Origin of the sequence: Tessaracoccus sp. MC1679, from assembly GCF_014164775.1 — a bacterium.
In the GTDB taxonomy this organism is placed as follows: Bacteria; Actinomycetota; Actinomycetes; order Propionibacteriales; family Propionibacteriaceae; genus Arachnia.
This window is the reverse complement of record NZ_JACJGB010000012.1, coordinates 1-80,845: the sequence shown is the minus strand read 5'-3', so window position 1 is coordinate 80,845 and position 80,845 is coordinate 1. Positions and strand designations below refer to the sequence as shown.

The window sequence follows — 80,845 nt, the reverse complement described above, 5'->3', positions numbered from 1 at the left end:
AGTCGATGTCCTCGATTCCCTCAGGCGGCAGCTCGTCGGGATGCGGCGGCTCCCCCTGCTCGTCCGGGGGCGGGGTGGTGAGGTGGTGTGTGCGCCACAGCATGGCCTGACACGCATCATCGAACCCCGACACATCCACCGTCGGGGTGATCAGATTGTCGAGGTGGTGTCCGTGGTCGGTGGCGTGGGTGATCGCGGCGGCCAGGTGCGGCCACCAGGGGCTGGCCTCCAACTCCGCCGCCGCCTCGTACCCGAGCCGATCCACCAGTGATCCCTCCCAGGCGGGGAGGGTGGGGCCGTCGACGGCGGCGAGGTGGCGGGCCAGCCGCCACCACAACGCTGCCGCGGGTTGTTCCGCGGGCAGCGGGCCGTCGGCCACGGCGGCGGCGAGGTGCTCGGTGACCGGCACCCCGGCCTGATGCAGCGCGGCGAGACGGTGCGCCAGGACGGGGGCGTATGGGTCGCGGGGCAGATCGGCGCGGACGTCGCGCAGCAGATCGGTCCACACCCCCACCGGATGAGCAGGCCGCAACCGATCCAGGAGACGCTGCTGCCAGCGATGCGCCGCAGCCCCGAGCTGGGGAGGGCCGGTGGGGCGCCGGTCTGCGCGGTCGACCTGCCACGCCGCCCGCCACACCTCCACCTCAGCAACACTCGACGCCGTCAGCGTCTGCCCGGGCAGCGCCCACACCGGCCGCGACACCCCGGCCGCAGCGTCACGCACCTCGACAGCGAAGTCCTCCACCAAGCCCTCGCGCGCCGCCAGGTACGGTCCCCACTGCGGATGCGCGGTGAGGGTGGCGGGGATGGCGGGGAGCCACGGCAACGGCCCCACACCGGCAGGGTTCGGGAGTCGCCAGGTCAGCACCGCCGCCGGATCCGCAGCCGTCCCCAGCTCACGGGCATCGACCGCCGCCCGCAACACCTCCAGCGGCGTAGCGGCGCTGTCGGCGGCCGCGTGCAGGAGATGGGACCGCAGCGTCGGCCACGCTGGGCAGGACGTCAGCTGCTCCACCACCTGGTCGGCATGCTCATCCAGCTCAGCGGCGGCGTCGGCGTGCAGCTGCTCGATGGCCACGGTCACTGCGTCGGTGTAGCGGGCGGCCGCGAGCCCCAGCCTCGTGTACGGATCGGTGGCGTGGCGGGCTTCGGTGGTCACCGATCGGGAAGATCCGTCCCGGGCCAGAATCTGCTCCAGGACGTCGCCGGCGGTGACCGGCCGCAGCGTCGCGGGATGAATCGGGGCATTCTCTTCTCCCCCGTCGACGACCTGCACATAGGCCTGGTTCGATTCGCGGCCGCGGCTCATCGCCACATACAACTGCTGCCTGGCCTCCGTCCCGGTCAGCACCGTGTGGGTGGTGTCGACCGTGACCCCCTGAGCGCAGTGCACCGTCACCGCGTACCCCAACTCCACATGCTCGGCCACATACGCCGGCGGCAGCAGAACCCGCAGCCCGGTGCTGCGGTGGACGGCTCGGAGTGCGCCGGCCGGGTCGACGCCGGTGACGGTCCACCGGTCACCGTTCTTCACCCAATCCGTCGCACTCACACTGAGCCGACGGTCATTGAGTCGGGTCACGATCACATCCCCGACCGATGCCACGTTCCCATCCGACAGCACCGCAACGGGACCTCCACCATCGCTGTCGGGGGTGTCGGTGAGGCGGTGGTCGCGGGCCCACCGGTTGAGTTGGGCGACCTGGTCGCGGGTTCCGGCCAGCATCACGCTGTCGAGCCCTGCCGCACGATCGTGGAGCCATCCTGTGAGGGCGTCGCGCAGCACGGTCTCTTCGGAGCCGGCATGGATGCGTCCCTGGTCGAGGTAGAAGCCCAGGGCCTCGAGCCGGCCCTCCCGCAGCGCCAGGGAGGCTGCTGCTTCGGCGGGGTCAACGAAGCGCATCACCTCGGTCAGCTGCACCGCGCCGTGGGTCTCGGTGATGTCGCGCAGCACGCCGCCGGCGCCGACCGCGGCGAGCTGCTGATCATCACCGATCAGCCGCACCGACGCCCCCCGCCCCACAGCGAACCCGACCACCGCCGCCAGCGTGGGGGTATCGGCCATCCCGGCCTCGTCGACGATCAACAACGTCTCCGCACCAATCAGAGCCTCAACGCCCGCTGGGTTGTGGTGGAGGTCGTGGGCGATCTTCGCCAGCGTCGCCGAGGCCCCGACCTGCTCCCCCAGCACCCCCGCCGCGACCGCGGAGGGTGCCAGGCCCAGCACGGTGCCGCCGCTTTCCCGCCACGCGCCGGCCAACACCGCCAACGCTGTGGTCTTCCCCGACCCGGCCGCCGCCAACCCCACCTGCACCCGCCGACCACTGGTCGCCATCCGCCGCACCAGCTGGATCTGCCCCGCATTCAACCCAACCCCCGTCGCGGTGGAGGCCAGCAGCGCCACAGTGACGTCGACCTCCTCAACCCGCCGCCCATCCGTCATGCCGGCGGCCGCGGTGATGACCTGCTCGGCCTCCACGACAGCGGTCGAGGTGAACCGGCGACCCCCGACGGTGCTGTAGACACTCTCCCCATCACTGCGCCGCAACAGCTGCGGATCACTGACCGGATCACTCCAGCCGGCCACCGGCAAACACCTGGCGGTCGCCGCCGCCAGCAACGCGGCGGTCAACTCCTCCGCCTGACGCGGGTCCGTGGCGCGTTCCCGGGCACGGCGCGACGCCTCGGCCTGCAGGTGCCACACCGTCCACGACGCCCGCGACACACCCATCCGGGCCACCATCTCGTCGGCCACAGAGTCGACCCATTCCGTCGTGACCGGAGGCCCCGACCTGCGGCCGGCCGCGGTCACATCGGTGAGCATCCGGGCCACCCCGTCGTCGCCGAGGACGGCACGGGCTTGGGTTGCCCAGGTGGTGCGCTGCTCGGCCAGTGAGCGGGGTTCGTGCTTGGCCTGGCGGGTCTCCAGGGTGGCCTGCTGCGCCAACGCGATCGCCTCGGCCGGTGTCGGCGGCCGGCCATGCGCGTGCTGGAAGTCGACCGCCAGCTCCGCCTGGCGGGCCTCGATCGCCGCCCGCCGGCTCGACCACGCCTCCCGCAACCGGGCCGGCACCCCGACGATCTCCCGCACCACACGCTTCGCCGGATCCCGCGCAGTCTCAGCCTCGAACCGGACCCCGAGACGGGCCACCAGGTGCGCCTCCAGAGCCGTGTTGTACACCTCCGAGATGCTCACCATCCCCGCATGCAACGGACGGCCGTCGACCGCCAACCACGCCCCATCCAAGGTCTGGACCTTGTTCGCGATCGCCACATGGGTGTGAAGGTTCGGATCCCCCGCCCGCGAGTCCCGATGCGTGAACGCGGCCGCGATCAGGCCGGTGACCTCGACCTGCCGCACCCCACCGTGCCCCCGCCGGGAGAACAGGACCCGCTCCTCCAGATACCGCAGCGCGTCCGCGACCGCCGCGTTGTGAGCCTCCTCGATCTGCGCCGCCACCTCCTGCGGCGCCACCGCCCACAGGGCAGAGACCGACTTCACCGGCGTGAACGTCACGTCATAGCCCGCGCACGCAATCGTCGGGTTCCTCGTCAACGTCGCCACCTCCGACGACAACTCCACCCCGCTCGGCGCCCTCCCCATCCGCGCCTCGAAACCAGCAGTGGCGAGCTCGTTGCGGATACCAGCCCGCACATCCACCGGCACCGTCCCACCACTGCCCAACCCGTTGGCTGCAGCCCACTGACTGCACCGGATCGCGACCTCCTGCTGGAACACCGTCGCCGCCGTCCGCACCTGGAACGGCGACCCCAGCCGGGCCGCCTGGCGGATCTGAGCGGGCGTCGCGCCGGCCGGGAGAGCAGCCAGCCGGGCCTCCATATCCGGATGGAAACCCGCCCCGAACAAGGCACGCATCTGCACCTCCGACACCGCACTACCCGGCTCCATCTCCAACGCTTCCAGGCCGGTACCGACCCACCGACCCGGCACCTCACCCTTCTCCGTGTAGTAGCTCGTCAGCGACGCGTGGCCCTTCTCTGTTGAGTCCTGCGCAGCGACCTGCCGGGTCAGGTAGTCATACCCCGACCCGGCAGTCAGCTTGTGCAAAGACGCCGTCACACCCCCTACCAACCCGAACCCGACCCGGCTACAGCGTGAACCGACTCCGCTGAATCTCTGGCGGCAGCCCCGGAATCACGCGAGGTCCGGTGCCCGAGGAGCAGACTCGTCGCATGAATCCCGAGCTTGGCGCCGACTACGAGCTGCTCGCAGCCGTAGCGAACGTCGTCCAGGTCTTGGCATGGATCGCCATCCTCGTCGGAGCGTTCCTGCGCGAGAGCGGTACCCGTGAGTACCTCAGCAAGGGCGCCGAAGGCTTGGGATGGGTCGCCCTGATCGGCTCCGGAATCGTGGGCTCGCAGATAGCCGCCCAGCAGGCGCTGAACTGCTCACTGTGGGGGCGAGACTGCATCGAGACGGACGCTCAAGCCTGGGCCTACCTCTGGGAACACCTGCTCAAAGGCATCGTCTACGACGCGGTCGTCGGCGGCGTCGCCGAGCTCGTTGGATGGTCCGCGGCCCGGCTACGCAAGAGCCGGCAGACCTCCGGACCATGACGCGTAGACCCGCGGACGCGAATGTACCCCCAGTCGATCATCGGCCCAGGCCAGCCACGTTTGATGTTGCATCAAATGCAACAACCCGGGCCTTCTCCCCGATGGTGCAAGAGGTGTGTGTGACTTCAGCGATCGGGGTACGACGTCGCTGAAGTCGACAGGGAGCGACGGCTAGTCAGCCACTCGCGTTGTCAAGGGACAGAGTCCTCTCCACTGGAACTGTCTCCTGCGTCTGGAACACTGGGGCAGATGGAAGGAGCGGCAGGTGAGCTTGTTGGCAATTGAGTGGATCCTTGATGGGATCGGCACCGAGATCGTGAGTCTCCTAGTGGGCCTCATCACGGGGAGCGCAGGAGGATGGCACCTCCACAAGAGCCGGGTCCGTGTTCACCAGCGCGCCGGAGACCACGCCACTCAGAGCGTGGCAATCACGCGGAACGACGCGGTGACCGGTGGTTGATGAGATCAGAGCCAACCTGAAGGCTGGCATCGGCTCACAGCAGATCGTCACTGTCGGCATGACTCCCACTGAGGCGCATAGGTTGATCGATGACCGCATCGCCCGCGAGTTCGGTGAGATCAGAGATGACGTCCGCCTTGAGATCAACGACCGGCTGCGGACCTTCGGCGACCGGCTCGTGGCCGGCTTAGTGAAAGCTGATCGGCTCGACGCCGCTCGGGATCCGAGTCTTTGGGGCTCTATACAAGCAGCCGCCGTGGAGGCTGGAGGTTCAGAGAATGACCGTGACATCGACATGTTGGTCGATCTCCTCGTCGAGCGAGCAAGCGACAGCGCTGACCGGCGGCGCCGCGCAGTCGTGGACGCCGCGATCAAAGCCATAGCCTCTCTTGATGACGAGACGCTCGATGCGATCACTGCCCTCTACGTGGCAGTCGCCCTCGACGTGAAGCTCCTGGATCCCTTGGGTCTCCCGAGGCTCCAGGATGCTGTCCTGTCGAGGGTCCTTCCGGCAGGACCGCCCAGCTCCAGATCTTGGATCGAGCATGCCATCTTGTTGGGATTGGCCAGGACAGTTCCAGGTCTTAGGTCATTCGAAGAGATCACCGTTGATCGACTCGCGCCTTCCCTAGGACCAGGGGTTCCCTCCGACGGGCCGGATTACGAGATCGCTCTGGCCGTTTCGGCAAAGACCCGGTGGCCGTTTCTAGCAAGGCAGCACTCCTACAAGCCCGACCACAGCGTCTCAGTGTGGAGGAGTCTCGATCAGATCCGCGACCACCTGGTCCAGAACCATGGAGTCTCCGCCACGGAGGCGGAAGGTGTTGCGGAGGAGGTTGGCCGCGTATGGATGGTTGGGCAGATCGATCCTGAGTCACGGGACCGGTTCCTTGCCAACTTGCGGGAACTTCCCCGCCTGGTGGCGCTGGGCGAATGGATGGGGGCACTTGTACCCGCCGTGACACTCACGGAGGTTGGATCCATGGTTGGCCTTGTGAATCTCCGACGCCTAGCCCCTGGCCTCTGCCGCACAGACGCCGCCTACGCGTGCTAGCAGGAAGCTAAGGATCCGGCAATCGCCTGGCCCGGTTTGGTCGGTTGGGTTGGATACGCTCAGGGTCACGGTTCGAGTGCTTGTCAGGAGTGCAGTGATGCAGACCCTTACCCCTACCACGGTCGATGAGGTGTTCGCGGCGTTCCAGGACGCGCCGTCGAACTCGGAGAAGGGGACGGCGTTCGAGAAGCTGATGGTGGAGTACTTCCAGCTCGACCCTGTGTTGTCGATGAAGTACGAGCACGTGTCGCGGTGGATTGACTGGGCCCATCGCGGGACCTCGGTGGACGTCGGGATCGATCTGGTGGCCAGGGACCGTGACGAGGGCAGCTGGACCGCGATCCAGTGCAAGTTCTTCAACCCGGACCACTACCTATCCAAGGGCGACATCGATTCGTTCTTCACCGCCTCTGGGAAGACCTACGACGGGGTGGGGTTCACCAACCGGATCATCATTTCTACCACCGACCACTGGTCTAGCCACGCCGAGGAAGCGCTCCAGGACCAGAGCATCCCGGTGCAGCGGATCGGGTCGACCGACATCGCCTCGGCCCCGATCGACTGGGCTTTCGCGATGCCCGGCACCCTGCAGGTCGAGCTGGCGCCGGCGCGGAAGTATGCGACCCGTCCGCATCAGGATGAGGCGATCGGCAAGATCCTGACCGGCTTCGAGAAGCACGACCGTGGTCAGTGGATCTCCGCCTGCGGGACGGGTAAGACGTTCACCAGCCTGAAGCTGGCCGAGCGACTCGCCGAGGCCAACGGCGGATCGCTGCGGGTGTTGTTCCTGGCCCCGTCGATCCAGCTGGTGTCGCAGACGTTGCGGGAGTGGACCGCGCAGACCACGATCGACATGCGCCCTTTCGTCGTGTGCTCGGACACCAAGGTGTCCCGCGCTGCGGAGGACATCTCCGTCCACGATGTGGTGCTTCCCGCCACCACAAACGGTCACGAGCTCTACGACCGTCTCCATAAGGGTCGCCGTGCGCATGGGATGTCGGTGGTGTTCTCCACCTACCAGTCGATCGACACGGTCGCGAAGGCGCAGGAGTTGGGGGCTGCGGAGTTCGACCTGATCCTGTGTGACGAGGCGCACCGCACCACCGGCGTGACCCTGGCTGATGCCAGCGAGTCGTCGTTTGTGAAGGTCCACGACCAGTCGTTCCTGGCCGGGAAGCGTCGCCTCTATATGACCGCCACCCCGCGCATGTTCGGGGAGGAGACCAAGGGCAAGGCCGCCGAGCACTCAGCCGAGCTGACCTCCATGGACGACCCGGCGAAGTTCGGTCCTGTGTTCCACCGGCTCGGGTTCGGTGAGGCGGTCGAGCGGGACCTCCTGTCGGACTACAAGGTGATGGTCCTGATGGTCAGCGAGGAGCAGATGGCTGCCCCGCTCCAGGAGATGCTCGCCGGCGAGGACCACGAGATCCCGCTGGATGACGCGGCCAAGATCATCGGCTGCTGGAACGGTCTGGCCAAGCGCACCAAGAAGACCAAGGACCACCCCGGCTTCCCGACCGGGGCGATCCCGATGAAGCGGGCGGTGGCGTTCCTGGGCAACATCAAGTCCTCGAAGCGCGTGGCCGAGGTGTTCCCCCAGATGGTCGAGACCGCCGAGGGCATCGACTCCCGCGACACCCTGCTGGTCGAGGCCGAGCACGTCGACGGCACCATGAACGCCCTGGAACGCGCCCACAAGCTGTCCTGGCTCAAGGCCCCCGTCGCCGACGGCCAGTGCCGCATCCTCACCAACGCCCGCTGCCTGTCCGAGGGCGTCGACGTGCCCGCGCTGGATGCGGTGCTGTTCATGTCACCGCGCAGCTCCCAGGTCGACGTGGTGCAGTCCGTGGGCCGGGTGATGCGCAAGGCCCCCGACAAGGAGTACGGCTACATCATCCTGCCGGTCGCGGTTCCCGCCGGATCGGAACCCGACAAGGCCCTCAACGACAACCGACGCTTCAAGGTGGTCTGGGACGTCCTCAACGCCCTACGTGCCCACGATGACCGGTTCGACGCGATGATCAACTCGATCCAGCTGAACAAGAACAGCGCCGACAAGATCATCACCGACGTCATCGACACACCCGATAGCAGTGGGACCGGGTCGGATGGGATCTCCGATGCGATCCAGGACGCCCTGTTCACGCTCGGGCAGTGGCGAGACTCCCTCTACGCCCGGATCGTGACCAAGGTCGGCACCCGCGAGTACTGGGACCAGTGGGCCAAGGATGTCGCCGACATGTCCGCCGCCCAGGTCACCCGCATCAACGCCATCCTCGACACCACCACCGACCCGGCAGTTCCGGACGCGTTCGACCAGTTCCTGCACGGGCTTCGGGCGAACCTCAATGAGTCCATCAGCCGTGATGATGCGATCTCGATGTTGTCGCAGCACCTGATCACCGCACCGGTGTTCGACGCTCTCTTCGGGGAGTCCAGCTTCGCGATGCACAACCCGGTGTCGGTCTCGATGCAGGACATGCTCGACGTCCTCGAAGACCAGGGACTGGACGCGGAGACCGAGAAGCTCGACAGGTTCTACGACTCCGTCCGCACCCGCGCAGCCTCCGTCAAGAGCGCCGAAGGCCGTCAGAGCGTCATCCACGACCTCTACGAGAAGTTCTTCCGCAACGCCTTCCCCAAGCAGGCCCAGTCGCTGGGCGTTGTCTACACCCCCGTCGAGATCGTCGACTTCATCCTCCGGGCAGCCGACGACGTGTGTCGCCAGGAGTTCGGCCACGGCCTTACCGACGAAGGCGTGAAGATCCTCGACCCGTTCACCGGCACCGGCACCTTCATCGTCCGGCTCCTCCAGTCCGGGATCATCCAGCCCGAAGACCTGGCCCGGAAGTACGCCTCCGAGCTGTGGGCAAACGAGATCATGCTGCTGGCCTACTACATCGCCTGCGTCAACATCGAAACCACCTACCAGGCCCTCATCGACGCCACGGACTACACCCCCTTCCCCGGGGCGGTGCTCACGGACACGTTCCAGAGCAGCGAGACCGGCGACCGGGCCGACACCAGCCTCATTCCCGTCAACAACGAGCGGATCCAGCGTCAGATCGAGGACGAGATCACAGTCATCGTCGGGAACCCGCCCTACTCCGTCGGCCAGACGAGCGCGAACGACAACAACGCCAACTACAAGTACGAGACCCTCGACGGGTCCATCGCGGATACCTACGCTAGGCGCTCCAGCGCCACGAACAAGAACAGCCTCTACGACTCCTACATCCGGGCCTTCCGGTGGGCCACCGACCGTCTCGGCCCCAAGGGGGTCGTCGCGTTCGTGTCCAACGGCGGCTGGATCGACGGCAACACCGCCGACGGCATGCGCCTCAGCCTCGCCAACGAGTACAGCACCATCTACGTCTACAACCTCCGCGGCAACCAGCGCACCGCCGGCGAATTGTCGAAGAAGGAGGGTGGCAAGGTCTTCGGCTCAGGCAGCCGCAACACAGTGGCCATCTTCATCGGCGTCAAGGACCCCACCTACACCGGGTCCTGCCGCATCCAGTACCACGACATCGGCGACTACCTCACCCGCGAACAGAAGCTCCAGCGCGTTGATCAGGCACAGCTCGACACGCTCCCCTGGCAGACCATCACCCCCAACACCCACGGCGACTGGACCAACCACCGCGACGACACCTTCCTCAGCTTCATGCCAATCGTCTCTGACGGCCCGACGCAGGGGGTCTTCGAACTCTCATCAAACGGTCTGAAGACCAACCGCGACGCCTGGTGTTACAACTTCAGCGAGACCTGGCTACGGATGAACATGCAGAGCATGATCGACGCTTACAATTCGTCAGTCGAACATGGGCGTGTCGATGACCCCCGGAGGATCTCCTGGAGCGGGGGGCTAGACCGGGACCTCAAACGCGGCCGTCGGCACACCTTCGAGGCCTCACGCACGCGTCGATCGCTGTATCGACCTTTCAGCCAGATGCACGCGTACTTTGACGCCACTGTGAACGAGCGAACCTACCAGATGCAGCGCATGTTCCCCACGGCGCACACGCCCAACGTCGGGTTCTACGCACTAGCCCCTGGCTCACCGAAGCCCTTCTCGGTACTCGGCACCGACCGGCTACCAGACCTAGCCATGTACGGCTCGAACAGCGGTCAGTTCTACCCACGCTGGACCTACGTGCCTGGAGCGAAGCGAGTGGAGTCCGACATGCTCTTCGACCCAGACCACGAGGTCATCGACGGCTACCAACGCATCGACAACATCACCGATGCGGCCTTGGCCATCTACCGGCACAGCTTCGGGACCTCTGTCACGAAGGACGACATCTTCGCCTACGTCTACGGGGTGCTGCACTCTCCGCAGTACCGCCAACGGTTCGCGGCTGACCTGACGAAGATGCTGCCCCGTGTGCCGCTCGCCGCTGGCTCGGAGGACTTCCGCGCCTTCGTGGACGCTGGCGCGGCCCTCGTGGCGCTGCACGTTGGGTACGAGACAGTCGAGCCCTACCCCTTGGAGGAACTGGTCAGCCCAGGGGCGGACTTGGACGACTACGAGCTATTCGCCGTCGGGGCCAAGATGAAGTTCCAGGGCTCCGGCAAGTCGGTGGATAAGTCGACGCTGATCTACAACTCGCACGTGACCCTCCGAGGCATGCCTGACGAGGCCCACCGTTACCAGCTTGGCTCCCGGTCTGCGCTGGAGTGGATCATCGACCGCTACTGGGTCCGCACTGACAAGGCTTCTGGCATCGTCAACGACCCCAACGCGTGGTCCCGCGAGCAAGGCGACCCCCGCTACATCATCGACCTGGTCAAGCGGGTCGTGACGGTCTCTGTCGAGACGATGAAGATCGTGGACTCTCTTCCCGACCTCGTTCTGGAGGACTGAGATGACAGCGACCCGCAGGACAGTGCTGCTTGGCGCTGGCGCTTCTGTCGAGGCAGGAGTCCCAGGTGCCGTCAGGTTGACCGCCGACATCATCGACTACCTGGAACTGCGGGACGGGGCAGACGACGCTCTGGTCCGGCTCGGCAAGGAGACCGCGTCGAGGCTCTGTCAGACCGCTCTGAGCCGTGGCCTACAGGCATCCACCGTGGACGTCGAAGCGCTCTTCACCACGGTCGAGATGCTTGCTGTGGGTGACAGTTCGCCGATAGCCCCGTTCATCGCCGGGTGGAACTCTCCGGCCGTCACGCGCCAGCCCCTCGACTGGGCCCAGACCTACGCCGCGCTCGGCGAAGCCATGCTCGACGCACTCCAGCATGTTCTGAAGCCCACGAACTCGCCGGACTACCTGCAGCCTTTGTTCAGCGACCCACCCTGCCGGATCGCCACCCTGAACTACGACCTGTGCCTGGAGCAGGCAGCCAGCGCTGCGGCCATCGAACTGAGCGACGGCATCGAAGCTTGGACAGGCGGATTCCACTGGACCTGGGGACAGGAGCCAGTGCATCTCCTCAAGCTCCATGGCTCCATCAACTGGCAGCCAGTGGTGACCACGCTAGGCGGTGCGGCTCGTGCTGGCGATCCCCTGTTCACGCACGGCGATTCCCTGCGCGGCACAGGCTCGCACGCGCTAGAGATCCCAGGACTCGTTTTCGGTGTCCAAGGGAAGCTTCGAGCAGACGGCCCGTTTCTCGCGATGCTCATGGAGTTCTCCCGGTGGATGGAGTCCACCGACCGCCTCGTCGTGGTGGGCTACTCGTTCCGCGATAAGCACATCAACCGTGTGATCGTTGACTGGCTCGAACAACGGCCTCCGAGAACGCTCGACGTCATAGACCCCGGCGTACCGGAGCACCACGAGGATGTCATGGGTGAGCCAGGTAGCCTGCTGGAAGATCTTGTGAACTACGCCACCGAGCAGAACGTAGGTTGCCCGGGCCCATCTTCCTGGTGGTCGCGTAAGCCCATGGTCCAGTTTCACCGCGAGGCCGCAGCGCACGGGCTGGAGCGCCTGCTGCGTCCATGAAGCATCGTGCGTAGTCAGAGAAGCAGCAGTCGGCAGCGACCCATCTGGAGCTAGGATGCGTCATCTCCTTCCTGATTCTCTCAGAAGCGTGCGGAGCCAGCCATCAGCTATGGAGGGACCGCAGGCGGCAAGGGGCCCTGGTGAGTTCCCGGGCGCTCCCAGCTCGCAGCGCTGAATCCCTGAACTAGCTGCTGGCCGAATCGTGCGAAGGCCCAGGCGGCGACGACCCCATTGGGCGGTCCTCTGATAACTTGCTTTCCCATGGACGTTGTCGCACTTCTTGGTTCGCCCGTGCTGGTTGCAGCAGTGACTGTGCTCGCTTCACTGATCACGCTTATGGTGGCCAATCGTCACGCGGAGCGCATGAATTTGCGCCAGCTCGGGGAGGAACGCGAACGGCGTCGATTTGCTGCACTGGAAAGCAGGTATGAGGACCGAAGAGACGCGGCAATCGAATTTGACAGAGCCGCGGAGAAGGAAACTGACTGGATGGCGGCGCTTGAAAATGAACATCGTGTGAGCGCCGTCAACTTCGTTGACGACCACGAATTCAGCGGGCTCTTGGCAGCTCATGCACGAGTAGTAATGTTGGCGACACCACCCGTGGTCTTGACGGCTGACCGGCTCCGACAATCCGTCTTCGATGTGTTCAGCGGTCAGAAGGACAGTTGGGAGGGTTACAGCCGAGCTTTGGCCGGGTACCGCGAGGCGTGTCGAGGAATGCTCTCTAGCGACGTCCACGAAAGGCCAAGCTAGAGCTTCATTCTTGCTGCCGGACAGCGGCCGATATATCCATTCATGGTGAGGCACCTAGCCTCACGGAAAGGACAACGACGATGGCTGGCTACCTGACGGTGCCCCCTCGGCGATCACTGGATCACCTATTCAAGGTCTGGCGTACCCATCGCCACAACCGAGCCCGTGGACGGGTGCTGGGAGACGAAGGGGCGGATGGTCGATGCCCACAGACACCGGTTCGAAGGCGCGTCAGCAGAGGAAGCCATCCGGAACTACCTCGCCTGGGGAGGGTACCTGCCGAGCTGATCGGAGTTGTAGTCCGATGCCACTCTGTAAGCGCGCCACCTAGTTGGCCGTGGCGTTCGAATGGTTGTCCAGGTCCCAGCCTCAGGGCACGAGTCGTTGGCGGAAGGCAACGTTGAAACCATCCTGCGTCGGCGACCCCATCTCGTCAATGCCGCGCGGCGGTCTTGGACTGTTCGATCACCGGAATCAGGGGTAATCAGGCCGTAGGCTGCTGCCGAGACTGATGACCCTTAAACGCATCCTGAGAGGCCGTCAATCCTGGCGAGCATGAGGGCATTGTAGAACCCGGGCTCTTGTGGTCGCATTCCGCCATACTGGGTGGTGGTGGCGTTTGGCGGCGCAGTCTTCGGCTGGTGTGGCCTGCCCATCCGAGTTGTTGAAGATCCTCAGCCAATAGGTCTAGTGCGAAGTCGATTGAAGGGGTGATCGAGGTGCCAAAGATGTTGCGGCTCCACCCGTACCCCGGTGAAGAGAAGTTCACCGCCTGGTCGGGAGGATCATCCGCGCTGGTCCGTCCAAGGAGCCACCTGCTCTCGTTGCGACTCGAGCGCGCCTCCACGATTCTCCATCGGAAGGCCACGTCTTCATTCCAGTTGCCGGTCGGCGTGGAAACGGAGTGTCCTTCTACCAGCGCCGGTATTGAATGACTGGTTCTGAGTTCTCGCGCAAGGGTAGGGAACGACTGGTCCACTAGTTCGGTGTAGATCTGGAGTCCGTTCAACGATGTCAGTTCCAGTCTCTTCTCCAGTTGACTGGGGGTGTAGAAGAGGTGAGCTCTGGTGCCCGTGGTGTCTGGCGACGGCCAGGGATCGGAGACGCTGACGAGGTCTTGGGCTTCCACTTCAGCCACAAAGTGCTCGGCTTCGGCAAGATTCAGTCCGTTCTGGAACTGCACGTCCTGGGGCCGTACGTCGCTGGTGTCATGTCTGGACACCGCGTCACGAATCTGGGTCAGGATCGTCTTCATCTCGGCGACGTCGACTGGCACACCTCCGAATCCGCTTCTGCCGACCATGGCATTCGCGTAGGCCCATGCGAGCTCTGCCCTCGCGGCAGGCAGGTATCGGACTAGTTTTAGTCCCTCCAACTCGCTCATCAACTCGCCATGTACCCAGGTGAAAGCCAGATGCCATGGCCAGCGGCCCTCCTCGTCGAGCCGTCCGTAGTTCGTCCGGTACCAGGAGTCGTCGGATATCGCGATCTCGAACGGGACAGGTTGGGAGTACTCCACCGTGCCAGCGGGGGCACCTCCGTGCCACTGCAGGCTGTAACTGCCGTTGGCGCTCCAGGCGCGGAGAGCTGGCGGCTTGCCGGCGGACAGCCATCGGTCTGCCAAGGGCTTGAAGGGACTGAGACACCGAACCAGTGCCTTCCGAACGCGAGGGACGATGTCCTTCACATCTGCGATGACGCCCGGAGCGCCACCCACGAGTTCTTGGTCCTTGGGAAGGTTGCTCATGACCCAACCGGCTACTCCTGGAGCGTCATCGCAGAGCCGCACCAGGAGCGCGTCCAGACCCTCGGCTTGGCTGCTCGAAGCCAGGTAGAGGATGGGGTATCGCCAGTTATCCAGTGACGAGACGCTACCCAGTACCCTGCCTAAGAGATCAGGTGTCCTCCTGAGAGCTTCTGCGCCGAAGTATTCAGTCAGTGCGGCCACCTGGAAGCTCAGTCCTTGGTTTGAGAGCATGCAGATCCGGCTGCGGGCTAGTCTCTGGACTTCGGGGGGCGTCGCATGCAGAGTTGTTAGCGGGACTGGGCTGCCTCCGCGGTCCGTCACGAGGGTCGCTAGGCTCATGAGCAGTTCGAATGACTTGTCGTCGTCGAGATCCTGTGTGGCGTGGCGGGCAACCGATTCGATCAGCCCGTGCCGAGTGGTAGGCGCCAGACCTCGCTCGCGGTGATCTAGTGCGTATCGGATGGCGAATAGTGGATGGCGCAGGTCTTGATCCCCAAGCCAAGGTGGCAGGCTCATGAGAGAGGGGTCTATCTGTCGAGCCAAGTGATTCATCTCATTATGGTCGGGTTCTGGGAGATGCACCATCCTTGCCGTTTGGGTTTCGGGGATCTCAGGGCGGCCAACCGCTATCAGTCGACTCTGCGGGTTGTCTGCCAGGACTCCCGCGGCCCTGAAAGAAACTTCGTCGTACCGGAGACCCGCCTCGTCGAGTCCGTCAATAACTAGGTGTACTCCGACTCGGCCTAAATCGGCTATGCCTGCCCAGTTCTGCTCAAGATGCGGCAAGAGCGGCCCCGTGAGAAGACTCCACGCCGGAAGGAAGACGGGGATGGGGGCTGAAGGGCTCTCTAGCGCTTCGTCGATCGCTCTACGGTGCTGTCGCTCAGCCTCGGTTGACTTACCGGCCCCCATCGGGCCAGTCAGGAAGGTCTTGCGATCGGGGAGACTCAGCGCGGGCCGGTCGAGTATTTCGATCGCTAGCTGGTCTGCCTCGTCTTCCGGCAAGCCGATTGCCTGAAGTCGGGCGGAGACACGAGCCGTTCCCTCTCTGCGAGCTTGGTGAAGTTTGTCCCTGCGGGTGTGGCTCGAGAGGTTGGCCGGAAGTCCAAGCGATGGCTGGCTCGCGAGGACCTGATGGTCGATATAGCCAGCCACAGTGTTCAGAGTGATGAGGCTGGAATGTAGAGCGTGCAGGGCACGGTCAGCCTTCATGTCGTCAGCTGGCACCCAGAGGCGCGCGAGCCGATTCAGCGCGTCAATCCAATCCCTCTGCCCATCTCTCACCGCAACCGCGTGGATCTCCAGTACTTGGAGGATCTTCTGAGCCGTCTCTTCGGAGCCGTCGCTGCCAGCGACGAATGCTTGCCATCGTTTCGCGGCCTCTCCGCCTCGTCGCCTTATCCCCTCAATGAACCGCGTGGCGTCTGGGTCCCGTCTCGCGAGCTCGCATAGCTGCTGCGTCTCCTGATGTGCTGGCGACGAGACGTCGACGACGACACAGAGACGACGTAGCCCGCTCAGGTATTCAGTTTCGTCGCTTTCGACTGCCGTGATTGCTCGGCTCATGAGAGCCCTGAAGGCTTCGTTCTTCTCGCTGAAGGTCACCCGGTGACGACACTGCGTATGGACGATGCGACTGCTGCCCGCAGGCAACTCAATCGTGAGGCACTGGTCATCGAACCCCGCTGGACCTGATTGCAGAGCTATCCTCGAGATCTTCCCTCCGTAGCTGGTGCGATCTCCGGCCAACAGGTCGACGGCACGCAAGGTCGCTACCCTGGCCTCAAAATCGTTCCCTCCGCCGCCCGTTGCGAAGGGATGGTCCCCGCCCCCACCCGGGTCAAGCATCTAGTCCACCAATCGAAACGTTGCTCATGTGACTCAGGTGCCCATGATGGCATCAGAGAGCGCCACCCGCGGTCGGTGGGTGATGGCCACTCGAACTCGACGGGCCATCTCGAGCTCCTGCCAGACCCGCGATTCGTCTCGTGACGCGCAAGGCGGTGATGCCAACGCCAGTTGGCCTCCATGAACTCGACCGAAAGTGTCGTGACGCTGTGATGGTGTGGGGCTCGGGTTCCTCTGTATTCGATGGGGCCAGGAATCAGAGCCCCACGACGAGGAGGTATCGAGTGATGGCACAGAATCCACGTCTGGAAGCGCGCCGCCTGGTGCAGGAGCAGTTGCTGAGGCGCCGTGAGGAGGCTGCAGCGCGTGAGTCCAGGATCCGGGAGCATGCGCTGGTGGCGACCGCGGCCGCGGTGGAGCGGCAGCAGGTGTTGGAGGACACGGAGCGCCGGATCGGCCAGGCCCTGCACGCCCTGACCCAGGATTTGTCGGTTCCGGAGGCCGCGGCGTTGTGTGGGCTGGAGCTCCGGGAGGCCAACCGGCTCCGACGCCTGCAGCAACACCACCATCACGATGCGGCGGCCGCCCCCGAGCCAGCGTCCTTGGCGCCGGGCATCTAGCGGAGGGTGGGGTTGTGTCGGTGACGGCGGAGGATCTGGCTTCGGAGGTGCTGGTTGGCCGGTTCCGGGCGAAGCTGCGGGTGCTGCAGGGCAGTGACTGTGTGTGGTGGGCGGGGGCGATCAGCCGCAACGCTGGCCACGGCCGGTTCTGGCTGGGTCCTCGCCGCGCTGTGGTCGCACACAGATTCGCGTTCGCGCTGGCGGAAGGGTTCGAGGCGTTGGTGGGTGTGGAGGTGCTGGCGCATGAGTGCGACAACCCTTTGTGTCAGCGGGTCGGGCCAGGTCATGTGGTGGCGTCGACCAGGTCGCGGAACCAGACGGACTGGATCGCGCGGGGTGCGGTGTCGGCCGGCAACTACATCGGCCCGTCGTCCTCGTTCGACCGGAGCCTGGTGATGCGCAACCTGCTACAGCTCGATACAGGAGCCGCTGCGCGGCATCTGGCCTCACTCCCCCACCGCCACGGCGTCCAACTCCCGCTGTGGTAGACGAAAGTTCGTGCCGCGACACGCGCGAAGCCGCCGTTAATCTTAAGCGAATCACACTAGTGTGATTCGCATGAGTGCTCCTCGTCGCCCCCGGAAGTCCATGGTGAACCCGATCCAGTTTGGTGTGACCATCGAGACCGTCGCGAATGAGCGCCTGTCGGCGCTGGCGGCGGCTTCAGGCGCATCCAGGTCGCTGTTCGTGCAGCGACTCATTGAGAACGTGCCCCTCGACGCCAACGGCGTGCCCGTGTGGTGGCCGGCCGAGGAGTACCCCCACCGCATGGAGGAGACCCTGCCCATGACCGGGTAAACCCCCTGAAATGACAACGAGCCCCGTTGGCGCGGGGCTCGTACAAGTCATCAAGTTGTGAGGCTCGAGCTACCAACTCTTGCCGGAGGACTTTCCCTCGAAACCAAATCGTTAGGCCGGACCCGAGAGGAGGTCTTGTCGTTGAGTATAGACAGTGAAGTCGTTTCTGCCTACCCCCGTGGGGTCGGCGTGTCGCGTGTCGCGGCGTGGGACCTCGCGGTGGCGATCTCGCCGCGTGACTCGCTTCGGGTCCAGCTGCCTGACGCTACGGGCGGGTTCTCCTCGCAGTACATCGGCCGGGCGTCGATTGATGGGTCGGCGCCGGAGGCCCCGTGGGCTGTGCACCTGACCGACACCGACGGCTTGTTCCATCTGGTCGCGTTCGACCTGGACGGCAAGACCGAGGCCGCCGCGCGGCAGGCGGCCGCGGACCGGGACAGGATCACCGGCTGGCTGGATCAGGTGGGCATCGAGTACCTAGTGTGCGCCTCTGGCGGCATCGGCCATGGGTGGCACATCTGGGTGGCCCTGTATGACGGGGTGCTCGCCGAGGTGGTGTGGGCGGTCACGGATCGGGTGAAGGTGGCCTGCCCGACCCTGGACCGGGCCCCGCTGGGGAACCTGGTCACCGGCTGCGTCCGCCCCCCAGGCGCCCCCCACGCCTCCGGCGGTACCTCCCGGATCGTGGCCGGTGACGCGCAGGTCCTGACCCGTGCCTCGACCACCGCTGACGATCTCCACCGGCTGGCGGACCTGGTCGCCGAAGACGTCGCCGCACTCCCGGCACTGACTCGCCTCGACGACGACGTCGTGGCAGGGCTCCCCCGCGACTCCCATGGCCACCCCTACTTGGCCGGGGCCCTCCGTCCCCTGCCGGCCGCGGTGTCGGCCGCGGTCGGGCAGTACCCCGTCGACGCCTCCTCCCATCTGTTCACGATCCTGCTGTCCATGGCACGTGCCCGCCGCCGCTTCGACGACGTGATCGCCCTGGTGCACTCCCCCGGCCTGGAACACGTCCGCACCCTGCGCGATCCACACACCGGCCATCGCACCCCCCGCCCCACCGCCGGCCCCCACTCCCCGATCGCCACCCTGATCCGGCAATGGCGCCGCGCGGTCGCCGTCGTGGCCACCACCGGCGACCGCCACGGCTCCGACCACACGTTCCTGGCCCGCGCCGAGGCACTCGCCCTCGACGTGGAGGGCAGGCAGCAGCGCGCCGACGCCTCCCCCACTCGCTGGAGCGGCACCCACGGCGCCACAGACCGCCGCGTCCTCGACGCCCTCCACCTGATCGCCCTCGACGCCGTCACCCCCGACGTCGACGCCTCCATCCGCCACCTCGCACTCCGCACCGGGATCTCCCGTGAGAACACCCGCCTGGCGCTCCACCGGCTCCGAGGAGACGGCTGGATCCAACTCGTCATCCCCGCCGCCGGCACCCAAGCCGCCACCTGGACCATCGACCCCAAACGAGATATCCACAGCACCCTGGAGTCTCTTCGGTCACAAGCGGTCCCACCGCGCACCCCGCCCCCGGCCACAGGCACCACCCGCGACCGCCTCCGCACCACCCTCACCGCCCGCCAGGAGGCGGTCCGACACGACCTGTTCACGCGACGGGGGCTCGGCGTCGAAGTAGGAAACACCTACGCCCGCCGGGACGACACTCCCCCACCCCAAGCCGAGGCGCTCCAGGACCTCGCCGACGCCGGCCTCCTGAATCCCCACGCCGACCTCGACGCCCTTGCCCAAGCCCGAGGCGTCCACGGAACCCTCGCCAGACGCGAAATCACCTACAGCGTCGAACAAGCGATGTGGCGCTGGTGGATCGTGGAACTCCAACGCACCAGAGAACGACACCGCCATCAACCCGCGCTCGGCGACAAGGGTCCCTGGAGCCAATGGGGCAAATACCCGAGACGACCCGACGGTCGAGCCACCTTCAGGCAAGCACGCCTCCAGCTGCTCCTCGCAGCCTGACCACCAACCACACCCATGCACCCCCCACTCTCCCACCCACCCCTCCGCCGACGAGCCGGACTCGGCCACAGCCCTCGAAGGCAAGCGGTGCGAAGCACCGCGCGGCAGCACAAAGTGGCAGTGGGACTGTCGTGGTCGCGCGAGCCCCAGTCGCGGCTGAATACCGCTATCAGAGTTACTGCCGGTGGTAGCGGCGTACCTAACAGGCGCTTACCGTCACCGCCACTAGTACTCACAACGGCGATAGCACTATTGCTGTCATGAGTACTAGTAGTGGTAGCGGTAATGTGTGCTTGACCCAGCGACGGGTGGTGAGGCTCTAGTGGGAGCGGCACTACCCGCATTGGTACTAGTACTGATGCGGTGGGGATTCCCCGGCGTGTCGCGGGTCTCTAGCTGGGGATTGCCAGCAATACTGGCAGTAACCCTATGGGCGGTAGTAACGGCGATGGAAAGGTGGCTTGCATGTCACATGCTCGAGTCGTGGCGGTCGTGAATCAGAAGGGTGGGGTCGGCAAGACGACGACCGTGTTCCACCTTGCGCGTGCGGCGGCTCGCCGGGGCCGCCGGATCTTGGTGATCGATCTGGACCCGCAGGCGAACTCGACGGCTGCGTTGGCGGAGGTAGAGCCGGACCAAGTAGGCATCGCAGATGTTCTGAAGCGGCCGCCGGAGGTCCTGGCGGATGTTCTTGTCGAGGGGCCGTGGGGGATCGACGTTGCGCCATCATCGGGTGAGCCGCTGGCGTGGGTCCGTGATCAGCTTGTGGGGGAGACGATCGGGCGGGAACGGCGACTAGCGACTGCCCTGGCGTCTCTTTCGGAGTACGACCTAGTCCTTATCGACTGTGCGCCGGCTGTCGACCAATTGACCATCAACGCGTTGGTCGCGGCCCAGCTGGCGCTGATCGTGACTGAGGCGAAGCTGTTCTCGGCGAACGGATTGGGCTCGTTGCTCAACACGATCCATGGGGTGAGGACGAACTACCACGCCGGTCTGCGGATCGCAGGAATCGTGGTCAACCGTTTAGAGCAGCAGACTGTCAGCAGCGCGCATTGGCTCAAGGAGATCGACGCGCTTGCCGCTGAGCTCGGCGTTGAGGTGTACAGCCCCAAGGTGCCGAAGCGTGTGGCTATCGCGGACAGCGTTGAGGCTGGAATCGGCCTCGACGAGTGGGGTGGTGTGGACGATTTGGCTGCGATCTACGACGGATACCTGGACAACCTGGAGAGGGCATTGGCATGAGAGACAGACCACAACCCAAGAAGTCGACAATCGCGGGTCGATCGCCCATCCCTGTGGAGGAGCCGGTCCTTGAGAAGGTCACCGCCGAGGCTGCGCCGGAGAGAAGTGTGGCCCAGCCGCCCGAGTTGGTCCCCGCGGTCGTCGTTCAACCTCTGCCGGCGGCGCCAGCGAAGCCAGGGGAGCCGCGTTACCCGAAAGTGTCGATTTACATGGACCCCGAGCGGGCGGATCGAGTTCGTGCGGCCTACATGCACACCATGTCGCACCTCGGCACGCAGAGTTTCTCGAGCTTCATGGGCCGTGCCGTGATGGCTTACGTCGAGCAGCTGGAGAAGCAGTTCAACGATGGGGTGCCGTTCCCCCAGGTCCAGGGTCGGATGCCCCTCATCCGAGACTGACCGTTCACCGAAGCAGACTGCCGCTATCACCGCTAATGACGGTGATAGCGGCAGTTTTGCCTTCCCAGGGTTGGTTCCGCTGAAGAGGGACTTCGTCGGGGTTCTACGAATCGAGGACAGGCGGGGCAATGGGATCGGGCCTCGTGCTGTGGATAGTGGGAAGTGAGGCGCGACCTTGACGAACAAGAAGGCAAACACACTGAAGGAGGACGTAGTGATCGAAGGTTCGTATGAGGTGTTTGCGCTGGTTGATGAGGCCAGTCACCTGATGATGTACGACGACACGGTTCCTGGTTTCACAGCCTTGGACATCGTTGCCTGCCAGGTGATGGCGTCTGATCTGGCGCATGGTGCTGAGGAGGTGACGCTCGAGCTGCCGGCATCGGTGGGAGAGTGCATTGACCAGGCAGCTCGTAGGGCTGCGGACTGGGATCCGGCCCAGCTGACCACCGAGGCGCTTCGGCTAGTGCTGCTCCTTTCCGATGTTCGTCACACCCTGGTCAAGGGCTGAAGTGGCCAGGTTTGAGCGAGCAGTTCGGGCCGCCGCTGCGGTCCTGAATGGGGGCAGTGTGTCGCTGAACACTTGGGCGCACACCGTCAGCCAGTGCGATGAGCTCCTCGGTGGGGCTGATCCGGCGATCCGACGCGCCGCTGGGGTCCGCTCGCTGGTGGTTGTAGAACCCTTGCAGCTTCGACGCACCGCTTTGCGGGAGGTGGGTCTAGATGTACTACCGGGCACGCCGCCTAATCAGCGTGAACGCCAGGAGTTGCGCGCGGTTGCGCTGTATGTCACTCGTGCTGCCTCCCGCCAGGCGGAGGGTGCGTCCAAGCTCGTGCTGGCAGGGGTGGAGCGCAGTCTGCTTGAGGCGACTCCTCCGATCAGGACCTTCGAGGCCGGGCTGAATGAATGGCGACTGACTCTCGCGTCGACAATCGACACGATTGACCCGAGTGCGGCTTTGGTCGTGAGTCGTACCCAGTACTCGCTGCTCAGCGCCGGGGCGACTGCGATGAAGGGCTTGGAGGTCGCCGACGGTGTTGGCCACGAACGCCTCCTGGTGGCGCTGGAAGCAAGTCGCATGCAGTGGCTCCGGGCGTACGAGGTGTGGAAAGAGATGCTGCCGCGTCAGACAGCCCCGACGGACGACCTCGGTAAGGCCATGCTGGCGCTCCAGCTGACAGCCACTCAGTCCAGCGAGGCCGACAAGCTTCGCGGCCTTCTGGCTACTGGGTTTGGTGGGAATCTGGCGGCCGCGTTGGCGGTGACGCCTGCTGATATGCGGGCTGAGTCTGATCTGGTGGCTGCTGCGGTGACGTTGGAGCAGCGCAGTGATCTGGCCGCCGTAGTCCAGCCTCGTCGGGTCAGTGACCCACAACCGCCTGTGAGGCCGCCGATGGGGCCGAGCGTGGGCCCGGCGGTGCAGTTCACCGCGGACACGAGTCCGACGCAGCGGGTGGCAGAGCCGAGGAGTGCGCTGCTGGACCCGGAGAGGCCGAGGATCGAGGATCACGCAGCTCTGGTCGAGCTCGCGGGACAGCGGGACGCTGGGGTGATCGCCGCGGCGGCCAGGTCAGGTGACCCCGAGGCCCAGGTCCTGACAGCGGACGCGTCGCCGAGCGAGCTGGATGCGCTGGTGGACCGGGGCCGGCTGGCGCGGGCAGCGATCGCAGCCTCAGGTGTGGCGGCCGCGAAGCATTGGAGCCGCAGGATTCCTCCAGAACTGAGCCACGCGCGCCAGGAGTTCGTCGCGGAGGCGTCGCTGCGGATGGCGGAGATCGTGGACCGGTGGGACCAGCATCGGGCGTCGTGGGGGTGGTTCGCGTATCAGGAGGCCGGCTACGAGTTCTGGGACCACAACCGCCGTCGGGCACGGGCACGTGAGGTGGTCAGTGACCGGATCGGGGACTTCGCCGACGAGCAGGATCGCATCGTGGGTCCGGTCCCTGTCTCGCCCGAGGAGAGGGTGCTGCTCGGGGAGGGGCGCGAGCTGGTGGCGCAGTTGGTTGAGGGGCTGCCCGGTCGGCTGAGTGAAGTGATGGCGGGTCGTCTGGGGCTGGCTGGTCAGCCTAAGACGTTGGCTGCGGTGGGGGAGGAGACGGGATCGTCGGTGTCGACTACCCACCGGGATGAACGCGAGGGGACCCGGCTTCTTGCCGCCCGCTACCTCGACGGGCAGGAGGATCAGCCCTCGTCGACATCGACATCGACGTCGGTGGCGCGGGGTCCGGTGACGTTGCGGCTCCTGGCGCAGGTGCTGCAGTCGGGGCAGAGCGCGGGGTCGGTGGCGGTGAGGCCGGAGCATCGGGGTGGTCGGCCCGCCCCTGGTGTGCGGGGGGTGTCGCGGTGAGGCAGGCCCCTATCCTGTGGGCATGTCAGTGGCAGAGCGGCTCCGTGAGGCGAGGCTGGCCGCGGGTCTCACGCAGGCGCAGCTGGCCCAGCGGGTTGGTGTCGCGGACGGCACCCGGGTCGCGGCGTGGGAGCACGGCCGCTCGACGCCGCATCCGGCGACCTGGGCCACGATCTGTTCACTGCTTGGGATCGAGCTGGAGGAGGCGGGGGTGGTGACCCTGCGGTCTCTTAGACTGCGCCGGGGCTTGACTCCTGACGACGTGGCTGCGGAGCTGGGGGTGGCTGCTGGCACGGTGCGACGGTGGGAGTCGGGGGCTCACCAGCCGCGGGCCAAGCACGCGCAGCGGCTGGCCGAGCTCTACGGAGTCCACACCCTCCCCTGAAGTGACCAAAAGTCACTAGTTATACAGATACGTTGCGGGTAGGTTCACGCTATGGGACCAGTGTGCCCGGGTTGATAGAGAGTGTGACCATGACTATGGCTCCAACAGGAGACGAACCAACCGCCGCGAGGCCGCCGATTGTGGCGGCGCCCGCGGCTCGGACGCAGCGTCGGCCGCTGTTCGCGGTGTTAGCGGGGTTGCTGATCCTGCTCGGTGCGGCCGGGGGAGCGTTGGTGTTCTGGTCGACCGGCTCCACCGTCGAGGCGGTCGCCGCCCGTGTCCCCGTGGCTCGCGGTGAGGTGATGACGGCCGAGATGTTCACCACCGTCGCGATCGCCCCCAACCAGCAACTCGCCTACCTCCAGGCCGACGAGTTGCCTGCCCTGTTGGGGAAACGTGCCGCCCACGATGTCGCGGCCGGCTCCCTCGTCGGCCCGACCGCCGGGGTCGAGGTCATGGTGCCGGCGACGGGCCGCACGGTGGTGGGGTTGTCGTTGCCGCCTGGTGCGGAGCCGGCGGTTCCGTTGCAGGTCGGGGACCGGGTGCGGGTGATCCTGACCGAGCCGGCCTACGCCTGCGCGGCGGGGGAGTCCGGCGCCATCGACACCCCTGACGGCGCCTCGACGGCGCAGTGCACCGTCAACGTGGTGATTCCCGCCGCAGTGGTGGCTACCGCCCGCGACGAGGCTTCTGGCCAGGTCTCGGTGTCGGTGGACGTCGCGGAAGCTGATGCGCCGCGGACTGCGGCGGCGGCGGCGTTGGGTCGTGCGGCGCTGGTCCTCGACAGCCGGGACACCTGATGGCTGTCTACGCGCTGACTTCTGCCTCGGGTTCGCCGGGGGTGACCACGACCGCGTTGGGTTTGGCTCTTGAGTGGCCGAACCAGGTGCTGCTGGTCGACGCCGACCCGGTCGGCGGGTCGGCGATCCTGGCTGGCTTCTATCGCGGCACCGTGGCTCATCCCGGCACCCTGGTCGAGCTCTGGTCGGCTCACCGCCAGGGCGCGCTCGAGGCCGCGGTGCGGGAGTTGGCGTTGCGGCTGTCGGAGACGGCCTCCCTGATCCCCGGCCCCGCGGGCGCGGCGCAGGCCGGCGGCCTGGCGGATCTGTGGCCGGCGCTGGCCGCGCAGCTGCGGGTGCTGTCTCAGCTTGGCGTCGACGTCCTGATCGATCTGGGCCGCCTCGGCCACACGCACTTCGCCACCCCCCTGGCCCGGGCCGCCGACGAGCTCCTGCTGGTCATGCGTAGCGATCTGCCGTCGGTCGCGGCCGTCTCAGCCGCAGAGGTTCCCTCGGATGCCCCGGTCCGCGGGCTGCTGATCGGCCCGAACCGGCCCTACACCGCCCACGCCGTCGCGTCGGTGATCAAACGCGAGGTCAGCGTGTCGTTGCCGTGGGCGCCGGAGGAGGCCGCCGTCCTCAGCCACGGCCAGCCGGAGCCGAAGCGTGGCCTCAAGCTCCGCAAGGCGCTGCGGCAGGCCGCCGAGGAGCTCCACACCACATCCATCACCGCCCTGGGGGTTTCCGCATGAGCGACGCACTGCAGGCCGCCGAGATCGACCCCGGCACCCTGGCACTGTTCACCCAACCTGCCCCGCCGGCGGGCCGGACCCGCGGCAGCTTCCGCATGCTCACCACCGACGAGCCACGCCGCCAAGCCCAGCCGCCCGACGCGCAGCCGGAGCTGGTGCGGCCGGTGCTCGCCCCACGGGTCCAGCGTCGCCTGGCGGGGGAGATCGACTGGGATCTGGTCGACACGCTACGCGAACGGGTATCGGCGGAACTGTCGGAGCGCGACCCTGACCCCTCGACGCGCGAGGACGTGGGGCGGGAGATCATCGCGGCGGTGTTGGAGGAGGAGTCCCGCGCCTCCACCGTCCGCGGACAGCTGACCTGGACCCTCGACCACCAGGACCAGCTCGCGCAGGCTTTGTTCGACGCGGTGTTCCGGCTCGGCCGGCTCCAGCCGTACCTCGACGACGAGGCGGTGGAGAATGTGATCATCTCCGGCTTCGACAACGTGCTGGTGGAGAACAGCGACGGCGAGCTGGTCCCCGCGCCGCCGGTGGCGTCGAGCGATGAGCAGCTGATCGAGTACCTGACGTTCATGGCCGCCCATCAGCCGAAGCCGCGGGAGTTCTCCGAGGCGGCGACGAAGTTGCACTTGGCGTTGCCGGGCCGGGCCCGCTTGTTTGCGTCGGCGTGGGTGACGTCTCGGCCGACGGTGATCATCCGCCGCAACCGCCTCATCGACGCAGGCCTCCACGAACTCGTCGCCCTCGGATCCCTCTCATCCGTTGCCGCGTCGTTCTTGTCTGCGGTGGTGCAGGCCCGCATGTCGCTGGTGGTCTCCGGCGACCAGGGAACCGGGAAGACCACGATGCTGCGCGCGTTGGCGCACGAGCTGCCGGCGCATGTGCAGATCGGCACGATCGAGACCGAGTACGAGCTGTACTTGAAGGACACCGGGGATCATCAGGTGGTCCACGAGTGGCAGGCCAACCCCGGCTCCGGGGAGATCGGCCTCAACGGTCGCCGCGCCGGCGAGTACACCGTCCGCGAGGCCCTCGAGGACTCACTGCGGGCGAACTTGTCGTACACGATCGTGGGGGAGGTCCGCGGCTCGGAGATCGTGACCATGTTCAAGTGCATGCAGTCCGGGTCCGGCTCCATGTCCACCACCCACGCCCGCACCGCCGAGGGCGCGATCCGCAAGCTCGTGACCTGCGCGACGCAGGAAGGTGCCAACATCACCCGCGAGTACGCGCTCAACGTGATCGCCGAGGACATCGACGTGATCGTCCAACTCCAGGTCGAATCCGTCCAGCACCCCGACGGCACCTGGCGGAAACGCCGCTGGGTGTCCGAGATCATCGCCGTCGAACCCGGCGAGGACGCCAAGGGCTACGCCACCACCACCATCTTCGCCGCCGAACCGGGCACCCACCGCGCCACCGCCCAGATCCTGCCACCACGGTTCCGGATGCTCGAGCGGTTCGGGTTCGACCTGGCCGGCTTCAACGCCGAACGGGGGACCCGCCCATGACCGTCCTGGCTGCCCTGTCGGGTGCGCTGATCGTCGCCGGCATCCTCGGCCTCATCTACGCACTCACCCCCCACCCCGTCACCCCCGCGAAGACACCCCGCATCCGCCGGCGCCGCCGGCTGTCGAAGGTCCGGGTCGTCGCCCTCGCCGGGCTGGCCGCCGGCGCCCTGACCGCGGTCGTCACCGGGTGGCTCGTCGCCCTGGTCATCGCACCAGCCGCCTCGGTGATGATCTACAAGATGGTCACCGGGAGGGCGACGAACCGCATCGAGCGGCTCAACGCGCTGGCGGACTTCGCCCGCGCCCTCGGCGGCGTCCTGACCGTCGGCCGCGGCCTGGAGCAGGCGATCCTGCACGCCGCCCGCTCCGCCCCGGCCGCACTGGCCCCCGAAATCGGCAGATTGGCGGCACGGGTCCGCGCGAACGTCGCCACCGCCACCGCGCTCCGCCTGTTTGCCGATGAGTTGGATGATGCGACCGGGGACCTGTTCGCCGCCACCCTGATCCTCGCCGCGGAACGCCGCGGCCCCGGCGTGGCCTCCGCGATGCAGGGGCTCGCGGAATCGATCGACGAGGACGTGAAGGCACGCCGCCAGGTCGAAACCGAGCAGCAGAAGGCCCGCACCGCCGCCCGCATGATCACCATCATCTCCGCGCTGCTCCTTGGAGGGCTGTTCCTGGCCGGCAGCTACGTCGAGCCCTACCGCACCCCGCTGGGGCAGGTCCTGTTGACCGTGTTCATGTCCCTGTACCTGCTCGCCTTGGTGTGGATGGGGCGCATCTCCGCCGCCAAGCCGCTGCCCCGGTTCATCGGCGCCGGCGTCACCGGACAGCCCGCCACAGCCGATACCGCTGTCGCCGGGAAGCAGGGGGGTGTGCGATGACCGCGCTGCAGCTGGCCATGCTCTCGGGCGCCACGATCACCGCCGGCCTGGTCATGCTGGTCGCCGGCCTGGTGCCGGCCCCGACCCATCTGAAGGACGCCATCGGCCGCCTCCAACCCCGCATCACCCTCGACACCCTGAGCACGGGGGAGAAGGCCGATTCGGAGGTTCGCCTGGGCCGCTGGGCTGAACGACACCTCCCCGCGGTCATCTGGGGCGCAGCACCGGAGAAGGATCTCGCCCTCCTGGGCCGCACGAAGGCCGCGTTCTACGGCTCCAAACTGATCTCCGGCATCCTCGGCCTCCTGGTCGTGCCCGTGATCAGTGTGGCAACGATGTTGCTCGGCCTCCCGATCCCGATCGCGGTGCCCGTCCTCGGCTCGATCGGGTTCGCGGCCATCATGTGGTTCCTGCCCAACAACGAACTCCGCGACCAAGCCGCCAAAGCCCGCGAAGAATTCTCCTACGCCCTGGTCGCGTTCGTGGAAATGGTGGCCCTCGAGCGGCTCTCCGGCGCCACCGTCCCCGAAGCCCTGCTCCGCGCCGCCGACACCGGCGACTCGTGGGTGTTCCAACGCCTGGCCACCGTGCTGCGCCGCACCCAATACACCGGCCAGAACCCGTGGGACGCGCTGGCGGACATGGGCCACCACTACGACCTGCCCGATCTGGTCGACCTGGCCGACATCATGCGCCTGGCCGGCGCAGACGGCACCCGCATCTACTCCTCACTGCGGGCCCGCGGCGCCGCCATGCGCAACGCCACCCTCAACCAGCAGATCAGCCGTGCCAACGCCGACGGGGAACGCATCGCCATCCCCGTCACCCTGCTCGTCCTCGTCCTGGCGATCACCCTGGTCGTCCCCGCCGTCCTCCGCATGATCTAACAACCGAAAGGAACCCACTTCGATGCTTGCTCTCTACAGCTACCTCACCGCCACCCTCCACACGCGTGTCCGAGTGCGGGATGAGCGGGGTCTGTCCCAGTCCACCGAGAACGCGATCCTCCTCGCCGGGGCGGTCGGGATCGCCGTCCTGATCATCTCCGCGATCACCGCATATGTGCAGGCCAACCTCCCCTCCTGACCAGGACCAACGGGGCCTCAGCTCCTCCGTCCTGGCCACCATCCTCTTCCCGCTCGTCCTCAGCGCCCTGTGGCTGACCATGCAGTGGGCCATGCTCACCTGGGCACACGCCACAGCCCAGGCAGCAGCACAAGACGGAGCCAGAGCAGCCGCAGCCCTCAACGCCACCGGAACACACGGTCAGGCCACAGCCACCCGAGCCGCCGACAACGGATCCATCGACAACCTCCACGTCACCGCCCAACGCGCCGCCCGACTCACCACAGTCACCATCACCGGCACAGCCCTACAAGTCATCCCCGGCTTCCCCGTCACCATCCAGGTCACGGCCACCTCACCCACCCAACGACTCACCCCATCCTGACGGAGACGAAGAGATGACGATCAAACGACTCGCACCCGCAGCACTGGCCGCACTACTCCTGCTCGGAGCCTGCACCCCCGAGCCGACGGAGACGCCGTCACCGACGGCCAGCACACCGGCCGCGACACCCTCGATCACGCCGTCACCGAGCCCGTCCCCCAGCGCCTCACCGTCGCCCACCAGCACCCTGTCCCCCGAACAAGAAGCCGCCCAAGCGGCAGCGGTGGAGTACTTCCGCGCCCTCAACGCGGTCCGGAGCGACCTGGAGGCTGACTTTCAGCAGGTGGCCGACATCACAACAGGGACGCACACTTCGGCAGAGTCGCAGGTCATCGGTGAGTACCGCAGTAAGGGGATCGTCCAAGTCGGCGAGCGCACGTACACCTACAAGGGGGTGGGTCCGGTGGTGGAGGCCGGAGGCGTCAAGTCCGTGGAAGTCCGCGTGTGTAGCGACAGCACCAGCAGCGACATGGTCGACGCTGAGGGCAACTCGGTCCTCGACCCTGCCCGCCTGCGCTTCGTCGACTTCAGGCTCGACGTAGTCCAGGTCGGCAACAGCTGGCGGATCAACGGAGGACAGAGTGAGGCGGTCGAATCGTGCTGAGACGAGTCCTACCGGTATTGGTCGTCCTCGGAACCCTCCTCGTCGGGGCATCAGTTCGGCCAGCCTCTGCAGAAGGCTCCGGCGGCGCCTTCTTGAACGAAGACACGATCGTGGTGTCGGTGAATGTGCCCGGCTCGTCGGGGGGTGGTGGCCGCGGGCAGGGGAGTGCTGGCGGTGGCGGTTCGGCTCCGTCGGGCTGCTTCACCGGTAGCGGGTCGGAGTTGCCCTGCATCCAGTGGGGCCTGGCCTGGCGGCCCGACCTGCAGTGCTACGCCCGCGTCAAGCCCTACCAGCCGCCACTGACCGACCCAGTCTGGGAGGGCAACACGACCGGGACGATCATCGAGTGCCGGACCGGCACTGAGGGTGGGTGGAGCAACACGTGGGACTTGTGGGCGGCTGCGGCGCAGTTGGCTGCTCCGCCGGATCCCGCGGAGCTCGCCAGGCGGGCGGTGGAGCGGATGCAGCTCGAAGCGATCCGGATGGGCACCTTCCCCGAACAAGCCGAACGCGCACCCCGCGACCTCGGCTACGTCGGCTGGAATGCGTGGATGTGGGTCGCCAACCCGACCCCGTCGACGTGGGGGCCCATCACCAAGTCCGTGTCGGAGGCCGGCTACACCGTCACCGCCACCGGCCAGGTCGACAAGGTCGTGTGGGACATGGGCGACGGCACCACCATCACCTGCGGCCAAGGCAAGCCCTGGCGCTCCATCTGGGTCCACAACGAACCATCGCCAGATTGTGGCCACATGTACGAGAGGGATGGCGAGTACACGATCACCGCCACCTCCCACTGGGTGGTCAACTGGTCCGGCATCGGACAGAGCGGCACCATCACCACGCAGCTGTCCGACACCGCCACCCTGCGGATCGCCGAAGTCCAGGTCGTCAACGTCGTCACCCCCGAAAGCTGACGACGATGAGGCGTGATGGGCAGCGGGGGATGATGGTGGCCGTCGAAACCGCCATCATCCTGCCCGTCCTGCTCGGCATGGTCGGCCTGCTGGTCGTGCTGGCCACCGGAGCATTGGCGCAGATGACGGTGAACTCCGCCGCCTCCCAGGCCGCCCGCGCCGCCTCCCTCGAACGCGACACCGCAACCGCCACCGCCACCGCACGCCAGGTGGCCGCCTCCACCTTGACCGAGTCCGGCACCACCTGCCGCACCTCCAACGTCGCCGTGAACGCCGCAGGCCTCCGCGCCCCCCTCGGGACGCCGGCCACGGTGTCGGTGACCGTGACCTGCACCGTCGACCTCCAGGTCGGCCTCCCCGGCTTCCCCTCCACCCGCACCCTCACCGCCACGAGATCCTCGCCGGTCGACACCTACCGGAGCCGACGATGAACCCCCGTCACGCGCTGACCCGCCCCGGTCGGGGTTCTTCCGGGCATGGGAAGAAGCGTGGGGAGCGGGGAATGGTGTCGGTGTGGGTGTCGGTCGCGATGGTGGCGTTCATCGTGACCATCGGCATCGGGATCGATTTCGCCGGCCACGCCGGCGCCGCCCAGCACGCGCGCGCCGTCGCCGACGAAGCAGCACGTGCCGGCGGACAACACCTGACCCTCGACTCCGGCCGGGCCCGCCCCGATGTGCACACCGCCATCGCGGCCGCCAACACCTACGTCGCCGCCTCCCCCTACACCGGCACCACCACGATCAGCGGCGGCGACACCATCACCGTCACCGTCACCGGGACCTACGACTGCCAGTTCCTCTCCATCATCGGCATCACCACCCTGCGCGTCACGGAGACCGGAACGGCGACCGTGAAATCCGTCCTCGGAGGAACCGAACAATGACCCGCACCCTCCGCAGCATCGCCGCCATCCTCGCCATCGCCGGGATCGTCGCCGGCGCCCCCTGGCTGCTGATCCAACTCGGACAACTCCCCGGCTTCCTTCCCTCCCTCGACCGCCTCGCGGGGATGCTGCTGGCCCCCGACTCCGGCCGCTTCCTGTTGGTCCTGGTCTGGGCCGCCGCGTGGGTGCTGTGGGCCTGGCTCACCATCCTCATCCTCATTGAGACGGTGGCGTTGCTGCGCGGGGTGAAAGCGCCGCGGCTGCCGGCCGCGTCGATGCCGCAAGGCCTGGCCCGGGCACTGGTCGTCGCGGCCGCCGCCGCCTTCATCGCCACACCCCTCAACGCCGGCGCAACCCAACCAGAGATCCCCCCAGCCGCCGTCCCGGCGGCCGCTGCAATGCCGGGGGCGGTGGCGCTGCCCAGCCAGGACCCCCGCCCCGAACCACCCACCGCACCAGCTCCAGTAGTGGAGTCGGTGGTCGTCGACGAGGGCGACACCCTGTGGGATCTCGCCGAGGAGCACCTCGGCGACCCTGGTCGCTGGCCCGAGCTCTACGACGCCAACAAAGGCACCCCACAGCCCACCGGGCACGTCCTGCAGGACCCCGACCAGATCGATGTCGGCTGGACCCTCACCCTCCCCGGCCAAGCCCGAGCCTCGGAAGTCGAACCGGCACCCCAGACCCAGACGCAGCCGGAGACTCCTCGCCGCGAAGCCGTCACCGCACTGCTCCCCGCCGAAGACACCGCCCCCGTCGAGACGCCGGCCGCCGCCACCCCGTCGACAGCACCTTCAGTCACGCCCTCCGCCACGCCGTCCGCCGCCGCGCCGTCCGCTGCCGCGCCCACGGCGATCTCCTCCGCGGCTCCGGCGACGCTGACCCCGCTCCGCGCGGAAGCCACCGCCGTGGACATCGCCGAGGACTCCGACAGGGTTGATGCGCCGATGTATGCGTGGGAGGTCGCCGGGCTCCTCGGCGCCGGCACGTTCCTCGGCGTCGGCATCTCCACCCTGCTCGGCGCGCGACGCAAGGAGCAGTTCCGCACCCGCCGCCCCGGCCGGATGATCGCCACCCCCGACCCGGTGGTGGCCCCCATCGAACAGACCGCACAGCTCGCCACCAGCCTCTCCGGCCGCCTGGTGGCCCGCCTCGACCAGGTGCTGCGCCGCCTCGACCCCCACACCACCCTCACCGCAGCCGTCGTCGCCCGCGACGCCACCATCGTTTTGCATACCCCCGACCAGCTCCCCACACCATGGATCCACGACCGTGACGGGTGGCGGCTGCCCAACACCCTGTCGGTCGAGACGGTCGGCGACCTGGTGCCGGATCGTCCATGCCCCTGGCCGCTGCTGGTCACCATCGGCGCCGACACCGCCGACCGGGTCGTGCTCCTCAACCTCGAACACGCCGCCTTGGTCACGGTATCCGGGGATCCGGTGATGAGCGCCGACTTCACCCGCTACCTCGCCGCCGAACTCGCCATCAACCCCTGGTCCGACGGCGTCCGGATCGCCTGCGCTGGCCCCGCCACCCAAGTCATCGGCATGTCCCCCGAACGCCTCGACGCCACCCTCAACGAAATCCTCACCATCACCACCACCAACGCCACACGCGCCGCAGACAACTCGGTGCTGGCCTCTGCTGGGCGGGCCGGCCAGGTCGGCGACGAAACCTGGGCCGCGGCCGCCGTCATCGCCGGCCAGCCGTCGGAGGATCTCGAGCAGCTCGCCGCGCTCATCGCGAACCACCCCCACCAGACCGGGGTCGCCCTCCTCACCCTCACCCCGAGTGGAGGAGACCTGGCGCTAACACCAGCCGGACGCATCCGCGGCTACGGGTTCGAGCTCACCGCCGTCGGGCTCACCGAAGACGAAGCAGCCGGCTGCGCCGACCTCCTCGCCGCCGCCACCCACGGCGACACCCCACCAGCTCCAGCCGACGAGCTGACCGACGTCACCGGCAACCTACTGCCCGAACACCGCGCCGACCGCAACAACGACGACATCGACACGGTCGAGTCGCTGCTCCCCGAACCCGACCACGCCTACATCGAGACCGCCGCTGTCACCGCCGACGACCTCATCACCCTCACCCCCCGGGTGCCGGAACCGGTCGCCGAGACGCTGCAGGACCGGGATCCGGACCTCGACGCGCAGGTGCGGGCCTGGTTCTCCCCGCGCTGCCCCTACCCCCGCCTGTCCCTCCTCGGCCCCGTCACAGCCCGCTGCCACGGCAAGCCGCTGACCAAGCAGAAGGCCTACTTCACCGAAGCCCTGGCCTACCTCGCCCTCCACCCGCACGGCGTGACCGGCGACCAGGTCGCCGCAGCCCTCGGCATCACCATCGAACGAGCCCGCACCGTCATCTCCACCCTGCGCCTATGGCTCGGCACCAACCCCGCCACCGGAACCCCCCACCTCCCCGACGCGAAAAGCTCCCCCCAAGCCAGAGCCAGGGGAGTGGGCCTCTACCTCGTCGACGACCTCCTCGTCGACGCCGACCTGTTCCGCCGCCTCCGAGCCAGCGGCCTCGCCCGCGGCCGAGACGGCATCGCAGACCTCGAAACCGCGCTCCAGCTCGTAACCGGCCGACCGTTCGACCAGCTCCGCCCCGCCGGCTGGACCTGGCTCATCGACGGAGACCGCGTCGACCACCACATGATCTGCGCAGTCACCGACGTCGCCCACATCCTCGTCACCGGTCACCTCCAGGCTGGTGACCTCGACGCCGCGAAACACGCCGCCACCATCGCCCTCACAGCCGACCCCGACTCCGAAACCGCACGCCTCGACCTGGCCGGGATCATGATCCACGACGGTCACACCACCTCCGCCCGCCAGATCGTCGCTGACGCCCTCGGCGACGACGCCGACCTCGACCTCACACCCAGAGCCACCGACATCCTCCTCAACGGCAAGAACTGGCTCAAGACCGGATAGCTGATGTCGACGATCGGGAGACCCCAGGCGTTCCCCCAGGACAGGCTGCCGTCAGCTTCACTTGGCCGCTACGACGGCCAACCAATGCAGGTCTCCCACCTCCATCCGATACAACAGCGCCTCGTGGCGCACGACGTGCTCATCGACGCCGATGACCCTCACGCCGTCGAAGCGGGCCGGGTCGTCGATGAGAACACGTCGGCCTTCAGCAAGCACGGCGTCGTTGGCGGTGTCCCAGGCGACGTCGAGTCCCTCGGCGATCCGGGTGACGGTGAGGTGCTGCACGACCAGCGCTTCGAGCGCCCACCGCAGCCCACGGCGCGAGAGCTTCGACCGCGGCTCGGCCGCACGGGTGGTGTCTTGGCGCCACACGTGCCCGCAGCCGGTGCAGCGGTAGCGACGCACCGCGACCTCCAACACCGTCGGTCGCCACCCCAGCGGCTCGTGCGCGAGCCGACGGATCACGGTGTCCCGAGCAGCGCCTTCGGCGCCGCAGCGTCGACACCACTCGTCCGGGGTCAGGACTCTGCAGGCGAGCACCGCGCGGTCGGGCTCGAGGCGCTGGCCGGTCACGACGAGGTCGAGTTCGTCGAGTCGGCAGAACGTTGTCAGGTCCGGGCGAGCGAAGCGGGCCCGAGCGGTAGCGACAGGCAACGACGTCAGACCTCCGGATGTCAGGCGTGGAACGTCATCTTCCGAAGACCTCGACCACGATCTAGCCACCGTCGCGCCGGAGTCGCTTCGATCAACGAGTACACCTCATCAGAAGCCCGTTGCCAAGGCCTTGCTCCGTTGTGAGCGACGACGTCGTGGGGATGGGGATCTCAGTCAGTGCAGGGCGCCGAGCTCGACGAGAAGAACGCCGGCGATGATGAGTGCGATGCCGCCCATCATGAGCGCGGTGAGCGGCTCCTTGAAGAGGGCTTTGGACGCGACGGCCGTTAGGGCAACTCCGGACGCTGCCCAGATGCCGTAAGCGACACCGAGGCCCAGGCCCTCATTAAGGGCGAGGGTGAGAAACGCGAAGGCCAGGAGGTAGCCGCCGGCGACGGCGGCGTAGTAGGCGCGGACGCCAGTAGCTGCCATGCGCAGCGAGAGGGTAGCGCTGACCTCGGCAATGATGGCTCCGAGGAGGAACAGGTAAGCCATCAGGTGGCTTCTTCGAGGTTCTTGACCGCGTGCTGGGAGCCGAGTTCGACGGTGAGGACGCCGGCAATGATGAGGACGATGCCGACGCCCATGAGTGCGGTGAGGGTTTCATCGAAGATCAGCGACGACATCACGGCGGTGGTGGCGACACCGAGGGCGCCCCAAATGCCGTAGGCGACGCCCAGCGCCATGCCCTGACGCAGAACGAGGGCGAGGAGAATGAACGAGGCGATGTAGCCAGCCGCGACGAGCACGTACAGTCCGGGTCGATCGAGTGCTCCCTTCAGCGACAGCGAACCGGTGACCTCGCTGAGGATGGCCCCCGCGAGCAGTAGCCACTTGGTCATGAGTTCTCCTGGATGAGGTGGTGTGCGAGTGCTCGAATGGCGTCGGTGTCCTCGTCGGATAGGGCGATGCCGTTGCCGGCGGTGTTGAGCCAGATGCCGTCGGCCAAGAGTCGGACGCCGTGGAGGCGGGCCCGCTGGTCGGCCGGAAGGGTCTCGGGGACGTCGACCCAGGCCCCCATGCGGCTGTTCCATCGCTCGGTGAGCGGCTCGCGCAGGCGGGGGTCGGTGAACATGACCAGGTCGCCGTAGTCGAACGGCCCGTCGCAAGCCCAGTCAACGTAGGCGGCGAGGCGTTCGCTGATCGTGGGTACGTTTGGGTTGGTGGTAGCCAGGCGGGCGGCCAGATCCCGCTCGTAGCCGTCGAGGAGGTGGTCGATGACGGCGGTCATCAGTGCTTCCTTGGTTGGGAAGTGGTACATCAGGCCAGCCTTAGTGATTCCTGCAGCGCGAGCTGCGGACACCAGGGAGACAGAGGCGCCAGTGCGGGCCCACGCAAGAGTGCTGGCGAGAACGCCGCCTCGCGCCGACGGTCGGTGGGCAGGTGCACTAGTACTCATATCGACAACTCTACCTACCGGTAGGGTAAGTAACAAACTCATGGTGAGCTGGGCCTCCCGAGCTGAGCGTCAGCATGCTAAGAGCGTGACCGCCCGGCACCTACGACGCCCCGGCCAAGGCGATCAACGGATGACTCGAACACCTCTGTGACTTCCGCGCGTGGGTTCCGAAACCTCATCAACTATCGCTAGGCCACTACTCAAAGCCGGCGACTTCCAGACCGCGACTACACCCTCGATTGGGATGAGCCACTTTGGGCATGGTTTCTCATCGAGAGTTCAGTACATGAGTCCGCGACGGAGGCTCCGGGCCAATCGTGAACGGTGGCGTGCGCAGCAAGTCATGCGTGACTATCGACGACGCACGGCCGCTGACCTTGCCGGAGTCTTGGCCTTGTTCGGCCACTGTGCAGTCCCTGGCAATGCTTGGACAGCGGCAGAGGTGGCCCACCGTTTTGCGCGGGATGGGGCTGAGGCTGCTAGCGCGGCGGAGCCGGCCATGCGTTTGTGCTCGGGTTGCCCGGTGATCGAGGAATGTCGGCAGTGGGCGTCAATCGACCGTTACACGGGTTTGGCCGCGGGTAGTTCGTGGGTGCGCGGATCCGAGTATGACGCGGCGACGACCATCAACAATTCGCGGCCGCGAGTCTCCGCTTGATCCACTGTCTGGCGGCCAGTGCGTCTGCTGCGTCGATCATCTCTCGGCTTTGGAGACTGGACCGAAGCGCGTTCCAGAGTTCGCGGATGCCCATGGCTCTGCACCATGTGGCACGCAGGACTGGCTGCAGGTAGGTGTCGCGGTCTGAACCGAGAGGGGTGCGCCCGGTCGGGGCCGTTTGGATCGCTGCCGCTACGTCAGAGTCCGAAGGCTCCGCCGCTGACGAGGATCACGATGCCGAGGCCGATGAGAACGATGGGGAAGAGGATGTGCTCCCAGCGTTCGAGCACTTCGGCGATCGGGGGGCGGGTGGCGACGAACTTTGCCAGGGCCACCAGGACCGCGACGAGCGCGAGGAAGACGATGCAGTAGGCGACTACTGCGAGAGGTTCCACGCTGAGGAAGACAGGGGTGTAGACGCCGATGTTGTCGCCGCCGTTGGCAAGGGTGACGCCTGCGACTGTCCACACGCCGACCTTCTTGCCGGCAACCTTGGCCTCGTCGTCATCGTCGTCATCGTCTCCGCGCCAGGCTTGCCATGCGGCCCAGAGGCCGAGGCCCAGAGGGATGAGACCGAAGTACGGGATGGCTGCCGAGGGCAGGAATGCTCCGGCACCGATGGTCACCAGGACCGCGGCACCGAGGATGCCGGCGAATCCGAGGTACTGGCCGGCCAGAATGCGGGCGGTAGTGCCGCGCTGGCCTGCCCCTCGCGCGAAGAAGAGGGAGAGCACGATGATGTCGTCGATGTTGGTCGCTGCGAACAGGCCCATCGCCTGCAAGACCGAGGTGAGGATCATGCGCCCTCCCCAGCTGCGTCGCATCCGGGAAGCGAGCAGGCGGGATCGATGCACGGGGCGTCTTCGTCCACTGTCAGGGTGGCATCGACCAGTGCCGTCAGCGCCTGCGCCAGGTGCGAATCGGCGATCTCATATCGTGTCCGACGACCCTCGGGCTCGGAGACGACGATCCCGCAATCGCGCAGGCATGCCAGGTGGTTGGACACGTTCGGGCGTGTCAGGTCCAGATCTCGGGCCAGTTCCGCCGGGTAAGCGGGATGGTCGAGCAGGGTCAAGATGATCCGGGATCGAGTGGGGTCGGCCAGTGCACGACCCAGGCGGTTCATCACGTCGAGACGCGAAGCAATAGTCAGCATGGACTGAACTATACAGCGCGCACTGAACACTCGGTCACAGGCGTCAGCCGCTGAGGGCGGCCGCCCTACTTTGTACGAATCGCGGGCCAGCACCCCGATTCACAAACTGGTACGCGGGAAGTCGTACAAACTGCAGTGCATCTCGACAGAAGTCCCTGATCGGTCATGGTGTTTCCTTCTGCTCGACAGATGGCCAGGCTCCGTGCGGGGCCGGGCCTCTTGGGCGAGTAACGAGTGGATCTCCCGTCCCGCCCTGCGCGTCGTCGCCGACCCTTGCAGCTTGAGCGACGCCAGTAGCGCCACGTGCTGCTGACACTCGTGAGTCGAGGACTCGAGTTGTCAGCTCGACTGTGGCGAGGTACCACCAGAAGATCCAGTCCAGGAACACGGGGTCGTAGTCAGAGCGTTGGCGAGCATCCTTGTGACGGATGGAGAACTTGTTGGCGATCTCGAACAGAGCGGACTCATCCTTCGTGACCAGCACGTCTTTGAGCAGCGCCCGCCGTTCCTCAAGTACACCTGCAAGGGCCCGATTGGCGGACGTCTTGTCCTGCACTGTGGCACCTCGCGATCGGTAGAGAGCGATGGCGTGCAAGACATCGTCGCGAGGTTCGCGTGCTGGGTCGGTCATCTTCTCGATCAGTTCGTGACGTGCGGGATCGAGGACATGGACGAGACGGCCGCGATCCTCCCCAGCCTCAGCGAGGTAGAGGTCTGCTGCCGAGTCTTCAAGGAGCCTGTTGACGCGCCACCTGTAGACCTCCTGACCTCGTGAACCCGAGTAGTCACCGTGATGCCAGCCACAACCTCCGAAGGGGTGCATCCACCTGGCACGAGGGGCAGACACAAGATCGTGAAGAACCTCGATCAGATCGAACAGCAGCGTCGGGTCCTTGCGGCATAGCTCCGGATCGATGGGCCACAAACCAGGGCGGGACAGCTTCAGCGCGATTGCATCAGCGGGGTCGACGGCTGTGGGATCGTCTGGGCAATCCTTCCCCATCGTCTCCTCAAAGTAGCCAAGGTCTTCAAGCTCGCTGAACAGACTCACGAACAGCCCTGCCGCTGACTCGATAGACCTCGCAGCCGTCCTTGTCGAGACCGCATGGCGTTGGGAGAAGTACGGTCTTGCTGTGGTGGTGATAGTGGGCAACGTGTCTACCCTGCTGAGTAGCTGCTGCAGCCAGCGCTGCTGATCAGTCAGTCGTGGCGCGGCCGAAACCATCGACCGGCCCCAGGGATCGGCTGGCTCTGGTTGATGAGCTCGGAAGTCGTCCACAGCACGCCGGCTCACGAAGGCCTGCTCCAGCAGCAGCTCACAGCGTTCTCCCCAGTCCTTGACGGTGCGATGGTTGAGTTCTCGGGAGAGCTCCCTCTTCAAGAGCGTGGGGGGCCACCGCAGCGTGTAGTCCTCATCCTGACGCTGTGCAGGGCTGACCTTGGAGACGCTCATCTGTGATCTGCCGCTAGTGAGAGAGACCTCCTCGAGGTCAGCGTGGAACGACTCCGGGAGCCCCGGAGGGAAACCGAGAACGGCCGCAGGCGGCGGGGACACGGCGCTGCCCAATCAGCGGAGAGGTCGTCGGTGATCGGGCGAAGGCTCGGAAGGGCTCGGCTGGACACCTAGCCATTGTGCCGGAGCACTCCGACACCAATCGAGGCCGGTGTGACTACTAAGCCCGGTGTATCTGCACTGGTCGGCCCAGTCCGCCGACCGGTGCAGTACCGGGTCAGTCGCGCACTCCGGGTGCTCCACGAGGCAGCCACCCGCACCGAAGCCGCCCAACCGCACAGCCCACACAGCTACCCCCGCGTAGGCCGTGGCCGCAGCTCCGAACCACGAGGAAAGTCCTAGGCCGTCGGTTACGCGCTGGCTGATGCTGGTCCGGGTTCTAAGAGGGCAGGACCAGCAAAGGCAAGAGAGAAGGGGTGACCGTGGCATGTTGGATGAGGAGACGCAGCAGCTGATCGTGACCGCGGAGAGGCGGAGGCCTGTGTGTGGACGACGCCCGAAACTGGTCGGTTTCGACGGGCGAAAACTGGACGGGTGTGGGTAGTTTAGCTGGGGGTTTCGGTGGTGGTGCGGATGCTGGGGAGGGTCGACGCCTCGGTTGCGGAGTCGGTAGCTGGCGCCTTTGAGGGTGAGGACGTCGGCGTGGTGGACGATCCGGTCGTCAGCTATCCACCCGAGTACGTCGACAAGCTCGTCGAGACCCTGCTGACGGAGCTTCTACATGTCCTCTCCGCCCAGAATCCCGGTCTCCTGCTAGCTCGCCCCAGGGTCTGCGGACTCGCTGACGAGAAGCGCCGGCCGTCGAAGCCGTTGACGAACTGACTCTGCCCTCCGCGGGGCACTGGGCGGTCGGCGCGGTGCGCTGTGGCGGGTCGCTTGCGCTCGGGGGTGGGGTGGATGGTGACCGCCGCAGGCTGCTGGTGTGTGCAAGCCTGGCTGCCCCTATGTAGCGCCTATATAGGGCGCAGTATGGACCCCTATATAGCGGTCGGCTCCATGACGGATCAGGCAAGCTCGGCTCAGAGGATCTGTAGGCGGGCTCGGAAGGGCCCCAACTCGTCCAGGAGGTATGCGCCGGGGATTACTCCCGCTCTGACGAGGGCACGGGGTCCTGTTCTGCACAGCCAACCCTTGAGCTGATCCGTCATCAGGTAGCATTAGCTGTCTACGGATCATTTCAAAGGGGGTGGGTGGGGTGGGGACGTTGACACCGGCTACGGCGCACCAGGTGGGTCTGTCTCGGAGTGGGTTGTATCGGGCTGCCCGGGATGGTCGGTACGAGCGGATCGCTCGGGGGATCTACGTGCCGGTTGATGACGCGGGCGTGGACTGGGATCTGGTTGAGGCCGCGAGGCGGCGTCGGGATGCGACGGTCTGTCTTGCCTCGGCGCTGGCCCATCATGAACTCACTGACGAGATTCCGGCTGGGTTGGATGTGGCGATCCCTCGTGGGTCGAGGATCCCTGCCGGCGGCGGTTCGATCGTGTGGCATTCCTTTGACCGTGACACGTTCGGTGTGGGACGTGTGGAGGTGCTCATTCCGGGGTCGGATCTGCGGATCGGGTTGTACTCGGCGGAGCGGTCGATCGTTGACGCGTTCCGGCTCCGCGGGGAGGTGGGCTACGAGTTGGCACGGGATGCGTTGAAGGAGTGGCTGCGGCGGGGCGGTAAACCGGCCCGCCTGGTTGAGCTGGCCCTCGTGTTGCCCCGTGCTAAGGCGCCGACGTTGGCGGCGTTGGAGGCGTTGACGTGAGCACGGGGGAGGAGGTGTTCCGCCGTTTGCAGGCGGCGGCGCGGTCGACGGCGTCGAAGACCGGGAGCCCGGCGCCGACTCAGGAGTATCTGACCCGGCATGTTTTGGAGTCGTTCCTCGACCGGCTGACTCGTAGCCGCCATGGTGATGCTTTTGTGATCAAGGGAGGGATCCTGCTGGCCTCGTACGGGTGGCGGCGAGCCACCAAGGATGTCGATGTGAACGCGATCTCTGCGGATGTGACGCCGGCACATCTGGTCGAGGTGGTGCGGGACCTGGCCGCGATGGAGCTCGACGATGGGGTTGTCTTCGACGTGGGCAGCATCGAGGTGGCTGAGATCCGCGAGGAGGCTGACTATCCCGGGTTCCGGGTGCGGGTCGGGGCCGGGATCGGGGTGTGGCGAGGTGTCGCGGCCTGGGATGTCTCCACCGGGGATCCGATCGTCCCGCCACCGCGGATGGTGCGTATCGAGCGTGTCGACGGTGATCCGATCGAGGTGCTCGGCTATGCCGCTGAGACCAGCATCGCGGAGAAGGGGGTGACGATCCTGGAGCGCGGGATCACGAGCACCCGCTGGCGCGACTACGTCGACATCGTCCAGCTGGCCGTTCAGGGGATCAACCGCGACGATCTGCGTCTCGCCGCGGCGGCGGTGGCTGCCCACCGGGGTGTGCTCCTCCAACCGGTCAGCCGCGTGCTGGCGGGCTACGGGCAGGTTGCCCAGGCCAAGTGGGCCGCGTGGCGCCGCAAGGAACGACTCGAGGCCGTCACGGACGCACTCCTTGACGACCAGATCGCCAGGGTGGCCGCTGTCCTCGACCCGATCTTCGGCCCTCCGAGCACCCGGGAGGATCTGTGACCGTGGGCGTGTCTCGGTGTGGGGCGTTCGGGTGCATGACGCTGACGGCTGGTCCGCTGTGTGTTTTCCATGCGAGGAGGGTCAAGCGGGGTTTGGGGCTGCCCACCGCGGCCGATCTGAGGGTTGGGGATCCGAGTGGCCGTGGCGTGTGGGGGAGGGTGGATCGCACCGCCGAGGGGGTCTTGTGTCATGAGTGTGGGCAGCGGTTCGCCAGTCTCGGTATCCATCTGGCCCGTTCCCATGAGCTCACGGTCCGGGTGTATCGGGATCGGCACGGGATCGCTGATGAGGAGTCGTTGGCGGTCGTGTCGGCGGGGCGGCCGCGGCGGCGCCCGCATCCGTGTGGGCGGTGCGGCACGATCCTGACGGTGCCGGGGAAGCTGTGCGACGACTGCCGCGCCACCCGCCTAACCGAGCTAGAGAACCGCCAGACGGCTCTGGCGGAGCCGAGACCAGTCAAGGCGCGGTGGCGGCGCCTGACCGGGGAGGAACGCGACGACCTGCTGCGGGCGGCACCCGAGGAAACACCGTCGTTGATCGCGTCGCTGCAGCGGAGCCGGGTCACGTCGGCGGAGATCGCCGCCGTCCTGGGCCGAAGCCAGAAATGGATGGCGCGCAACCATCCCCGCCCCGACTGGGGAACCCAGAACTGAGGGACCGCACCCGGCGTTGTGCACAGCGCTGTCCACCGCGGTGGGTGAAACGATCACAACGCCCCCGGAGCCCCGGGACAGTGAACGTCGGCGCGGCTAGAGACCCGCAGAGCGCCTGACCCCACCCCATAGCTCCATGCCTTGGAGCGTGGCTGTCCAGCGGCCTGGTGAAGTTTCGGGGGTAGGTTCATCGCCCGTAGTCAGACGCCGAATCGGGGTCGCGTACCCCTCGTGGGGCGGGGTGTGGGGGTAGGGAACGGGAGAGGTGCCCGCGGGAGGTTCATCGCGAACCAACCGCGAAAGGACCCCTGCGATGAGCGTGCGCGCCGCCCTCCATCTCGACCCTCTACTTCAGGCCGCCGACGACACCTGGCCGCATTGGACCAGGGACGAGCCCCTGCTGACCCGGTTCGCCTCGCACCGGGAGGTCGCGCAGTGGCGGATGGATGATGTCGACTGGCAGGAGGACCGGGAGATGTTCCTCGCGTTGGGCCGGCTGACGTTGGTGGAGGAGTCACGGACCGCCGCGACAGCGGTGCTGGTGTTCCTGGTGCTGCCCGCATGTGAGGCGACCGTTATGCGGCGGGCCTCCATGACCCCTGACGTGAGGCATCTGGAGGATGTGGCGGCTGGCTATCTGTGGACCGAGGTGGCGCAGTATCCGTGGGACGATCCGATGAAGGGCTGGATCCCGCAGGGGGTCGCCCGCCGCGTCGGTCGGGCGATCGACCGCGACTTCGGCTGGGGAGAGACCGCGGAGCGGATCTGGCGGGATCGGGCCACGCTGGACTTCGAAGCGGTGGAGCGCCTCAATCATCGCGGGGCCTACATGAGGCCACTGCACACCACCGACCTGTACTGGTGGGCGGTGACCGAGGCGGGGCTCAGCAGGGAGGATATGGATCTGCTGGTCGCGCTGGCGGTCACAGCCCACGAGGACGGGATCACGTCGCGGTCCAGCGCGGGTATCACCGCCCGCTCGGCGTGTGTGCAGCTGGTCCAGCCCGGACAAACCGTCGACCAGCTGCAGTACCGCGCCAGGAAAGCGTTGACGGTCCTCCGCGAAGCAGCCCGCAGCACCGCCGCCTGACCCATTCGACGGTCTGCCCGCGCACATCGAGGACTGCACACCGACCCTGAGTTCCACCGACACTGGTCGCCGCTCGAATCGGGTGAGGCGAGTCGGTGATCGATCTGTTGGAGATGATCTAGACCATGAACCCACGACGTGCAGCGGTAGTAGCCGTAGCCATGACCGCCACGTGCGCGGTCCTCGCCGGCTGTTCGCCGGGCACTCAATCTGCCGGCAGCCCGTCCACGTCCCCGACGATGGTGACAACCAGCGCTGCGCCGGCCTCACCCTCCACGACGCCGAGCCCATCCCCGAATGCCGAACCCTCCGGGAGCCAAGAGTGGTTCCCCGACCGGCCAGCCGGAGAGTCTGCGGTGCAGGCCAAGATCCGCGCCGCCTGGGAAACCCACGAGATCACCATGGACAAGTTCACCCGGAATCCCGACCTGACCGATCTGACGGAGATCCAGCTCGTCAGCACGGGTCAGGAAGCCACCGATTCGGTCGCTGGAATCGTTCGGCTTCGGAACAACAACCTGATCCGCAAGGGGTATGTGATCTTCCGTGACGCGGTGATCGCTGAGCCGACCACCGACACCGATGGAGTCACCACCTCGGAAATCAACTTCTGTTTCGACCCAACACACTTGCAGACCGTCGACATCGACACCGGCCAGCCCGGCGAGAGCGTCATCCAGCCCGATCAGACGATGAAGGTCATGGTCCTCATGGAGCAGATGCCCGACGGGAGTTGGCGGGCGGCGCTGTCCGAGACCGAATTGGCTCCGTGCTGAGAGGCTTCGATCACGGGCGGCCTCTTCCTCCACTGCTGCCGGCGGCATGACGCCAGGGTCACCAGATTGTTCCTAGGGCGTTCGTGATGGAGTGCCCACTCCGGGTCGGTGCCTGACGCCGGCTCACCGGGCATTGCTGCTGCGCTCTGAACACTCCGGCCCGCACGACGTCGCTGGCTTGCCCCGCCCCGCCGGCCCTTCAGCAGGAATCCTGCCTGCACCTCCCACGGTCAAGCAGCCGCTGGTAGCCGGCTTCCCTCCTGCCCGGCACGTAGGGGCTCCCTGTCTGCGTGGAGTCGCTGGAACTTGTTTACGCGCTGGCCGGGATTGGACCGGGTTCATAGGGGGCAGGACAGCACGAGGACAGCGAAAGGGGCCACGGAGATGTCGGATGAGGAGACGCAGCAGCTGATCGTTGCTGCGAAGGGCGAGGCGGAGGCCTGCGACCAGTTGGTGTTCTGGACCCAGCAGCTGCAGCACGCTCTGGATGCCCGCCGTCAGTTGCTGGATGTTCCGCCGGAGGAGCTGAAGGCCGCCTTGGGGGCGCAGCGATGACCACCGCCACGTTCTCGCTGGCTGAGCTGCGCGCCGCCTACACCGCCCTCCACTCCGGCGCTTTCACCACCGACCCGACCCCCCGACCCGAAACGGCCACCGCAGCAGCGATGGCGGAGCTGCCAGCTGCGGCTGAGGTGGTGGTGGGCGTGGTCGGTGTCTCGGGTGGTGTGGGGACCACGACGGTGGCGTTGGCGATCGCCGAGGCCCTCGGCGCCGGCCGCCTGGTGGAGCTCACCGCGCCGCACACCTCGGGGTTGGCGGCCGCGTCGTCGGCTGAACTCGGCCTCGAGGACGGTTGGAGTATCGGGTCCCGCGACGGGCTGCGGCTCGAGCGCCGCACCGACCCCGACGCCACGATCCTCCCCGACACCAGCGCAGGGGTCACGGTCCTGGACCTCGGCGCTTGGGCCGAGCCTCTGCCGGCGGTGTCTGTGTTGGTAGTGGTGGCGGCGTGTTCGGTGCCGAGCGTGCGGCGTCTCAACGCCCGCCTCGACACCCTCGAAGGTGTGCGGGTGGTGCCAGCGATCACCGGTGTCCCGGGAAGGGTGCTGCCCAAACCGGTCGGTTCGGTGTGCGGGCCGAGGCTGCGCGCCGCGGCAGCGGCCGAGGGGCGGCTGCTGCTGGTGCCGGAATGTGCGTCTCTTCGGGTTGGTGGGGTTACTGCCGATCCGCTTCCTCGTCGGCTGCGGTCCGCGGTCGATGTCATCAAGTCGTGTGTGGAGGAAATTTCATGATCGTTCAGTTCGTAGCCGAGGCCGTGTCTGCGGGTGTGGTGGTGCCTGCGGAGGGGCGGGGGATGGTGTGCCCGGTCGCGCCGGCGGGGGCGCAGGTCCTGGTGGACGAGTTCCTGGGCTGGTTCTCGTGGGCTCTGGTGTGGGTGGCGTTCCCGGCGGGGATCCTGGCGGCGGTGGCGGCGGTGATCATGGGCAAGGTGTTCTCGATGCCGCACGTGTCGAAGGGCGGCCTGATCGGGGTGTTCGTCGTCCTCGGCGCCGCCCTGCTCTACCTCGTGATCCCGGGCATCTTGTCGGGGTTCCTCGGCGACGGCTGCGTTACCCGCTAACCATGAGGCCCGATCGCGCGCACCTCACCTTGCTGGCCGCCGTCACTTCGGTGGCGTTGCTGCTGCTCTCCGGCCTGGGGTTCGCCGTCTACTTCGCCGTCGCCGACGACCCCACCACCCGCACAACGGGTCAGGTCGTCGATTCGCTGCCGGCCGGCGGCGTCTCGATCCGCGATGAGATCGCGGCCGCACCGATGCTGCCGGTGGCGCCGGCGGACGCGACGGGCGGCACCCCTGCCCTCGGAACCCTGCCGACGATCAACATTCCCCTGGTTGATCAGGTCGGGGCGGAGGGGATCCCGACTGGCTACCCGAAGACGCCGGAGGGTGCGGTGGGGCAGTTGGGGGAGATCCTGGTCTCCGTCCTCGGCTCGATGGATCTGGGTCATGCGCAGCGGGTGCAGCAGTCCTGGTTCGAGGACCCCACTGGCTCGATGGGGTCGTGGCCGGTGTTGGGGTTGATTCAGTCGTTCCTGACCGCCGGGAAGATGCCGGCAGGTCTGCCACCGGGGGCGTCACTGACGGTGATCCCCTCGGCGGGCCTGGTGAAGGGCTCGGACGGCGACGGCTGGCATGTGGTGTGTGTGTTGGTGGAGATCACCTACACGTTCCGCGACCAGGCCCGCCTGGCCTATGGGCATTGCGAACGCATGACCTGGCAGGGCGACCGGTGGCTGATCGCGGAGGGTGCGCATCCGGTGCCGGGGCCGTCGACGTGGCCGGGCACCGAACTCGCTGTCGCGGCGGGCTGGCTGCAATGGCGGGACGCCTGAGATGTGGGAGCAGATCGGGGAGTTGTTCGGTGATCTGGCCGCGGCGGGGGGTCAGATTGTGGTGGATGCGTGGGTGGCGATCTGCATGGCGGTGTGGGGGGCCGGGTTGTGGGTGATGCGGGCGATCCTGCAGCTGGGGGACTGGTTCCTCACCCCCAACCTCAACCCTGACGGGTCCTCGTCGGCGCTGTGGTCGGTCTACGGCCTCACCCTCTGGCTCGGTCTCTCGTTGGCGTTGATGCTGCTGATCGTGCAGCTGGTCGGCACCGTCCTCCGCCGAGACGCCCTCTCCCTTGGCGGCGCCATCTTCGGTGCGGTGAAGTTTCTGCTGGTCTGCGCCCTCTGGTACACCTACGGCGCCGCCCTGGTCACGGCTGTGGAGGGACTCAACACGGCGCTGCGGATCCAGCTGCTGGGCACAGCGGATCTTGCCGACTGGGAGCCTACCGGTCTGGACTTCACCGAAGGGGTGATGACCGGCACCACCGCCACCGTGCTCATGTTGCTGGGGTTGGTGTTGTGGCTGGCCGCGTTGGCGCATCTGGTGGTGATGCTGGGCCGGGCGGTGTCGCTGATCGTGATCGCCGCCACCGCACCGATCGCCGCGGCCGGACTGATGTACAAGCCGTTCGAATCATGGTTCTGGAAGGCGTTTCGCTGGTTCCATGCCGCCGCTATCGCGCCCTTGTTGATGACGCTGATGCTCGGGTTGGGGGTACATCTGGCCACCGGCGTCTCGCTGGGGATGGAGGACTCCGCCCAGGAGGCCGTCGCTCTGGCGTTGCCATCCGTGGTGATGATCGCCGTCGCGGCCCTCTCCCCGGTGGCTCTGTTCCGGCTGTTGGCGTTCGTCGATCCGGGCACCACCAGCGGGGCCTCGTTCCGCGCCGGCCTGGCCGGCACCACCGGCGCCTCCTCAGCCGCCGGCCACGCCCACACCGCTGTGACCCGCAGCAGCGGAGGCTCTGGTGGTGGGGGAGTTGCTGGTGCGGGGGAGTCGGCCACCGCGAGCCGTGCCGCTGCGGCGCAGAGCTCCAGCTTCAGCCCTGCCGCGGCGGGGGCCGGCGGCGGCGGAGCCGGGGGAGCCGTGGGCGGCTCCGCTGGCGTTGCTGGGGGAGCTGCAGCCGGCGCGGGTGCTGCAGCTGGTGGGGGAGCGGCCGCTGGTGCTGCTGGTGTGGGTGCGGTGGCTGGGCCGGTGGGGGTGGTGGCGGCGGGGGTGATCCTCGGCGCGAAGAAGCTCGTCGACGGGTTCCAGCAGGTCGGCGCCCGCGCCACCGGGCTGGTCAACGACACCACCTCCGGGATGGGGGCCGGCGACCCGTCCTACCCGTACGACCCGGCAGGCGACATCCGCCGCGCTCCTCATCCGGCGCAGCTCGGCGCCGTCACATCAACCCAGCCGCAGCGTGCGGCGCAGCCTCCTGTGGCTGTGAGAGAAGCGGAGGACCACAATGGCGGCCAGAACCTTTGACGCGTTCACCACCCCGAAGGCCGGCGTGATCTGGGGCCTGACCGTCCCCCAGCTGCTGTTCCTGTCGGTGGCGACGTTCCCGGCGTGGATGGCGATCAGCTCACAGCGCTGGCTGGCCGGGATCATGTGGGTGCCGGTATGGCTGCTGCTGCTGTTCCTCACCGTCGTCCCCCTCGGCGGACGCCCCGCCGTCGGCTGGCTCGCCGCCGCCGCCGCGTTCGCCATCGCCGGCCTGAACGGCTGGCTCACCTTCCGGTCAAAGGCCGCCACCGGCACCCTCCGCGACCTGGACGAGCTCGACATGCCCGGAGCCCTGACCGGCGTCGAGGTCCTCGACGGCCCACCCATCGGACTCACCCAAAGGCGGATCGCGGTGATCAAACACTGCGCAGCCAGGACGTGGGCGATCACCGCCCGGATCGAGCACGAAGGGATCGCGATGGCCACCGACGCCCTGTGCAACCGGTACACCGACGGCCTGACCGAACTCCTGGACACCGCCGCCCGAGGGGAGCTGATCTCCGAGATCCACCTGATGGTGCGCACCACCCCCGATGACTGCACCGAGCGGGAACTGTGGCTACGCGCCAACATCACCCCCGATGCCCCCGTCACGTCCGTGGCCACACAGATCGAGCACCTGCGCTGGTCCCAGGCCGGTGTCCACACCGAAGCCTTCATCACCCTCGTCATCCCCGACAACCGCCTCAGCAAAGAAGCCAGACACATGGGCGGCGCCACCGATGGCCGGATGAACACCCTCCTCTCCCTGGCCGCCGAGATCGGAGCAGTAGTCACCGGCCCCATCGGCGCACGCAACATCGAATGGCTCACCTCCCCCGAACTCGCGCAGGTCGTCAGGCTCGGGTTCGCCCCCGGCGACCGCGCCGGCCTCATCGCCGCCGCCCACGACGCAGCCAACGATCTGCAGGCGTGTGCTTCTGTGCCGTGGGCGCTGGCCGGCCCGTCACAGGCGTATGCGGCGGTTCGGCATTATGCGCATGATGCGTGGGCGACGGTCACTGCGACGGTGAAGCTGCCCGAGCGTGGCGCGACGATGGGCGGCTGGGGACACGTCCTTGCCCCCAGCGAGGCGGTGGAGCGGCGCAGCGTGGCGATCGTATTCCCGATCGAGAAGCAGTCCGCCGCGGACCGGAAGGCGGCCCAGCAGGAGTTCGGCCAAAGCCTCGGCCAAGGGTTGAAGGACCGGCTCGGAGTCCGCACCGGAGCCAAAGACCACCGCCGCCAGGCGAAACTGGACCGGGTCGAGGTGCAGCTCGCGATGGGCGCCACCCTCAGCCACCCCTACGCCCTCTGCTCCACCACCGTCCCCGCGACCGCGCCGGTGGCGGAGTTCGGCCGACGGCTGGATGCCGCGATCCGCCGCGGCGGCATGGCCCCCCAGCGCCTCGACATGTCCCAGGACCTGGCCTTCGTCACCGCCACCCTCCCACTCGGGGTCAGCCTCACCACCAGGCACCAATGATGGCCCGCAGCATCAACCGCCTCCTCGCCGACTTCGGCCACGACCTCCCCACAAGACCAGCCACCGTGGATGAGCGGCCGGCCCGCGAGTTCACCTCCGCCCCGCCGTGGCGCGGCCGACCAGTGAAGGGGGCGGGGTGGGTGGCGGCGCGGCCCGCGGTGAAGCGGTACCAGATGACCTCCGACCAGGCCGGCGTGTTCTGGCCCTTCCTCACCGCCAGCCCTCTGCCGCCGACCGGGGCCCCGATGGGCACCGACATGAGCAACGGCGCCACCTTCTACGTCGACCCCCACGGCTGGGTCCTCAACGACTCCATCCCCGTCACCAACCCCAACATCTTCGTGTTCGGGAAACCCGGCCGCGGGAAATCCGCCTGGGTCAAAGCGTTCCTCAACCGAATGTTCGCCTTCGGCTACCAGGCCCTGATCCTGGGGGATCCGAAGGACGAGTACGAGCTGATGTGCCGTCACTTCGGCGTCGAACCCTTCGCCATCGGCCCCGGCATGCCCACCCGCCTCAACCCCCTCGACCCCGGACCTCTCGCCACAAACTGGGGCCAGCTCGACAGGGAGGAGCAGCACCGCAGGCAGGCGATCATCTTCGGACGCTGGCTCGTCCTCCTCCGGTCGTTGATCGGCTCCCAGAGCATCGGCGACAGGAAAGTGGCGGTGGGACCAACGGAGGAACAGGTCCTCAAAGCCGTCCTCGTTGAGCTCACTCACGCCACCACCGATACCCGCGAGCTGCGGCCGATTGTGATCCCTGAGGTGTGGCAGCAGTTGCACTCACCCAGCGACCACCTGATCGCGGAGCTGCGATACCCGGACCGGCACACGTTCCTCGACGACACCCGCCTGTTGCGGGACGCGGTCGCGCAACTCATCTCCGGTGTGTTCGCAGGGATCTTCGACGCCCCCACCACCGTCACCATCGATTGGACTGCGCCGATCCAATCCCTGTCGCTGTCGAGGTTGATGCCGCTGGGCGACGATGCCGTCGGGATGGCGTTGATGTGTCTCAACTCGTGGGGCACCGCCATGCGCCAAGTCAGTGGTCGGCGCAGGATCAATGTCCGCGACGAAGTCTGGCGACAACTGCGCCTCGGTACCGGTGCCGTGTCCTCCTTCGACGCGGATCTTCGGCTGTCGCGGTCGCATGGGGATATTGAGATCGCCAACGCCCACAAACCCTCGGACTACCTTGGGGCGGGGCATGCCGGGTCGCAGGCGCAGCAGATCGCCAAGGACCTCCTCCACCTGGGTGACATCAAGGTCCTCTTCGGCCAAGACGCCGAGGTCGCCGACGACCTGGAGCAGCTCCTCGAGCTGGGGCCGGTCGCCCGCGACATCGTCACCGGCTGGGCCATGGGCGGCAAAGGCCGAGCCCTCATCGCCGTGGGGCCACGCCTCCACAAGGTCGCGCTCACCCTCCACCCCGACCTCGAACTGCCCCTGACCGACACCAACCAGAAACTGCAGACCTGATGTGGAAGGCACTTGTCGTCATTGCAGCGGCGCTGACGGTGCCTTTGGCGCCGATCCTCGTGTTCGCCGGCGCCCTGGCCGGACCCCAGACAGCGACGCAGACCGTCAGCGCCACGTGCGCCGGCTGGGCCGGCGACACCCCGGTCGGCATCGAGTTGGATGCGGGGCAGATGAACCGCGCCGCCCTCATCTACGCCGCCGCCCTCGACACCGGCGCAGGCCCGGCCGGTGCGGTGGTCGGGATCGCCACCGCCATGCAGGAATCGGTCCTCGGCGCCCACCCCGCCGCCGCGACCCCGAACTCGGACGGCGACGTCGGACTGTTCCAGCAACGCTCCCTGGTCGGCTGGTACGCCGACGGCACCACCCAACAAGAGAACCTCACGATTCTGGCCGACGACGCCTACCAGGCCCGCACCTTCTACCTCGGCCACACCACCCGCGCCGGATGGCACATCCCCGGCCTGGTCGACATCGACGGCTGGCAGCAGCTCACGGTCGCCGAGGCGGCGCAGAAGGTGCAGGTGTCTGCCTACCCCGACGCCTACGCACGCCACGAAGGCCTCGCTCGCACCCTGGTCGCCCTGTTCGCCGGCCAACCCGCAGGTCTCGCCCACTGCGGACCCCTCGACGCCGACCTGGACTGTGCACCCACGGGAATGCCGTCCGAGCAGGGCCAGACCCCCGACGCGCTGCGCGTGATGCGCTGTATCCATTCCAGATGGCCGCAGATCCGATCGCTGCTCGGCGTCCGCCCCGGCGACCCGAAAGATCACGGGACCGGTCGCGCCGTCGACGTGATGATCCCCAACTACTTCTCCCCAGCCGGCATCGCCCTCGGCACGGAGATCGCGGAATGGGCCCGCGCCAACGCCGCCGCGCTGGGAGTCACCTATGTGATCTGGCGCGAACACCTCTGGTCCACCGCCAAGGCCGACGAGGGCTGGCGACGCTGCGGCCAAACCGCGTCCTGCTACACCGGCCCCGACCCGTCAGCGGCGCATCTGGACCACGTCCACATCTCCGTCCACGGCACCCAAGGAACCGCCACCACCAAGGCTGCGTCGGGCTCGGTGGTGCTGCCCGTCGACCGCTACCGCCTCACCTCCCGCTTCGGCGACACAGGACCCCGGTGGAAGAAGGCCCACACCGGACTCGACTTCGCCGCCCCCACCGGCACCCCCATCAAAGCCATCACCGCCGGCACCATCACCCGCACCGAGTCTGCCGGCGCCTACGGCAACCTCACCACCCTCACCACCTCCGATGGCACCGTGTTCTACTACGCCCACCAATCCGCCATCACCGTCACCGTCGGGCAACGCGTGACCGCCGGCACCGTCATCGGCTCCGTGGGCGCCACCGGGAACGTCACCGGAGCCCACCTCCACCTCGAAGTCCGCATCGGCGGCACCCCCACCGACCCCGACCGCTGGCTGCGCACCCGAGGACTCACCCCATGACCCCACACCCAACCACCCACCTCCTCACCGCAGTGCTCGCCGCGCTACTGCTCTCCGGCTGCAGCTCCACCCCGAACCAGACACCCACCCCGGTCGAGACCACCGCAGGTCGGGCTCCCTCGCCCGGGGTGGTGGGGGAGAGCGGACCGACCGAGGGCTGGGTCGGCGCCGACGAACTCCACACCACCCCATCCACGGTGGAGGCGCATCCCCATGAGCCGCCCGAGGATGCCCAGATCGTGGCGGCGGTCACCGCGGCCAGCGAGTTCGTCGTCGGCTGGTTGACCGCCGACCAGCAGCTGAGACGTGAGCGCCTCGAGGGTGTGGCGGCGGAGGCGCTGATCGCCGCCTTCGACGACCCCCGCTTCACCCCCGCCGCCGGCACCCAGCACGGCCCCACCCATGTGATCGACGCCGATCCCATGCAGATCACCACCCGCCACCGCCTCGACACCGGCACAGCCGTCGACGTCACCCTGATCCTCGACCCCGACAGCACCTATGGCTGGATCGCCATCGCCATCACCCCCTGACAAGCCCGCCAAGCCCGCGGCTGCGGCGGCTCGCCTGAACGCGAACGGCAGCCGATGGTAGGTATCCACGATTTGCCTCCGCCGGGTAGTGTCCGGAAGCACACCCAAAGCGGTGTCGACGTCCATCGACACCATCCAGCCGGAAGCCTCCAGCGACCCCCCATCGCCGGAGGCTTCCGTGCTCCCCGGCCCAGGAACCAGCCGGCACGTGGCCGATGTGCTGAATGCGTTCGCGCTGTGGACCCGACTCGTCCGGGTTCTTCAGGGGTATGACAGATTCGCAGCATGACGACGGCTACGCCTGGACCTGGGAACCCGCCGTCGGCGCCCTCACCCTCGTCGCCCTCCTCGGGGTGGTGGCGGTCCAGGCCGGCCGCAGCCTCACCCTCGCCGCCGCCGGCGCCGGCTGGCACTGGCCACCGTCAGCCGCGCTGGTCACCAGCAGCTGGGGCATCCTCACCGGCAACCTCCACGCCGGCCTCACCACCACCCACGGCGTCGCCACAGTCTGGGTCGCGTGGGTGATTGCCGGCGCGGTGTTCATTGCCGGCCTGGCCGCCGCCATCGTCCTTGCGCTGCGTGTCACGTCAGGCCGTCGCTTCAAGGGCATGGCCACGGCCGGACAGGCCGAACAGCTCCTCGGACTGGGCCGTCTCCGCGCTAACCGGGCCGTGATCCGCCCCGACCTGTACCGGAAGGGTCACAGGCGATGAGGGGCAGGTTTGAGCCCACTGAGGTGGGGTGGCGGATCGGGACCAGCAAGGTCCCGGTCGGGGTCGCGTTGTGGCAGCCGTGGGACCGCACCGCCGGCGTCATCGGGGCCCAGGGATCGGGCAAGACCCTCGACATCCTCACCCCCGCCCTCCTCCAGGCCCCAGGCGCTGCCCTGGTGACCCTCACCAAACCCGACGACCTCCTCCTCACCCTCGCCGCACGCCAAGCCCGCGGCCCCGTGGCGGTCCTCGACCCGTTCGGAACCGCGCCAGGGTTGCCGGAGTTGATCTGGGACCCGATCGACGGCTGCGTCGACGCCACCGTCGCGGAGAAGCGAGCCAAAGCATTCTGCGCCGGCACCCTCGGAAGTGGGGGAGACGGGGCCGACTCCGCCGCCCGCTTCTACGCCGCCGAAGCCGCGAAAGTCATCCAGTGCTACCTGCACGCCGCAGCCTTGGCCGGCTACACGCTGAACGACGTCCTCGAATGGTCCGCGAACCCCCGCACCGCCACCCTCCCCTCGGAGATCCTGCGCTCGCACCCGATGGCAGAACCGAACTGGTCCGGACTCCTCGCCGGCGCGGTCACCAACACCGATGAACGCACCGCCGGCAACACCAAATCCACCGTCGACCAAGCCCTCGCCCTCTTCGCCACGAAGGACCGACGCGAACGCTGCGTCCCGAGCAACGGGCGGCCCGCCGTCGACATCGCCGACCTCATCCGCCAAAACGGCACCATCTACCTGCTCGGCCGTGAAGACCCCTACGTCTCCGCCTCCCCGCTCATGACCGCCGTCGCCGAACACGTCCTCGACACCGCCCTCCAGCTCGCCAACGAGAGCGGGTTCGGCCGGCTGTGCCCCCCGATGCTGGCCTGCCTCGACGAACTCCCCTCCACCGCACCCCTGCCGACCCTGCCAACGCGGATGGCGAACGAGCGGGCGTTGGGGATCTCGTTCATCTGGGCCTCCCAAACCTGGGCCCAGCTGACACGCATCTTCGGGGAACAGCAGGCCCGTTCGATCAAGGATCTGACCAACTCCCTGATCATCTTCGGCGGCTCCAAAGACTCCGCCTTCAATCGGGAGATCAGCGACCTCCTCGGTACCAGGCGCGTCATTCGACGGAACCAGCAGCACGGGCAGCATGGCTCGATCTCCACCCACGGCGAAGACACCCCCGTGATCCGCCCCGAACAACTCCGCGAACTGCCCACCCGCACCGCGCTGGTGGTGGCGGAGAACGGGAAGCCGATCCTCGCCACCCTCCACCGCGCCATCGACGGCAAACCCGGCAAACGACTCGTCGACCAGCAACGCGCAGCACGCCTGCTTATCGTCAACAGCCCCGACACCCACTCGATGAGCGCCGGGGAGAGAACCGCCATGGCGCACTCCTACGCCCGCCAACTCGGCCTCACCGACTGAAGGACCTGAATCGCTATGAGTCAGCTACTGCCCTTTCCCGACCTCACGCAGCGGATGCTCGCCGCCTACCTAGACCTCGCCGCGTTCGCCCGCGGGGGAGAGGCCGCCGAGGAGATCCTGGCCACAGGGGAAATCCTGCCCAGGATCTGGGACCTCACCACCATCGCCGACCCCGATCTGCGATGGGACTGCTGGGTGTGGCTGGAGGCCTTCGTCGTCTGGCTCAACTCGCAGCACGGCTGGTACTCCGCCGACCACACCCCTGGCTGCTGGCCCGAGCACCCGCCCCTAGTCCGGGAACTCGGCACCCTGGCGTTCCTAAGATTCCAGGCCGGCGAGTCCACCGGCCCGTTGCCGTTGGAAGAGTGGCACCGCTACGCCCTGCCCGGCTACCTCGACCGGACCCGGGATCAGCGCCGCGCCTGCGAGGAGAAGCACCAACCCTGGCCCGGCCGCGCCGCCCACACCCGCCACACCCACGACGACGCCGCGTCCCGGCGCCTTCGGCTGTTTCGTGTCGATGGTGACCTAATCTCCAACGACGGTGAGGAGACGGTCACCCTCAGGGCCCTCTAGACGCGTACTGTCGTGGTGAGGAGAGCAGGACTATAGCTCGATGGTGGAGATCCTGTCGCCACTGACCCAGCCCACCAGCAGCTCACCGTCCTCGACGCGCACCACCTTCCCCTCCCAGCGGCCAGCGGTCTTGCGGCGGTCGACCACCAGAGCAGGGACGGTGCTGTCGAGCCACACGTGACGCACCCTCTGCCCGTCGAGGACCCTTGGCGCTCGGCCGAGACGATCGCTGAGGGACCCGAAATCCGAGCGTTTCATGGTCATGCGAGGGACAGTACGCGGCATCTCCGACTACTCACGGAGTGTCGGCTGAAGCACCAGGATCGATGGACCCAGGCGGTCGGACCCGCCTCGGCGAGTGACACCGGTCACACCGGCAATAGGGTGAGGATGTGGATTGGCAGGACGCTGTTGGCGTTATCGGGGGTCTCACCGGCCTCACCCTGGGGCTCATTGCGCTGTGGGACCGGACTATTGGTGCCCGCCGGTTGGCCGTCCGGCACGTAACCGCACACACCCATCGCCGCGATGGTCGCCATGCAAATGGCGAAGCAGATGTTGGAGGGATCGACGTCGTCATCAGCAACGACGGGCGGCTTCCAGTGAACCTGAGCCGGGTCTGGTTCGGTGCCTCGCGCGACGCAACGCGTTTCCTAGGGGCCGATGAGGAGTGGCACAACGTCGATGAACTAGCGAGGGGCCGAGACATCGCGCCAGCTGAGTTCGACCTTGTGCTGGACAAGTTCGATCGTCGGATTCCGCCCGGAGAGAGCTTGACTATCCATGTCGAAGACTGGGTTAGTGGCGGCGTCCCTGTTGGCCGGGAAGCGGCTCAGTGGCATCTGGAGCAGGGCTACCGTCACGTCCTGCGCCCCATCCCGCAGTCTCCAGATGTCGTGCGAGCCATCGTTGGCCAACCGTGGCTGCTGCAGGGCGACCTTGGCGTGGGGGTGGAGATCGTCGACTACAACGGCGTGCGCTGGACCAAGGTCGGCCTCGATTACTGGCGGGCCAAGGCCCGCGCCCCCCTGCGCGATCGGTGGATGCGCTGGCTGGAGCGATGGCCTTCATTCATGTGGGTTGAGCCGCGCCTTATCAGTTGGGCAGTCGCTGGAGCGGCGACCCACCGGCGATGGGGATGGGTGAGGGCAGCGGTTGTGTCCGCAGCCATCGGATGGCGAATCGGGCCGGGTGTAGACACCCGCCAGTACCCGTTCCTGCCCAAGATCTGGGCTTGGGGAGAGCTAGCAGAGTTGAGCCAGGACCCATCTCAGTCCCGACGACAGGCGGACCTCTGTCGGGAGGTCTATAGATCTACCAAGAAGCATCTTGGTAGGCCGCCTACTCGGCACGAGTTCCACGAAGCGTTGGACAGTCGGAGCGCCAACTGAAGCTTCGACTCACCTCTAGAGTCGCGGGCAGCCGCAAGATTCGCGGTATTCCAGCGAGGACGGGCACCCTCGTCCGCATCGGCAATGACGGCCCGATCATGTTCGAATCGTTCTACTCCGCCATCGTCGCCTCGGACTGACCCTGTGGACCGCCAACGATGAGCTTGGCGCTCAATGCCACCGCGTTCATTCGCGACAAGCGCACCGTCGACACCCGCCTGCACTGACCTGAACCCAGGCTACGTATTGCATCGGATTATCCAGAGAATCCGATGTAATAACGGTAGGCTCCCAGCATGGCCACCCGACGCCGACAGCAACTCGTCACCCGCGACGACGTGCCGCTGCCCCCGTACCAGTGGAGCCACGACCGCTCCGGCGTGAAGTCCGCGTGGGGTGTGAACCTGCCGATCTCGGAGCGTCACGATCTTCAGCTGATGGCCCAGCGTGGCACCGCCGGTCGCTGGACCTGGACGCTCACCATCTACCGCACCGGCAGCACCGACCAGGTGACCCGCATCGCCCGCGGCGTCCAGCCCACCCTCACAGCCGCCAAACCGGCGGCCGAGGCCGCCGCCGGCACCTGGCTCGCCGAGCAGCTTGAGCTCCCCGACGAGTGCCATGTCTGAGGGGCACCCAGGGGCCCTGGACACAGCTGGTGGTCTGGTCGCCGTTGATCATCAGGCGGGGACGTTGCTGCCGGAGGACCTGTCGTTGGATGCGGCCGAGGCCGCGTTCGCCTCGGCCTCCCGGGCCTCCTCGACGCTGCGCGGGTACCGCTCCGACTGGACCGAGTTCGTCACCTGGTGCCGCGACAACCACCACATCGCGCTGCCCGCCACCGACATCGCGATCTCCCGCTACATCTCGGCGCTGGCCACCGCAGGGGCGAAGGTCGGCACGATCAGCCGCCGTCTGTCGACGATCCGGTTCGCCCACAAGGTCCGTAACCATCCCGACCCCACCCAGACCGCGCGCGTGATCGCCGTCTGGGAAGGGATCCGCCGCCAGCTCGGGGCTCCCCCGGACCAGGCCCGCCCCCTCATGCCCCCACTCCTCCTCGACGTCGTTGATGCTTGCCCGGCGATGACGAAATGGAAGACCCGCGACGATGAGCCCTCGCTCAGCGGAATCCGGGACCGGGTACTCCTGCTGGTCGGGTTCGTGTCCGCGCTGCGCGCCTCCGAACTCGCCGCCCTCGAGGTTGATCAGATCAAACCCCACGAACGGGGCCTGGTGATCGAGCTCACCCGCTCCAAAACCAACCAGACCGGCGACCTTGAGCTCGTGGTCCTCCCCTGGGGTGCCCGCCAGGACTACTGCCCCGTCACCGCGCTACGCAACTGGCTCACCGTCGCCGGCATCACCGAAGGCCTGGTGTTCCGGTCCGTCTCCAAAGGCAACCGGGTCAGCGCCCGTGGCCTCACCCCCGACGGCCTCTCCCGCCTGATCACCCAGGCCGTCACCAGGGCCGGTCTCGACGCCACCGGATTCTCGGCCCACTCCCTTCGGGCAGGGTTCGTCACCTACGCCGCGAAACGCGGCGCCACCTCCCTGCAGATCGCCAGACAGACCCGGCACAAGGACCTGGCCTCCATCGGCATCTACACCCGCATCGAAGACGCCTGGGAAGAGAACGCCGCCACCCAACTCCCTCTCTGAAGAGGTCGGCGGGCTTGGCCTCGAATCGTCCCCGGGTCCGGCCGGAGGCCTCCCTGGACACTCCCCCGCTTCACTCTCATGCTTGATATGTAGGTGATCCATTCCGGTCACCGACGCGGCATCGTTGGTCTCGTCGTTCTGCTCGAGGGGGAGCCGATGAGTGCTGTCTTGCCGTGTCTGAGTTCGCCTGCGTCGCCGGTGTCGACGCTGGGGTCGTTGGGTGATCCTTTGCTGGATGCCTATTTGGAGTTCGTGTCGGCGCGTTCGCGTCCGAACACGGTGTTGGCGACGTGGTTCGATCTGAAGGTCTTCTTCGCCGTGGTGGGTAAGCCGGTGGCTGCGGTGCGTCCGGTCGACGTGTTGGGTTTCATTTCGGCCCAGCGCGCGGGTCTGCCGTCCCTGCCCGAGCCACACCTTCTGCCGGTGATCGCGTCGGCAGATTGCGTGGGGGTGTCGTTACGGACGATCCGTCGGCGGCTCTCGACGATCGGCGGCTTGTATGGCTTCCTGGCTGCGCGTGGTGACGTGAGCGCCAACCCGGTCCCTCGCGGGTTGCCGACCCGTCGTGAGAAGGCCCGACCCTCGCAGGGTGTTCCGCTGGTTCGTGCTCCTCGGATGTTGCCGCGGATCCTCGCACCTGTCGAGGTCGATGCGTTGACTGGCGCGTTGCGCAGCCACCGTGACCGGGCGATGGTGGCAGCGATGTTGTTGGGCGGGCTGCGGCGCTGCGAGGTCCTGGGGCTGCGGTTGGGGGATGTCCGCATCGGCGAGCGGCAGTTGTTCATCGCCGACGGCAAGGGCGGCCACCAACGTCTGGTCCCGGTCTCGCCCCGGTTCTTCGACCACCTGGGCGTCTACCTGGACAAGGAACGACCTCCGGAGGCCGAGACCGATCACGTGTTCTTGGTGCTGAAGCGTCCTCATCGCGGGCGGCCGTTGTCGGCGGCGGGTCTGGATCAGGTGCTGGCCTCGGCGCGGGAGCGGGCCGGTTTGGCGCACGGATCGTGTCACGAGCTGCGGCATACCTGTTTGACCCGGCTGCGGGAGGCCGGGATGGCGTTGGAGGCGGTCCAGGCCCAGGCCGGGCATGCCTCGATCGAGTCCACCAGGATCTATCTGCATCTGGCCGATGATTGGCTGGCATCGCAGTATCGGCGCGCCGCTGAGGTGATCGATGCCCAGGTCTACGCCGTCGGCTCACCACCACAGCGCAGCGTCGCGGAGCCGCAGGTGAGCATCCCGGGGTTCAGGAGGCTGCGATGAGCACGACGCTGCCGGCCCGGTTCTCCACGGACCAGCCCGGGCGAGGCGGCGGGGCGCCGATGGCGACCTGGGAGCAGATTGTGGTTGACCTGCCGCTGGTCGCCGCGACGATGCGCACCTACCTGGATCAGGTAGCGGTCGTGCTGCGTCCCGGCAGCGTGACCAACACCGACCAGTGCCTGCGTTCGTTCGCGACCTACCTGCTGCTCCACCACCACGACATCAGCCGCGTCCGCGACATCGGCCGGGCGCATGTCGAGGGATTCAAGCTCTGGCTGGCCGCCCGACCTGGACGCTCCGGCACCCCCCGCGCCACCAACGCCACCCTGGCTCACCGGCTGGGAACGCTGCGGATGTTCTTCCTACGCATCGATGAATGGGGTTGGGACGACGCCCCGACCCGGGTGCCGATGTTCCCCGGCGACGTCCCGAAGCAGCACCACGCACTCCCCAAAGCGCTCGACGACCAGACCGCGGCCCGGCTCCTCACTGCCGCCCAGGCCGACAAGCGACAACTCGTCGGCCTGACCGTCGAGTTCCTCCTGCGCACCGGCCTACGGGTCGGCGAGTTCACCGCGCTGGCCGCCGACGCCGTCGTCCTGATCGGAGACACGCACTGGCTCCACGTCCCGGTCGGGAAGCTCCACGAGGACCGCTACCTGCCCCTACATCCGAGGCTGGTCGAACTCGTCACCAACTACCGCGCGGCCCACGTCCCCGACGGCCACCGACTACTGCTGCCCCGAGAGAACGGCAAGAGCATCGACCGGCACATGGTCACCCGCTTCATCAACAAGGCCGGCGCCGCCGCCGGACTCGGCCACATCCACCCCCACCAGCTACGCCACACCCTCGCCACCCAGGCCATCAACCGCGGCATGTCGCTCGAAGCGATCGCCGCCATGCTCGGCCACAAATCGATGGACATGACCCTGGTCTACGCCAAGATCGCCAACCGGACCGTCGCCGAGGAGTACTTCACCGTAGCGGAGAAGGTCGACGCCCTCTACGCCCGCCCCGCCGAGCTCCCCGCCGACGACCTCGGGCCGAACATGGCCCGCCTGAACCGCGAACACTCCCGCATGCTCGGCAACGGCTACTGCATCAGACCCCAGATCATGGACTGCATCTACGAGACGATCTGCGAGTCCTGCACGTTCTTCCAGACCACCATCGAATTCCGCCCCACCCTGCTCGCCCAACGCGACGACGCCTGCGCCAAGGGCCAGATCCGCCGCGCCGAGATCTACGACAACCTGCTCACCGGCCTCGACACCCACGAAGCCTCTTGACAACCGATACCCACATAATGCCGAGAGTCGGTCGTTTGGAAGCCACCTGCGACGGCCGACCGCTGGATTTCTTGGAGCCGTAGCCGCACCGTCGGCGACGGACCAGCCCGGGATGACAGAGCTGCTGCTTGCACTACCCCCACTTGACCGCGTCGATTATGTCCCCTGGGCTATCATCTTCCCTCTCGTAAGAGGCGTGCCGGTATCGCAATGGTTCTTCAAGCACCGCTTCCCAGATCGCGGGTCCACCACAGAGCAGAGCAGCGGCATGATCTGCTTCGCTGTCAGTAAGGCAAGATGCTCCTTCTTCCGACTTGCCTGCGAGAGCCTCAAAATACGCGTCAACCTCAGCACAGACGGCTGCAGCTACACGGTCTTGCTCGCCGATCTCCAGAGAATTGAAAGCATCAAGGAAATGCTCGACAGGGTGATCGATTCCCCCGGGGAAGAATCGCCACACATCAACAGCACCCTTCGTGCTCTCAACCGGCACGAACCGTTTCCCCTGCACAACCCACTCGAAACGAGGCTTGAGCGCAGAAGTGCGGAGCTCGATTCTCCCGTTGCCATCGAGCGCCGGAGGGGAGGGCAGTTCAAGCTCTGCAGCCATCGCAAGGAGAAGGGATTCGATATGGCCACGCAGGACCTGCTCGAACTCTTCCCCCAACGGCTCACCACCCCACGAGACGTTCACCTCAGCCCTCACAAGCCAAGCGGCCTGCTTGAAGATGAAACTGACAGATGGCTTGGGCGCCACCCGACGCGGTTCCACCCACAGCGAGAAGTAGACTCCGTGAAGAGGCCAGAGCGCAGGCCTGAACCAATGACCCAGTCTCACACGCGCTCGAGGAAGAATCAGCGAAGCGGAAAGCTCCTCATCCCTCACGAGGAAATCCCTGACGACGTCCACTTCCACGATTGTCACTTGCACAGTCCTATTCTCTTGATGCGCGAGGGACATCTTCCCGCGCGTCCTCGAAGCGAGGGTAAGTTGGACCGCTCGGCTCGCTCGGGGCGTGGACGCTACGGACCTCACAGGCTATGTCCTTGACGAGCCGAAACAGGCCGTAGGAGCGGCGGAAGTTGAGCCGCAGGTAACGGATCCGAGGATGCCATCCGCACTGGTGACCGTGAAGCGGCCCGTCGAGCCACACGTCACCACCCCTGAGGCGACGGCGTAGAAGGTCGACCCCCATGCTGGTCAGGGCGATGATGAGGCACCAGATCCACCACTGGATCCCTCCTGGCGCCCAGCCCCGATGCCCCTCATCCGAGGCGACTCTCCCCGCGAGGAAGGCGCCGAACATGACGATGTCGGGCAACGACCCTAACCCCATCGGCATTGAATCATCGCGGAAGCTGAACAGCAGTCGAAGTCGGTAGACCAGCAACGTCCGCGCGGCACGACGCTGCAGGTCCGCCACCGCAGCATCGTAGGCATCAGCATCAAAACTCAGGCCGGCGAGCTCGCGATTGGTTCGCACGTCGCGGATCCCCGACCAGCGCACCAAGCCCCGCGCCTGGGTCGCGTTGGTGGTGACCCGGCAGTCGTAAGCACCGCACGAGCAGGACAGCAACGGAACCACCGGCCCATGTGCCAACTCAATGAACGTCTTCACATCTCTCAAACCGAGTGCCAAGCCTCGCAGGTGCCTGTCGCTCTGCTCCCCGAACGTGACGGCAAGGGACTGACCATCGACTACCGGAAGGACTCGCAGGGTCAGGTCTTCATCGACCTCCAACCGAAACGACAGTTCATGTGGCGCGTGTCTACCGGGCATATGCCCAACCGCCACCGTCATCCCAATGGGGCGGAGTCGCCGAGGCGCAGCTGTCGAGTTGGTCCGGCCGCCACAACTCGCCAAGCGGCGCGTACCGAGGGCTCTCACTCACGGAACCACGCTACCGCCCGCCCCCCACACAGCAGGCCCCGACATCCTGTCATGCCGCACTGAGCGTGGCCGCACGCTACTGTCGCGTTGGCAGATGCGGGGGCACCTACCATCAGAGCCACGGGTTGTTCGAAGGTGCAGGCGCTACGGCGAACTGCCCCTCATCGAGGTCGATGGTTGGGGAACCGGCAACCACCAGGCAGGCCCGCTCCCACGGACGTTGCTCGGCAAGAAACCGCACTTCATGTGCCATCCACTCGTGCCAGAACGCGATCGTCTGCTCGCGATCACCGTTCACACCCTCGGCCATGTCGCGAGCGATCCCCCGCCGCTCGGCCTCCTGAAAGTCCGACTGCACCCAGATCGAGGCATCAACGAAGTGCTCGAACTCGCGTTGGCTTGCGCCGACGCCCTCGATGACGACCAAGTCCGCCTCCGCGGCAACCTCGATCACGCCTTCGCGTCCATGCAGCCCCCACGCCGGCGGCTGAAACCGCACACCCTCCCCACGGTGCAGTGTCACCAGGATCTCGTCGCGCAGCAGATGCCCCCAGGCGAAGAACGGCTCATGCCAGGCCAGGTCATCCGTGTGGACGACCGCAGAACGGGCGACGGCCCGCTTCAGCTCAGCAGCCAGCGTCGACTTACCTGAGGCTCCCCTGCCGTCCACGGCAACGATCTGCGGCCGACCCAGCGGCTGCCCGGCCACCTGTAAAACGTGATTGACCAGCTCGGCAGTGTCGAGGGCCCGCCAAGGCCCCGCAGCGGGTTCACCCTCGAGCAAGGTCATGGTCATGACCCCATTCTGCTGCCGACAGCAGCCATGCTCGCTCATGCCGCGCATGGGGTGGCTGGTTTGCCTGGGGAACATGCTGAGTGCGGGCCCGGATCGAAGGCTTGGCGCGTGGCGTTTAGCATGGCGGCATGTCTTGGCCCTCGGTAGCGCTCGATGGTCGAGTCTCTGATCTGGCGGGTCGTCATGTGGCCGTTCGTGGTGTGGGTCCCGACGGTGAGCCGACAGTGGTGCTGGTCACCTTCGGTCTGGCACGCGAGGGCGGGGTGGGGGCCCGCATGTGTGATTCTGCCACCCGTGTTCCTATGCCGATGGTTCAGAGGGTGGTGTGCCCGGGTTCGGTCACTTTGCGGGCGGCGGTTCTGGCCCACACCGCTGTGAGGGGCACGGAGCGCGTCGGCGTGCGCACGATCGTCAGGACCGCGGTGCGTGGCGGAACTCTACCTAAAAAGGTATAGTTGTGGCGTGACGCGTGATGTGAGGTACAGGGATGTGGTGCGTGACATCGCGTTTGGCAATCATGGCTTCGTCACGACACGGCGAGCCGCAGAGGCTGGCGTTCCGCCGGGTGAGTTGCCGAAGCTGGCCGAGCACAGCGGACTCGAATCGGTGTCCTATGGGCTGTATCGGGTGACCGACATGCCCCCAGGTGACCTGGACCAGTACGCGGAGGCGGTGCTGCGAGCCGGCGAGGACGCCTTTCTGTGGGGCGAGTCGGTGCTGGCCCTTCATGGCGGGCTCGCGGACGTGAACCCCGCACACGTGATGGTCGCGGTCACCAAACGCACCCGGACCAGGTTCCCGCCGTTCATGCGCGTCGTCAGGGTGGCGGAGGGTGAGCCGACGACTTGGTATGAGGGGATCGCGTCGCAGAGCGTCGCTGCTGCGATCCTCGCGTGCCGCGGGAGGATCGAACCGGGCCGGCTCCTGGCAGCAGCCGAGCAGGCGCGCGCGGAAGGGCTGTTGACGACCGCCGAGTGGACCCGTGTCCGGGAGGGGTTGACCTCGTGAGGTGGACGACCCCGCCACGCAACAGGCAGTCGCTGGATCAGCGGCTGCGGAACCTGCAGGGAGCTGAGGCGGCGGTCCAGCGGCGTCGTGTCACGATGTCGCTGGTGGTCGTGGGCCAGATGCTCCCTGAGGGTGCGATCAAGGGCGGCAGTGCGATGGCACTGCGTTTCGGTCTGGCCTCTCGGTTCACCCGCGACCTGGACGCCGCCAGGGTCGCGTCGCTGGATCAGTTCCGCGCCGACTTCGAGGAGTCACTGGCTGCAGGGTGGGCTGGCTTCACGGGGCGTCTGGTCGAGCGTGCCGCACCCAGTCCTTTCGGGGTGCCGGCGGGGTATGTGATGCAGCCCTTCGATGTGAGGCTCGCCTACCGGGGACAGTCATGGTGCACAGCGAGGTTCGAACTGGGCCACAACGAGATCGGCGACAGTGACGAGCCCGAGTACAGGCTCGCCGACGATCTGGTCGTGCTGTTCACTGAGGTCGGACTGCCGGTCCCCCGCCCGGTCCCGGTGATGCGCGCCGACCATCAGGTCGCCCAGAAGCTGCACGCAGTCTCCTCCCCGGGCAGCGACCGGGCCCGCGACCTGGTCGATCTCCAGCTGCTAGATGCCGGAGAGGAGCTCGACTTGAGACAGATCGCTTCGACGTGTCAGCGGCTGTTCGTCTACCGACAGCAGCAGCAGTGGCCCCCGACCCTGACCGTGGGTGAGGGGTGGGGCGACCTGTACGTCGCGGCCGCCGAGGGGCTCGATGTTCTGGCCAGCGCCGAGGAAGCCGTGGGGTGGGTCAACGACTTCATCACACGCATCACCGAGGCACACCAACGCGACACGTGATCGATGCCCTCCTCCGCCCGCGAAACGGTGAGCGGCCGCGGGGGCGTCTCTGGGCGGGTGGCTCGCTGGAGTTCCAGGATCTGGATCATCTATGTTTGGTGGTGCAGACTCCCCCACTCCCGTGGATCAGGGGGTCTTGCTGTTTCTACGGCCTAGATGGGTTGCCAGAGGTCGCGGTGGTCGTTGACGAACCGGTCGAAGCGGGTGGCTGGGCTGCCGGTGAGTCGCCGGATGCTCCGGTTGGGGGCGGCGGAGGCGTTGAGGCGCACCACGCGGTAGATCATCTTCTGGACCGAGATGTAGTCGGCTGGTCGGCCGTCGGCGGCGAGCTGGGCGAGGTACTCGTGTTCGGTGGGGCGGGTGTAGGTGATGGGCCGGCCGAGGACGCGGCTCATGATCTGGGCGACATCGGTGTAGCTGAGGGACTGTTCCCCGGACAGTGTGTAGGCCTTGCGGTCGTGTCCGGGTTCCGTGAACACCGCCGCGGCGACAGAGCCGATGTCGCGGGCGTCGATGAACGCGGTGCGGGATCTGCCGGCCGGGACCCGGATCTCGCTGTGGCGGGCGATGTCGGCGGCGTAGGTGCTTGACAGGTTCTGCATGAAGAAGTTGGGCCGCAGCATCGTGTACGGCGCCTGGGTGGCTTTCAGGTAGGCCTCGACCTGGTGGTGGGGGGTGTCGCGGTTGAACTGGACCCCTTGCAGGGACAGGAACACCACCTGCCTCTGTCAAGTTCCGGCTTTGATGGAGGCATGGATTGCACGCTCGGGCTCGTTGAAGGGCTGGGTGCTGGCCGTCGTGTGTGCTCTGGCGCTGTAGTGGGCGGTCTCGTATTCGACGGGTGGGATCAGGCCGATCTCTCCGTGGAGGCGCCGATGGTTGTACCAGTGGACCCATTCGACCACCGCGATCTCGAGGTCGTCGATCGAGCGCCAGGGGCCGCGATTGCGGACGAGTTCGCCCTTGAACAGGGAGTTGAGGGCCTCGGCCATGGCGTTGTCGTAGGAGTCGCCGCGGGAGCCGACCGAGGCGACTGCTCCTGCCTCGGCGAGCCGTTCGGTGTAGCGGATGGCCACGTATTGGGTTCCTCTGTCGGAGTGGTGGACGAGCTGGCTGGTGTCGTGTCCGTCGCGGGCCCGGGTCCACAGGCCCATCTCGAGGGCGTCGAGGGCCAGATCGGTGCGCAAGCTGGTGGAGACCTGCCAGCCCACGATGCGGCGGGAGAACACGTCGAGGACGAAGGAGACGTAGACCCAGCCGGCGAAGGTGCGCACATAGGTGATATCGGCGACCCACAGCTGGTTCGGCGTGTCGGCGCGGAACTGGCGCTCGACCAGGTCGGGGCGCAGGTCCGGCCCGTTGCCGGGCTGGGTGGTGCGGGGGCTCTTCGAGCGGATCAGGCCGCGTAACCCCAGCTCGCGCATCAGCCGACGGGTGGTGCATCGTGCGATCAGGCCGGAGCCCGTCGGGTGGCAGGCGTGCCCGGCGATGCCCTCGCGAACCAGCTGCGCATGGACCTTGCGCACCCCGTACACGCCGTAGTTGTCGCGGTGCACGCGGGCGATCTCGACCCTCTACTCCTCATCGCGCACCGCGCGCGGCGAGGGTGGCCGCGACCGGGCGGAGTAGTACGTCGACGGGGCGATCTTGGCGCCGGCCTCGGTGAGGACCTGACAGATCGGCTCGACCCCGACCTCGCGCCCATCGACCACGTCATGGCGATGGGCGTCGATGTAGGCGACTACCTGGGGTTGGGGCGGTCGAGCTCCGCCGCGAAGAAAGCCGCCGAGGTCTTCAAGATGTGGTTGGCCCGACGCAGCTCGCGCACTTCCCGCTCAAGCTCAACCAGCCGCTGCGCGTCCGAGGTCGTGGTGCCCGGCCGGGTACCCTCGTCGACCTCTGCCTGGGACACCCAGCCGCGTAGCGTCTCCGAGTTGATCCCTAGCTGCTCCCCGATCCGGCGGATCGCCCCCAGCCGTGTCGCCGGGTCCTTCCTCGCCTCCAATGTGAGCCGGATCGCCCGCTCACGCAACTCGTCGGGATACTTCCGTAGTGCTGGCATCCGATGCCCTCCTTCGTGACTTGGATGCCTCCATCAAACCCGACACTTGACACCGGATACGCCCGCCCCAACGGATCACCCGTGACCGGATCCCGCCCCATCCCCACCAGCAACTGAAGTTGCGCCTCCGACACCTGCGCACCCGGGGCAAGTTCACCGTGCCCCAGGCCGGTGACGCCGGAACCGAGCCAACGCCCCGGCGGGGTGCCCGCCTCGGCGTAGTAACGGGTCAACGGAGTCGACAGCGACCGGTCACCATCACCAGCCGCCACCGTGCGCAGCAGGTACTTGTAGCCATCGCCAGCCGACATCACCCGCATCGACACCGTCACCCACACCACCCCTCACCTAGTCGTCACACAGGTGAGCCAGCAGCCTCCCAACCTCGATCTGCAAGAGGCGTGGCAGATCTGTCGAGGTCTCTCATGAAACGAATCTCGATGATGCCGAGGCTCTGCGGCCGTGGGTTAGCTCGGGATTCGTACTGGCCAGCATTGATACGGATCTCCGCGTCTTTGAGCAGAGACGGGATATTGAGTCGCTGACCGGCAGCGGGGTCACCTACGCTGGTGGGCATGTTGTTCTACGGCACTGCTTCGCTGCGTCTGCGCAGCCGCTAACAGCGGCGAGCACCCTCCACAGGTTGTTGCTCCCGCCCCGGTGATCACGGCCGGGCGGCTCTTTCAGCGTGCCCGGCTCCGCAACAACCACGGAGCAAACAGTGCCTACCTATCAAGGTGGCCGTCATGAGCACGGCCAGAACTTCCTGACTGACCCATCCACCATCGCCACGATCACACGGCTCGTGACCGCCACCGATGGCCCGATCATCGAGATCGGCCCCGGTGACGGAGCACTCACCACCCCGCTGGCCCAGCTCGGGCGACCAGTCACAGCCGTCGAGATCGACACCCGGCTCGCCCGACGCTTGGCCCAACGGCTCCCGTCGCACGTGGAGGTCGTCGCCGACGACTTCCTGACCTACCGGCTTCCAACATCTGCGCATGTGCTCGTCGGCAACCTGCCGTTTCACCAGACCACGGCCATACTGCGCCGCATCGTGCACTCCCCGGCATGGACCGATGCAATCGTGCTCGTGCAATGGGAAGTCGCGCGGCGCAGAGCGGGTGTCGGCGGTGCCACGATGATGACGGCGCAATGGGCGCCTTGGTTCGAGTTCACGCTGCACAGTCGTGTTCCCGCTCGCGCGTTCACCCCGCGTCCGGGAGTCGACGGCGGAATCCTCACCATCCACCGTCGCGAACATCCGCTGCTGTCCCCGACACGGCGACGCCAGTTCCATGCCCTGGTCCACCGCGTCTACACCGGCCCCGGCCGCGGGCTGGCCCAAATCCTCGCGCGCACCGCCTCACTCGGGTCACCACAGACCGCACAGGCGTGGCTGACACGCCACGGCATGACCGCTGCAGGACTCCCGAAGGACCTGCCCGTCGAGGCATGGGTGGACTTGTTCAAGACCACCGGTTCTTCACCGCCTGCACACCGTGCGCAGACGCAGCAGGTGAAGTCGAGGAGGCGCCGTCGATGACCATCGCTGCGCGGCACCAGGCCTGCCGCTACACGTCAACAGCTAGGAGTGCCACGGAGCACCGTTCCGGTGAAACATCCACAGAACTGGCAGCGCGGCTGCTCGCAGAAGCACCTCAACGGGATTGGCGGCTCCGTGACCTTGCCGCGCTGGTTCACCTCTCGGTGTCACAGCTGGGCAGAGCGTTCACACAACGATTCGGGATGCCGCCCGTGCGGTACCTGGCTCACATTCGGGCCCATCGGCTGGCTGAGCTCCTGGTCGAGACTGATCTTCCAATCGGCGTCGCCATGACAAAAGTCGGGTGGCGCAGCCGTGGGCATGCCGCACGGCAGTTCACCGACATCGTCGGGATCAGCCCGTCCGAATATCGGCGCACTGCGATTGGGCGCACTCTCACGGAGACCAGCCCGTGGCCATCAGCAACGCAGGGCAGCCCCGAATCAAAAGGCCCCCTCACGACAGGAGTGCCGTGATGCCGTCGGAGAGAATCTCGCGTGGGCTGATGTGGTGCGTCGCGTGGAGCCGCGCATAGGTAGGAGCTTGGTCAGGGTCAATGGCGACGCGCTTCTCGTCAGACGCCATGGGTGCGGTCAGCGAGGCGCCAATCACCAGGTTGGACAATCGGTAGGCAGTTCCCAGCGGATCCGGGGTACCCGCTTGTTCGAGCAGGACGCACATCCGCTCGGAAAGGGCCAGGTACGCCGGGCCCCTGGGAGCGCGCATACCGATGACCTGACCGGCCCACCGGTGGGTCGTGAGGTGCGCGAAGAAGGCGTGCATCAGGGCAGGCAGGTCGGCGTTGCGGATCGACTCGGACATCACGCGATCGTCTGCAAGCGCTGTGTCGAGGGCGAGGTCGAACAGATCGTCGACGGATTCGACGCGGGAGTACAGGCTGGCTGGAGCGACACCCACCTGTTGCGCCACAGATCGCAGGGTGAGGGCCCTCAACCCGCCTTCGTCCAGCAGCCTCACCGATGCCCTCGCAACCTCCACGATGTCCACTGCGCGGAGGCGTCGCACAGGTTTGCGGTGTTCCCAGTAGCTCACCCCACCAGCCTAACCAAACACGCTTCAGTTAGCTATCCATTCTATGTTAGGTTTAGCGCATGCTGGATGCCACCACCCTTCCGATCACCTTTGAGAACACTCGCCTACGCCCCCTCTCAGAGCTGGACGCAGACACGTATGCAGCCGGCACCAAGGATGAAGCTGTGCGGCGCTTCGGCCACCTGCCCGAGCCCGACTACACCCCCGAGTCCGTGCGACGGATGATCCGTGACGAGGTTGCTGAGGGTCTGTCGTCCGGCACGCTGGCAGTCCTCGCACTTGCCGACGCCGAGACGGACCGGTTTGTGGGCTCCTTGGTGCTCTTCGACGTCAGCTCCCAGGCCGCCGAGGTCGAGTTCTGGATTCATCCGGATGCGCGGGGAGCAGGGCACGCTCGTCGGGGCCTGGAGTTGGCATCGCGCTTCGCACGCAACAGTGGACTGCGAACCTTGACAGCACGCACGCTCCTGGAGAACAAGGCCTCCCAGCGGTGCTTGACGAACGCAGGGTTCCGTGAGGTCGAGCGAGCCGTCGGGACCACGCCCGCAGGACAGTGCGAGGAACTATTCCATTACCGGCGCGATCTCAAGCCCACCGCCCAGTGCCGTTGGTGACGGAGCGACTCCATCTCCGTCCGCATAACGTCGACGATGCCGAATGGCTTCACGAGCTGTACTCGCGACCCGACGTTGCCCGCTACCTGTTGGACGAGCCATGGACCGCAGAAGTCACCCGCGAAAAGCTTGCCGAGCGGCTAGCGAAGACTGACATCGATGGCGACACTGGTGCGCTTGCGCTGGTCATCGAACATGACTGCGTCCCGATCGGAGACGTCGCCCTCTGGCTCACCGATCACGAACAGCGCCAGGCGAGATCGGGTGGGTCCTCGGCTCGGACCACAGTGGGCGCGGCTTCGCCAGCGAAGCCGTCCGAGCAGTAATCGCCCTCGGGTTCGACCACTACAAACTCCACCGCATCACCGCGCAGATGGATGCCCGCAACAGCGCCTCGGCAGCACTCGCTCGTCGTGTCGGGCTCCGGCTCGAAGCACATCACGTCCAGGACTGGTTCAGCAAGGGCGAATGGACCGACACCCTCATCTTCGGGCGACTTGCCTCCGAGCACATGCCCCAATGATCGGGAGTCTGACTTCATGCTCCCTTCCTTGCAGGTTCACTGCTTTCCCATGTCGGGCGACGTCGCCTGCTCTGCGCGGGCTGTGTTGTTGCGGGCGGGGGTTATGCACTGGCAATCCTGGTTCTGGATGCGAACTTGGGGATGTTCGCGGTCAGCCTGTTACTCGCGGGCACAGGAATTGGAGTCCTGATCACAATGGCTTCCTCCACGATCATTTCCAGCGTGTCTGCTGATCGGGCAGGGATGGCCTCGGGCGTATAGGAAGTGTCATATGAGTTCGGCAGCCTGATCTCCGTCACGTTGCTAGACAGCATCTACGCGACGTTCATGGCCCGTGAACCCTCCTGCGGGACTGAGGAGTACCAGGTTTCGCTGGCGCTCGCAGCGGCTGCATGCCTTGTCGGGTTCATGGGCATCGCCCTCCTCTTGCGCAGTGATCGAGCCCTGTCGCGCTAAGCACTGGGTCTGCTGCACGGATAGGTGACATCTGATCTGGCTTGCCCCCAACTATGGGGCAGGTCTGGAAGGATGCCATCGTGCCCAAGCCCTACCCTGACGAGTTCCGCAACGACGTCGTTCGTGTCGCCCGGAACCGTGAACCCGGAGTGACGATCGAACAGGTCGCCAAAGACTTCGGAGTCCACGCGATGACCCTGCAGAAATGGCTGAAACGAGCCGACGTCGAGACCGGCGCCAAGCCCGGCCAGACCCGCGCCGAGGCCACGGAGTTGCGGGAGGCCCGCAAGCGGATCCGGTTGCTGGAGCAGGAGAACGAGGTCCTGCGCCGCGCGGCGGCGTATCTGTCGCAGGCGAACCTGCAGGGAAAAGGTACTACCCGCTCGTGAAGGAGCTCGCCGCCGACGGGATCCCCGTCACGGTGACGTGCCGGGTACTCAAGCTCGCAAGACAGCCCTACTACCGGTGGCTGAACGCACCCATCCCCGAAAGCGAGGTCGTGGCTGCCTACCGCGCCAACGCACTGTTCGACGCCCACCGCGATGATCCGGAGTTCGGGCACCGGCTGCTGGCCGACGAAGCACGTGACGCCGGGGAACCGATGGCCGATCGCACCGCGTGGCGGCTCTGCCACTCCAACCGGTGGTGGAGCCGGTTCGGCAAGAAGAAGGGCAAGGACCAGCGTCCAGGCCCCGCCGTCCACGACGACCTCGTCAAGCGCGAATTCACTGCCCAGAGGCCGAACGAGTTGTGGTTGACCGACATCACCGAACACAAGACCGGCGAGGGCAAGCTCTATCTGTGTGCGTTCAAGGACGTCTACTCCAACCGCATCGTCGGCTACTCAATCGACTCCAGGATGAAGTCCCGGATCGCGGTGAACGCGCTCGACAGTGCCGTTGCCCGCCGCGGAGAGGTCGCCGGCTGCATCGTCCACAGCGACAGGGGCTCCCAGTTTCGTCCAGGAAATTCCTGCGGGCCCTGACCCGTCACGACCTGCTCGGATCGATGGGGAGGGTGGCGGCGGCTGGTGACAATGCCGCCATGGAATCGTTCTTCAGTCTGTTGCAGAAGAACGTGCTCGACCGACAGTCCTGGGTCACCCGTGAGGAGCTGCGGATCGCGATCGTGTCCTGGATCAAACGCACCTACCACCGCCGACGACGCCAGTCCCGACTCGGCCGCTTGACCCCTGTTGAATTCGAGACAATCATGACCACACCAGCCGACCTGGCTGCGTGACTAGAAACTGTCACCTATCCGTGCTGCAGACCCCAACGGGATCATGCACGGAACACTGGTGCACTACAACAATGAAGTCGTCGCAACAAAGGCATGGAACAGGCTATTCGCAGTCGCCGACTGGGCCGACTCCCGGAGACGCCAAGCAGCCCCGGTTGAGCCCGGCCCAACGTTTCGCGAGGCGCTGGCACATTGGCGTGACGTACAAGCGGACAAGACCAGACTTGACCAATGGGAACTCCATGAACACGAGAAGGAATCGTTCAGCGATCAGCCCTCGGAACTAGTCGCCGCCTGCACGGACTTTCTCGAACGCTGGAGTAGACGCCAATGGGGCCGAATGGGCCAACACTTCATGCAGTTTGGCCCCACGCAGCGACCCGTCGGTCAACTCGCCGAAGAGGCAAAGCTCCTGTATCAAGAGTTGAGACTTGAAGAGTGGGAGATCCTCCGGGTCCGCCACGTGGCGGCAGCAGTCGCGCACACTGACGTCAGACTGACCGTCAATGCCGAGCGACATCAGACAGATCTGCGCTGGGTCCGAATCGACGGGAACGGAACAAGTGCCCCAGAGTGGCAAGCGGGCCGATGGTCGCTGTCACAGTATGGACCGGCGCACTTCCTCAAGTCTGAGCCAGGCTAGTGCCGTGAGCCGACGCCCAGCTGCCACGCCTCTTGCAGATCGGGGTGTCAGCCGGTCGGCTCCAGCCAGGCGAAGACACTTCCACTGGTGCTCGGTGCAGCGTCGATGCCGTCGCTCGCCCTCATCTGCAAGACGCGTGGCGTTGTCGAGTGGGCGCGATCCATACAGGACTCGCGGACCTGGACCGGGGCCTTCGACTGCTGTTACGGCGTGGGTTCATCCTTCCAGAAGGCTTCAACTGCGCTACGTGCCCAGTGCTGCGGGGCGCCGCCTTGGGTCGCGGAAGCGGTGAAGTAGGAGCCTGCCATGAGCAGGACGATGGTTTCAGCCGACACATCGCTCCGGATGCGCCCCATGTGCTGGAGCTCGGCGACGATGTCCGTCAGAAGCGCCAGACGGGGAGTGAGGAGCTTGCTTCTACACAGCCGCGAGAAGGCCGATTCGGGTTCGTTCAGGAGCGTTGCAAACGCAAGGACACCGATGCCTCGTTCGAGCCCGCTCTGAAACGCTTCAAGTCCGGCGACGAGCCGGTCTCGCGGGTCGTCGATGCCAAGATCGGGGGCGGTAACGGTGAGTTGCTCGAGCGCTGCGGCGAGCAGTTCGTCCGCGTTGGCGTGACGCCGATAGATGGTGGTCTTCGCAACGCCGGATGCTTGGCTCACCGCCTCGATAGTGACTCCTGATGGCCCGCGCCCCCGCAGTACTTGCAGGGTCGCCTCGTGCAACCGGCTGTCGGTGGCTGGGTTGCGAGGTCTTCCCGCCCTGGACTCGTCATTCACAGACTCCACGCTACCGGGTGTTGACACAACCACACCATCACACGCTACGCTATGCGTATCGTATCGTTATGGAGGTTGGGATGAGACAGCACGAGATCCCCGCGGTGGAGTTTCGGGGGTTGCGCATGGTGTTCAAACGCCGGAACGCAGATCCGTTGGTTGCGATCGGAGGGCTTGACCTGACGATCGCGCGTGGCCAGGTATTCGGGTTGCTGGGCCCGAACGGATCGGGCAAGACCACCGCGGTGAATCTGCTGTGCGGCCTACTGCAGCCAACGGACGGGACGGTGCTGTGTGAGGGCATTGACGTTCGCGCCGATGTGACAGCCGTCCGCGCCCGTCTCGGTGTCGTGCCTCAGGAGACCGCGCTGTATAACGATCTGACCGCACAGGAAAACCTTCAGTTCCATGCTCGCCTCTACCAAGTCCCTCGAGCGGAGCGGCGTCAGCGGATCGATGAGTTGCTGGACTTGGTGGGCTTGACGAAGCGACGTGATGACAGAGCGGGAACGTTCTCCGGTGGCATGCAGCGTCGACTCGCGCTCGCGCGTGCTCTGCTGACCCGCCCGTCGGTGGTCGTTCTCGATGAACCAACCCTCGGGGTCGATGTGCAGTCACGGGCGGCGCTGTGGCAGCGGATTCGGGATATCGCTGACGCTGGCGGCACGGTGCTCCTGACCACGAATTACATGGAGGAGGCCCAAGCCCTCGCTGATGAGCTGGCGATCCTCGACCATGGGCAACTGGTCGCAACCGGATCCCCGGAGCGCCTGCGCTCCGACCTGGGCGAATCCTTCGTCGAACTGCGCACCGATCTCCCTCAAGGTGAACGGGACATCATCAGCAACCTCCCCGGCGTCAGGAACGTGACCTGGCGGGAACATGGCGCGATCATCTCCACGGACGGGCAGCAAGCCACCCTGACCGCAATCATGGAGAGCCTGGCTGAGGCCGGGCATGAAGCTCAGGTGCTGGGGGTACGCCGCCCTGACCTCAATGACGTGTTCCTCAACCTGACCGGAAACGCACTGAGGGATGCTGCCTGATGCGTGATTCGCTGATTTCTGCCTGGTCGATCGCCGTCAAGGACTGGACCCGATTCAGACGCCAACCATTTTTGATGGCTATCAGCGTCGTGATTCCGCTGGTATTCATCTTCTTCTACTCGATCATCATCCCGCTGTCGGCTACCGGCCCCATCATGATCGCGGACGAGGACAACTCACCCGAGTCAGCCGCCTTGATCCAGCACATGCACGAGATCCGATCAATCGAAGCACCATATTTCGAGATCATCACGACAGATCCTGGAACAACCCGCGAAGCGTTCGAGAACCAATCCGCTCTGGCAATGGTGGTCATTCCCGAAGGGTTCGGCGAGGCCGTGGACAACGGAGACGCTCAGGTGCAACTGCACCTGAACAACATCAACTCAGACTACTCGAAGAACCTGCGCCTGCGCCTGGACCTTGCAGTCAAGGAATACAACGCTGAACTCGCCACACCGATCACTACCGTGGATGAAGCGTCCTGGCTGCCCGTCGACCCGACCATGCTCGGCTATATCTCAACCTCATTGCTGCTCTTCGGATGCCTGTATGCCGGAATGGTGAACACAGGGCTCAACGTTGCCTCGGAATGGAACGATCGCACCATCAAGGCCCTGCTACTCGCCCCCGTCACGCGGGGAACACTTGTAGCCGGAAAAGTCATCTCCGGGCTCGGGCAATCACTGGTGAGCATCACCCTCGTTTTCCTTGTCCTCATCTTCGGATTTGGGTTCAAACCTGTCGGATCCATATGGGAGATCGCCGCAATCATGGCTATGACCACCTTCATGGGAGCCGGGATCGGTGCCGCGTTCGGTGTTGCCAGCAAGAAGACCCTTGCCGCTTCCTCCTCACTGGTCGCAATCGCAATCTTGTTCTTCATGGTCTGCGGAAACGAAGAATCCATGCGCGGACTGGCATGGTCTCAACCCATGGAAAGCCTATGGGGCTTCTCCCGAATACTTCCACCCACCTATTCCTTCCTTGCGGCGCGAAGCATCTTCCTTACCGGAGAGTCCAGTGAACTGACACGCAATCTCCTCATTGTTGCGATCTCCGCCCTCGCCGTGCTCGTCCTGGCGTCGTGGCTCCTCAAACGCGCCTACAGCCAACTCACCGGAGGAAACGCATGAGCATCGACCGCACCCTCGCTGTCGCCACCAAAGACCTCAAGCAGTGGCGACGAGACCCTCAAGCGATGTTCGGCCCCATGGCCATCCCCTTGGTCCTCATGTTCATCGCCACCGTGCTCTTTGGCTTCGGAGGCGACCAATGGAACATCGGTTTGGTCGACAACTCCGGAGGCCGGCACGCCCACGCCTTCACCCAAGAGATCCGTGACCTCCGCAGCAACATCTCCCCATACTTCAATGTCGTCACCACCGACGCCGACGAAGCCAAGGACCTCGTCGAGCAAGGACGACTCCAGCTCGTCATCACCATCCCCAAGGACTTCGACACAACCATCGACCAAGGAGAGGTGCCAACACTGCACACACAGACGTTCAACATCAACACCGACATGATGAAGAACGCCCGTCTCCGACTCGACCGTGCCCTTCTCGACTACGCGACCATCCACGCCCCAGAACTGACTCCGGTCACCATCGACCAGACCACCACCCGGCCCAACGACGTATGGCGCCATTCCTTCATCGGACTCGGCGCATCAATCTTGGCCATCATGGTCGGGGCCGCCCTGAACTCCGCCATCATCGTTGCCCGTGAATGGGAACGCACCACCGCCAAAGAGATTCAACTCGCACCACGCGCCCGCGCGCCGATTCTGGCAGGAAAGCTGTTGGCAGGGCTCATCGCCGGTGCAATCAATGCACTCGTCGCCTTCACAATCGCCACCATCCTCTTCGGGGTACGAATCCCTTGGGATCGCGTCCCCATACTCCTTGCCATCGCAGGCCTCGCAGCCATCGCTTGTTCCGGTGTGGGAATTGCAATCGGCGCCTGGCTCCGCGACTACCGAGCAATCCAACCCCTGCTCCTTGTCACCTTCGCTGGGACGTTCTTTGCCTCCGGTGGCTTCTCCAGTATCGCTACGCTTCCCCCGAATGTGCGCGAGTTCAACCAATGGTGGCCGCCCGCCTACGTCCTCGATGGCATGGCCAACGTCGCACTCATGGCAACCCCGCCACCGGTAGGAATGCTCCTCGTCGGCGAAGCGATCGCTGCAGTCATCGCCATCGCTGTTGGCACGATCGCCCTACGACGCCACACATGAGCAGAAATGAGCCCGCTGCGGACAGAACTCCTCATCACAATCGAGTTGTTACAGACCGACTTGGCACACCCTTGGACCACGTACGAACTCGCAGATGGCGTGCACTTGTCCGCGTCCCGTCTTCGGAGTCTGTTCGTGGAGGAACTGTCAAGTTCCGGCTTTGATGGAGGCATGGATTGCACGCTCGGGCTCGTCGAAGGGCTGGGTGCTGGCCGTCGTGTGTGCTCTGGCGCTGTAGTGGGCGGTCTCGTATTCGACGGGTGGGATCAGGCCGATCTCTCCGTGGAGGCGCCGATGGTTGTACCAGTGGACCCATTCGACCACCGCGATCTCGAGGTCGTCGATCGAGCGCCAGGGGCCGCGATTGCGGACGAGTTCGCCCTTGAACAGGGAGTTGAGGGCCTCGGCCATGGCGTTGTCGTAGGAGTCGCCGCGGGAGCCGACCGAGGCGACTGCTCCTGCCTCGGCGAGCCGTTCGGTGTAGCGGATGGCCACGTATTGGGTTCCTCTGTCGGAGTGGTGGACGAGCTGGCTGGTGTCGTGTCCGTCGCGGGCCCGGGTCCACAGGCCCATCTCGAGGGCGTCGAGGGCCAGATCGGTGCGCAAGCTGGTGGAGACCTGCCAGCCCACGATGCGGCGGGAGAACACGTCGAGGACGAAGGAGACGTAGACCCAGCCGGCGAAGGTGCGCACATAGGTGATATCGGCGACCCACAGCTGGTTCGGCGTGTCGGCGCGGAACTGGCGCTCGACCAGGTCGGGGCGCAGGTCCGGCCCGTTGCCGGGCTGGGTGGTGCGGGGGCTCTTCGAGCGGATCAGGCCGCGTAACCCCAGCTCGCGCATCAGCCGACGGGTGGTGCATCGTGCGATCAGGCCGGAGCCCGTCGGGTGGCAGGCGTGCCCGGCGATGCCCTCGCGAACCAGCTGCGCATGGACCTTGCGCACCCCGTACACGCCGTAGTTGTCGCGGTGCACGCGGGCGATCTCGACCCTCTACTCCTCATCGCGCACCGCGCGCGGCGAGGGTGGCCGCGACCGGGCGGAGTAGTACGTCGACGGGGCGATCTTGGCGCCGGCCTCGGTGAGGACCTGACAGATCGGCTCGACCCCGACCTCGCGCCCATCGACCACGTCATGGCGATGGGCGTCGATGTAGGCGACTACCTGGGGTTGGGGCGGTCGAGCTCCGCCGCGAAGAAAGCCGCCGAGGTCTTCAAGATGTGGTTGGCCCGACGCAGCTCGCGCACTTCCCGCTCAAGCTCAACCAGCCGCTGCGCGTCCGAGGTCGTGGTGCCCGGCCGGGTACCCTCGTCGACCTCTGCCTGGGACACCCAGCCGCGTAGCGTCTCCGAGTTGATCCCTAGCTGCTCCCCGATCCGGCGGATCGCCCCCAGCCGTGTCGCCGGGTCCTTCCTCGCCTCCAATGTGAGCCGGATCGCCCGCTCACGCAACTCGTCGGGATACTTCCGTAGTGCTGGCATCCGATGCCCTCCTTCGTGACTTGGATGCCTCCATCAAACCCGACACTTGACACC

General features: G+C 66.5%; 73 protein-coding genes and 7 pseudogenes. 61 read left to right on the top strand and 19 right to left on the bottom strand.

What is annotated here, in order from left to right; translation table 11 throughout:
• On the bottom strand, positions 1–4,081 hold a 4,081-nt coding region (gene mobF, locus H5398_RS16120; RefSeq protein ID WP_182800783.1), incomplete at its 3' end, for a MobF family relaxase.
• Positions 4,082–4,194: 113 nt separating this feature from the next.
• Here mobF and H5398_RS16115 point away from each other — a divergent pair.
• From H5398_RS16115 to H5398_RS16095, 5 genes are all read left to right on the top strand, one after another.
• Complete coding sequence (locus H5398_RS16115) at positions 4,195–4,578, top strand: hypothetical protein (protein WP_182800782.1); 384 nt, start codon at positions 4,195–4,197, stop codon at positions 4,576–4,578.
• A 452-nt stretch (positions 4,579–5,030) separates the two neighbouring features.
• A complete protein-coding gene (locus H5398_RS16110; RefSeq protein ID WP_182800781.1) occupies positions 5,031–6,092 on the top strand; it encodes an LPO_1073/Vpar_1526 family protein in 1,062 nt (353 codons plus the stop codon).
• 97 nt (positions 6,093–6,189) lie between these two features.
• Entirely contained in the window at positions 6,190–10,959 is a 4,770-nt protein-coding gene (locus H5398_RS16105) for a DEAD/DEAH box helicase (RefSeq protein WP_182800780.1), read from the top strand.
• Positions 10,960–11,035: 76 nt separating this feature from the next.
• Positions 11,036–12,043 carry an SIR2 family protein gene (locus tag H5398_RS16100; RefSeq protein ID WP_182800779.1) on the top strand — a complete coding sequence of 336 codons (1,008 nt, stop codon included), beginning with the start codon at positions 11,036–11,038 and terminating at the stop codon, positions 12,041–12,043.
• 261 nt (positions 12,044–12,304) lie between these two features.
• A complete protein-coding gene (locus tag H5398_RS16095; RefSeq protein ID WP_182800778.1) occupies positions 12,305–12,799 on the top strand; it encodes a hypothetical protein in 495 nt (164 codons plus the stop codon).
• Between the two features lie 484 nt (positions 12,800–13,283).
• On the opposite strand, the gene H5398_RS16090 is transcribed toward H5398_RS16095, so the two are convergent.
• Complete coding sequence (locus tag H5398_RS16090) at positions 13,284–16,151, bottom strand: hypothetical protein (RefSeq protein ID WP_182800777.1); 2,868 nt, start codon at positions 16,149–16,151, stop codon at positions 13,284–13,286.
• 530 nt (positions 16,152–16,681) lie between these two features.
• On the opposite strand from H5398_RS16090, the gene H5398_RS16085 reads away from it, so the two are divergent.
• From H5398_RS16085 to H5398_RS15985, 21 genes are all read left to right on the top strand, one after another.
• Positions 16,682–17,014 (top strand): hypothetical protein, encoded by a 333-nt coding sequence (locus H5398_RS16085; RefSeq protein WP_182800776.1) that lies wholly within the window; start codon positions 16,682–16,684, stop codon positions 17,012–17,014.
• A gap of 14 nt (positions 17,015–17,028) precedes the next feature.
• The gene (locus H5398_RS16080; protein ID WP_182800775.1) at positions 17,029–17,502 is read left to right on the top strand and encodes a hypothetical protein; all 474 of its coding nucleotides are present in this window, start codon (positions 17,029–17,031) and stop codon (positions 17,500–17,502) included.
• A 70-nt stretch (positions 17,503–17,572) separates the two neighbouring features.
• Positions 17,573–17,812 carry a hypothetical protein gene (locus H5398_RS16075; protein ID WP_182800774.1) on the top strand — a complete coding sequence of 80 codons (240 nt, stop codon included), beginning with the start codon at positions 17,573–17,575 and terminating at the stop codon, positions 17,810–17,812.
• Positions 17,813–18,001: 189 nt separating this feature from the next.
• The gene (locus tag H5398_RS16070) at positions 18,002–19,795 is read left to right on the top strand and encodes a hypothetical protein (RefSeq protein ID WP_182800773.1); all 1,794 of its coding nucleotides are present in this window, start codon (positions 18,002–18,004) and stop codon (positions 19,793–19,795) included.
• Between the two features lie 483 nt (positions 19,796–20,278).
• Positions 20,279–21,040: a ParA family protein gene (locus tag H5398_RS16065; protein ID WP_370586156.1), complete on the top strand. Its 762-nt coding sequence runs from the start codon at positions 20,279–20,281 to the stop codon at positions 21,038–21,040.
• 209 nt (positions 21,041–21,249) lie between these two features.
• Positions 21,250–21,438 (top strand): hypothetical protein, encoded by a 189-nt coding sequence (locus H5398_RS17575; RefSeq protein WP_255443813.1) that lies wholly within the window; start codon positions 21,250–21,252, stop codon positions 21,436–21,438.
• 175 nt (positions 21,439–21,613) lie between these two features.
• Positions 21,614–21,949, top strand: a complete 336-nt coding sequence (locus tag H5398_RS16055; RefSeq protein WP_182800771.1) for a hypothetical protein — start codon at positions 21,614–21,616, stop codon at positions 21,947–21,949.
• Between the two features lie 454 nt (positions 21,950–22,403).
• A complete protein-coding gene (locus H5398_RS16050; protein ID WP_182800770.1) occupies positions 22,404–23,786 on the top strand; it encodes a hypothetical protein in 1,383 nt (460 codons plus the stop codon).
• 22 nt (positions 23,787–23,808) lie between these two features.
• Positions 23,809–24,171, top strand: a complete 363-nt coding sequence (locus H5398_RS16045) for a helix-turn-helix transcriptional regulator (protein ID WP_182800769.1) — start codon at positions 23,809–23,811, stop codon at positions 24,169–24,171.
• An 89-nt stretch (positions 24,172–24,260) separates the two neighbouring features.
• Positions 24,261–24,971 (top strand): SAF domain-containing protein, encoded by a 711-nt coding sequence (locus tag H5398_RS16040; RefSeq protein ID WP_182800768.1) that lies wholly within the window; start codon positions 24,261–24,263, stop codon positions 24,969–24,971.
• Positions 24,971–25,702 (top strand): hypothetical protein, encoded by a 732-nt coding sequence (locus H5398_RS16035; protein WP_182800767.1) that lies wholly within the window; start codon positions 24,971–24,973, stop codon positions 25,700–25,702. The genes H5398_RS16040 and H5398_RS16035 overlap by 1 nt, the downstream gene beginning before the upstream one ends.
• Complete coding sequence (locus H5398_RS16030) at positions 25,699–27,216, top strand: CpaF family protein (protein WP_220489597.1); 1,518 nt, start codon at positions 25,699–25,701, stop codon at positions 27,214–27,216. The genes H5398_RS16035 and H5398_RS16030 overlap by 4 nt, the downstream gene beginning before the upstream one ends.
• Complete coding sequence (locus H5398_RS16025; protein ID WP_182800766.1) at positions 27,213–28,100, top strand: type II secretion system F family protein; 888 nt, start codon at positions 27,213–27,215, stop codon at positions 28,098–28,100. Before H5398_RS16030 ends, H5398_RS16025 begins: the two co-directional genes overlap by 4 nt.
• Positions 28,097–28,987: a type II secretion system F family protein gene (locus H5398_RS16020; RefSeq protein WP_182800765.1), complete on the top strand. Its 891-nt coding sequence runs from the start codon at positions 28,097–28,099 to the stop codon at positions 28,985–28,987. The genes H5398_RS16025 and H5398_RS16020 overlap by 4 nt, the downstream gene beginning before the upstream one ends.
• A 22-nt stretch (positions 28,988–29,009) precedes the next feature.
• Positions 29,010–29,186, top strand: a complete 177-nt coding sequence (locus H5398_RS16015) for a hypothetical protein (RefSeq protein WP_182800764.1) — start codon at positions 29,010–29,012, stop codon at positions 29,184–29,186.
• Positions 29,161–29,550 (top strand): TadE/TadG family type IV pilus assembly protein, encoded by a 390-nt coding sequence (locus H5398_RS16010; protein WP_182800763.1) that lies wholly within the window; start codon positions 29,161–29,163, stop codon positions 29,548–29,550. The genes H5398_RS16015 and H5398_RS16010 overlap by 26 nt, the downstream gene beginning before the upstream one ends.
• A 13-nt stretch (positions 29,551–29,563) precedes the next feature.
• Positions 29,564–30,154: a hypothetical protein gene (locus H5398_RS16005; RefSeq protein WP_182800762.1), complete on the top strand. Its 591-nt coding sequence runs from the start codon at positions 29,564–29,566 to the stop codon at positions 30,152–30,154.
• 92 nt (positions 30,155–30,246) lie between these two features.
• Positions 30,247–31,071, top strand: coding sequence for a hypothetical protein (locus tag H5398_RS16000; protein ID WP_182800761.1), 825 nt, complete (start codon positions 30,247–30,249; stop codon positions 31,069–31,071).
• A gap of 5 nt (positions 31,072–31,076) precedes the next feature.
• On the top strand, positions 31,077–31,502 hold the full coding sequence (locus H5398_RS15995; RefSeq protein WP_182800760.1) for a TadE/TadG family type IV pilus assembly protein: 426 nt from the start codon (positions 31,077–31,079) through the stop codon (positions 31,500–31,502).
• Positions 31,499–31,957: a hypothetical protein gene (locus tag H5398_RS15990; protein WP_182800759.1), complete on the top strand. Its 459-nt coding sequence runs from the start codon at positions 31,499–31,501 to the stop codon at positions 31,955–31,957. Before H5398_RS15995 ends, H5398_RS15990 begins: the two co-directional genes overlap by 4 nt.
• Positions 31,954–34,902, top strand: coding sequence for a tetratricopeptide repeat protein (locus H5398_RS15985; RefSeq protein ID WP_182800758.1), 2,949 nt, complete (start codon positions 31,954–31,956; stop codon positions 34,900–34,902). The genes H5398_RS15990 and H5398_RS15985 overlap by 4 nt, the downstream gene beginning before the upstream one ends.
• A 123-nt stretch (positions 34,903–35,025) precedes the next feature.
• Here the strand turns inward: H5398_RS15985 and H5398_RS15980 are convergent.
• The 7 genes and pseudogenes from H5398_RS15980 to H5398_RS15950 form a co-directional block, all read right to left on the bottom strand.
• A pseudogene (locus tag H5398_RS15980) lies at positions 35,026–35,556 on the bottom strand (ISL3 family transposase); the annotation flags it as partial.
• Between the two features lie 174 nt (positions 35,557–35,730).
• Positions 35,731–36,051, bottom strand: a complete 321-nt coding sequence (locus H5398_RS15975) for a multidrug efflux SMR transporter (RefSeq protein ID WP_006947550.1) — start codon at positions 36,049–36,051, stop codon at positions 35,731–35,733.
• Positions 36,051–36,398 (bottom strand): multidrug efflux SMR transporter, encoded by a 348-nt coding sequence (locus H5398_RS15970; protein ID WP_006947560.1) that lies wholly within the window; start codon positions 36,396–36,398, stop codon positions 36,051–36,053. The genes H5398_RS15975 and H5398_RS15970 overlap by 1 nt, the downstream gene beginning before the upstream one ends.
• Positions 36,395–36,817, bottom strand: a complete 423-nt coding sequence (locus H5398_RS15965; RefSeq protein WP_160126279.1) for a TetR/AcrR family transcriptional regulator — start codon at positions 36,815–36,817, stop codon at positions 36,395–36,397. The genes H5398_RS15970 and H5398_RS15965 overlap by 4 nt, the downstream gene beginning before the upstream one ends.
• Before the next feature lie 993 nt (positions 36,818–37,810).
• Entirely contained in the window at positions 37,811–38,413 is a 603-nt protein-coding gene (locus H5398_RS15960; protein WP_016997609.1) for a cadmium resistance transporter, read from the bottom strand.
• Positions 38,410–38,769, bottom strand: a complete 360-nt coding sequence (locus H5398_RS15955) for a helix-turn-helix transcriptional regulator (RefSeq protein WP_182800757.1) — start codon at positions 38,767–38,769, stop codon at positions 38,410–38,412. Before H5398_RS15955 ends, H5398_RS15960 begins: the two co-directional genes overlap by 4 nt.
• A gap of 163 nt (positions 38,770–38,932) precedes the next feature.
• Complete coding sequence (locus tag H5398_RS15950) at positions 38,933–40,222, bottom strand: hypothetical protein (RefSeq protein WP_182784850.1); 1,290 nt, start codon at positions 40,220–40,222, stop codon at positions 38,933–38,935.
• A 624-nt stretch (positions 40,223–40,846) separates the two neighbouring features.
• Between H5398_RS15950 and H5398_RS15945 the strand changes: the two genes are divergently transcribed.
• The 20 genes and pseudogenes from H5398_RS15945 to H5398_RS15860 all read left to right on the top strand — a co-directional run bounded on the left by H5398_RS15945 (position 40,847) and on the right by H5398_RS15860 (position 56,964).
• Positions 40,847–41,104, top strand: coding sequence for a hypothetical protein (locus H5398_RS15945; RefSeq protein ID WP_182784852.1), 258 nt, complete (start codon positions 40,847–40,849; stop codon positions 41,102–41,104).
• Between the two features lie 364 nt (positions 41,105–41,468).
• Positions 41,469–41,579 (top strand): annotated as a pseudogene (locus tag H5398_RS17975) (type IV toxin-antitoxin system AbiEi family antitoxin domain-containing protein); the annotation flags it as partial.
• A gap of 186 nt (positions 41,580–41,765) precedes the next feature.
• Positions 41,766–42,035 carry a hypothetical protein gene (locus tag H5398_RS17970; RefSeq protein WP_370586157.1) on the top strand — a complete coding sequence of 90 codons (270 nt, stop codon included), beginning with the start codon at positions 41,766–41,768 and terminating at the stop codon, positions 42,033–42,035.
• Positions 42,032–42,895 carry a nucleotidyl transferase AbiEii/AbiGii toxin family protein gene (locus H5398_RS15935; protein WP_182800755.1) on the top strand — a complete coding sequence of 288 codons (864 nt, stop codon included), beginning with the start codon at positions 42,032–42,034 and terminating at the stop codon, positions 42,893–42,895. Before H5398_RS17970 ends, H5398_RS15935 begins: the two co-directional genes overlap by 4 nt.
• Before the next feature lie 35 nt (positions 42,896–42,930).
• A pseudogene (locus H5398_RS17965) lies at positions 42,931–43,209 on the top strand (MucR family transcriptional regulator); the annotation flags it as partial.
• 54 nt (positions 43,210–43,263) lie between these two features.
• Complete coding sequence (locus tag H5398_RS17570; RefSeq protein ID WP_255443812.1) at positions 43,264–43,548, top strand: hypothetical protein; 285 nt, start codon at positions 43,264–43,266, stop codon at positions 43,546–43,548.
• 313 nt (positions 43,549–43,861) lie between these two features.
• The gene (locus tag H5398_RS15925; protein WP_182800753.1) at positions 43,862–44,638 is read left to right on the top strand and encodes a hypothetical protein; all 777 of its coding nucleotides are present in this window, start codon (positions 43,862–43,864) and stop codon (positions 44,636–44,638) included.
• Positions 44,639–44,994: 356 nt separating this feature from the next.
• On the top strand, positions 44,995–45,414 hold the full coding sequence (locus tag H5398_RS15920) for a hypothetical protein (RefSeq protein ID WP_182800752.1): 420 nt from the start codon (positions 44,995–44,997) through the stop codon (positions 45,412–45,414).
• Between the two features lie 384 nt (positions 45,415–45,798).
• The gene (locus H5398_RS15915; protein ID WP_182800751.1) at positions 45,799–45,969 is read left to right on the top strand and encodes a hypothetical protein; all 171 of its coding nucleotides are present in this window, start codon (positions 45,799–45,801) and stop codon (positions 45,967–45,969) included.
• Positions 45,966–46,706, top strand: coding sequence for a hypothetical protein (locus H5398_RS15910; RefSeq protein ID WP_182800750.1), 741 nt, complete (start codon positions 45,966–45,968; stop codon positions 46,704–46,706). Before H5398_RS15915 ends, H5398_RS15910 begins: the two co-directional genes overlap by 4 nt.
• Positions 46,703–47,035 (top strand): hypothetical protein, encoded by a 333-nt coding sequence (locus H5398_RS15905; protein WP_139280153.1) that lies wholly within the window; start codon positions 46,703–46,705, stop codon positions 47,033–47,035. The genes H5398_RS15910 and H5398_RS15905 overlap by 4 nt, the downstream gene beginning before the upstream one ends.
• A gap of 2 nt (positions 47,036–47,037) precedes the next feature.
• Positions 47,038–47,808, top strand: coding sequence for a hypothetical protein (locus tag H5398_RS15900; RefSeq protein ID WP_182800749.1), 771 nt, complete (start codon positions 47,038–47,040; stop codon positions 47,806–47,808).
• A 1-nt stretch (position 47,809) separates the two neighbouring features.
• Positions 47,810–49,279 carry a hypothetical protein gene (locus H5398_RS15895; protein WP_182800748.1) on the top strand — a complete coding sequence of 490 codons (1,470 nt, stop codon included), beginning with the start codon at positions 47,810–47,812 and terminating at the stop codon, positions 49,277–49,279.
• Positions 49,260–50,765 carry an SCO6880 family protein gene (locus H5398_RS15890; RefSeq protein WP_182800747.1) on the top strand — a complete coding sequence of 502 codons (1,506 nt, stop codon included), beginning with the start codon at positions 49,260–49,262 and terminating at the stop codon, positions 50,763–50,765. Before H5398_RS15895 ends, H5398_RS15890 begins: the two co-directional genes overlap by 20 nt.
• A complete protein-coding gene (locus H5398_RS15885) occupies positions 50,765–52,249 on the top strand; it encodes an ATP-binding protein (protein WP_255443811.1) in 1,485 nt (494 codons plus the stop codon). The genes H5398_RS15890 and H5398_RS15885 overlap by 1 nt, the downstream gene beginning before the upstream one ends.
• On the top strand, positions 52,249–53,712 hold the full coding sequence (locus tag H5398_RS16945; protein WP_220489595.1) for a M23 family metallopeptidase: 1,464 nt from the start codon (positions 52,249–52,251) through the stop codon (positions 53,710–53,712). The genes H5398_RS15885 and H5398_RS16945 overlap by 1 nt, the downstream gene beginning before the upstream one ends.
• Complete coding sequence (locus H5398_RS15875) at positions 53,709–54,245, top strand: hypothetical protein (protein WP_182800745.1); 537 nt, start codon at positions 53,709–53,711, stop codon at positions 54,243–54,245. Before H5398_RS16945 ends, H5398_RS15875 begins: the two co-directional genes overlap by 4 nt.
• A 269-nt stretch (positions 54,246–54,514) precedes the next feature.
• Positions 54,515–54,958, top strand: coding sequence for a hypothetical protein (locus H5398_RS15870; RefSeq protein WP_182800744.1), 444 nt, complete (start codon positions 54,515–54,517; stop codon positions 54,956–54,958).
• On the top strand, positions 54,955–56,388 hold the full coding sequence (locus H5398_RS15865) for a type IV secretory system conjugative DNA transfer family protein (RefSeq protein WP_182800743.1): 1,434 nt from the start codon (positions 54,955–54,957) through the stop codon (positions 56,386–56,388). Before H5398_RS15870 ends, H5398_RS15865 begins: the two co-directional genes overlap by 4 nt.
• Before the next feature lie 15 nt (positions 56,389–56,403).
• The gene (locus H5398_RS15860) at positions 56,404–56,964 is read left to right on the top strand and encodes a hypothetical protein (RefSeq protein ID WP_182800742.1); all 561 of its coding nucleotides are present in this window, start codon (positions 56,404–56,406) and stop codon (positions 56,962–56,964) included.
• 30 nt (positions 56,965–56,994) lie between these two features.
• Here H5398_RS15860 and H5398_RS15855 read toward each other — a convergent pair whose 3' ends face one another.
• On the bottom strand, positions 56,995–57,228 hold the full coding sequence (locus H5398_RS15855; protein ID WP_182800741.1) for a hypothetical protein: 234 nt from the start codon (positions 57,226–57,228) through the stop codon (positions 56,995–56,997).
• Positions 57,229–57,356: 128 nt separating this feature from the next.
• Between H5398_RS15855 and H5398_RS15850 the strand changes: the two genes are divergently transcribed.
• From H5398_RS15850 to H5398_RS15830, 5 genes are all read left to right on the top strand, one after another.
• Positions 57,357–58,355, top strand: a complete 999-nt coding sequence (locus H5398_RS15850) for a hypothetical protein (RefSeq protein WP_182800740.1) — start codon at positions 57,357–57,359, stop codon at positions 58,353–58,355.
• 296 nt (positions 58,356–58,651) lie between these two features.
• Entirely contained in the window at positions 58,652–58,984 is a 333-nt protein-coding gene (locus tag H5398_RS15845; protein WP_182800739.1) for a hypothetical protein, read from the top strand.
• Positions 58,977–60,017: a site-specific integrase gene (locus tag H5398_RS15840; RefSeq protein WP_182800738.1), complete on the top strand. Its 1,041-nt coding sequence runs from the start codon at positions 58,977–58,979 to the stop codon at positions 60,015–60,017. The genes H5398_RS15845 and H5398_RS15840 overlap by 8 nt, the downstream gene beginning before the upstream one ends.
• A 156-nt stretch (positions 60,018–60,173) precedes the next feature.
• Positions 60,174–61,280, top strand: coding sequence for a tyrosine-type recombinase/integrase (locus tag H5398_RS15835; protein WP_182800737.1), 1,107 nt, complete (start codon positions 60,174–60,176; stop codon positions 61,278–61,280).
• Complete coding sequence (locus tag H5398_RS15830; RefSeq protein ID WP_182800736.1) at positions 61,277–62,572, top strand: tyrosine-type recombinase/integrase; 1,296 nt, start codon at positions 61,277–61,279, stop codon at positions 62,570–62,572. The genes H5398_RS15835 and H5398_RS15830 overlap by 4 nt, the downstream gene beginning before the upstream one ends.
• A 133-nt stretch (positions 62,573–62,705) precedes the next feature.
• Here the strand turns inward: H5398_RS15830 and H5398_RS15825 are convergent, their stop codons facing one another.
• From H5398_RS15825 to H5398_RS15815, 3 genes are all read right to left on the bottom strand, one after another.
• Positions 62,706–63,497: a hypothetical protein gene (locus H5398_RS15825; RefSeq protein ID WP_182800735.1), complete on the bottom strand. Its 792-nt coding sequence runs from the start codon at positions 63,495–63,497 to the stop codon at positions 62,706–62,708.
• Positions 63,498–63,507: 10 nt separating this feature from the next.
• On the bottom strand, positions 63,508–64,191 hold the full coding sequence (locus H5398_RS15820; protein WP_182800734.1) for a hypothetical protein: 684 nt from the start codon (positions 64,189–64,191) through the stop codon (positions 63,508–63,510).
• A gap of 385 nt (positions 64,192–64,576) precedes the next feature.
• Positions 64,577–65,308: a uridine kinase gene (locus H5398_RS15815; protein WP_220489593.1), complete on the bottom strand. Its 732-nt coding sequence runs from the start codon at positions 65,306–65,308 to the stop codon at positions 64,577–64,579.
• Between the two features lie 378 nt (positions 65,309–65,686).
• Here H5398_RS15815 and H5398_RS15810 point away from each other — a divergent pair, with 378 nt between their 5' ends.
• Positions 65,687–66,268 (top strand): hypothetical protein, encoded by a 582-nt coding sequence (locus H5398_RS15810; RefSeq protein ID WP_220489591.1) that lies wholly within the window; start codon positions 65,687–65,689, stop codon positions 66,266–66,268.
• Positions 66,265–67,104: a nucleotidyl transferase AbiEii/AbiGii toxin family protein gene (locus H5398_RS15805; RefSeq protein WP_220489589.1), complete on the top strand. Its 840-nt coding sequence runs from the start codon at positions 66,265–66,267 to the stop codon at positions 67,102–67,104. The genes H5398_RS15810 and H5398_RS15805 overlap by 4 nt, the downstream gene beginning before the upstream one ends.
• Positions 67,105–67,256: 152 nt before the next feature.
• On the opposite strand, the gene H5398_RS15800 is transcribed toward H5398_RS15805, so the two are convergent.
• The 3 genes and pseudogenes from H5398_RS15800 to H5398_RS17565 all read right to left on the bottom strand — a co-directional run bounded on the left by H5398_RS15800 (position 67,257) and on the right by H5398_RS17565 (position 69,477).
• Positions 67,257–67,820: an NmrA family NAD(P)-binding protein gene (locus H5398_RS15800; protein WP_182800733.1), complete on the bottom strand. Its 564-nt coding sequence runs from the start codon at positions 67,818–67,820 to the stop codon at positions 67,257–67,259.
• Between the two features lie 12 nt (positions 67,821–67,832).
• Positions 67,833–69,109: pseudogene (locus tag H5398_RS15795) on the bottom strand (IS3 family transposase).
• Positions 69,046–69,477 carry a relaxase domain-containing protein gene (locus H5398_RS17565; RefSeq protein ID WP_255443816.1) on the bottom strand — a complete coding sequence of 144 codons (432 nt, stop codon included), beginning with the start codon at positions 69,475–69,477 and terminating at the stop codon, positions 69,046–69,048. The pseudogene H5398_RS15795 and the gene H5398_RS17565 overlap by 64 nt, the downstream one beginning before the upstream one ends.
• 410 nt (positions 69,478–69,887) lie before the next feature.
• Between H5398_RS17565 and erm the strand changes: the two genes are divergently transcribed.
• Positions 69,888–70,715, top strand: coding sequence for a 23S ribosomal RNA methyltransferase Erm (gene erm, locus H5398_RS15785; RefSeq protein ID WP_182800732.1), 828 nt, complete (start codon positions 69,888–69,890; stop codon positions 70,713–70,715).
• Positions 70,625–71,191: a helix-turn-helix transcriptional regulator gene (locus H5398_RS17960; RefSeq protein ID WP_370586155.1), complete on the top strand. Its 567-nt coding sequence runs from the start codon at positions 70,625–70,627 to the stop codon at positions 71,189–71,191. Before erm ends, H5398_RS17960 begins: the two co-directional genes overlap by 91 nt.
• On the opposite strand, the gene H5398_RS15775 is transcribed toward H5398_RS17960, so the two are convergent.
• A complete protein-coding gene (locus H5398_RS15775; RefSeq protein WP_220489587.1) occupies positions 71,172–71,768 on the bottom strand; it encodes a TetR family transcriptional regulator in 597 nt (198 codons plus the stop codon). The genes H5398_RS17960 and H5398_RS15775 overlap by 20 nt on opposite strands.
• A 59-nt stretch (positions 71,769–71,827) precedes the next feature.
• Between H5398_RS15775 and H5398_RS16940 the strand changes: the two genes are divergently transcribed.
• From H5398_RS16940 to H5398_RS15765, 3 genes and pseudogenes are all read left to right on the top strand, one after another.
• Complete coding sequence (locus H5398_RS16940) at positions 71,828–72,382, top strand: GNAT family N-acetyltransferase (RefSeq protein WP_220489585.1); 555 nt, start codon at positions 71,828–71,830, stop codon at positions 72,380–72,382.
• Positions 72,322–72,905: pseudogene (locus H5398_RS17955) on the top strand (GNAT family N-acetyltransferase). Before H5398_RS16940 ends, H5398_RS17955 begins: the two are co-directional and overlap by 61 nt.
• Positions 72,906–73,441: 536 nt before the next feature.
• Positions 73,442–74,603: pseudogene (locus H5398_RS15765) on the top strand (IS3 family transposase).
• Between the two features lie 846 nt (positions 74,604–75,449).
• Here the strand turns inward: H5398_RS15765 and H5398_RS15760 are convergent.
• Complete coding sequence (locus H5398_RS15760; protein ID WP_182800730.1) at positions 75,450–76,025, bottom strand: helix-turn-helix domain-containing protein; 576 nt, start codon at positions 76,023–76,025, stop codon at positions 75,450–75,452.
• A gap of 80 nt (positions 76,026–76,105) precedes the next feature.
• Here H5398_RS15760 and H5398_RS15755 point away from each other — a divergent pair, with 80 nt between their 5' ends.
• The 3 genes from H5398_RS15755 to H5398_RS15745 are packed head-to-tail and all read left to right on the top strand — an operon-like array spanning position 76,106 to position 79,310.
• On the top strand, positions 76,106–77,071 hold the full coding sequence (locus tag H5398_RS15755; RefSeq protein ID WP_182800729.1) for an ABC transporter ATP-binding protein: 966 nt from the start codon (positions 76,106–76,108) through the stop codon (positions 77,069–77,071).
• Positions 77,071–78,207 carry an ABC transporter permease gene (locus tag H5398_RS15750; RefSeq protein WP_182800728.1) on the top strand — a complete coding sequence of 379 codons (1,137 nt, stop codon included), beginning with the start codon at positions 77,071–77,073 and terminating at the stop codon, positions 78,205–78,207. Before H5398_RS15755 ends, H5398_RS15750 begins: the two co-directional genes overlap by 1 nt.
• The gene (locus H5398_RS15745) at positions 78,204–79,310 is read left to right on the top strand and encodes an ABC transporter permease (RefSeq protein ID WP_182800727.1); all 1,107 of its coding nucleotides are present in this window, start codon (positions 78,204–78,206) and stop codon (positions 79,308–79,310) included. The genes H5398_RS15750 and H5398_RS15745 overlap by 4 nt, the downstream gene beginning before the upstream one ends.
• Before the next feature lie 147 nt (positions 79,311–79,457).
• Here H5398_RS15745 and H5398_RS15740 read toward each other — a convergent pair.
• Positions 79,458–80,791 (bottom strand): annotated as a pseudogene (locus H5398_RS15740) (IS3 family transposase).
• Between the last annotated feature and the right edge of the window lie 54 nt (positions 80,792–80,845).

Excerpts from the sequence above, each read along its gene's own strand:
- H5398_RS16095 (WP_182800778.1), top strand. The coding sequence starts at position 12,305 with ATGGACGTTGTCGCACTTCTTGGTTCGCCCGTGCTGGTTGCAGCAGTG.
- H5398_RS15855 (WP_182800741.1), bottom strand. The coding sequence starts at position 57,228 with ATGACCATGAAACGCTCGGATTTCGGGTCCCTCAGCGATCGTCTCGGC.
- H5398_RS15865 (WP_182800743.1), top strand. The coding sequence starts at position 54,955 with ATGAGGGGCAGGTTTGAGCCCACTGAGGTGGGGTGGCGGATCGGGACC.
- H5398_RS15995 (WP_182800760.1), top strand. The coding sequence starts at position 31,077 with ATGAGGCGTGATGGGCAGCGGGGGATGATGGTGGCCGTCGAAACCGCC.
- H5398_RS15960 (WP_016997609.1), bottom strand. The coding sequence starts at position 38,413 with ATGATCCTCACCTCGGTCTTGCAGGCGATGGGCCTGTTCGCAGCGACC.
- H5398_RS15860 (WP_182800742.1), top strand. The coding sequence starts at position 56,404 with ATGAGTCAGCTACTGCCCTTTCCCGACCTCACGCAGCGGATGCTCGCC.
- H5398_RS17575 (WP_255443813.1), top strand. The coding sequence starts at position 21,250 with ATGGACCCCGAGCGGGCGGATCGAGTTCGTGCGGCCTACATGCACACC.
- H5398_RS15750 (WP_182800728.1), top strand. The coding sequence starts at position 77,071 with ATGCGTGATTCGCTGATTTCTGCCTGGTCGATCGCCGTCAAGGACTGG.
- H5398_RS16035 (WP_182800767.1), top strand. The coding sequence starts at position 24,971 with ATGGCTGTCTACGCGCTGACTTCTGCCTCGGGTTCGCCGGGGGTGACC.
- H5398_RS16005 (WP_182800762.1), top strand. The coding sequence starts at position 29,564 with ATGACGATCAAACGACTCGCACCCGCAGCACTGGCCGCACTACTCCTG.
- H5398_RS15885 (WP_255443811.1), top strand. The coding sequence starts at position 50,765 with ATGGCCCGCAGCATCAACCGCCTCCTCGCCGACTTCGGCCACGACCTC.
- H5398_RS16030 (WP_220489597.1), top strand. The coding sequence starts at position 25,699 with ATGAGCGACGCACTGCAGGCCGCCGAGATCGACCCCGGCACCCTGGCA.
- H5398_RS16015 (WP_182800764.1), top strand. The coding sequence starts at position 29,010 with ATGCTTGCTCTCTACAGCTACCTCACCGCCACCCTCCACACGCGTGTC.
- H5398_RS16945 (WP_220489595.1), top strand. The coding sequence starts at position 52,249 with ATGTGGAAGGCACTTGTCGTCATTGCAGCGGCGCTGACGGTGCCTTTG.
- H5398_RS15985 (WP_182800758.1), top strand. The coding sequence starts at position 31,954 with ATGACCCGCACCCTCCGCAGCATCGCCGCCATCCTCGCCATCGCCGGG.
- H5398_RS16040 (WP_182800768.1), top strand. The coding sequence starts at position 24,261 with ATGACTATGGCTCCAACAGGAGACGAACCAACCGCCGCGAGGCCGCCG.
- H5398_RS16075 (WP_182800774.1), top strand. The coding sequence starts at position 17,573 with ATGAGTGCTCCTCGTCGCCCCCGGAAGTCCATGGTGAACCCGATCCAG.
- H5398_RS17565 (WP_255443816.1), bottom strand. The coding sequence starts at position 69,477 with ATGTCGGCTGGCGATGGCTACAAGTACCTGCTGCGCACGGTGGCGGCT.
- H5398_RS15905 (WP_139280153.1), top strand. The coding sequence starts at position 46,703 with ATGATCGTTCAGTTCGTAGCCGAGGCCGTGTCTGCGGGTGTGGTGGTG.
- H5398_RS15835 (WP_182800737.1), top strand. The coding sequence starts at position 60,174 with ATGAGTGCTGTCTTGCCGTGTCTGAGTTCGCCTGCGTCGCCGGTGTCG.
- H5398_RS17960 (WP_370586155.1), top strand. The coding sequence starts at position 70,625 with ATGGGTGGACTTGTTCAAGACCACCGGTTCTTCACCGCCTGCACACCG.
- H5398_RS15950 (WP_182784850.1), bottom strand. The coding sequence starts at position 40,222 with ATGAGCGTCTCCAAGGTCAGCCCTGCACAGCGTCAGGATGAGGACTAC.
- H5398_RS15830 (WP_182800736.1), top strand. The coding sequence starts at position 61,277 with ATGAGCACGACGCTGCCGGCCCGGTTCTCCACGGACCAGCCCGGGCGA.
- H5398_RS15875 (WP_182800745.1), top strand. The coding sequence starts at position 53,709 with ATGACCCCACACCCAACCACCCACCTCCTCACCGCAGTGCTCGCCGCG.
- H5398_RS16025 (WP_182800766.1), top strand. The coding sequence starts at position 27,213 with ATGACCGTCCTGGCTGCCCTGTCGGGTGCGCTGATCGTCGCCGGCATC.
- H5398_RS16045 (WP_182800769.1), top strand. The coding sequence starts at position 23,809 with ATGTCAGTGGCAGAGCGGCTCCGTGAGGCGAGGCTGGCCGCGGGTCTC.
- H5398_RS15970 (WP_006947560.1), bottom strand. The coding sequence starts at position 36,398 with ATGACCAAGTGGCTACTGCTCGCGGGGGCCATCCTCAGCGAGGTCACC.
- H5398_RS15925 (WP_182800753.1), top strand. The coding sequence starts at position 43,862 with ATGAGCGTGCGCGCCGCCCTCCATCTCGACCCTCTACTTCAGGCCGCC.
- H5398_RS15910 (WP_182800750.1), top strand. The coding sequence starts at position 45,966 with ATGACCACCGCCACGTTCTCGCTGGCTGAGCTGCGCGCCGCCTACACC.
- H5398_RS16020 (WP_182800765.1), top strand. The coding sequence starts at position 28,097 with ATGACCGCGCTGCAGCTGGCCATGCTCTCGGGCGCCACGATCACCGCC.
- H5398_RS15870 (WP_182800744.1), top strand. The coding sequence starts at position 54,515 with ATGACAGATTCGCAGCATGACGACGGCTACGCCTGGACCTGGGAACCC.
- H5398_RS16115 (WP_182800782.1), top strand. The coding sequence starts at position 4,195 with ATGAATCCCGAGCTTGGCGCCGACTACGAGCTGCTCGCAGCCGTAGCG.
- H5398_RS15915 (WP_182800751.1), top strand. The coding sequence starts at position 45,799 with ATGTCGGATGAGGAGACGCAGCAGCTGATCGTTGCTGCGAAGGGCGAG.
- H5398_RS15745 (WP_182800727.1), top strand. The coding sequence starts at position 78,204 with ATGAGCATCGACCGCACCCTCGCTGTCGCCACCAAAGACCTCAAGCAG.
- H5398_RS15815 (WP_220489593.1), bottom strand. The coding sequence starts at position 65,308 with ATGCGCGGCATGAGCGAGCATGGCTGCTGTCGGCAGCAGAATGGGGTC.
- H5398_RS16085 (WP_182800776.1), top strand. The coding sequence starts at position 16,682 with ATGGCACAGAATCCACGTCTGGAAGCGCGCCGCCTGGTGCAGGAGCAG.
- H5398_RS16105 (WP_182800780.1), top strand. The coding sequence starts at position 6,190 with ATGCAGACCCTTACCCCTACCACGGTCGATGAGGTGTTCGCGGCGTTC.
- H5398_RS15755 (WP_182800729.1), top strand. The coding sequence starts at position 76,106 with ATGAGACAGCACGAGATCCCCGCGGTGGAGTTTCGGGGGTTGCGCATG.
- H5398_RS15955 (WP_182800757.1), bottom strand. The coding sequence starts at position 38,769 with ATGCTGACTATTGCTTCGCGTCTCGACGTGATGAACCGCCTGGGTCGT.
- H5398_RS15895 (WP_182800748.1), top strand. The coding sequence starts at position 47,810 with ATGTGGGAGCAGATCGGGGAGTTGTTCGGTGATCTGGCCGCGGCGGGG.
- H5398_RS15975 (WP_006947550.1), bottom strand. The coding sequence starts at position 36,051 with ATGGCTTACCTGTTCCTCCTCGGAGCCATCATTGCCGAGGTCAGCGCT.
- H5398_RS16010 (WP_182800763.1), top strand. The coding sequence starts at position 29,161 with ATGTGCAGGCCAACCTCCCCTCCTGACCAGGACCAACGGGGCCTCAGC.
- H5398_RS15840 (WP_182800738.1), top strand. The coding sequence starts at position 58,977 with ATGTCTGAGGGGCACCCAGGGGCCCTGGACACAGCTGGTGGTCTGGTC.
- H5398_RS15990 (WP_182800759.1), top strand. The coding sequence starts at position 31,499 with ATGAACCCCCGTCACGCGCTGACCCGCCCCGGTCGGGGTTCTTCCGGG.
- H5398_RS15965 (WP_160126279.1), bottom strand. The coding sequence starts at position 36,817 with ATGTACCACTTCCCAACCAAGGAAGCACTGATGACCGCCGTCATCGAC.
- H5398_RS15845 (WP_182800739.1), top strand. The coding sequence starts at position 58,652 with ATGGCCACCCGACGCCGACAGCAACTCGTCACCCGCGACGACGTGCCG.
- H5398_RS15900 (WP_182800749.1), top strand. The coding sequence starts at position 47,038 with ATGAGGCCCGATCGCGCGCACCTCACCTTGCTGGCCGCCGTCACTTCG.
- H5398_RS15890 (WP_182800747.1), top strand. The coding sequence starts at position 49,260 with ATGGCGGCCAGAACCTTTGACGCGTTCACCACCCCGAAGGCCGGCGTG.
- H5398_RS16940 (WP_220489585.1), top strand. The coding sequence starts at position 71,828 with ATGCTGGATGCCACCACCCTTCCGATCACCTTTGAGAACACTCGCCTA.